The following is a 115,343-nucleotide window of genomic DNA, read 5'->3' as shown; positions in this document are numbered from 1 at the left end:
TCCATTCTCTTAGACCCTTTGTCTTATAAGCCTTCGCAAAAAATCAAGTTTAAAAGCAGAATTTTTGCAATTTTCATTGTTTTATTTGTATCTGAGAGCCATGCCAATAAGATCGTTTCGTTATTGTACTGTAACCTAGTTTTATTGATCTAAATCAATACTTTTGGGGTGCGCTTTGGAGTCTAATACGCCACAACATCTAGTGTCAGTCAAAAAAATAACAACCCTATATAGTGTGTTTGTGGATAACTCTGTGAGTATGCTGGGGTAAGGAGAAAAGGTGAAACCAATCGTAATCAAGCGTGACGGCTCAAGAGCTCCGTTTAGCAGGGATCGTATTCAAGCAGCAGTGGAAGCAGCAGCAGAGCACGTGAACAACGAAATTGCTATTTATGCCCTAAATGTGGCGCTGGCAGTTGAGCTGCAGCTAAAAGATCACGATGAAGTACACATCAACGAAATCCAAACCCTAGTTGAAAATGAACTTATGCAAGGACCTTTCAAGTCACTTGCACGTTCATACATCGAATACCGTCATGACCGTGACATCGCGCGTGAGAAGCAAAGTGCGCTTACTCGTGAGATCGAAGGTCTGATCGAAGAGAGCAACGTTGATCTTATCAACGAAAACGCAAACAAAGACGGTAAAGTTATCCCAACTCAACGTGACCTACTTGCAGGTATCGTGGCTAAACACTATGCGAAAACTCACATTCTGCCACGTGATGTAGTACAAGCACACGATGAAGGTGACTTACACTACCACGACCTAGATTACGCACCATTCTTCCCGATGTTTAACTGTATGCTGATTGACCTTAAAGGCATGCTGACGCATGGCTTTAAGATGGGTAACGCTGAAATTGATACACCAAAGTCAATTTCGACAGCAACAGCAGTAACAGCACAGATCATTGCGCAAGTAGCGAGCCATATCTACGGCGGTACAACCATCAACCGTATTGATGAAGTACTAGAACCGTATGTTCAGGCAAGCTACGAGAAACACCTTTCTATCGCAAAAGAGTGGGATATCCACAACCCAGAAGCTTTTGCTATCTCTCGTACAGAGAAAGAGTGTTACGACGCTTTCCAATCTTTAGAGTATGAAGTAAACACCTTGCATACTGCAAATGGTCAAACACCATTTGTGACCTTTGGTTTTGGTTTAGGCACCAGTTGGGCATCACGTCTAATTCAGCAATCAATTTTGAAAAACCGTATTGCAGGTCTCGGCAAGAACCGTAAAACAGCGGTGTTCCCAAAACTTGTATTTGCTATTAAAGATGGCTTGAACCACAAAGAACAAGATCCAAACTACGACATTAAGAAGCTTGCTCTAGAGTGTGCTTCTAAGCGTATGTACCCAGATATTCTTAACTACGACAAAGTGGTTGAAGTAACTGGTTCATTCAAAACCCCAATGGGCTGCCGTAGTTTCCTAAATACCTATGAAGAAAATGGTGAACTTATCCATGAAGGTCGTAATAACCTTGGTGTAGTAAGTTTGAACCTGCCTCGTATCGCAATCCGTGCAAACGGCAGCGAAGAAGAGTTCTTCAAAATCTTAGATGAGAAACTGGTTGTGGCACGCCGTGCACTAGAAACGCGTATCTCTCGTCTAGAAAACGTTAAAGCTCGCGTTGCGCCAATTCTATACATGGAAGGTGCATGTGGTGTTCGTCTAAAAGCAGACGATTCAATCGCTGATATCTTTAAAAATGGTCGCGCGTCTATTTCTCTTGGTTACATTGGTATCCATGAGATGGTTAACGCACTATACGGCACTTCAGAACACGTATACGACAATGACGACCTGCGTGAGAAAGCACTTAACATCGTTAAGTACTTGAAGAAACACGTAGAGCAATGGAATGAAGAAACAGGTTACGGCTTTAGCCTATACGGCACGCCAAGTGAAAACCTATGTAGCCGTTTCTGCCGTATCGACACTAAAGAGTTTGGCGTGATTGAAGGCGTGACTGACAAAGGTTACTACACCAACAGCTTCCACTTAGACGTTGAGAAGAAGGTAAACCCATACGATAAGATTGACTTTGAGATGCCATACCCACACATCTCAAGCGGTGGCTTTATCTGTTACGGTGAATTCCCGAACATGCAACGCAACGTTGAAGCTTTGGAAAACGTATGGGATTACAGCTACACCCGCGTACCTTACTACGGCACTAATACACCGATCGATGAGTGTTATGAGTGTGGTTACACTGGTGAGTTTGACTGTACGAGCAAAGGCTTTACTTGCCCAAGCTGCGGCAACCATGATTCAAGCAAAGTATCAGTAACCCGCCGTGTATGTGGTTACTTAGGTAGCCCAGACGCTCGTCCATTTAACTTCGGTAAGCAAGAAGAAGTTAAGCGTCGCGTTAAGCACCTATAATTGAACCTGTAAGTATCATTCACCAGCTCGCTCTGCTACAAGGCGGGCTGGTTTTTTCGTTTTGGAACTATGAACTACCATCAATACTACCCAATCGACGTTGTAAATGGTCCCGGCACTCGCGTGACTTTGTTTGTTTCTGGCTGCGAACATAAGTGTCGCGGCTGCTATAACAAGACAACTTGGCGTGTAGACAGTGGTCATCCGTTCACGCAGCAGCTTGAAGATCAAATCATTGCCGACCTAAACGATACGCGCATCAAACGTAAAGGTTTATCGCTGTCAGGGGGCGATCCGCTTCATCCTTCGAATGTGGCTGATGTATTGCGTTTGGTAAAACGCGTACGTGCTGAATGTCCTAACAAAGATATCTGGCTATGGTCAGGTTATACTCTGGGCGAGTTGAGCGAAGCGCAAAAAGAGATTGTGGATCTTATTGATGTGCTGGTCGATGGTAAGTTCGAGCAAGAGAAGCGAGACTTAAACCTCGAATGGCGCGGCAGTTCCAATCAGGTGATACATTACTTTAAGCTCTAATTAAAGGCAGCATTAGCTGCCTTTATTGATCTTGGCGAGATAAATTACACAGCAACTTAAGTTGAAAGATCATAGCGGTTTTCGCTATGAGCAGTTTCTAGTATTTACTTTATGCAAATGATAATCTATCGCATTAATGATGAGGGAATATAGCGTTAGGAAACGACATGGCAGTCGAAGATCAGCATTGTTGGCATATCAATCAAGAGTATTTTGTCAGTGACGACAAGTGGCGGGGCAAATGGCGTTTACAGTCTTTACCCACGCTCGATCTCCAGACACAGTTTCGCTGCGTCAATATCTGTGATGATATTAGCTGCACGGTCAGTCACTGTTTGTTTGACCAAGCTTATTATTCAAATATTGACTATGATGATCCCACTACCTTGATTGTGTTTGGAATAGAGGGCATCAGTGAATTTACCTTGGTCGAGTCTAATGAAACCTGCACAGTGCGTCCCGGTGATGTATGGCTGATTAATGTCGATGAAGGAGAGTTGCGACGTCATACACCAGCGCAGCAGAGTTGCCAGATGGCTGTGATTCGTTATTCTACCGCTCGGCTCAACCAAGCATTTAATCAGTCAGATGAGCAAGCGATGCTGCTCACGACAAATCGAATGCAGCGTTTAGCCTTCCAACAGACCCCAGACGATTGGATCTCCGATCTGATTGCAAACCCAATGCTTTCTGTCGCTGATCGGTTGTTAGCCGAAGCCAAAGCGTTGGAATTAATTGCCAGATGGTTAGTTCCAGATCCCTTGCTGCGTAACCCTTCTCTTTGCCAAACACTTAAGCAAGTTGTTAGTGAATTATCCAACAATATCATTTCACCGCCCAGTTTGCTTCAGTTAGCTCAATCTGTGGGAATGAGCCATACGCGCTTGAATCGAGCGTTTAAACATCAATTTGGCATGACGGTTTTTGACTGGTTACGCCAACATCGCCTTGAGAGAGCACAGATTTATCTTATTCAATCTGAACAAACCGTCACTGAAATTGCGCAAAACTGTGGCTTTAGTAATGCAAGTCATCTTACTCAGTGTTTCAAAACCCAATATGGTATGACGCCGTCGCAGTATCGCATCAAGCAAGGGGATTAGTTTGACCATTTTATGTTGGTTTCGCCTATTGATGAGAGTCTAATTAGCCCAAGCATAAGAATAAAGATCGATGCAAAAATGGCAAATGGCAGCTGTGGTGTTATTTGGTAAAGTAGGCTCGCTGCGAGTGGACCGCTGGCTAAACCTATGCCTTGGCAAAGACCGTTTGCGCCACCTAATAAACCTTGCTGCTCTTTTGGGACTTGTAAGCTCATCAGAGTGATGTTGGCGGGCAAAAAGAGTCCAAACCCTATCCCTACCAATGTCATACTGGTTAGAAAGTAGGGTAGAGCATCACTGAGTGCCGACAAAGACAGTCCTATTCCTAGCAAAAGTAACCCTATCAGGCGTGAGTTGCGAGCATTGGTTTGTTTTACATATAGCCAGGCTTGAGTTGCTATCATCGCCAGCATAGACAACGTCATTGTTAGCCCCGCAAACCGTATCGCCTTATCGTGAGAGAGCAGGAATACATCTTTGAGATACCAGTTAGTCATTAACTGCAAAGTGCTATAGGTCATCAGAGCCATTACGGTCGAGAACAGATTAAACCACACAGGTTTAAGGCTGATTTTAGTGATTTCATGACGTCTAATCGGTTGAGTTTCTTCGAAACTGCCGTTGAAGAAAATCGCAGTGAGCAACATGACTAAACCAATCACAAAGTAGCCAAGCAATATATATTGACTGCCAGATATAACTGCAAGACTGCCGCCGAGGATTGAACCTAAACCAAATGTCGCACCTATGAGCGCCATAGTCGAAAGTCTATTAGCAGGGGTGGAGACATCTGCGGCGGTTGCTTGAGTCACAGGCTTTAATCCTGAGCTGACGATGCCATGTGATATTCGGATTGCCAACAAACAATAACCAAACGTGACAGCGGTAAATAGCTCAATATAACTCAATAGCACGCCAGTCATAATGGTGGCAATGCCAGCACCAAATAAACTCAGCGTGAGTATCCGTTGACGACCTGATTTATCACTGAAACTGCCCCAAATAGGTGCGGTGAAAATAAGTGCGATAACCGAGATGCTCATTATTACGCTTGTGATCAGATCGGGTATCTCGAACTCTCTCGCGATAGCTGGAAAGGTAACCACAAAGTAAGCATGACCAGCACCATTGGCAACTAAAGCACCCAACAGAGGCATATTGAGTGCGGTAAGTTTTATTTGCATGCTCGTGTTCCTACTTAGTTGCAACAATTAGTTCTAAAGGGCCGGCAATAGAGGGAACAACTTCGCTCGATATTTGAGTAAAGCCAGCGTGAATAAGGTATTGGCTAATTTCTCCGTGACAAAATGAAACGTCGTTGCCTTTAAGAGCTGGTACGATTCGACCCACAACATGCTGGTATGGTTGGGTTCTGGCTTGGTTTAGTCCTTCATGCAGCGACACAAATACGCCGCTATGATTCAGCGCACGATGAATAGATTGGTAGAAACGTGTCGGGTCTTGAACGTAATAGAGCGACATAGACGCGAAGATCAAATCGAAGCCTATAGGAATCGACACTTGGTTATAGTCACCCGAATGAAAAAAGATTTGCCCGTCATTTGAGGAATATTTGGGGGATATTTGCTCGATAACTTGGGGCAAATCAAAAATGTGGTATTGAAGAGCTGGACATTGATTCACAGCTAAATTAGCTAAGATGTCACTACCTGCGCCAATTTCTAACATTGAACGAGTCGATCGCCAGCTGGGCAAACGGCTTAGTAGCTCTAGATAGGACTCACTTGCACCACACTGGTGAAATGAACGAAGGTTCGACACCGCTTGCTGCCAAAACGTATTGCTGGTTAGGTTAACCTGCTGGTCGATTTGTCCTGCAAGCAATTCTAAGATCTGCTCGGCACTTGCAAACCTTAAATGGCTAAGATGCATTAGTGTGTCACGCATGCTCTGCGCAGAGGATAAACGCAGAAACAAGCTAAGTTCATGTTTTACTTTGTATTGATCCTGTTGCTTATCTAGCACTTCGCTTGCGACGAGGGCATCAAGGAAGAGCTGTGTCTGGGCGCTATTCCAGCCTTGATGTGCCGCAATAGCTTCTGCATTATTCCAATCCGCCAATGAGTCAAAGACGTTGCTTTTTAATGCTGCAAGTATTAGCTGCCATTCAATGGCATGGTTCATGAGAGAAAACAGTTTCAATTGGATACTATTGTTCATATTGATCACCAATTTGCAGCAAGATTGAGCCCGATATAGCGAGGCTGAGAATCTTCAACCACAATACCCGCAGCAGTATTTACAGCTCTGCTGTATATCACCTCGTCAAAGACATTGTCTGCCACAAGGGCGAGTGTAACGTGGTTGAATTTGTATCCAACAGATGCGTCGACAGTAACACTGGCAGGATGCTCAAGCTGATTGTTGGCATCAAAATAAAATTTGCTTCTGCCAGCTGCTTGCAAGTTGGCAAACCATCCTTTTGATGGGCTGTAATCAACGCCTAATGAATAGGTAAATCTAGGGGCAAGTGGTAGATCATTACCAGCTAAGTCATTGGCAACAAAAGCCGAACCGTTAAAGCTGTTAGTCAGGTATTCATCCGCATTTGTATTTAGCGCACCTAAGTTGGTAAAGAGGTTTAAATGGGTTGTCAATTGGTAGCGGGCGGAGACTTCTAAGCCATAGCTAGAGGTTTGCGCCGCATTTGAAATGGTTTGCACAAAACCAGGCAGTAGATCATTTATCTGTTTATCTTTAGTTTTGGTATAGAACAGCGCAGCATCAAGGTAGAGCTTGTTGTTTAACGCACGCATCTTGCCACCAATTTCTATATTTTGGCTCGCTTCTGGATCATAAGAAAAGGAATTGAGTGATTGGGCGGATGCGTAATTGAAACCACCCGGCAAGTAACCCTCAGAGTAGGTGAGGTAGAGATTTCTGTTGGAGGCAACCTTATACGAGAGGCTAGCTTTGGGTAACCACTTGGTTTGAGAGAGGCGTTCTTGGTAGCTTGTGCTAGAAACGATCTGTTGCTTAGCTTTCTTTTCAATGTATTCCGCGCGCAGACCAAGGGTGAGTGACCAACTATTTGTGATTGACCAATCTAACTGGGTAAACCCAGCCAAGCCCGTTTGATCGATATTGGTTAGCCTATACGTTCTTGGCATCATCATCGAGCCGCCAATATCAAAATCAATATCGCTTTCTTGCTGATAAAGATAAAGCCCGACCAACCAGCTCATATTTTGTTGTGGTAGCGTTGATAGGCGAAATTCTTGTGACAACATTTGGTCTTGTTGCGCAAACTCCGTAGCAGGGATCGGAGCAGGCGTCAGATCTAAATCAGCGAGAAACTCTCGGTTGAAATCAGTGTAACCAGTGATGGAGGTGACGGTTAAGTTGTCTAACTCGGTTTCTACTTTCAGAGAATGAATGTCCGAATCGATATCGTCGAAGGTATCCGTATTGTAGTTTGTTGTGAAGCGATCGGTTTTGTTTGCGCCCGTTATGTAACGCATTTTGGCTTTGCCTGCTTCAACTCGGCTTAGATAACTGGTCCAATGTATTGAAGTATCCGCTGAAGTGCGAATATCAAAGTTAAACTGCGAAGCTAGATTCTCAATCGCGCCGCCGTCTTTGCTGTCGTTAACAAGGTTTAATTGTGGACCCGTAGTGTCTTCAGCACGAATTGCGACGGACCCGGCGAGAACGTCTGCAATAATCTCGTTTGAGAGCCTTCCAACCACAATATTGGATGGTTGATAGTCATTTGCGCCATCTGTTACGCCCGACCAAACCTCAATATTTGCAGTTGGTTGCCAATCTGGAGAAAGGGTGTTGATTTTTACAACGCCCGCTTCAGAGTGGCGACCATAAAGATCGCCTTGTGGACCTTTGATCAATTGTAAATCTTCCGTTGCAAACAAAATAGGTACTTGCGTGCCCCCTAGTGGTAGCGCCACGTCATTAAGATAATACCCGACGGGTTGTTGTAAGCTGGTGTCAAAAGCTGAGTTGCCTCTTATCGCAACGCGTGTTTGCACACTCGATTGCTCAACTTTAGTGTTGCTTGCCTGTTTTTCAAGCTCAAGCAAATCACCTTTATGCCCTTGTATCTGGATAGTTTGCGTGCTTGCTGGCACGTCTAAGCGATCTTCCGACCAATGACGCGCCGTGATCAAATAAGTTTCATCAGTTGTTTGTTCGGCGATAGATGGGATAGCTATCATCAGCGATGTAGCGATAATGCTGTATTTAAACATTCTCTTGGTCATAGTCGAAATGCACTCCATGCATTTAAGCGTCAAAAATCAGTTGGTTGTTTAGGCGCCAGTATCGACTGTTGCAATAATGCGAGATACCAAATGGTGAATAGACGGATAACAAATGACGAACAGTTAGGGAGAGGAGGGCAAGGCTCGAAAGAAAGAGATCACGCAAGCGTATTTGGGTAATTAATATCCAATTAACTGAGTGTTGCAATTTTTACGATAAATTTTAGTTAGTTGTTTCGTTTAGTTGTCGATATTTACAATAACTAGTGTTAATTTGAACAACACTATCAACAATGAATTTCAAAGGGTTGTGACTTTCATGTTCTCTCATTTACCTGAACCAAAACTAGATCCAATACTTTCGCTTTCGGTCGCGTACAGGAATGATCCGCGTGCAGAAAAAGTGGATTTGGGTATTGGTGTATATAAAAGCAGTACGGGTGAAACCCCGATTATGCAGGCAATTGAACTCGCGCAGCAAAAAGTCGTCGCAACGCAAAAGACCAAATCGTATGTGGGACTTGCAGGTTGCGAAGAGTTTAACCAATCAATGGTTAATCTTGTATTAGGCGATTCTCCGGTTCTCGATCGTGTTTCAGCAATTCAAACGCCTGGGGCAAGTGGCGCACTGCGTATGCTGGGTGATTTAATGAAGGTTGCGCAGCCAAATACGACAGTTTGGTTATCAAACCCAAGTTATGTAAATCATCAGCCAGTGATGGAAGCGGCTGGGTTAAAAGTCAAACATTACACCTATTTTTGCCCAGTGACTAAACAAGTCGATAAAGCTCGTATGCTGGAGGAAATCTCGCAAGCGGGTAAAGATGACGTTGTGTTACTGCACGGTTGTTGTCATAACCCAACGGGCGCTGATATTGACTTTGATACTTGGCAGCAAGTGACTCAACTTGCGCAAGCGAAAGGGTTTACCCCATTTGTCGATTTGGCTTATCAAGGTTTTGGTGATGGTGTTGAAGAAGATGCCGCAGGTCTACGTTATATGGCTGAGCGCGTAGAAGAAATGATGATCACCACATCATGTTCAAAGAACTTTGGCTTATATCGTGAACGTACCGGAGCTGCAATTGTACTGGGTAAATCAGCACAAGATGCGAATAACGCGAAAGGTAAGCTGCTTACACTCGCACGCTCTACTTACACCATGCCACCAGATCATGGTGCTGCTCTTGTCAAAACGATATTACAAGACGGCGAGCTGAGCTCGATTTGGCGCGATGAACTGACCAGTATGCAAAAGCGTTTGGTTACTTTACGTAACTCTCTATGTGCGGAATTTAACCGCGCGCACAACACCAGTGAGTTTGATTTTATTCAATCTCACAAAGGCATGTTTACTGTGCTAGGCTTTACTCAAGAGCAGATGGCAAAATTGCGTGAAGAATTCGGTATTTACGGCGTTGGTGACGGTCGTATTAATATCGCGGGCTTGACGGAAAAAGATATCCCGTACGTTGCGGACGCAATTTTAAAAGTTTCATAGTTCAAAGGCTCGTAAGAGCCTTTTTTAATCGTTAAATCAATTTGGGGGATTGAATGAAGAAGATTTGGCATTCTACTTTCGTAATTATGCTGGTTAGCACATTAGCGGCTTGTGCCAGCCAAACCAGCCAGCCAGAGCCCGCAGAAAAAGAAACGCCCAAAGTAGAAGTACCAGAGGAAAAACCGAGCGTTGAACCCGAAGTAAAACCAGAGCCAAAACCGGAAGTGAAGCCTGAAGAAAAGCCAACGCCACCTCCGGTCGTACAAGAAAAGAAAACGTCAGAGGGAAAACTGATTCTTGGTGAGAAAGAGTGGGTATATATACCGGGTCTTGAACAGTCTTTCCGCGCAAGGGTAGATACAGGCGCTACGACTTCATCAATCAGTGCGGTAGACATTGTGCCCTTTGAACGAGACGGCAAAGATTGGGTCAAATTCAAAATGGAACACGATGGTGTCAGCAGCAAAGAGATCGCATTACCAGTTGAGCGTTGGGTGAAGATAAAGCAATCAAGTGCTGATGGTTCCCAGCGAAGAGCGGTTATTTATGCTTGGATTCAGATCGGTGATTTAAAAGAGAAAACCGAGTTTACCTTGGCCGATAGAACCCACCTTTCATATCCTGTCTTGCTAGGGCGAAGTTTTTTCCGCGATGTTGCTGTCGTGGATGTGAGTAAAAAGTACGTTCAAAGTAAGCACAAATAGAAAAAGAAAAACCGCTCATCTGAGCGGTTTTTTTTACTTATTCAGCTGTTAACTTTATTGAATATCAAGTAACTCAACATCAAAAATAAGTGTTGCTGCTGGTGGGATAGGACCAGTGCCACTTTTGCCATAGGCTAAAGTGCTAGGAATAAACAAACGGAACTTATCACCCACAGTCATATAGGTTAAGCCTTCTTGCCAACCTGCAATCACTTGTCCAAGACCGAAAGTGATTGGCTCACCACGATCAACTGAACTATCGAATACTGTGCCGTCAATCAAAGTACCATGGTAATGCACTTTTACTTTGTTGCTTTTCGTTGGGTGAACTGTGCCTTCACCTTTTTCGAGCACTAAGTACTGAAGACCACTCTCGGTTGTTACAACCCCTTCGTTTTGCGCGTTGGCAATTAAGAAGTCTTGTCCTTGTTGGAAGTTAACATCTGCCGTTTTATGGTTTGTCCAAGTGCGGTAGATCATAAAGCCAGCTAAGATGACAACGATGAGAGGGAAAATAATTTTAGTCATGAATCCTTTCCAATCAGTTACTTTTTAAGTAGGTAGTTAATCGTGTTCGCGATTTCTTCAATAGTTTGGTGACCTGACGTGATCACCTCGTACTTGCCGTTAACAACGAAAGTAGGAACGCCGTTGATCTCACCTTTAGTTGTGATCTCTTCAGCAATTTGCATCGCTTGGAACAATTGGTTTTGTTGTTCTTCAGTGATGTCGTAAGGAGAAACTAAGCCACGGCTCTTAAAGGCATTGTCAATCTGACCTTTCTTTTCTGCCATCGTCGCACCGTCACCCATTTGTGCAGCATTGAATAGATCAAGCATCATTTCATGATCTGGTTTTTTACCTAGCTGCATTTCAGCGCTGTAGTAAATCATGGCACCAATTTGAGCGCTTTCGTTAAAGGTAACGTGAACTTTGCCAACACTTTGGTCGATAAGCTTCTCTAGCTTAGGAAGCTGAGATTCCATCTGCTTACAGTGACCACAGTTAAGTGAGAAGACTTCAGTAACCTGAGGCAGGCGATAAACTGACAGGTTATTTGGCAGTGTTTTGTATTGTTTGCCTTCGACTGGAGTTGAGCTTTCTGAGCAGCCTACAAGTAGCGTAGTAATGCTGATCAGGAGAAAAGCGAAGATTTTTTTCATAATTTTATCTCTTTAAGAACGCGTGTTTGCGAGTCAAAAGTGAAGCAGAGTTTACCGTTAACAGCGCGTGAAACAAATGCTTATCTGTTGCTGATTAGTAAATTCTAACAACTTCTAACAGCATTGATAGAAATTCGAGCAATTAGCTCGGTTTTTCTAATATTAATGCTAAAGCTTTTGTCTAAGCGCACGATATAAATTGAGTAAGTCTATGAAGAGATGGTGATGCAATGAAATTTTTTACGATAGGATTAAGTGTTGTAACGCTAGCGCTAAGCGGCTGTGGCACCTTGCCAACTGACGTTTGGACAAGCGACATGCTTAACGTTGCACCGCAAAACGACTCTGAATTGCTTCATCCAGAATGGGGAGACGCAACCATTGTCCCTCGTTCCGGTGTGCAAGGTCCTTATGGTGAAAAAAATGCTTACCAACCGCATTCAATCGAAGGTTTCTTAGCTAAGCACAACTTGCAATATGAAGTGTTACCTGGCGGCTATAAAATGATTCGCCTCATGGACACTATTAAATTCAATACCGGATCGGCGCAAGTTTCGAACCAATCAGCCTATTGGTTAGATGTGATTGGACGCTATATTGCCTCGCAACCTGGCATTGACATCGTGATTGATGGTCATGCTGATAACACGGGTGCGGCTTCGTTTAATGATAAGTTATCGGTTAAACGAGCAGACGCAGTAAAGCAGCAATTGGTGCGAAACCATGTTAACCAGCAGTCAATATTCACGCGAGGCTATGGAGAAACTGAGCCTGCATGCACTAACTCAACAGTAAGTGGTAAGGCATGTAACCGCCGCGCGGAATTGCGTTTCATCTTATCGACTGATTATTAGTCAAACGACACTGCTTTCATTACTTTAGAGCGAGAATAGCGACAATGGCGCTATTCTCGTTTTTATATCTGCCTATAATATTGATAACGGTATAATAAAATCATCGATTTAAAAGGCAATGTTGTAGCCTGACATCGATGTTTGCCAATCAATAGGAATAGTTGTCTTGCTACAGAAAAAATATATTGTCGCTCTTGATCAGGGCACGACCAGTTCTCGAGCGATTGTCTTTGATCAAAGCGCAAATATTATTAGTGTTTCCCAGCGTGAATTTCAGCAAATTTATCCTAAAGCGGGTTGGGTAGAGCATGATCCGTTAGAAATCTATGCCACGCAAAGTGCCACACTCAGTGAAGCGATTGCAAAGGCGGCTATCGCGAGTGAAGAGATTGCCGCTATTGGTATTACAAACCAACGGGAAACGACCATAGTATGGAACCGACATACGGGTAAACCTGTCTATAACGCGATTGTTTGGCAATGCCGTAGAACTACCGAGATTTGTGATCGCCTCACTGCTGAAGGTCTTGAGCCGCTAGTAAAAGAAAAAACCGGTTTGGTGCTCGATCCTTATTTTTCTGCCAGCAAAATACAGTGGATTCTCGACCATGTTCCTGATGCTCGACGTTTAGCTGAGCAAGGTGATCTTCTGTTTGGTACGGTAGATACTTGGCTTATGTGGAAAATGACACAAGGTGCGGTTCACGCAACCGACTATACCAACGCATCAAGAACCATGTTGTTTAATATTGATTCTAAAACCTGGGATCAAGAGCTGCTTGATTTGTTCAATATTCCTCTCTCAATGATGCCAGTCGTTAAGTCATCCTCGGAGCTATATGGCGAAGCCCAAATTGGTGGAACCCGTGTGCCAATCAGTGGCGTTGCTGGCGATCAGCAAGCGGCACTATTTGGACAAAAGTGCACTTTACCGGGACAGGCAAAAAACACCTATGGCACAGGTTGCTTTATGTTGATGAATACTGGCGAGAAGAAAGTGCTCTCTAGCCATGGTTTGTTGACCACATTAGCTTGTAATCAAAATGGTCAGCCAGTATATGCACTAGAAGGCTCGGTATTTATGGGCGGCGCATCAATACAGTGGTTACGTGATGAGCTTAAACTACTTAACGATGCCAAGGAGTCGCATGTGATGGCGACCCGCGTAGATTCTTCTAATGGTGTTTATGTGGTGCCAGCATTTACTGGTTTAGGCGCGCCGTATTGGGACGCACACGCGAGAGGGACTATTGTCGGTCTAACTCGTGGTGTCAGTTCGGATCATATTGTGCGTGCGACGCTAGAAAGTATTGCTTACCAATCAAAGGATGTTCTGGATGCGATGTTAGCTGATGCCGATACGTCACTTGATAGCTTGAAAGTGGATGGTGGTGCGGTTTCAAACGATTTTCTTATGCAGTTTCAAGCCGATGTTCTGCAAACCGAAGTGCATCGCCCTCAAGTGCGAGAAACCACCGCTATGGGCGCGGCTTATTTGGCTGGGCTCGGGGTAGGGTTCTGGCAACACTTAGATGAAATTGAGCACATTGACGGCGTCGATGATTGCTTTAAACCTAGTGGCGACTTAGAAAAGCAACAGCGCCGTTATAAAGGTTGGAAGAGGGCTGTACGTTGTGCCCAAGTCTGGGCGTCGATGGACGAAGAATAGCCTAGCAAATCCTCTATTAAACAGCGTCAAATTGACGCTGTTTGTTTTGAGCGGTACCTAGTTATCAGAGTGTTCTTGATACAAGGCGCCGTCATCAACGCTTTTTTGTGACACGGGAACAGCAGTCGCTTCTGACGCGTTATCTTCTGCCTGACAAGCATATTCTTCTTGATTGGGATAAGGTTTGACTAAGAACGGCGTGAGCATAACGCTTGATGGGAAAAATCGTTTCAATGTTACCCCCTTTTCGGTGAAATAGCTGAGATACGTTGAGGTGATCTTATCACTGACGGCAATAGGGTATTGATTATTATGCTGGTTATGAGTTGTGTGTTTGTTGCACTATCACAAAAATAACCACAAAAAGAAAACCTCAGCAAGGCTGAGGTTTAATCATTAAGCGGCTGAGCCAACGTTAGCTGTTTTTTTTTCTTGGTGCATTTTGGCTAGGAAGTAGATGTTGACACAAGCAATGAAACCATTGGTTAAAACCACCGGCCACGAATCGATCATAAGACCGTATGCTGTAAAAAGCGCACAGCCAACAAAGTTCAAAACACGCAATTTAACAATGTCTTTCATTGTTAAAGAGATCGCGACCATAATCGAAGCGGCGTAGCCCAGAATTTCAACCATATTAATATCCATCGTATTGACCCTCTAAAATATGTCGACTTGGTGTCGATGACCATCTTCTCGTCGTGAGATTGTTGAGGATGTCCATGCCTCGAAAGGTCTTATTTATTATCTGAATAAAAATATAGCAGGTGAAATTCTGTGATTAAACCCCCAATTTTTGGAAGATAGAAGGTTAGCGATTACGCAAACGTTTTAGTTAAATTGGTAATGATTTTGCTAAGGCGTTGTAAACAAAAAGCCCGCAACAAGTTGCTGCGGGCTTTGAATAATCAAAATGAAGGCGAATTATTTTTTAGCGCCTTTTTGAACTTGCTTGTCTTCTTCTGTCAGTTCACGAATACGACGGCTGATTTCACGGCGCTCTTTCGAGATTTCAGCACTTTTGATGATGTGGTCATCTACACGGTCTTCGTAATCAGCTTTCATGTTTTTAATGATGCCTACGATTTCATCGTGTGTCATGTTTGGCTTGATATAGTCAATCAGGTTCTCTAGTAGATCCACACGTTTGCGGTTATCACGAACTTTCTTCTCGTTATCTAGCAACTCACGCTTTAGCTTATTTTTGCGACGAGCTTGAGATACGATTTCAAATACACCACTCATAGGTTCCTTTCCTAGTCTTAACATAAACTACCGATGATTAAATCATAACAGGGCTACCGTTAACAGTACTAAGATCAATCATGGGGCTGACTTGGCGGTTTTCTGTTCAAATCGTTCTGTAAGTGATTGAGCAGACGAATAGAACGATATATGATTTTGATAAATCAACGAGAATTCAAGACTCAGCAATGCGTAACTCATCAATCATTATTCCAAAACCTGGTCAAGTCCAAGTACCCGCACGTAGCCGAAAGTTGGTTAAAGCGTACAAGTTTGAACGAACCCAGCAAGAAATTACCGAAGTCGAGTTAAACAGAGCTAAAATTGTCATGATTGACGAAAATGGCAATATGAAGCGCATTCCGATTTTAGCTGAGCATTAACAGAACAAAAATAACCTAAGGAAGTCTCTATGAACATTGAGCTATCTCCAATTGAAGCACGTGTGATCGGTTGTTTGATCGAAAAAGAAGTCACCACTCCAGATTACTACCCGCTAACCCTCAATAGTTTAACCTCGGCTTGTAACCAAAAAAGTAACCGTGAACCGGTTATGAACTTGTCTGAAAGTGAAGTACAAGAAGCGATAGATAGCCTTATTTCCCGACGCCTAGTGAGCGATGAAAGCAGCTTTAATAGCCGTGCGAGTAAATTCCAACACCGTTTCTGCAACACTGAATTTGGTGATTTAAAACTGACAGCACAAGAGAAAGCGATCGCTTGTTGCTTATTGTTAAGAGGAGCGCAAACACCGGGAGAATTGCGTACTCGTACTAACCGTTTAGCCGAATTTAGTGACGTAAAAGAAGTCGAAGCGGTTTTGGAAACGATGACTAATCATAATTCTGGACAACTGGTTGTTAAACTGCCGCGTGAAGCGGGTAAACGCGAGTCTCGTTACCAGCACCTGTTTAGTGGTGAAATCGATTTAGAATCTTATCAAGTATCAGCGTCATACAGTGAAGTAAGTTCGAGCAAGCTTGAATTGCTTGAAGCTGAAGTGGATGCACTTAAGTCTGAAGTTCAAGAACTTAGAACCTTAATTGAACAACTGAATGAGCGAATCTAAGTTATCTACCTGGAGCGTGTACTTTGTTCGTACGCGCTCTAATGCCCTTTATTGCGGTATCACCACTGATGTTCCGCGCCGATTTAGTCAACACACCAACGGAACGGGCGCTAAGGCACTCAAAGGAAAAGGCCCACTTACTCTGGCATGGCACACTGAGTTATCGCCTTGCCGTTCGCTCGCCTCAAAGGTTGAATATCAACTCAAGCAAAAATCCAAAGTTCAAAAAGAAGCATTGATTGCCGGAAATCTCGATCTAATCGAGGTTATAAACCCTGATTTATATGCGGAAATATACAGTTTAGACTGAAAGTGTATTACTCTTGTAAGTAATAGGAATTTCTCAATGAGAGATTCGAATACAATAAATAGAACAAAAACATAGAGAGCAGTTATGCACAAAACAGCGTTGGCTTCGCTTATCCTCTTTTCACCATTCTTTGCCACACCTGCTTTCGCGCAGACGGCTCAGGTTCTGAATGGCTATTGGCAGTATGATGAATACCTTAATGCCAATCCAGAGCAGAAAAAACTCACCGAATCTCTTTCCAAAGTAGTAAGACAGAAACCTTCTGCACTCAAAGTCAAACAAACTTCCCCAATTACGATTTCAGTGGTTTACCCGGGACAACAAATTTCTGATTACTGGGTACGCAATATCAAAGCGTTTGAAGCAAGAATGGACGAGCTAAATATACGCTATGAAATCAATCAGGTATTCACTCGTCCCAACTTGGACGCAAGACAGCAAAGCCTCTCTTTACTGGAAGCAGTGCAAAATAATTCTGACTACCTTGTCTTTACGCTCGATACTACGCGCCATCGTAAGTTTATCGAACATGTGCTTAGCTCAACCGACACCAAACTTATACTGCAAAATATCACCACGCCAGTTCGTGCTTGGTCTGAGCAGCAACCTTTTATGTATGTCGGCTTTGATCATATGCTTGGCACGCGTGAGCTTGAGCAATATTACAAGCACCACCTTGACCAAGGCAGTAAATATTCTGTTCTCTATTTCTCCGAAGGCTATGTAAGTGATGCAAGAGGCGATACTTTCATTGAGGACATGACTCATCACGACAGTTACGATCTGGTGTCTTCTTACTATACCAAGGCAACAAGAGAATCTGGTTACAGTGCAGCAATCAGTGCATTGCAAAAGAATCCTGACTTAGATTTTATTTATGCTTGCTCAACGGATGTCGCTTTAGGAGCTGCTGATGCACTCGCTGAACTAGACCGCTCTGATATTGTTATTAACGGCTGGGGCGGCGGAACCGCAGAGCTTGAGGCGCTAGAGCAAGGCCTACTTGATGTCACTGTTATGCGTATGAATGATGACACCGGCGTGGCAATGGCAGAGGCGATCAAATGGGACTTAGAGAGTCGACCAGTACCAACGGTGTATTCTGGTGATTTTGAAGTTGTGACCTCTAAAGATTCAAACGAAAAGATAGAGCGCCTTAAACAGCGTGCATTTAGGTATTCTGACCAATAATGAAGTTATGGAAAACACGTGGTAAGAATCATCGTCTTGCCACAATATTAACTCATTCACTGTTCCTTACGATTGGTGTGTTAACAGTACTGGTGCTACTGCAAAACTATCAATTGAATCGTCAGGTCGTGACACAGGAAGTGGCGCGTTCAAAGCAACAAACCGCGAGTTTAGTACAAGAGATTTTTAACTTTCGCCTGAAGTCGATAGAGATCCAGCAAGACAGCTATAGTCGCAGCCAATCTCTAGTGGGTGAACTCCGTAATGAACACAGTGAAAATATCAGCCGCTTTTTTGATGGTATCGATCAAATTGATCCTGATATCTCGCCGGATTTTCGCTTTATAGCCAAAGACGGCATGATTTTTTGGAATGACCAAAACAATCAGTTCTATGGCATTGATGATTCACAGCTTTATGAAATCCACAAGCATTTGGTGACGGGCAACCATTGGTATATTTCTCAAGCGCCTTCGCCATTGGGAATGCGTTATTTAATGATACGCCGAACATCGATGATCGCGATGGATAATGGAGAGGTAGTTGGCGATTTCTACGTCGGGGTGGTGCTAAACAACAACTTCTCTTTGGTGAAAGCGCTGGTCAACGGCAGTAACGTTGACGAACTCGCGCTTGCTGTTGGTAGTGAGATCATTGCCTCAAGTATGAAAGGGAACGTCTACGAAGTCAGCTGGCTTAAGCAGTATTCGCCAAGCCTAAACTCAGATGAGTTTATGATTTCAAAGGTTGATCTGACCATAGATGGCGTTGCGACGTTTCTTTCGGTCTATACCATTCAGAATAACTCCCATATTGCGCTGTTAATGAAAGCGCATTATCTCTGGCTTGGTGGAGCAGCCGTCAGCATTATCCTGATCGCGATATATAGCCGTATTTGGCTCGGTAAGCGTGTGTCGAATGAGTTGAAAAAACTGATGCTTTATACCGAGCAAAGTATTGAAGCAAAAAGTGTGGAACCGTTTGTTGGCTCGACGATTGCCGAGTTTAATAAGATTGGTAAATCATTCCAGCGTTCATTCAAGCGGTTACGGGATCAAGAAAAGCAATTTGCCGATCTATTTAACTACTCACTGTCGCCAATCATATTATGGGACACCGAAGGCTATATGTTGCGCATGAACCCGGCGGCAGAGCGTTGTTTTCTTAGCGAGGAAAATGGTGTTGATTTGTATCCGCTGTTGCAAGAAATGTTGCTACCGCAAATTTGCATGAGTGCCCAAGGCGTATCGCTCACAGGTATCAATATCGCGATTGGAGCAAAAACTTACCGTTGGAACTTTTCACCGATTGTTTTGGATAACGTCACTCATAACGTCATGGCGCAAGGGCAAGATGTGACAAGTTTCATCGAAGCAGAGCAACAAAGTCAAACTGCACGAGAAGAAGCTGAGGAACTGGCTCGGCTTCGAGCGGACTTCCTTGCCAAGATGAGTCATGAACTGCGTACTCCACTCAATGGCATTATTGGTATGTCACAATTGTTACGCGGTCACTTAAATGACGCCCGCGACTTAGAGCATGTCGACATTCTGATTAACAGCGGTGAGCATCTGTTAGCGGTGCTGAACGATATTCTTGATTTCTCAAAGATTGAGCAGGGTAAATTCCATATCCGCCACTCTGAATTTAAGATTAAAGAGTTGGTGACCACAGCTGAAAAAATCTATCGTCCTCTGTGTAACAAAAAGGGTGTTCAGTTAGTTGTTACCAGTAATATTGAAGATAACCAGAGCGTCTTTAGTGATCAGGTACGTTTAAATCAGATCCTGTTTAACCTGCTGAGTAACGCTACCAAGTTTACTCATCATGGTCAGGTATCATTTGATATTCAGCTACAGCAAAAGCAGTTTAACTACGAGTTGAAAATCGAAGTGGAAGATACCGGCATCGGTATTGATCGTAAACGCATCCAGCATATTTTCGACCCATTTGTTCAGGCTGAAACCAATACCACGAGGGAATATGGTGGCAGCGGATTGGGTTTAGCAATCGTCTATAGCTTAGTCGAGTTGTTTGATGGCTCTATTGAAGTTGAGAGTGAAATCGGAATTGGTACCCGTTTTACTGTGCGCTTAATGGTCGATGATGTGATGGAGACAAACGTTGACTTAACCACGTTAGCCATGGTTGATCCTGCGGCAATGTTTGATACTTCGCTTGAGGTGCTGCTGGTGGAAGATAATCAAACCAATGCCTTTATCGCCAAAGCGTTTTGTGAAAAATATGGTATGAAGGTGACGTGGGTTCAAGATGGGTATAACGCGATCGAGCATCTTAAACATAATACCAATATCGATCTTATCTTAATGGATAACCAACTGCCTAACCTTGGTGGTATTGAAGCCACCCAGATTATCCGTCGAGAGTTAGATTTAGAGATCCCAATTTATGCCTGCACGGCAGATGGTATGAGTGATACTAAACAATCCTTTATCGAGGCGGGTGCAAACTACGTGATAGTAAAACCGCTTAAAGAGATTGTGCTCAATCAAGCGTTCCAACATTTTCGTGAACATTACTACCAACTAGAGGGGAGTGGCGATAAAGGTCTTCTCCAATAGCAGTTGTTTTAGCTCGGCATTCATTTCGATGGTTTGATTGAACTTAATTCCAAATCGATGTCCGAGCTTTTGTTTTTCGATGCTGACTACGGTGCAGGCTAAGTTGCTAGGAAGAAAAGCCGACAATTCACTTTCAATCTCTATCAGGCTACTTTTTTCCAGGCTGTTTTCCCCTTTAATAAAGCATGCGCAACCATTGAGTGAAAAATCCAACATGGTTGCTTCATAACTGACCGTATTGGCTTTAATGGTGACTTCTAGATCGAGTGGATAGCGTTCATGTGAACGTATTGGTTTGGATGCGAAATGTTTGGGCATGCGCAAAAACAAAAGCCCTGTAGGTGAGTTAATTGAGCCAAGTATTGATGATTTAAACGCAATAATATGCCCAAGTTTTGACTGCGTAATACCACGCACGATCACTTCGGCATTGTTGACTTGACGCATAACCAAGGCTTCTTGAACTTTCTTAGGAAACTCCAGAATCAAATACTGTCCCAACTTACAGCCAATATAGTCACAGTTAAACGAGAAACTATCCATAGAGCCAAATTCAAGTTTAACGGAGAATTTTAATCCAGGAGCGAGAAACGGGATGAGTAATTCGACATTATTATTCGGCATAGTACGACGTAGTTTCGAGTAAATAAGCTCTACTATACTTTTAATTTCATAGCTTTAAATCCAAACATGCCGTCATAATTGAAAAGTGAGATCACAGTCCTGCTGGTCGTTGTGTTAATGCTTCTCGCTCCAAAGCTGACAGTTGATAGCAAAGCTTGGTCCGTCGCTGCAAAATATCATCCCAATTGTGTGCCCATTCATGCTGTTGTAAGTAGTCTATTTCGCATTGATAGAGATCGGAAACTACTGGAAGTTGGCTATCATCAAGAGAATGAAGCACTTGCCAAGTGGCGACGCCATAAAGGCTAATAAGGCGATCTAGGCACAATTTGTCTAAATAGGGATACTGCTTATAAAGCTGGCGTTGCAGCGCTCTTGGATTAAATCCGGTTGCTTCGGCAAAAGTACTGGTTTCACTTTCGCTAGGAAGCATGTTGGAGAAATACTCTTCAAACATCTCAACGGCTTTTTGTGATAATCGGCGATAGGTAGTCAATTTACCACCGTAGACCGACAGCACCGGCAACGTGCGTTTAGTTTGCATAACCAGTTCATAATCTCGGCTCTGCTTTTGCGCAGGTAAGTTTTGCTGACCAAACAGCGGTCTAACACCACTAAAGCTGTCCAACACATCGTCTGGCTCCAGCTGCGCTGCAAAATTCTGATTGCAGATACTGAGTAGGTAGTCGATTTCTTGTTTAGAGGCTTGGGCTTTATAGGGGTCTCCGGTATAGGGAATATCGGTTGTGCCGATCATTGAATACTTGTCTAGGTAGGGAATAACAAAAATGACCCGCTTGTCTTCGTTTTGCAGAATGTAAGCATGATCGCCCGGGTAAAGCTGTTTGACGATTAGGTGGGAGCCTTTAACAAGCTGCATCTGGTGCTGGCTTGATTCTTCACTGCATTTATCAAGAAACTGTGCCGCCCAAGGACCTGTTGCGTTAACAACAGCGCGCGCGTAGCGCACCACTTCACACTGTAGCCGCTGGTCATATAGGGTAACACACCAATAGCTTTCACCGCGGCGGATACTGCGTACTTCGCAATAGTTACGTACCTCTGCGCCTTGTTGGTGAGCATGTTTGATATTTGAAATCACAAGGCGTGAGTCGTCCACCCAGCAGTCAGAATATTCAAAAGCCGTTTTGAGCTCAGCGGCTAAACCATCAGTGCTTCTGACTGCGATCTGCTGGCTCGCTTGCAAAGTTCCTCGTCTAGCCAAATGGTCATAAAGGAAAAGACCAGTACGAATTAACCATTTAGGTCGCATAGTGTCGCGATAAGGGAGGCGAAAACGCATCGGCTTAACAATATGCGCCGCTTTTTTTAGTAGGATCTCGCGCTCGGATAACGCTTCTTTAACGAGACGGAATTCAAGATGTTCGAGGTAGCGTAAGCCACCATGGATCAGTTTTGAACTGGCAGAGGAAGTTGCCATGGCAAAGTCTTTTGCTTCATAAAGTCCGACCTTTAACCCGCGACTTGCGGCTTCGCAAGCGATGCCCCCACCATTTATGCCACCGCCGATAACAATGATGTCGAAAGGTTCTGCGACGATTTGAAACTGAGGTGTGTTTGACATACCTATCCCTTTGTATCGAAAAGCTCATATCACTTGGCTTATCAACAGTATAGTTAAGAAAGGGACAGTTTTTAAAGATCAGAAAAGACTGCGAATAAAGGCACTCTCTTCATCGCTGATCACGACATTCGGTTGAACGTTGAGTTTAGCGTCAATCGCACCGCGTAGCTCAGACAGTTGCTTTGGTGTTAGCTTGTTTAACTGTGTTTTAAGCAGATCAAGACGTGTGATTTTGTTGGATGTATCTGCTGAGTGATTTTCTGTCGTACCGCGTTTCATAAATCCTCCGTCAGTTGATAAATAGAGGATAAGTGAATTAAGCAGGTTAATGTCCGCATAATGTCAGAGGAGAGCGAGAAGTCAGTAAAGCTGACATCTCACTCAATAGAGGCTTAATTGGAGTCACTCTCTTTAGCTGCAACACGCACGGCACACTTGCTTGCTAGCGAGTGAAGTTCTGGCAACATTCGATAGATAAGATAAAGCTGCTGCAAGACAAATCGCGCCGATGAATCATCTTCATCACGCCATTCTGCAAGGCGTGACTCAAGGGCTGGGTCATCTATATCCGAAGTGTCACATTCAACACAACGGTCGTGCAGCTGCGTGTATAAAACATCAAGGTGGCGATGGATCACACGATGCGATTGCAAAACCAACTGGTGAGTAGTGTCATTCTCAATTGGTTGGCGATGCGCACCCATAGCGGAAATATAACTTAGCAGGGCATGGTTGAGTGTTAACAATCGGAAGCTTTCATCAACTGCAGAGTGATATTTGCCCGGCTCGACCAGCATAGAGCTGATAGCAGAAGATAGGGTTGCATCTTGATTGTGCGCGCTACGACGAGCAATGCGATAGGCAAGGCTATCACTTTTACCTAAGCGATATTGACCAATAATTTGCGCTAAGTAGTCTTTGTTGGCTTTGACCGCTTCCGCCATCACTTTGTGCAAGCGTTTTGATTGCCAGTCTGGGAAGATGAAGGTTACGGCAGCAACGGCGAGTGCGCAGCCGACGAGCGTATCGGCAAGGCGAGGTAATACCACTGCAAAACCTTCTCCTAGCTGGTTAAAGCAGAATAGCACCAGCAAGGTGATAAAGCCGGTGGCATAGCCGTAGTTGGCAATTCTAAAGGCAAAGAAAGCCACACCTGAGAGAACAATAAATACCAACTGGCTCTCTTGAGAAGGGAACATCGCGAGTAAAGGCGCACCAATCAGAAGACCTGCCAGCGTTCCGGCAACTCGAGCCACCAGCTTTTGTTTGGTCGCGCTGTAGTTTGGCTGGCAGACAAAGAGAGTGGTTAATAAGATCCAATAGCCGCGCTCAATATCAAACAATTGGATAATGCCGTAGCCCAAAGTCAGTGCGATAGACATGCGCACTGCATGGCGAAACAACATAGAGTCAGTGTTGAAATTGGCTTTGATACGCTGCCACATTGCCTTAGGCGTGTGAGCGTCGGTGTCATCAAGGACACCTTCCTCCAAACGATTAGCGTCTGGGTTATTGAAGTTACTGAGTTGTTTGTCTACCGTCGCTAGGTTATTGAATAGATAACTGAGTTGCAAAAGTAGTAAACGCCATTCTGGCTTATTTTGCTGCTGCAGATAAGAAATCGAGGATTGCAGCTCATCCAATGCCATAATCGAATCGTCGTATTGATAGGTATTACCGAGTCGGATCGCGGTGGCAATTTCTAGGCAAGCTTTACTTTGGACTTCAAGTAGGTGCTTAAAGCGGAAAAGGATATCTGAGCGCCCAAAGTGTTCTGCCAGCTCTTGATAGCGGTAATGGCTAGAACTGACTCGCTCGTGAATATCTTGTACCAAGAAATAAATATTAAGAAAACGGTCACTCGCGCCGTCGATATGTCCACGTTTTGAGCGGGTCAGTAATGTCATTTTACACTGGTTGAGTGCAGAGACGGTGGCGGCGTTTAAGTTCGCTTCGCGAATACGGTAAGGCTGAGGGTTTAAATCAACAACCGGGTAGAACAGCTCACTTTTAGCATCAAGATAATCTGCCAGTGACACAAATACATTGGCTAAGCTTTGCTGTACTGGTTGCATTGGCCAAAACATATGCCAAATCATTGACATAAAAAAGTACCAAATTGCCCCTGTCAGCAGCATTAATGGTTGGAACCAGATGTTAGTGCTCTCATGAGCGCCGAGCATGGTGTAGATCGCAATCAACAAGGAGCCAAACGCGATACTAGCGTAACGGGGACCGATGGAGCCGAGCATGATAAAACCAAACGTCGAGAAAAACAGACCAATGGCGAAAAATGGTGGGTTGTTAAATAAGACTTCAATTGACAGAGAGGCAATGGCAAAACAGATCAAAGTCAAGGTGACCGATTTGATCCTACCTGTGAAACTATCATCACTTTCTGCAAGCGCAGCAGCAATGACCCCAAGAATCAAAGGAATAACCAGTGAGTTGAGTTGATAGTACCAAGTTGGGACGACAACACCCAATAAGGTCGTAAGAATCAGCAGGCTGTAATTAAAGGTTTTATTGCTCCAGTAATTACGTAATTGACTAAAAAAGTGCACAAAGTACCCAACATCCATTTTATCCTGAACACTATAGTATCAAACATTCAATACTAAACACCTGACGGTGATAGATATTATGGTTTGTTCGGCTGAAAAATGCGCATATTTGTTGGTAGGTGTCAGATTTAAACGCTTAGCAGATGCAATCTTAAACAAATAAAAAGAATTGACCGCCAATTTTCAAAACACTTTTTAAATCAATTTGCTGATGCGGTATTATGGCGCTAATGGAATCTATAGGCCGATTAGAATGCAGCTAACAGCGAATAAGACTGCAAAGTTTTTTATTCAAAATGAATATCACAATGTCTCTCTTGAAAACGACTATCTGGTATTGAGCTCAGAGAGCCGAGAAGAGCGAATCCCGTTTAATATTTGGTCCGGAAGAGTTGACTTAAAACGGGGGCTTATCTGGGGCTCGCTTCAGTTCTTCGCCCATGAAGAAGATGGCAAACAGTTATCTTGGTTAGTACAGGGCCTGCCTTGGGATAGATGCCGTCAATTTGCTCGCTATGCGATAACGCATTATCAATCTTGGCATCATACTCAGTGCACCCAACTTGTCGAACGCCTGCCAAGATGGGAAGAGCGTATTTATGGTTTAGAGTGCGCGCAACATTTTGTACCGCATTCTGAGTTAGAAAAATGGCTGTCGAATATTGAAGACGACTTTTCGCAGATGTCGATGACGCTTACCGAAGCCAACCAACGCATGCCCAAGCGAATGAAGCGCATCATGCCTTGGATTGAAGACGCGCAAGAGACATTAAAAGTGCGTAACCACGATTGGATCATTACTGAGCTGGGTAACTGGGATGCACTGTTTTCAAAAATTGAATCGTCACCATTAAATCTAAGCCAGAAAAAAGCCGTTCTACTTAATGATAACAATAACTTGGTGTTAGCTGGTGCAGGTTCGGGTAAAACCAGCGTGTTGACAGCGCGTGTTGCTTATTTGATGCAAAGTCATATGGCAAAAGCGGATCAGATCCTAATGTTGGCTTTTGGTCGCGATGCGGCTAATGAGATGAAGCAGAGATTGCTTAGCAAAGTTGGCCCTTCAACCGAACAAGTAAAGGTGAATACGTTTCATCAACTTGGCTTGTATATTCTGCGTCAAGTCGAAGGAGCGCAAGTTAAGCTGTCGCCAATTGCGCTGGACGATAAATTACGTCAAGCATGGTGTACTGATTGGCTTAAGCGCCATTGGATGACTGAGACCAGTTTCAAACGTTGGCAAAAACACTTAGCAAAATGGCCGATTGCTTATATTGCAGGTGATGATGAGCTTGGTAGCCATGTGGAAAACCCTAAGCTTATCGCGTGGCTTGAGACACAAATGATGCAGCTTGCGGCAATTGGCGTCACTAAGAAAGAGATCCAAGAGCAAATCGTAAACCACCCGGAGTATAGTCGTTTAAATAGCGAACTTGCGCTGGTGTGGCCTTGTTATCAAGCATGGCAAGATATGCTCAAGCAGCAGGGTGAAATTGACTTTAACACCATGATAAGCCGCGCTCATCAGTACGTTCTTAAAGGGAAGTTCAGTGCGCCGTGGAAATACATCATGATAGACGAGTATCAAGATATTTCCCCGCAGCGTCTGGCTCTGATTGAAGCTTTGTGTGCCAACAATCGTAACCAAGACTGTGTTTTGTTCGCGGTGGGTGATGATTGGCAGTCTATTTATCAATTCGCTGGCTCTGATGTAGACCTAACTACCGGGTTTTCACAGCGTTTTCCAAACTCGACGCTGCATTATCTCGATACTACTTATCGTTTTAATAATCAGTTAGGGCAAGTGGCAAATCACTTTGTGCAGCAAAACCCAAATCAGCTAGCCAAAGAGCTCAATAGCCATAAAGAGCATAAAGCCAAAGCGGTATCACTAATTCCAATGGCGAACGTGGAAAAGATCCTCGATCAACTCGACCGAAAATCTAAAACAGTTGCCAGTGTGATGTTGTTAGGGCGAAACCATTACCACAAGCCTGAGTTGTTTGAAGAGTGGCAGAAGCAATTTAAGCAACTTGATATTGAGTACATGACTTGCCACGCGAGTAAAGGGCGTGAAGCCGATTACGTGCTGATACTAAACGTTGATGAAGGTCAGTTCCCTGCACGAGTGAAAACCTTGCATCTTGATGGCGTACTGACGCAATCTAACGATGATTTTTCTCATGCAGAGGAGAGGCGTTTGTTTTATGTCGCTTTGACACGCGCGAAGAAGAAAGTGTGGGTTGCTTACAATGGTGGCGGTTCATGCTTTGTAAAAGAGTTATTGTCGGGTGAATATCCGGTTCAGCACAGTAGCTAAGTAAATAAAAAAACCGAAGGTACTCCCTTCGGTTTTTTATCTCAAAACCTAAATACGGTCTGATAAGTAGGCTTGATAGTCTGGGATTTCAATCACTACTTCTTGCTCAATTAACTCTGACTCAAATAGGAATTTCGCCGTCGCACGGTTGGTCGCGACAGGAATGTTCCATACACTTGCGATACGAAGCAGGGCCTTTACATCTGGGTCATGCGGAACCGCATTTAACGGGTCCCAGAAGAAAATAAGCACATCAATTTGACCTTCAGATATTAGAGCGCCAAGTTGTTGATCACCGCCCATAGGACCACTGATTAATGATTTAATAGCAAGTCCAGTTTCTTTACTTAGCATATTGCCTGTCGTACCTGTGGCATAAAGAAAATGCTTCTGTAGCTTTTCTTTATTCTCTTTTACCCAACGCAGCAACTCTGGTTTGTAGTTATCGTGAGCAACAAGGGCAACGTGCTTATGGGCAGGCATGGTGCGAGTAGTTTTTTGCATCTAATAATCCTAATTATGTACGTAAAATGTAGGGCGATACTCTGACGGTGAAAGCGACTCAGCAATCACTTTAGGATTGAGTTTGTTTGGAGTCAGAGCTTCTATAATCGGCGCTTCAACTTTCTCATAACTTTTACCATTTAGGTAATTCACAGCTTGCAGAATTGAGAGGCGACCCTGTAAAACCATTTTGTCTGTTGGTGCGAACTCAACGCGTCCACGCAGTAATCCTCGGTAAACGCCATGACTGAGGTAGGTAGAAACTAAGCCTATCTGACCTGTCTTTCCTGCGCTGCGCAGTTCACTAATAGCCGCTTCAATTGCCACCGCGCTACCCACGATATAGTCGATATTATTGGTCTCAATTGATTTTTGAACGAGGTTACGCTGTAACTCTTTGTCATTGTCAGCCCAATAAGTATTAACTACCCGAACGTCACTGTCCTTAATCGCTGAGAGCAATCCCTGAATTACAGGCTTTGTGCCACCACTTGATTGTGGACCTGGTAGTAGGGCGATGTTGGTAATGCCTGAGCCTTTTGGATGCTTGTGCTTTAAATACTGACCAGTGTAGAAACCCATCCAGTACCAATCGACGCCAACCACGCCTTTGAGTACCGTTTCGTTGGATTTATTGACATCCAGTTGGTTTACGGTTGCAAAGACTGGGATAGAAGCGGCAGCTTTGTTTAGCGTGGAATAAAACATATCAGGGGCCACAGTACCGAGGATAATCGCATCGGCATTCCACTTGATACAAAGATCAAGTTGCTCTTTTTGCTTTGCTTGATTTGGATAACCACCAGCCTCAAGTACGCGTAGCTCAATTCCTTGTTTGCGCGCTTCATCGACCATTCCATAGTTTACTGACAGCCAGTAAGAATCTTTAAGGTGCGGATAGAGTGCACAAACTCGCAGTGGCTCTTTAGCCGCGGCGATGTTGGTAAACATAATACCAAATAAAATGATGGCGAATGATTGGATGCGGAATTTACACGCTGAAGGAGATAACATGACGCTTTTCGTTGGATTAAATAGTCTAAACACTGCAGAATATAGCGCATTATCTATGAGTTAAGAAGTGATCAATTTGCATGTTACTAGCTAAAGCCAGTATTGGGCGCAAGCTACTGTTTGCTTTTCTTGCCATGGCACTGTTGGTGCTGATGTCATCTTTCATTGGTGTGTTTGGTTTTTCTTCGGTCGCGAAGACCGAACGTAACGTGGTGAATACTGCAATACCTTCGATGATTGAAGCGCGTCAAGTTGCCGAGCTAAGCTCTCGCATCATCTCATCAGTACAAACGTTGTCAAACTCCAAAACTGAGCATCAACGCCAACAAGCAGGCAAAGTACTTTTTGATCAATTAAGTGCACTTTTGACTCATATTAAGCAACTTGGCTCTGACTCATTCGATTCTCAACTACTGTCGACGTTAGAGTCAGATGTACAGAAGATTATTGATACGCTAGGTAAGCTTGGTATCGGTGTTGAGAAGAAACTGTTTCTCGAAAAAGACATCGCTTCACGTACTGAAGAGATGCGCAATCTTGCGCTCGAGCTTGAACAACTAACGCGTACTCAAGTATCAAATACCAGCACGATTGCGGTAGCGAACGTGACCCATATCTACGATTTGCTGGCAAACAATAAGGTCGATAAAGCCTACCAAGCGCTAGATGCGCTGGTGGAAGTCGACTTAGATCTTTCTGAACGTTTACACGAGCTGCACTTGCTCGCGTTTCAATTGCTTAATCAAATCGAAGAAATACGCACCATCAGTAACTCTTCCCGCTTAAGTGATATTCGTAAGCAATTTGATCACAACTTGTCGATTATGAAGCGTCGTGTGCAAGCAGTAGAAGATCCAACACGCTCGGTGCAGATGTCTGATTTACTCGCGCAACTAGAGAAGCGTGATGTGGTGTTTAGTGTTGTAATGCAGCGACACCACAATGAACTTGAATCGCAAAACTTAATGCAAGATACGCTAACTCAATTTAGCGCCTTAAATACCACAATTAACAAACTTGTTGACGACTCTAACCGCACCACGACTAAGGCAGTTGATGAGCTTAAAACTACGCTGAATTACGCGCAGTTAACTCTGACTATTTTGACCGTACTTGGTTTGGTTATCGTGGTGCTTATCGTGTGGAAAGTGGTTTATGTCTCGGTGTTAAAGCGCCTTGCTGAATACTCCTCCGCATTACTCTCCATTGCTCAAGGGCAACTGAAAGTTGATATTACTGTTAAAGGTAACGACGAGCTTGCTCACATGGGGCAAGCTATCATCACAGCAAGAAATACTGCGCAAGCATTGAAAGTGGTGGCTGAAAGTGAAATTGAAGCAAAACGCCAATTAGAAGAGCACAAAGAGCGTTTGGAAGAACTGGTTACTGAGCGAACTGTACAGTTACAAGATGCCAATAAGCGCCTCAATAACGAGGTTCTCAACCACGCAAAAGCACGCCAAGAAGCTGAGCAGGCGAGCCGTGCTAAGTCGGCGTTTTTGGCGACTATGAGCCATGAGATTCGTACTCCGATGAATGGCGTACTTGGCACGGCTCGTCTATTGAAAGATGCGGGTCTTAACTCTCAGCAATCATACTATGTTGATATCATCAACCGTAGCGGTAAGACGCTGCTAGCCATTCTTAATGATGTGTTGGATTACTCCAAAATAGAAGCTGGGCATTTAGAGATTCGTCCAGTCGATTTTAACCTTCACTATATGGTCGATGACGTTAATCAATTGATGCAAGGTCGAGCTCAAGAGAAACACCTTGAACTAAGCTGCTTAATTGAAAGCGATATCGGTCCTTTCTGGCTTGGTGATGTAACGCGTATCAGCCAAGTACTGACTAATTTAGTCGGCAATGCGATTAAGTTTACTGAATCTGGTCATGTCGACATCTACGTTTCACTAGAAGAAGATCACTACGTGACGTTTGAAGTATCAGACTCTGGTATTGGTATTTCTGAAAAAGAGATGGAAAGCCTGTTTGATGCCTTTACTCAGGCTGAGGGTGGACTAAGTAGCAAAGGTGGCACGGGTCTAGGCTTAGCCATCAGTAAGCGCATTGTGGAAGCGATGGGCGGGGCATTAGGTGTTGAGTCGGAAGTGGGTCAGGGTAGTCGTTTTTGGTTTACCTTACCTTTGCAAGTAGGCAAAGAAGTCGTCAAACAAAAACAAACCTTACACAACTCAGTACAAGCTAAAGTGCTGCTGGTTGAAGATAATCCCGTTAACTGTGTAGTTGCAGAAGGATTTTTAACTAGCTTGGGACATCGAGTGACGATTGCTGAAGATGGTGAAAAAGCAAGGCAGCTGTTCAAAGAGCAGCAATTTGATATCGCCCTGTTAGACATAAACTTACCGGATTGTGATGGACGTGACTTGTTGGTCGAGCTACGTGAAATTCAAGACAGTTTCGCCCGACCAGATGAAGAAAAAACACCGTTTATCGCAGTTTCTGCGCACGTATTTAGCGAAGAAGTTGAGAGCTATTTGTCGGCAGGCTTTGATGGTTACTTAGCAAAACCTTTAGATAAAGATGCACTGTGCATGCTTATTCAAAACAGGCTCGAAGGAAAGTCGTTGCTACTCGAACAAGTTGAACTGCCGCTTTGTCGCGGTGAATCAAACAATAGTTCACAGGTTAAGGAGAACGAGGTGATCATTAACAAGCAGCTTATTGTCGATGATATGCAGGTGCTGGGCAAAGAAAAGATGATGCAAATTGCGCAGTTGTTCGTTCAAGGCAGTAACGAAATCTTGCAACTTCTTGAGCAAGCAAGTGATAAAGGCGATGCCAATGAGGTAAAACAGTTGGTACATAAACTGAAAGGTTCAGCTGGTAGTTTAGGTTTGTTAGCACTACATCAAATTTGCCAAACGGTAGAAGGCTCAGAGCAACCAAATGTCGCCTACCTTGCGGTAAGGTATGAGCTGAAAACGAAGGTTGATGAGTCTATTGATGCCCTAATGGCATTATTGGCTTAATAAGCAGTAGGCTTAAATTGTTATTGGGTGGTGCTTAGGCTGCCCAAATAACTGACAACGCGAACAGTGCTTGCGCCGTGTAATATGTAAACATAACGACATGACGAGAAAACGCAGAACTGGCTCTAAACCTATCGACCGCCAACACAAGATCGGACATGATAAAAATAAACGCGCCAATCATCGCCATTGCTGCCAGTGGGTTAGGCTGATTTAACCATGCAATTGTCGCGTTATTCGCCATAAACAAGATACTGACGAAATACCCCGCAATAAACCAACGATCGTCGCCAAGGCTTGGTAGTAACATCAAAAATACAATCACACCGACCGCAATCAACAGGACTGTTAACCATAGCGGTGAAAATTGCTCAATCTTGGACAAAAACGCATAACCAAAACTAAATTGAGCGATCAGAAAGCTCACCAGTCCGGCACGAAACCTGTCTTTTGGTAACATCAAAAAGATATCGCCGATAGACGAGATCATCAGCCCGAGAGCGATAAAGATTGAGTAAGTTGGGTAGTCTGTTGCTGGAGAATAGATGACTAAGCTAGCAAGCAGCACTGCTGGTAGAGGTTTAGTGCTATAAAATAGCCAGCGCGGACCATGGCTGATTGAGTAAATGTGCACTAAACAAAGAGTAAGAATCACTAGCCACATAAATTTATTGTTTCACCCAATCATTTGGTTTTGCACTATCAGTCAGATGCGCATGGTAGCTGATTTTTCTCGGACATGCTGCAGTTTTTATCCGCTTTATAACTTTGCCAACACCTTTGTCTACCAGCATTGACAGATTGGAGTACAACCAGGCGATTCACGCGCTATTCTTAGGATGAATCCAAATTCGGAGGCTCGATGATGGCAAATCCAATCGGCTGGTTTGAAATCTATGTCGCGGACATGGACAGGGCACTCAAGTTTTATCAAAGTGTATTCCAAGTCAATTTAGAACCAATGGCAGATCCGACAGAATCTGGTGTAGTAATGTGGTCATTTGGTCTCGATATGCAAGGGTACGGAGCGACAGGCGCGCTAGTTAAAGTGCCCGGTATCGAAGCGGGTGGTAACAGTACGTTAGTCTACTTTTCTTGCCAGGATTGTGCGATAGAAGCAAAACGCGTTGAAATGGCGGGCGGAAGTGTCCAGTAGGTGAAGATGGCAATCGGCGACTATGGCTATATCGCGATAGTCAGTGATACCGAGGGTAACATGATTGGGCTGCACTCTTTACAGTGAAGCTAAATACAAAAAGGGTGATAGAAAACCATCACCCCTTGTCTTTTAGGCTCTTATCGAAATGCTCTCATCGAATTAGTCGAATCGCACTTAAGCAACCGCAGATTCTAGGATCTCACGGCTTTGTGTTAGCGTAATGGCTTGGTGTTCGCCTAGTGCTGTCATACCGTGTTTTTCTAATTGGTCGATAACACTGTTGATCGCTGCTTGTTTGTCGCCTTCGTGCTCTGTTAGACGAGTTGCTACATCAAGACTGTTGTACATGGCTTCAATCGCATCGATGGTGCGCTCTGCCAAATCACTACTCATCTCTAAGTGGAATACTTCGCTACCCAGCTTTTCTAGCTTAGCGCGCTTGTGTTCGATTTGATTACGCAGTAGCGCAGGCTGAACAATCGCCAGCGAGCGCGCATGATCAACGTGCCAAAGTGCTGTAAGCTCGTGACCGATCATATGCGTTGCCCAATCATGCGGTACGCCAGAACCAATCAGACCATTGAGTGCTTGGTTGGCTGTCCACATTAGGTTAGCACGCCACTCATCGCTGTCTCGTTGGTCAAACTGTTCAGCAAGTTGTTTTAAGTTACGCAGCAATACCTCAGCGTAACCATCTTGCACCATATGACCATGATTGTAAGTCAGATACTGCTCACAGACGTGTACCCATGCATCAACCAGACCATTAACTAGTTGGCGATCTGGTAGGGTTTTCATCACATCTGGGTCCATTACTGCAAAAGCTGGTTGGACAAATGGCGACAAGAAAGCGAGTTTGTCTTGCGTTTCTGCTTTGGTAATCACCGCTCCAGAGTTTGATTCTGAGCCAGTCGCAGGCAAAGTCAGAATTGCACCGAGTGCTGTTGCTGAAGTGACTTGGTGTTTACCGGTTAAAATATCCCATCCATCACCGTCGTAATGAGAGGCTGCGGCGATGTACTTACAACCATCGATCACTGAGCCGCCGCCGACCGCGAGGATGAAATCTATGTTATCCGCTTTTACGATCTCGACCGCTTTATCTAGCGTTTCTTTTGTTGGGTTAGGCTCTACACCTGAAAACTCTTGCCATTGATGTTCCGTTAACGCTGCTACGACTTGGTCATACACGCCATTCTTTTTGATCGAGCCACCACCGTAGACAACTAATACGCGCGCGTCGCTACCAATAACATTGGTGATTGCTTGGATTTGTCCTTGACCAAATAGAATTTGTGTAGGGTTTTGATATGCAAATTTCATCGACATTCATGCTTCCTCTTTGAATGAGAATTTGAATTTATTGTAGTAGTGAGACAGCAAGTCAGATCACTAACAAAGAGATGGGGACGCACCTATGTCAATACAAGCATGAAAACTGACAAATTGCTGTGTAAAGATAATTTTCTTAAAAAATAAAGATTTATGGATTAACTTGCTGCAAAAAAGGGAAAAGAGAGTTTACAAATTTACCGTTTTTATTTTTGTGAGATTGGGTAATACTAAACATCCCTATAGGAGATCTAGTCAATCTCTAAAAACACCCTCCAATTGAGAGGGTGTTTTTCTTTGTAACGCGACCTGCAAAGAATCATCAATCGAATTGATAACTCTCAGGAACCACGACAATGCCACTGGGTGATATGTGGAATCGCTGTGCATCTTCTGCTTCGTTGTAACCAATAGTCGTATTGGGCGGAATACATACATGTTTGTCAATGATGCAGTTCTTGAGCTGACAACCTTCACCAACCTTTACATGATTGAGTAAGATACTATCAGCCACGGTTGCTCCATCATTGATGTAGACACAAGGTGAAATGATTGAACGTTGCACTGACCCCCCAGAATTGACCACGCCGTCAGCAATGATCGAATTGATAAAAATACCTTCGTTACCAGTTGCTGAGGAGACAGTACGCGCGGGTGGGTATTGTGGTTCATAGGTACGGATGGCCCAATCGCGTTGATATAGGTTCATTGGTGGCACGGGCTCTAATAGGTCCATATTGGCTTGGTAATAGGAATCAATAGTTCCTACATCGCGCCAATAGCAATCTTTCGCTACTCGCCCTAGCTTGCCACAGAATCGATAGGCGTAGACGTCGCGAGATTCGATAAGTTTGGGTATGACATCTTTGCCAAAGTCATGACTAGATTCTATGGTTTGAGCGTCATCTTGCAGGCAATCAGTCAATACATCAGCATCAAACACGTAAATCCCCATCGAAGCTAAACTGTATTCGGGTTTACCAGGCATACTTGGTGGGTCTATCGGTTTTTCGACAAAGTGACGGATTTCACCATCTTCTGCACTATCAACAATGCCAAACTGGTTAGCTTCGTTTTGCGGCACTTCCATACAGGCAATGGTCAATTTGGCTCCGGTCCTTTTATGCTCTTTTATCATTGCAGCATAGTCCATGCGATAAATATGGTCGCCAGATAGCACCACAACGTATTTGGCAGAACTGCGCTCAATCAGCCATAAGTTATGGTAGATCGCGTCCGCTGTCCCTTCATACCATTTTCCGCCCCCGCGCATTTGTGGCGGTACCACTGAGATAAATTCACCAAGCTCTGGATTAAACAGTGACCAACCGTCGCGTAGATGTTTTTGTAACGAGTGAGACTTGTATTGAGTCAGTACAAGAATCCGTCGTAAGCCAGAGTGAAGACAGTTAGTAAGGGTGAAATCAATAATGCGATATTTTCCCCCAAATGGGACCGCGGGTTTGGCTCGATTGTCAGTCAGTGGGCTAAGGCGAGAGCCAACACCACCGGCGAGTATCACAGTGAGAGTGTCTTGCATAGTTATTCCTTAATGCGCCAGCATATCTAGACATCATGTCTAGGAATGGTATCTACAAGAATTGAGCCAAATATTAACCCATTGTTTTTATGAAGAAATAGAAGTGTTGGGTTTAAATAGTGACTCGTATGAGTGCAAACGAAAAACATAACGCACCACTGTGGTGAGTTATAACGACTATCATATTTAACTAAACTGGTTGCGTATAATACTGTTTGGCTATATCACGCGGGCTGATTAAGCATAAGCCTCTATTTGCTTATAAACTTACTTTGCAGAAACAAAAAAAGCGCCTCAAAAGAGACGCTTAAATTGGGGGTAGGGAGGAGATAATCGTTATGCTGCCGCAACAGCTTTTTTGTCGCGTCCTTTTAAGAATGCATACGTGAAGCCGGTTAATGCAGTACCTGCCGCAATCGCTACCAAGTACATAAGTACAGGAGTAATCGCATTAGGGATTAGCAGTACAAATAGACCTCCATGTGGTGCCATTAGTTTTGCGCCAAACAACATCGATAGAGCACCTGTTAATGCACCACCCGCCATACAAGAAGGGATAACGCGCATCGGGTCTTTTGCTGCAAATGGAATTGCACCTTCCGAGATAAAACATAGACCTAGTACAAAAGAGGCTTTACCCGCTTCACGCTCACTCGCTTCAAATTTTTCTTTGGCAAGGAAAGTGGCTAGACCCATACCTAGCGCAGGAACCATGCCCGCAGCCATAATTGCCGCCATTGGAGCGTAGGTTTGTGATGCTAGTAGACCCACGCCAAAAGTATACGCTGCTTTGTTAATCGGACCACCTAGGTCAAAACACATCATTGCACCCAGAATCACACCAAGTAGTACTGCATTAGCTGAACCCATGTTATTTAGGAACTCAGTCATTGCTGCCATGATGCCAGAAACAGGGCCACCAACGATGTAGATCATCACCAAGCCGGTGAACAAGCTTGCGATAAACGGAATGATCAGAATTGGTTTTAGTGCTTCCATCGATTGTGGTAATTGCACTTTATCAGCAATAAATTTCGCGGCGTAACCTGCAATAAAACCTGCTGCGATACCACCTAGGAAACCTGCGCCGGTTGAGCTTGCTAACATACCACCAATCAAACCCGGAGCCAGACCTGGGCGGTCAGCAATAGAGAAGGCGATAAAGCCAGCTAAAACAGGGATCATCAGTGCAAAAGCAGAGCCACCACCAATTGTCATGAGCGCTGCTGCTAATGTGCCTTCTTCTTTAAATGCTTCGATACCGAAGACAAATGAAAGCGCAATGATCAAACCACCGGCGACAACCACAGGTAGCATGTGTGATACGCCAGTCATTAGGTGTTTATACACACCTTTTTTCTCTTCATTTGCATTAGTTGAACTTGCAGCTCCTGAGTGCTGGTAGAGGGTTGCTTGCTCAAACGCCTTGTCCATCTCTTCAGCCGTTTTCTTTAGCGCAGGACCAGTTTTAGTCCGGTAAAGTTTTTTGCCGTTGAAGCGATCAAGTGGTACTTCGATGTCTGCAGCGATGATAACTAAATCAGCTTCGGCAATTTCTTGTTCTGTCAGTTGGTTTTTTGCACCTACTGAACCACGTGTTTCTACTTTGATTTGATGACCGCGACGCTTACCTTCATCTTCTAGCGCTTCTGCAGCCATAAAGGTATGCGCAACGCCCGTAGGGCAGGCAGTGATTGCCACGATCTTTTTCGCGCTAGCATTTGTATCTTCTGTTACCGTATCACTTACTTCAAGTGTCTGAGCGGTATCCGCACTCTGTTTTAGGACCAGTTCTGCGTTATCGATGACTTGCTCAATCGATACGCGAGCCAGTTTCTTACCCACGAAACGTGAGTCATCCACCGCGCGATTTGCTGCAATGAGGATAAAGTCGCTATTTTCGATTTGTTCTTGGCTTACAGGGGCTGCGTTTATCACCTCAGACTGGCATTCAATATGTGCATTCCAGCCAAGTGATTGCGCGGCTTTTTCAAGAAGTCCGGCGGCAATGATGCTGTTGGCAACACCGCTCGGGCAAGCTGTAATAATAGTTACGTTCATAACATCGACCTTTTGTTATTCGAGTAATTAATCGTCTAGTGACGAAATTGGATTAAGCTCAGTTTTCGTTATAAGTTGATTGAGTTCGGATAAATCGTTCATCCCAACACCCACTTGGCTTACAGCCATGGCGGAAAGGGCTGTTGCGAATTGCAACAGTTGCGGTTTGTCCATTTGCTGCATATGACCCCAGCACATACCTGCGACCAGCGTATCGCCAGCGCCTACGGTACTTACCACCTCCATTTTTGGTGGTTGAGCAGAGAGCCATTCTGATTGGTTAAGCCACATCACACCTTTTGCTCCAAGAGATACCACGATGTTTTCGATACCGCTGTCGCTTAAGTGCTGTGCAACCTCCATGATCTCTTGACGCGAATGAATATCACGACCAACAAATTCAGCCAGTTCTTCATCGTTTGGTTTGATTAGCCAAGGAGTAGCGGTTAAACCCGCTTTGAGTGCTGCGCGGCTTGAATCAAACAATACCTTCTTACCGCGTTGTTGCAGGAACTCAATCCAGTGAGCACATTGTTCTGGTGTGATCCCTTGTGGCAGGCTGCCAGCAAAAACAAAGTACTCATGTTCATCGCAAAGAGATTCAAGTGTGCGTTCAAACTGTGCGATTGCATTGGCATCAACTGCTACTCCCGGGAAATTAATATCACTCACGGTGCCATTTTGTTCGACCAGTTTGACGTTGATTCGCGTTGAGCCTTTCACTCGCACAAAATGATCGTCGGCTTTGATTTGCTCGAACAGTTGGCAAAATAGTTCTTGATTATCAGCTCCAAGAAAACCGGTAACCGTAACTTGAGCGCCAAGGTCTGACAGTACTTTAGCGACATTGACGCCTTTACCGGCAGCATGAAAATCACTGTTATTTACCAAGCTAACGCTACCAGTGTTGAGTGTGTCTAAAGAGCCAGTCAGATCCAGTGCTGGGTTTAACGTAATAGTAACGACTTTATTGTTCATATTCGTTCCTTAACCTTCACCAAGACCAGATTGAATCGCGCTACCTATCGCTTCTAGCGCTGCTGGCGCGTCATCACCGTTGGCAACAAACTCTAGTTGGTGACCGTGCTTCACGCCAAGACCAATAACCTTCATCAAGCTCTTCGCGTTTACTGGCTTACTGTCACTATCGAGATTACGCACCGTAATCGCACTTTCGAATTTCTTCGCGCAAGCGACTAGCATGGCGCCTGGTCGAGCGTGTAAACCGTGGGCGTTACGGATCTTAAATACCGCTGAATTGTTTGCTGACGACGATTCGCTTAGCTCTGCGGTGCTGCTGATTGCGTCACTATCAGGAGTGAATAGGGCAATCAGTTCATTAGCAGACTTGCCTAAAAGTGTGTCGATTGATTTAGTCGCTACAAGCTCAGTGACGATAGCGAGTTGCTTACGGTGTGCATCGTTGCACCCGGCAAACGTAATCAGAGCACTAACCGATTTGCCGTCAAGCTGACATTGGTTCGCAGTGGTGACGAAAGCCATACCGGTTTTATTCACACCTTTATTGGAGCTAACCAACCAAACGCCTTGACCAAGGTGAGTAGGAGTTTTGGCGACGATATCGGCAACAAACTCGCTTGCCACGCTGCCAGAGTTTTTCAAAAGACCGGCTGATACTGCAGACATTTGGATCATGTCGCTCGCAGGGAAGTCGAGTTGAATGTGGCTGGCATCGAAATCAATGTTGAACTGGGTTTCACCATTTAATAGCGCGATGATTTGTTCAGCGTTTTGTGCATTTTTCAGAGCCTGCTCTACGCCCTCATCGCCAAGCACTTTTGTTAACTGCTTTAGGATGCCTAAGTGCTCGTCACTTTTTGCGGCAATGCCAATTGCGAGATACACAATATTGCCGTTTCCCCAATCCACACCATTAGGGAAGTGGGCGATAGCAACACCGGTTTGTTTGACTAAGTCGCGCGTGTCAGTGGTGCCATGCGGAATGGCAATACCATTGCCAAGGAATGTTGAGTTTTGCGCTTCGCGCGCCTGCATACCCGAAAGGTAATGTGATTCAACCAAACCTTTGTTGGTTAACTGCTCTGCTAGGAATGCAATAGCTGATTGCTTGTCCTGATGCGCTTGGTTAAGCGTAATGTCTTGGATGGAAAGCTTAAGCATGTGAGCCTCGTTTATCTAGATGTTCGTTTATCTGTTTCTATCTCTGTTTAGAGATGAGCTGAACCGATTCAGCAATAAAGTAAAAAAATTCAGCAAACGCTGTTTAGTCTAGTAGAAGTTGCGACAACCACTACATTTTGCAACTTTGCTGAATCCTTTCAGCTTTTATGCTGTATCGATTCAGCATATAATGCAAATAAGTTAGCGATCATCGTTTTTAAACTTTGATCTAATCCACAGAATACCGGATCAAACATGACCTTAGATGAAATTGCCAAGTTAGCTGGCGTATCTAAAACAACTGCAAGCTATGTCATAAATGGTAAAGCTCAGCAATATCGTATTAGTCAGAAAACGCAGCAAAAAGTGATGGCGGTTGTAGAGCAACATAACTACCGTCCTGATGTTGCAGCAAGCTCGTTAAGGGTAGGGAGCAGTCGTTCTTTTGGTTTGATTATTCCTGATCTAGAAAACACCAGTTATGCTCGTTTAGCTAAACTACTTGAGCAAAACTCACGTAAAGCGGGATATCAAATTCTGATCGCTTGTTCTGATGATGATGCCGAGATCGAGCGCTCTGTGGTGGAAACCCTGGTTAGCCGCAAAGTGGATGCATTATTTGTCGCCAGTAGCATTCCCGACGCAAATGATTTCTATCTCTCGTTGCAACAGCGTGGGACACCGGTCGTAGCCATTGACCGCCCACTCGATGATGAACATTTTTGTTGTGTGATGAGTGAAGATTTTGATGGTGCTTATGAGCTTGCGCAATCCATTGTTTCGCAGCGAGTGGATACCATTGGCGTAATTGGTGCGTTGCCTGAGCTGACTATTTCGTCAGTACGTGAACAAGGCATTCGTTCTGTCGCAAAAGAGAAAGGCTTAGCCGTTCAGGTGAGTTACGGCGCGCACTTTAACCGTGAAGAAGGGAAGCGCATTTTTGCACAATGGCTAGCGGAAGACCAAGTTCCTCAAGCAGTCATTACAACTTCTTACACATTGTTAGAAGGGGTGCTTGATGAGCTACTCAAACACCCTGAACTGACTAACAGCATTAAGTTGGCTACGTTTGGTGACAATCGTTTACTCGATTTCTTACCGTTTAAAGTTAACTCGCTGTCGCAGCAATTTGAAATTATCGCCGATAGCGCCTTAGCATTAGCGCTCAATGCAGCGGCAAAACGTTATGAGTCCGGTGTTGAACTGGTGCCAAGGCAGTTGATAGTGCGCCAATAATTGCTAGCTAACAAAAAGCCCCGCGATGTGCGGGGCTTATGTTTTAAGTATTAATGTCTAGTTTAGTGTTTAAACATATGTACTTGTTCATTCAGACGAACGGCAATTTGTCGCAAATCTTCAGAAAGAGAGCGTGAGTTATGCGCTTCTTGACTCAGGTGAGTCGAGATATCACTTACTTGTTGAATATTCTTACTTACTTCTTCTGTTACCGTGCGCTGCTCTGAAGCTGCATTTGAAATATGCGATGCCATTTCAGAGATCTGCTGAATAGAAATGGTGATTTTTTCAAGAGCATCGGTAGCATCGTTTGCATCTTCAACACTTGAAGCAGCCAGATCGCGGCTTCGGGTCATTGAATCTACGGCTTCGACGCTATTTTTCTGCAAGCTTTCGATCATTTCACGAATTTCAACCGTTGAGCTGTGGGTGCGCTGTGACAGTACGCGAACTTCATCAGCGACAACAGCAAAGCCGCGACCTTGATCACCAGCACGCGCAGCTTCAATAGCGGCGTTAAGCGCGAGTAGGTTCGTTTGTTCAGCAATGTCACTAATGGTAGACGTAATGGTATTGATATCCTGCGCGTTCTTTTCCAATTGACCAATCACCTTGGCTGCATTCTCGAGCTGAGAGGCGAGGTTAGTGATTGAGTCTTGGTTACGACGGATCACGCGCTTACCTTGATCACAATGATCAGTAGAGCTGTAAGCAGAATCAGCCGTTTGCTTAGCATTGCTTGCTACTTCCTCTGCTGCTGCTGACATCTCATGTACTGCGGTAGCAATTTGTGATACTTCGTTTAGCTGTGTAGCTAGAGAGTCACTTAAGCCAATAGCCTGCTTGGTACTCACCTCAGACTGGCTGCCCAGACTTTTCGACGAGTTAGAGATGTCTTGCACGATTTCTTGTAGCTTAGCGATAAACGCATTCACCTGCTCGCCGAGCAAGCCAATCTCATCTCTGGTTTTGATTTCAATGCGCTTGGTGAGGTCGCCATTACCTTCGGCAAGATCTTTCATTGACACACTTAAGTTGTTTAGTGGCGCCAATGCGTGCTTAACAATCACAAATGCAATCACGGCAATCAGTAGAACTTGAATCAAGCCCATCAGGATTGATTGGCCCAGTAACTCTTCTTGCGATGCAAATGCATGGGCTTTGTCGATAACGATAGTGTAATACCAATCGGTGTTTGGTACTTGTTCTGATGTGATCAGAACATCTAAGCCGTTAATCGTTGTTTCAACCAATTGTTTACTTTGAGCAAGCTCAGAAATTCTCGCGGTACTAAGATTAGGAGAAATGTTTTCGATACCTTTGAGAGTTAACTGAGCATTCTTATGTGCAACAATTTTGCCTTTGCTATTGGTGATGAAAGCTTCAACACCCGCTTCTTTGATATCAACCACATCGTTAACAAGATCGTCGATTTCAACGTCTGCGCCCAATACGCCGCCAACCTTGCCTTCAGTAAAAGGCATTGCAATGGTCATAATTAAGCGGTTTGATTGAACATCAAAGTAAGGCTCTGTGATATTTAATCCGTTTACGCGCATAGTATCTTTATACCAGTCGCGCTCACGTGGGTCGTAATCTTCAGGCACACCTAAATCGATACCCAAAATAAATTGAGCATCATTTAATCCCGCATAAGCAACTCGAAAGTTACCCGCTTTGGATGCGGTGGCTAGATAAGCTTGGGCTTGTGACGGGTCAATGAACGCGTCTGAAGTTGAACGAACCACGTTAATTTTTGCTCTGAACCACTGGTCCATACTGTTAACACTGCCATTTAGCAAGGTTGTCGCATGTTGTTTGATGGAACGATTGGTTTCGTCAAAGATTTGCTTACCGGTAATGTAAGTCTGGGCGGTGGTCATCAACAGAATTGCCAGTACAAAGGCAATCGTGAGTTTATTTTTTATTGATAGTGCAGACATAGCGATTTTCCAACACTCGATAGGGAACCGCGGCGAGCATACCAGACGCTATGCAATTTAATGTAGGAAAACTCCGATATGTATGATCTCAATCTCAATAATATTTTACATATTAAATTTGAATAGTGTAAACACTCGCAAATTTACATGTAAACATCAGATAAGTGTTATTTATAAATATTCTACGGATTAATATGCTGGTTAACCAGTAATTAAACGTGATGTAAAACTATTGATAAATAATTTACAAATGCAGCTGCTAAATTTACTTACTAGATATAAAAAAGCCCCAATTAAGGGGCTGTAAAGTGTAAATAAATTAGTACTTAAATAAATGTACTTGTTGATTTAGCTTCATCGCAATTTGACGTAAATCTTGTGAAAGTGAGCGAGAGTTTGACGCTTCTTCAGAGAGCGTTGATGAAATATCATTGGCTTGCTGAATATTTTTGCTTACTTCTTCAGTCACTGTGCGTTGTTCAAAGGCGGCATTAGAAATATGCGATGCCATTTCTGAAATTTCTTGAATCGATTGAGTGATTTTCTCTAATGATTCAGTGGCACTGTTCGCATCTTCGACGCTTGAGCCGGCGAGGTCGCGGCTTTGGGTCATTGAGCTTACTGCTTCAAGACTATTTTTCTGCAAGCTTTCGATCATCTGGCGGATTTCCACCGTCGAACTATGCGTACGCTGCGACAGGACACGAACTTCATCAGCAACCACAGCAAAGCCGCGTCCTTGATCGCCAGCTCGAGCAGCTTCGATAGCAGCATTAAGCGCGAGTAGGTTGGTCTGCTCAGCAATATCACTAATGGTAGAAATAATCGTATTGATGTCTTGTGCATTACGCTCGAGCTGAGAGACTACGCTAGCGGCATTATCGAGTTGACTGGCAAGGCTAGTGATAGAATCTTGGTTACGACGAATAACGCGTTTACCTTCTTCACAGTGCTCGGTCGAGCTCAACGCTGAGTCTGCAGTCATCTTAGCATTATTTGCCACTTCCTCTGCTGTTGCTGACATTTCATGTACAGCAGTTGCAATCTGAGAAATTTCGTTGAGCTGTGCGCTAAGTGAATCACTAATTTCGCTTGCAAGCTTGGTACTCACTTCAGAGCGACTGTCCAAGTTGCGCGAAGATTCAGAAATATCATGAACGATTTCTTGAAGTTTAGAAATAAACGCGTTGACTTGTTCTGCCAGTAAGCCAATTTCATCTTTTGTCTTAACGTCGATTCGTTTAGTTAAGTCTCCGTTCCCTTGAGCTAAATCGCGCATTGAGTCGGTGAGAGAGTTAAGTGGAGCGAGTGCTTTTTTCACAATCACCAGAGCGATAGCAGCAATTAATAGTACCTGAATAAAACCCATAATCATCGATTGGGCAATCAAACTCTGATGAGATTTAAATGCATGTTCTTTGTCGATAACAAGGGTGTAGAACCAATCAGTATTAGGTATCGCTTTAGAGGTAATTAATACATCGGTATTGGAAATAACCGCATCAACCAGTTCAGTTGACTGAGATAATTGATTAATCACATCGACATTAAGATCGGCAGATATAAGTGCGATATCTTTTAGCGCTAAAGATGCGTCTTCGTGAGCAACAATCTTGCCTTTACTGTTAGTTAAAAAGGCAGTGACACCTTCATCTTCTAACTGAACCGCGTTATTTACTAGGGTATCGATCTCAACGTCAGCGCCAAGGACACCGCTAGCATTGCCGGCTCTAAAAGGTTCAGCAACCGTCACGACCAGTTTGTTCGAGGAAGCATCGAGGTAGGGTTCTGTGACATTTACCCCATTTTTTTCCATGGTATCTACATACCAACCGCGCGTACGTGGATCAAAACCTTCAGGCAGGTCAATATCGACACCCATAATGAATTGACCATCAGTTAATGCAGCGTAAACAATACGCAAATTACCTGATTTGGTTGCTTGGGCTAAATAAGACTGAGGATCACCTTGATTGATGAACGCATCGGAGGCTGAACGCACCACATTGATTTTGGTATTGATCCACTGATCCATACTGGCAACTCGTCCATCAAGAAGAGTATTACCATATTGAGTGATGGAACGCTGTGTTTCATCGAGGATCTGTCTGCCAGTTAAGTAAGTTTGAACCGAAGTCATAACTAGAATGGCAAGCACGAAAGCGAGGGTAAGTTTATTTTTTATTGATAGGGCTGACATATACATCGGTATCCTTACATCACATATGAGCTCGCGCAGAATAACAGACGGTATGCGAAAAAATGTAAATAAGGTGTGATAAAGCTTGATGTCTATCACATATAATAACGATATTTGGTTGTTATATAATCAACAAGCCTGCTGTATAAATTGCTTCTATTGCATAACAGCAGGCTGGAAGTGCATTTAGTATTGGAAGCGCACTGACATTGAAATCTGCGGACCATGCAAGCCGTAGTTACGAGTTTCTGCCGACAGAGACAATTGAGAAGTTGAATGGAAGCGCACACCCGCGTGGAATACTGAGCTTTCATCAAGGCGACCAACACGTGTTGTTGCTTCAAGTTGGTCAGTTAGCCACATGCGTAGACCAATATTAAACTCAGGAACCGTTTCGCGATCTTTATGTTCGTCGTCTGGGTAGCTGATGTTGTGCACCAGTGCTTGACCGAAAACGTCTGCAAACTGATTGATTGGACCATTAAATCCGAAACCACCAGCAATATCCGCATCGCCTTCAAACTGACTGTCTGCACGCGCTACAAAGTGCACGTTTTCTAACATTTGCATGCTGAACTCAGCACCAGAGAAGCGCGGATCTACAGCCGTACGGAACTCTAAATAGTTGTAACTAAAATTGTTAGAAAGAGCGACGGGTGCAAACAAAGTACTCGCGAGGGCTGCAAAAAGGACGGGTTTGTTCAAAATGGTTCTCCAACATTCAGCTATAAATAAAGCTAAGGCCTGCAGAGGCAGGCCTTACGTTGGTATTTTACCCTTAAATCTTAACGATTTATAGCACTTGGATGCGATCAACTTCGATCTCAGGTGTATTGCCACCTTCGTATTCACCGAATAGGCGAACTTGAGTATTTGCATCTAGCGGCTGTTTAAGAACAATATCGTCATCCAGTTCAACTTGAACTTCAGCTTGGCCGTCACTAAAGATAAATTTTTCATGGTTGATTTGGCGCACAAGCTTGCCTTCAACAACAACTTTCTTTTCAGTGAACATTGAGCTTTCAGCCAATAAGTTGGTCAGGTTTGTTAGCTCAACTGGACCTGTGTACTGAACCGCGTTACGTGAATGGTGGTTGTCACCGCCAGCTAGTGCGATAGTTGGAGCTAGAATAAGTGCAGCAGTTACGATAATTTTTTTCATGGTATTTCCTTAGTATGATGTTTGGGCTCTGTGCCCTTGCTTGATGGTGCTATTAAACAACACCGAATGTGAATCTATGCTGATTTGTGCATTCATTTTCCATTCATGTTTTTATTAGTAATACCAAAGGAAACTCGATATGATTCTTGCAACATAATCAATGATATAGCTGGTTAAAATGCAATCACCTTTAAAGGCGTTAATGGTACAAGGAACGACATCCGATGCGGGAAAAAGCGTTTTGGTTGCGGGTCTTTGCCGAGTACTGGCGCGTAAAAATGTAAAAGTTGCGCCGTTCAAGCCGCAAAACATGGCCTTAAATAGCGCTGTGACACAAGATGGTGGCGAGATCGGACGTGCACAAGCGGTACAAGCTGCAGCTTGCAATATCGAGCCCTCCGTTCATATGAATCCTGTGCTACTTAAGCCTAACTCAGATACGGGCGCACAGGTTATTTTGCAAGGCAAAGCGTTAACCAATATGGAAGCGACTGGCTACCATGATTACAAGCTTGTCGCGATGAATACAGTCATGGACTCTTTCGAGCGGCTGCAAAATGAATATGAGTCAGTGATGATAGAGGGGGCGGGCAGCCCTGCAGAAATCAATTTGCGTGCGAACGATATCGCTAACATGGGTTTTGCAGAAAACGCTGATGTGCCAGTGATCATTGTGGCTGACATTGACCGAGGTGGCGTCTTTGCTCATCTATACGGGACGTTAGAGCTGCTTTCACCAAGCGAGCAAGATCGAGTTATCGGCTTTGTTATCAACCGCTTTAGAGGAGACATCGCGCTGCTTCAATCGGGTCTTGATTGGCTTGAAGACAAAACCGGAAAACCTGTCATTGGTGTATTGCCATATCTACATGGGTTTGATTTAGAAGCAGAAGACGCTATCGATAGCCAGCAACAACTTGCCGACCAAGCGAAATTGGTGATTAAAGTTCCGGTATTTACACGCATCAGTAACCATACCGACTTTGATGCGCTGCGCCAAAACCCAGATATTGATCTGCAATATATTGGTAAAGGCGGTTCTTTAGTTTGGGCTGACGTCATTATTTTGCCCGGTTCAAAATCGACAAGAGCGGATCTTGAGTATCTCCGTAGCCAAGGCTGGGACAAAGAGATCGCCAAACACTTACGTTTTGGTGGCAAAGTCGTTGGGATTTGTGGCGGTTTCCAGATGCTAGGCAGTCTTATCGCAGATCCTTTAGGAATTGAAGGAGAGCCTGGTCAATCGCAAGGTTTGGGTTATTTAGATATCACCACGACGATGGGCGAGAGCAAAACCCTGACACGCGTTAAAGGTGAGCTACAACTTTTAGGTAAGCAAGCCAGTGTGAGTGGCTATGAAATTCATGCCGGTGTTAGTACCATCGACAACTCTCAACCAATTCAACTCACTGATGGTCGTCTTGATGGTGCAGTAAGCGATTGTGGACAAATCTTTGGCACCTATTTGCATGGTGTATTTGATGATGCACAGGCGCTAGCGTTGTTATGTGAGTGGATGGGGTTTGCCAACGTAACGACGGTTGATCATCAAGCAAATCAAGAGCGCGCGATTAATCGTATTGCAGATGCTATAGAGGAGCACTTAAACTTAGAGCTACTTTGGCCTGAGTTAGGCAAGGATATTGATGTACAAAGCTAGAATAATAAAATTGTTTACGCTGCTGCTCACCGCTAGCAGCTTAATGTGTCAAACGGCATTAGCTAGCGACACTTCCATTCGCATTTATGCTGCCTCTTCGTTGACCAATGTTCTCAACCAATTGATTAGCAATTACGAAAACGAGCATAATATTAATGTCGTCGCAATTTATGGCGGGTCTTCTTCATTAGCTCGCCAAATTGAGCGAGGCGCGCCTGCTGATTTATTTATTTCAGCCAACGAGTTGTGGGTCAATCATCTCGAGAAACAAGGAATTGTTGGCGCAGAGAATATCTCAACTTTTACTCATAACCAATTGGTGGTTGTCGCGCCAGTAAGTAGCGAAGCACAACTAAAGGTAGAGCAAACTGATTCGTGGCTTAAAACGTTAGGCGACAGTCGTTTGGCTATCGGTCAGCCAAATGCAGTTCCAGCGGGCATCTATGCCAAACAGGCGTTACAGTCTATGGGGCTTTGGCGCGATTTGAGTTCGCATCTTGCGCCGACCAACAACGTCCGTGTTGCTTTAACCTTGGTAGAAAGAGCAGAAGCACCGCTGGGCATCGTGTATAACTCAGATGCTGTTGTTTCCGATAAGGTTAAAATTGTGTACACCTTTGCCGCCACAAGTCATGAGCCAATTCGTTATCCATTGGTAAGATTGAATGAATCACCAGCGGCAAAACAGTTTGCACAGTACCTATCGAGTGAGGCATCTCGTCAAGCGTTAACAAAATACGGTTTTAATTAGGGGATGTTTTTGCTAACCGAATATGAATCGCAAGCGTTATTACTAAGTATCAAGGTTTCTCTATATGCCATTGTGTGGCTTATTCCAATAGGGATATTTCTTGCGTGGTTATTGGCAAAGAAGCAATTTGTCGGTAAGTCGGTTGTCGATAGCATTATTCACCTTCCACTGGTGTTGCCGCCTGTGGTGATCGGCTATCTTCTCTTAGTGCTAATGGGGCGACAGGGTGTCATTGGACAATGGGTTTACCAAACATTTGGTGTTTCTTTTGCGTTTAACTGGAAAGGGGCAGTTCTTGCCAGCATCGTCGTTGCGCTACCTTTGATGGTTCGTGCGGTGAGGCTCAGTTTTGAAAGTGTCGATAACAAGTTAGAGCAAGCCGCCTCCACCTTAGGAGCATCGCCGCTAAAAGTGTTTTTCACCATTACTTTACCTCTTACCTTACCGGGGATCATCACAGGTTCCATGCTCGCATTTGCTCGGAGTTTAGGTGAGTTCGGTGCAACCATCAGTTTTGTTTCAAATATTCCCGGCGAAACGCAAACCATTCCGCTCGCGATGTACACATTTATCGAAACTCCAGGCTCAGAACTAGAGGCAATGCGTCTGTGTGCGATTTCTATTGTCATTGCGCTCGGTTCGCTGTTGGTGTCAGAGTGGTTAGCCAAGCAATGTACGCGCCGCTTAGGAGCTAAACGATGAGTAAGTTGCTTATAGAGTTTAAACAGCAACTGGGCGATACCCACTTTGATATTAATGTTGAGCTTCCGGCGCAAGGGATCACCGCGATCTTTGGTCGATCCGGCGCGGGTAAAACATCGCTGATTAATGCTGTGGCGGGTTTAACTCAACCTACTAGCGGACACATAGAGATCAATGACCGGGTACTGTATAGCCACGCAGTTGGGATTGATGTACCAACTCGTCACCGTAAAGTGGGTTATGTATTCCAAGAATCCCGACTCTTCCCACATTACAAGGTGAAGGGAAATCTGCTCTACGGTGTCGATAAAAAAGATGATCGCTATTTTGAACGCATTATTACTCTTTTAGAGTTGGCACCGCTATTAAACCGATATCCCATTGAATTATCAGGGGGAGAGAAACAACGTGTCGCGATTGGGCGTGCGCTGCTTTCCAAGCCCGATATATTGTTAATGGACGAACCACTTGCTTCTTTGGATTTACCCCGAAAGCGTGAGGTATTGCCATTTTTAGAGCATCTAGCGACTAACGTTAATATTCCTATCTTGTATGTCAGCCATAGCCTCAATGAAATTATCCGCTTAGCTGATCACTTGGTCGTCATTGATAACGGGCGTGTTGTGACTACGGGACCGATTGCTCAGGTTTGGGCTTCAAAAGCGATGCACCCTTGGCAATCTTTTGCAGATCAAAGTTCATTGTTTGAAGCGACTCTAGTTGAGCAAATTGAGGAGCATGCGCTATCAGGATTGGAGCTTTCTAAAGGCGTAATGTTATGGGTACAAAAGGTAGAAGCAGAGTTGCAAAGCCAAGTGAGATTGCAAGTTCGCGCTAATGATGTATCAATCAACCTTGATAAGCCTGAACGCAGTTCGATCCGTAATGTTTTACATGCCAAGATCGCGGAAATCGAAACATTTCGCTTTGGCAGCAATAGGCAAAGTGTCTCGGTAAAATTGGAATTGGCGCCGCACTGCTATCTATGGGCAACTATCACAAGCTGGGCTAAAGAAGAATTGTCGCTTGAAGTGGGAATGAAGGTTTACGCGCAAATTAAAGGGGTGAGTGTGACGCAAAGAGATATTTCGCTCTCGCACTAAGCAAAGCATGGAGCCTAGGTTAAACCACAAATTACCAGAGACTCTTAACCCATATACAAAAACGCCGCTAACTGTTAGCGGCGTTTTTTATCCTAGCGAAAATTACTTCGCGAACACGTCAGTAAAATCACGTTTTAGGATAGGATCACGGCGAGCTTTTTTGATCTGCTTAACCATGTCTTTCACGCAGTTGTGAAGAACTTGGTCTAGTAGAGAAGCGCGGTAATCGTTCTTTTGCTCTTCAGTCATATCTGCTGGAAGGTTTAGAGTAGGGAACTCTTCCATTACATTTAGACCAGCAAATGCCTGGCTAACAGAAACTAGCGCATGAAACTGTTCAAAGTTGTCTAGGATGTTTTGCGCACTTTTTGGCAACTCATTCCATGATTCACGTACTGCTTCTTCAGATACTTCATGAATTGATACAACCATCTCGTACATCGCTTCAGGAACACCGTCAAACTCAATTACTTGGCGAAGTTCAGCAGAAACTGTAGACAAATCGATGATTTTTTTCTCAGTTGGAGTCGCGTCAGACATAGTCTTTTCTCTTTACGTTATATATGCCGCGTTATGCTAGTTTTTCTACAATAAATGTCAACCTTAGTGGATGATTTGAGATGAGTAAAGTATGCTTATTTTTAAGTAACTGATTTGGCGAGTAGTTTATAGGCAGGAACAATTGGAATCGATGGACTCAAATATGAAAATATTGTTAGTAGACGATGTTCAAATGGAGCGTATGCAGCTCGCAATAAGACTGAAGCAACTTGGGCATATCGTTGAAATGGCAGATTCTGGTCATGAAGCGCTAAGACTATACCCAGAATTTAAGCCAGATTTGGTTCTACTAGATATCACTATGCCGGAAATGGACGGCTTTGAAGTCTCGAGTCAAATTCGTGAGCTATATCCTGAATGGATCCCTATTATTTTCCTTAGCTCCCATGATGCACCAGAAATCATCGCCAGTGCGATTGACGCTGGTGGCGATGATTATTTAATTAAGCCGGTTGATAAACTCGTGCTAAGGGCAAAATTGCAAGCAATGCAACGTATAGCCTTTATGCGTAATCAGCTAAATAAGAAGACAGCAGATCTAGCGCGGCTCAATCAAGAGCTAGAGAAGTTAGCTCATGAAGATGGTCTCACTAAGGTGCGCAATCGCCGTGATGTCGATAAGAAGCTACAAGAGATGGTCTCTGTACACGGTCGACACAAAGTAGCACTCACGGTAATTTTATTGGATGTCGATTTCTTCAAGCTCTACAACGACAACTATGGACATATTCAAGGAGACCAATGCCTGATCAAAATTGCTTCAGCATTGAATAACTTATTTGTCCGTAATGGTGAAGTCGTCGGTCGCTATGGTGGTGAAGAGTTTGTGGTGTTGGTAGGGCATAGCGATATCTATCAAGCTGAGTTACACGCGGAACGGATCAAAACGGCGATATCATCCCTGTTTATTAGCCACGAACACAGTCAGGTGTCGGAGTGTGTGACGGTGTCACAGGGTGTTGTCAGTATTCAACCCACAGGTAACGAAAGCATTGATGAGCTTTATCACATGGCGGACAAAGCGCTCTATCAGGCTAAGCGTCAGGGGCGAAATCGTTATGTTATGTACGATCCATCAATGGAATGTGACAGCTTAAACGAATAACTTAATTTACTCAGCGGCAACCACGCAGTTACGACCACTCTGTTTGGCTTTGTAAAGTGCTTGGTCTGCCGCTTTTAATATCGCGGTTGTGTTACGTTCTTCATAGCTGTCAGCCACGCCAATACTGATGGTTAAGGAAACGGTTTTCGTTTTCGATTGGTTACCACGTTTCTTTTGACCTTGTTTATTGTCTTTCGGGCGAGCGTCCATATTTCTCACCACTAACTCATAATCCTCAATACTTTGACGCAGTTCATCGAGATAGTCCCATGCTTCGTCGGCATACTTACCTTTAAACAGTACCGTGAACTCTTCACCGCCGTAGCGATAGACACGAGCGCCACCGCGAACCTCTAACAACTTAGAGGCTACCAGCTTAAGCACATCATCACCCGTGTCGTGCCCGTAGGTGTCATTAAATGATTTAAAATGGTCGATATCTAACATCGCGATAGAGTACTTACGACTTAAGTGCTTTAAGTCGGACTCAAGGGCTAAACGACCCGGAATGCCGGTAAGCCTATCATTAAAAGCTAACTCGTAACTGGCAGATAGCAGGTAGATGAGCAGCAAGAAACCAGCAAGACTGAACAGCGCGCTTGAGATGTAGGTAACATGGAAAAAGGCGAACGTTGCCGAACTCAGCAGGATTGAAGAATAGACAACGGCGTCGACGATACGGTTGTAACGCAGCACCAAAATCGCGCAGCTTAAAACAATCGCAGACAGGTAAAGCAGCAATACCAGAGGAAGTCGGGAAATCTTTTCCTCAACATACAGCAAAGGATAGTCGTTTTGATTAAAGCCTGATTCTGAGAGGTAGTTAAGCGTAAGCTGGCTCCAAATGATAAGCGCTAACACAATCGCAAGGTAAGCAACGAAACTTCGGCTTCGAACGGAATTGTCTTTAAATATATAAATGGCTAAGCAGGCACCGGGTAGCGCAAAAGCAAGTAATGAGAGCTCTAAGAGCGTAGTGCCTGTTGAGAGTGGGCTTTGTAAGTAGTTTTGGATTATCCAGTAACTTATTAACATCGCTGTTGCCATCATGGCGCAGCGGCTTTGCTTAAAAACGTGCCCCATAATGGCACAGGCAAAAAACAAAACGTAGGGGAGGTTAAGGCTAATGCTTTGGTTAGCACTGATAACTGAAACGACGTTATCTTTGCCAAGGGCAATTAACAGAATCAATCCTATTGGGAAAGAAAATCGAAACCAACTAGCTGTTACGATCGAAAAAGACATTAGATTGATAAACCCTTGGTATAAATGAAAACTACCGAATAACAAAGCATAACGTTATTAAATGATTTTCCAAGTGTTTTGGGTATAAATTGAATTAAAAATGCGTCCTAGTATGAACATTCGTGAATGATTTGTTCCTTAATCGTGTCGGTTTGCTTAAATTGAGTAAGTCTGATGTGGATTTTGTCAGCGCATAATTTAAATCAAACGTCATGTTAGTAGGAGTCGAATGGAATGCAGATCAGTGAAGATGTCCATAATTACATGGAAAATCTTGTTGGGCAGGTCCTTGCAAGAACTGAGTACACAGAAATCTTTGATAATGACCAGTTAGCTGATTTAGCTTGCCTTGCACTTATACAACTAAGACCTGTCTATATTCGTCACGATATTGATTTCCTCTCTACGTTATCAGAGAAACGTTTGTTAACTCTTAAGCAATACGCAGAGACGGCTGTTGAGGCAGCGAAAGGCATGATCCTCGATGATCGTCGCAAAAATCGACAAGATGAATTTCCCGTTATTTTTACTAAACCTCGCTTTGATGAAGATGCTGAGTTAGAGTGGTTTGAAAAACCAATTCTTAAAAAAGGTTAAGGGGGAAAGGTGGGACTATTTTCTCGCTTGTTTGGCGGCGGAGCTCCAGCTAAAAAAATTGAAGTTGAGCCTGTCGAGTACAAAGGCTTTTTGATTTATCAAGAAGCGATTGCTGAATCAGGGCAATACCGCATTGCGGGGCGAATTGAAAAAGAGATAGAAGGTGAAATTAAGTCACATCGATTTATTCGTTCTGACGTACTTTCTAGTCAAGCGGACGCCGATGAATTTATGTTGAAAAAGGCGCAAATGTTTATAGACCAGATGAACGGTAAAATTTTCGATTAGTCTTAGCTGATTTGATAGATGTCATAAATTGGAGAACCATTAGCAGTTATGCTGATGGTTCTTTTTTTGTAAGTAAGAAAAGTAATTCTTTGTTTTTGCTTCTCTTTTTTGCGATCTGGTTTGACCTCTTTGATATCGCAAAATGTTGTTTGATTACATATAAAATTGCAAAATTAGCCAAGAGATCTAATCTGAGCTAATGAATTTCTGTTTTTTTATTACAAAATGCTTGAAATTCATCCACTCGTTAGTTTAAAAAAGAATAATCATTGTGCCAATAGTCAAGGAATAGCTATGCAAATTGGTGTGCCAAAAGAAATACTCGCAGGAGAAACGCGAGTCGCTGCGTCGCCTAAGTCGGTTGAGCAGCTTGTTAAGTTGGGTTTTGACGTCGTAGTTGAATCTCACGCTGGGGAGTTGGCGAGTTTCGACAATGCCTCATTTGAAGCCGCAGGAGCGAAAGTAGTATCGAAAGATGACGCTTGGAACTCCGACATTATTTTTAAAGTTAATGCGCCAATTATCGATAGTGAAAATGGTGTTGATGAGATTGCTCAACTCAATGACGGGGCAACACTTATCAGCTTTATCTGGCCAGCACAAAATCCTGAATTGATGGAGCAGCTATCAAGCAAAAACATCAACGTTCTTGCTATGGATGCTGTTCCTCGTATCTCTCGCGCTCAAGCTCTCGATGCACTCTCTTCCATGGCAAATATTGCCGGTTATCGTGCAGTTGTTGAAGCGGCACACGAGTTTGGTCGTTTCTTTACTGGTCAAATCACCGCTGCTGGTAAAGTGCCACCTGCCAAAGTTCTTGTTGCGGGGGCTGGTGTTGCTGGTCTTGCCGCGATTGGTGCTGCGGGTAGCTTAGGCGCTATCGTTCGCGCATTTGACGTTCGTCCAGAAGTAAAAGAACAAGTTCAATCAATGGGTGCTGAGTTCCTTGAAGTTGATTTCAAAGAAAACTCTGGCTCGGGCGATGGTTACGCGAAAGAGATGTCTGATGAGTTCAACAAGAAAGCTGCTGAGCTTTACGCTGAACAAGCAAAAGACGTTGATATCATTATTACCACAGCCCTTATTCCGGGACGTCCTGCTCCTAAGCTAATTACCAAAGAGATGGTAGACAGCATGAAAGCTGGTAGCGTAATCGTTGACTTGGCGGCAGCAAATGGTGGTAACTGTGAATACACCGTCGCTGATCAAGTTGTTACAACGGCGAATGGCGTCAAGGTTGTTGGCTACACCGATATGGTTGGTCGTCTACCTACGCAATCTTCTCAGCTTTACGCAACTAACCTCGTTAACCTGATGAAGCTGCTTTGCAAAGAGAAAGATGGCAACATTGACATCGACTTTGAAGACGTAGTGTTACGTGGTGTGACTGTGGTGAAAGAAGGCGAGGTGACTTGGCCGGCTCCACCAATTCAAGTATCTGCGCAACCTGAACAAAAACCTAAAGCCGCACCTGTACCAGAAAAGAAAGTAGAGGAACCGGTTTCACCAGTTAAAAAGGTGGTTGGTCTTGGCGTTGCACTTGCAGCGTTTGGTTGGGTAGCGTCTGTTGCACCAGCAGCTTTCCTTGCTCACTTTACAGTATTTGTTCTTGCGTGTGTTGTAGGTTACTACGTTGTTTGGAACGTAACCCATGCGCTACACACACCGTTAATGTCAGTAACGAACGCAATCTCAGGCATCATCGTCGTGGGTGCGCTACTGCAAATTGGGCAAGGCAACGGAGTGGTGACATTCTTGTCATTTATTGCGGTTCTTATTGCCAGCATTAACATTTTCGGTGGTTTCACCGTGACCAAGCGTATGCTTGAAATGTTCCGTAAAGATCGATAGGAGTAACAAGGAATGTCTGCAGGACTAGTACAAGCAGCTTACATTGTTGCTGCTATATTTTTCATTTTAAGTTTGGCTGGTTTGTCTAAGCAAGAGTCGGCTCGCTCGGGTAACTACTATGGTATCGCGGGTATGGCGATCGCGTTGATCGCGACGATCTTTAGCCCTGATGCGCAAGGTTTCATCTGGATCATTATAGCGATGGTGATTGGTGGCTCTATCGGTATTTTCTACGCTAAGAAAGTAGAAATGACCGAAATGCCTGAGTTGGTTGCGATCCTACACAGCTTTGTTGGTTTAGCTGCTGTGCTTGTAGGTTACAACAGTTACTTAGCGCCACCACCACCAGTTTCATTGGATCCAGCGGGTATCCACGCAGAGCACGTTATCCACTTAGTTGAAGTGTTCTTAGGTGTGTTTATTGGTGCGGTAACTTTTACAGGTTCTATCGTTGCGTTCGGCAAACTGCGCGGTGTGATTTCTTCATCACCACTAAACTTGCCACATAAGCACAAGATGAACTTGGCTGCGATTGTTATTTCGACGCTTCTGATGATTTACTTCGTTAAAGCTGACGGCAGTATGTTCGCTCTGATCGTGATGACGCTGATTGCCTTTGCGTTTGGTTACCACCTAGTTGCTTCAATCGGCGGTGCTGACATGCCAGTTGTGGTTTCGATGCTGAACTCTTACTCAGGTTGGGCAGCAGCGGCAGCAGGTTTCATGCTAGCTAACGATCTATTGATCGTAACCGGTGCGCTAGTTGGTTCGTCAGGTGCGATTCTGTCTTACATCATGTGTAAAGCAATGAACCGCTCATTTGTTAGTGTAATCGCTGGTGGCTTTGGTCAAGAAGTGGTTATTTCTGGTGACGAAGAGTACGGTGAGCATCGTGAAACTAACGCCGAAGATGTGGCTGATATGCTGAAAAATGCGAAATCTGTCATCATCACTCCAGGATACGGCTTGGCAGTGGCACAAGCGCAATACCCAGTACACGAAATCACTGAGAAATTACGTGCACAAGGTGTTGAAGTTCGTTTTGGTATCCACCCAGTTGCTGGTCGTCTGCCTGGTCACATGAACGTTCTGCTTGCAGAAGCAAAAGTACCGTATGACATCGTTCTGGAAATGGATGAGATCAATGATGATTTCCCTGAAACTGATGTAGTATTAGTTATCGGTGCAAACGACACGGTTAACCCGGCTGCTTTAGAAGATCCAAATAGCCCAATTGCTGGCATGCCAGTTCTCGAAGTATGGAATGCGAAAGACGTTATCGTATTTAAACGTTCGATGAACACGGGTTATGCTGGCGTACAGAACCCGTTATTCTTCAAAGAGAATACGCAAATGCTGTTTGGCGATGCTAAAGAGAGTGTAGACGCTATTGCAAAAGCACTATAAGCTTAGTTAACGCATTGAAAGGTCAGCACTATGCTGGCCTTTTTTATGTCAATTTTTCCACGAAAATCGGATGAATTTGGTGATATATAATTGACACGAATATTACACTTAGAACATTCAGAATTGTCATAATGACTCTGTCTGGTGGTAACTAGCTGATTTAATAAGATTTGCCTTGAAACTCACAAAGATAAAGATTTTGGTTTGTTTGTTAAGCCTCGCTTCAACAGGGGTAAGTGCAGACACATTGCCAGAACGTATTGATAAATTTGTTAATTTATTCAAGACAAGTGAAGCCTCTGTGTCATACGACGTGCGCGTATTGCAATCGGATTATCCAACACGTTTGCTTACGCCACAATCTATGCTTCCCCAGACATCGAGCTATCCGTTAGAAGACATCCAACGACTGTATAAGTTGTCAGTATCTTGTACCGGAAAACTGCCGCTTAGCCCCTTAGTTACTGAGCCTCTCGTTTTTACGCGGGCGATGTGTAAAGGGTCCAAACTTGGCGCAACTTGGTTTGCTCGCAGCACGCTTATTCACCCCGGTGGTGGTACCTACGCTAATCGTTACATTGTCACTCATCCTGATGAAGTAACTGAGTTAGAGCAGTACATGCATATCAAAGAGCGACCGCTGGCAAATGAAAACACCTTGCTTGGTCGTTTGCAGCGCATGGGTGAAGAGACCATGACTGCACTCATCTCGGGTGCGAGTATGTTCTTGGAAGGGGAAGACCTTTGGCTACGCAAGAACGACAGTTACTACGTTTACCCAGAATCTGTTTGGGGAAAAAATGTTACTGAAGCGGGCTTAAGTTTTACCTTAGGTGCCGATTCTGGCGCTTGCTTTGTTCAACGAGGTAACATTTGTTGGGATGTTGAGGACCATGCGGATTTTTTAAAGATAAGTATGGTCGGTTTGGTGATTGCCAATATATTGTTGGTGATCGGTTGGTCGATATACCGCTGGAATACCAAACGCAAAGAGATGAAGAGCAGAATGTTGGTGCTGCAGATTTTGACGCACGAGCTAAGAACGCCGATCGCCAGCCTGTCCTTGACGGTCGAAGGGTTTAGACGCGAGTTTGAGCAACTACCAGAAACTGTTTATGATGAATTTCGCAGGCTATGTGAAGATTCTCGACGGTTAAGGCAATTAGCTGAAGCCAGTAAAGACTATTTGCAATCAGACAATAAACCTCTTGCCTCTGAATGGGTACCATCAGTGCAAGAGTGGTTAGAATTTAAGATTGATGAGGAATTTCATGAACAAGTGAATTTTTCGATCAATCAGGATGTTGCGGCTAAACTTAACGTATATTGGTTAGGGACATGCCTCGATAATCTCGTTAGAAATGCGGTGAAATATGGAGTTAAGCCGATTACATTAGATGTGAAAACGTCTAATCAAAAAATTACGTTCAGCGTTATTGACCAAGGGAAATTAACTCAGAAAGACTGGCGAAATTTGCGAAAGCCTTTCGTGAGTAAGAGTGGATTAGGGCTGGGCTTAACTATCGTTGATTCAATGGTCGGGAGAATGGGTGGCAAGATGACACTCGTTGGTCCACCGACAACGTTTATTTTGGAGATACCTTGTGAAACAAACACTGCTTCTCGTTGAAGACGACAAAAACTTAGCGGATGGACTACTTGTTAGCCTTGAACAAGCAGGGTACGAATGTTACCACGCAGAAACCATCGCTGATGTAGAGCAGTATTGGGCGAAATCGGACCTAGTCATTCTTGATCGCCAACTACCAGACGGTGATTCGGTATCACATATAGGACAATGGAAAGCGATCAAAGAGATCCCGGTGATCCTACTAACTGCACTTGTGACAGTTAAAGATAAAGTTGCTGGATTAGACTCGGGCGCAAATGATTATTTGACTAAGCCGTTTGCTGAGGCAGAGCTTTTTGCTCGTATTCGCGCACAGCTCCGTGCACCAGATAACCAAGAAGAAGATGACAGTAAAGTACGCACAGAGAATCTTCTCATTGATAAAAGTACCCGTGAAGTATTCTTTAATGAACAACAAATTACGCTAACTCGTACTGAATTTGATTTGTTGTTGTTCTTGGCAAGCAACCTAGGACGCGTGTTTACTCGTGACGAGCTACTTGATCACGTATGGGGCTACAACCATTTCCCAACAACGCGCACTGTCGACACGCACGTTCTTCAGCTTCGTCAAAAGTTACCAGGATTGGAAATCGAAACCCTACGTGGGGTTGGCTATAAGATGAAAGCATGATCCGACATTTACTGTTACTAACAGGTGCGCTACTTAGCGCGCCTGTTGCGTCTGAGGGTGTAACGTGGTTTGAAAGCAATTCACCACTAACGCAAACTCATAAGCATCTACTCAATAATGATCTCCCAGCGATGTTTTCATCGTTGGTCGAAGTGTGGCAGCTTGAAAGTAGTGCCGCACTGTCTCCTCATCTCAATGATCTACTTGTTCAATCGTTTGAAGTTGATTGTGGTAAAGGGCTTGGTAATAAAGAGTTTCCTGATTGGTTAAAAGGCGTGTTGGTGCAACGCTCGGAAATTCAGAGTCCAGGTCGTGATGCATTTCGTGCGACGATTGAAGTGCAATCCACACAAGGGATTTCAGATATAAGCCTGACTCGCTGGGTTGATAAAAGTGTCTCAAACGATAACTCATTGGAATTGGTACGAGAAAACCAGTCTGGAATTGTTACCTATTCAAAGCGATACAATATCAACAACAAACTTGCGATGGGGCTTTACCGCATCGATATTGTCAGTGAAAGCAACGAATCTTGGAGCTCTTGGCTAATCCTAGGTGATCCCAAGCTCTATATGACTGTGCGCTGGGCATCGAAAGACCACTGGCAAGTTGAACAAAATGCCTTACTCAATCCAAATTGTCCGCTACCAAAACTGAACGCCGCAGTTTACGACTACGTTGATGGCACATACAACCAAGTCTGGAGTGGAAGCTACGAATCTGACTACCCAACCTCTTTGCCATTAAGTGAAATTGATGCCGGTCGTTATGTTTTAGCCGTTTCAATGGCACATCGCCGTTGGCAAGGTAAGATAATCGTTGAACAAGCGCAAATTATCAGCAAAACGTACGATGTTTCGGTGGAGGAATAGTTAAAGTTAAGCGACAATGAGCCGATAAAATACTAACGTAACTAATTATTTAGCTCAGATATGAAAACCGCATACAAACTATTACCTCTTGCTGTTGCAATGTCATTTGGCTCAGCTCATGCAGCTAACTACGCCATCGAAGCTCGCGGCGACGCAATGGGTGGCGTTGGTGTTGTTTCGGCAAACTTTCTCACTGCTCCTTTTTACAACCCAGCTCTAACTGCAATTTATCGTCGTAATGATGATGTTGGCATGATCACGCCAAGCTTCGGTATCAACTATACGGACACTGGCACATTTGTTGACGATCTTGAATTCGCAGAAAATGTGGTAAAAACTGGTGATGCAGCTAACGCGCAAAAAGCTCTAGACCAGTTAAAAGGCGACAACTTAAAAGTCGACATTGGTGGTGTGGTCGCTTTTGCTATCCCGAACCGTTATGTTGCGGCAAACGCATTTGGTAAACTATACACCGAATCTTACGCAACCGCGGAAATTTCGACAGCGTCAAGTGATGCACTCGTGAATGCGCAAAACAGTAGCGTACGTGCAGTAAGTGTTGGGGTTGCGGAAGCGGGTATTTCTCTAGCTAAGTACCAAACCTTTATGGGACAGCACATTTCATTCGGTGTTACGCCTAAACTGCAACGCGTTTACACTTATGTTTACGAAGCTAGCCTGAGCAATTATGATCTCAAAGACCTAAGAGATAACGGCGAAGGTGAAAGCATGTTTAACATGGATGCTGGTTTCCTTTGGTTTTATGGACCTTTCCGTGTAGGTGTTGCTGGCACGAACCTGATTTCTCGTGATATTCAAACGCAAAATATCCCTGGTACTAACCAGTCATACTCATATGAAATGTCGCCTCAATACACAGTGGGCGCGGGTATTGTAGCTGACTACTTTACTTTGAGTGTCGATTACGATCTTAAAGAAGAAGAACGTTACGTCGGTTTTGATGACAATACCCAAATGCTAAGAGTAGGTGCTGAGCTTGATCTACTGCGTCAGCTTAAATTACGTGCTGGTTGGAAGAAAAACTTAGCTTATGATGATAGTGAAGATACCTTAACAGCCGGTATCGGACTTTCCCCACTTAACTTGTTCCAACTCGACATTGGTGCAAGCTATACCAATGAAGATTCGATGGGCGGTTACATTAACTTCTTAACGAGTTACTAGAAATTCAAGCAGAATCATAATATAGTCGGCTCCTAAATTTAGGAGCCTTTTTTATGTTTGACGATTTAAGCCTAAGCCACGAAGAGCAACAAAAAGCAGTTGAAGAAATTCAAAAGCTGATGACGCAGGGCGTAAGTACTGCTGAAGCCATTAAGATTGTTGCTACGCAAATTCGCGAGAACGCGAAGAAAGACCAAGAATAGTGAAGGGCAGGTGACTGCCTTTTTTATTAAAAACATAGCGCACTATAACTTAATAACTACATATCTAAAGTCCTTACTTGACCGCTACCTTTGAACGTGACATCCCAACTATCCCAAAGATAAATTCTATAAAATAGTCGGCAAGAATGCCGGTAAATCTAATGATAACTATAAATAACAATTACTTAATGCAGCATAATTGTCTGTATTAAACTTAATCTGAATTAGGCTGTAATAAAATTACATGATGATTGTTAGCCAAGGGAATGCGGTATTTTACATAGAGGAATATACTGCTGTGTTAGCTTGTAACTTTTTTGTGTTGCTTGTCCGTTACGTTGTATCGCTTGTTCGCCTAATAATTGAGTAATACGAAACAACGCTTATGAGCGGAACAGCTTGCGTAAAAAATCATGCTCTTCTTCGGACAGGCTAATAGCCGTATCTGAATCTAAACTTGAAGCAATATAGCGTTGTAACTCTTTTAGTTCACTAATGTTCAAATTGGTGATGATCGACTTGATATGTTCTAGTGAATGCTGATGTTCCATCGTTAGATCGGTATGAAATTGGAGTGAACCAATCCTAAATCAAATGAGCAAAGAATAAATGTAGTAACTTTTTATGCGCAACGGTTGCTTGTAGGATTTCTATTGCGTTCCGCTTTGTTCAAATAATTTCAACGGTATAGGGATTTAAAACGTGATTTGCTTGTCCATTAATCTGGGAATAGCCCAGTTCAATGGAAATTAGAGATGAAAATAACCACCAGATTTTGTTTCGCATTACTAATGTTACCAGGAGTTGCTGCTGCAGAAGCGTCGAATAAACCATATGTATTAGACTGTGCAGCACAACATTTGAAAGACGGCAGATTTAATATAAATATTGAAGTCGTTGTATCTGAAGGCAAAGCTAACATAGAGTCTCTAGCAGTTGGAGATGATGCTAGCGAAAGTGAATCTGAGATACCTAAAAAAGAGCTGCAAGATTTCACTCAATGCATTTTGCCGTTATTGACTAATGAGAACATCGAATTTGAGGAGCACTAATGCTAATCAGCTAGGGTGATTTCAAGCCCTGCAAAAGCATTATCACAGTGCGTATTATCTATCTTATGTTAAATAGGGTTTTATAATAATGAGCGCTAGGTTTAAGTAGCGCTCTCTTCTCTTACTGTTGGCTAACTGATATAGGTCTTCACATTAAACATAACCAGGTTTACCATAAAATACCTAATAATCAGTTAGTTAATCTTTGATTATCTATCCGTTTATTAGGTTTAGCCGCCAGCAAGTTTAACTGTATGACCTTTTTTTTCCAGATGTGCTTTGATCTTATCTCGTGCGTCACCTTGGATTTCAATTGTGCCATCTTTAACAGCACCGCCACAGCCACACACTTTTTTAAGTTCTGCAGCAAGCAGTTTTAACTGTACGTCATCCAAATCCAAACCGGTAACGATGCAAACACCTTTACCTTTGCGACCTTTGGTCTGCTTCTGAATACGAACAATACCATCGCCTTTAGGACGAACGACTTTCTCTTCTTCTGGCTTAATGCGACCAACTTCGGTCGAATATACTAATGTCATGACTAATTCTTTTGTTGCTCAGCTTTCTTGCGTGCGATTAGATACGCTTCAATGTGTTTTTGAATTGCGATCTTTCCGCCTTTAATCAGCTTTCCATTAAACAAACAGTACCAAGCGTTTGGCTCGCCGGTATCATTCTTAATGATATAGCCATTAAAGTTTTCTTGCACTGCTTTTCCAGAGGTTTCTCGCGTCTTCGCCAGCGAAGCAAACTCTTTAGGATCTATGATTGTGGCTGAATCGCAAAACCAATCGATGCTCTTTTTAAGCGCTGCCATTTGCCCTTGGAGAACACGATTTTTGATTTGGACTTGCCAAACTTCTTTCGATGAGCCAACTGTTCTTAATTCAAAGCCTCGGTATGTTGCAACAGCCATATTTATAGTACTTTTTGTTGAGTGTTATCATTAATGATAATTGTAAATTGCTGTTAAGCAAGTATATTTGTCACGTTAGTTTACAAATGGAGAGCTTCTTTGAAAAAGAATGTTCCATCAATCACAGATAGCGACCGAGTTAGGCATTTTACAAAGCTATTGGCGACATCAATAGATAAGGATGCTATCGATGAATTGACCTCTGGTGTCTATTCAAAAAGCTCACTTTTGGCGCTGAGTAAAGACTGGAATCTATTCCTCGAATTTTGCCAGACCAAAGGCGTTAGCCCAATCCCCGCCTCTACTACCGCCGTTCGTTTATACATCGAAAAGGTCTCGGCAGAGAAGAAGTACGCAACGGTAAAACGTTACGTTGTGACAATTTCGCTTATTCATAAGGTGCTGGGTTATGCAGATCCAACAAAAAACGGGCGCGTACAATCGAGCTTGAGCGCAATTAGGGTCGACAAAAAAGGTGATCACCAATCGACCAACGCATTTAAGCGCGAACATCTAGAACAATTACATAGCAGATTGGAACGCTCTGAATCAGTCAAAGATTGGCGCGATCTGGCTATCTACCATGTCATGTATGAATGCCTTCTTAAGCGCTTTGAACTTAGAGAGCTTACGCTCGAAGATGTTTACATTCACAATGATGAGATATCTGTGTTTGTCGCCGACTCTGAAATTAGATTGTCTAAACCAGCCAGTTTATCGCTGTTGAAATGGTTAAACGTACGCGGGAGTTTAGGTTCATTTGTATTCACGGCGATTGATAGACACGGGAACTTGAGCTTTGAGCAGTTGAACGATTCTTCTATCTATAGAATCTTGCGCCGTGCGAGTGCTGAACTAGGATTGAAAATCACTTTTTCTGGTCAATCATTACGTGTCGGTGCGGTTCAGGAACTGGCAAAAAATGGCGTAAAAATAAAAGAGATTCAACAAGCGGGACGCTGGCTAAGCCCTGCTATGCCTTATCAATACGCGGGGAATAAGACATCAGCAGAGCTAGAAAAGATGCGCTACTTATCGTTTAAGTTTATCGAATAGGTCTTAAATCGATGTTTTTACGCATGATGCTAGGAATTCATGGAACTTGTGACCATGGTTTTCTAGCATTTTCGGGAACATCGAAATCGGCGTCATTCCCGGGAAGGTGTTTACTTCATTGAGATATATTTCGCCATCTGGTGTTAAGAAGAAGTCGATACGCGAGAGATGACGTAGCTTCATTTGCTTAAACACTTTTTCCGCATTGATGCGGATGGTTTCAACTTGTTCCGCTGTTAGATTTTGCGCAACGATATCGGTTGTTGAGTGGCTCGTTGTCGCATACTTTTCTTCGTAGCTGTAGAAAGTATCTTCTGGTGCTTTTACTTCGCCAGGTAAGGTAAGAACGAGTTCACCTTGGTATTCGTACGCTGCAACTTCAAGCTCACGTGGTTTCACTGCTTTTTCAACCAATACTTGGTCTGAGTATGTGAATGCATCATCAATCGCTTGCTGTAATTGCTCGATAGACGTGACCTTGTAACAACCAACAGATGAGCCCTGACAGGCTGCCTTAACAAACACGCTGCCCCATTCGTCCATCGCTTTTGCAGTGCGCTCAAACGCTTCTTGCGTGTTTTCAGATAAGAACAGATATGGTGTATTTGGGATGCCTAATGCATCGTACCAAAGCTTTGATGTGATCTTATTGAAACTGTTGGTGCTTGCTTCTGCACGGCAGCCTAGGTAAGGAATGCCAGCCAGTTCCAACATCGACTGAATATCGCCGGTCTCACCTGGGAATCCATGAATACAAGGGATGACAAAGTCGATGTGCAGACTTTGATCAGCAAAATTAAGTTGACCTGAATTGGTATCAAGCAGTGCCAACTCGCCTTGCTCTGTGAACCAACCGTCTTTCTTCATCTCTACGCGAATAACATCGAACTCAGGGGTCATACCAAGTTGCGATTGGAGATAATTAGCAGAAACTAATGAGACTTCGTGTTCAGACGAACCGCCGCCACAAAGAAGAAGAATAGATGTTTTTTTCATTAAAATCTTTCCGTGATGCTTTAGAAGCTAGTGAGGCAATATGATAATAAAAACTGGTAAAAGTTACACTGCCAAAGCGTAGATTTTACCAAGCTCTAAAGCTAATAGGTGAAAGTGTAAGCATTAAAAAAGGGGCTAACGCCCCTTCTTCGATTAATTTAGCTTATTAAGCGTTGGGTATGGTGAATTCTTGATTGAATCAATACTTTTAACGAATGGTTTCAAAGCTTGGAATTCACTTGGAAGTTGGCTGATTGCCTTCTTCGCGTCAGCTTGTGTTGCGTAGTCACCATAAAGCACTGTGTACCACTTAGTGCCATTCACTACTTTGTAGTTTTCCCAAATCGGCTGTTGTGTCGCTGGAAGGTTACGAGCAAAGTGGTCAACTTTAGTTTGTGAGCCAACAGCAACCACTTGGATGGTGTAACCGTAACGAGCCATTTGAGAATTTTGCTGTTTATCAGATGGTGGAATAATGGTTACAGCCGGTTTTGTCTGCGATGGAATAGTTACAACTTCTTCAACGACAGTCTCGGTCACCGTCTCAGTTACGGGTTGCTCAACTTGCGCAACTTTATAATCTTCACGGTAACTTTCTGAACTTACGTCTGTCGTGTATTGACTAGATACACAAGCAGAAAGTAAAACGGACAAACCAACGATTGCTATTTTTTTCATGGAATCTTTAAGCCCTAGATAGAAATTACATTAAATCATGCCGTTAGAAGGCTGCATAATCAAGCGAACAACGAAATTATATTATGAGACTCTGTGACTTGTAACACAAAGTAATCAACGGCTTGCTCTTTCTGGCTAAAACTCCATCAAATTACACAACAGCAGCCCTCCTTCTCCGTTACGATATAGTAAATGACAAGTTAGGAAGATGATTTATGAGTAATCTTAACCACCTTTTAAAACCTAGCTCCATCGCGGTGATTGGTGCATCTACTCAGCCAATGCGCGCTGGCAACATTGTGATGAAGAATTTGTTACTAGGCGGTTTTGAAGGCGCGATAATGCCGGTGACACCAAAGTATAAATCGGTATCCGGTGTGCTAGCCTATCGTGATATTGAATCCCTTCCCGTTGTGCCTGATGTTGCCATTCTTTGTACCCATGCTAGTCGCAATATTGCGCTGTTCACTCAACTGGCGGCAAAAGGCGTCAAATCAGTGATTGTTTTATCTGCTGATATGCACGAGGAAAGTAGCACCGGAGAAACGATTCAAGAATTGTGCGTTAAGATCGCTCGCACCGCTGGAATGCGTGTGCTTGGTCCTAATAGCTTGGGGATTATGTTGCCGTGGCTTAACTTCAACGCATCTTTTTCACCGGTTAGTCCGCAAAAAGGCAAAATTGCGTTTATCTCCCAGTCTGCTGCGATGTGTACCACGATCCTTGACTGGGCAAATGATAAAAACATTGGTTTTTCCGCGTTTATTTCTCTAGGTAACGCGGTTGATGTAGATTTCGCGGATCTTCTGGATCATCTCAGTACAGATACACATACAGAAGCGATCCTTCTCTATGTTGATTCGATCAAAGATGCGCGCCGCTTTATGTCGGCGGCTCGTGGGGCATCCCGTAATCGACGTATCCTCGTACTAAAAGGTGGTAAAACGGTCGAAGGTCGTAAGGCGGCTCAAGTTCACACAGGTGGCAGTGATACCCTAGACATCATCTATGATTCAGCTATACGTCGTACGGGTATGTTACGCGTGCAAAACTCGCATGAATTGTTTGCCGCGGTTGAAACCCTAACCCACTCGGTACCTTTGCGTGGAGAACGCTTAGCCATTATCACAAACGGTGGTGGTCCAGCGATCATGGCAGTCGATACCCTGCTCGACCGAGGTGGTAAACTGGCAAGTCTGGATGAATATACAGTAAGTAAGCTTGATAAGGTTTTACCTACCAGTTGGAGCCGAAGCAATCCAATTGATATGGTCGGTGATGCTAGTGCTAAACGCTATGTCGAAACACTCAATAGCCTGATGGACAGCGATTGTTGCGACGCGATATTAATCATGCATAGCCCATCGGCAATCGCGCATTCAGAGCAGACGGCTCAATCGATCGTAGATGCCGTCAAAGCCCACCCAAGACATAAGCGCTTTAATATTTTGACTAACTGGTCGGGTGAACTAACCGCTAGACCTGCACGGAACATTTTCACTCAGGCAGGTATTCCTACATACCGCACAGCGGAAAGTGCCGTCGTCGCGTTCATGCACTTAGTCGAGTACAGACGTAACCAGAAACAATTGATGGAAACCCCGACAACGGCAGAACCCGTCCATGTCAGTGAAGTCGAAAGTGCTAAACAGTGGCTCGGTCGTCAACTTGGCGAGAAAGAAACCGTCTCACTAGACACACACCAAATTGGTCCTTTCTTAAAGTACTTTAACTTTGATGTGTTACCCACCTGGATAGCCAGCGACGCCAGCGAAGCGGTTCATGTGGCGAGTGAGATTGGTTACCCTGTGGCAGTGAAGCTGCGCTCTCCCGACATTTCTCATAAGTCTGATGTGCAGGGCGTAATGCTAAACCTGCGTAACAGTGCCGAAGTTGCCAATGCAGCCCAAGCAATTCTCGATCGAACCCAACTCTCCTACCCGTCTGCCAATATTCATGGCTTGCTAGTACAAGGCATGGCAAAACTTGCCGGTGGCGAAGAGCTAAGAATTAAGGTTAAGTATGATGAAACCTTTGGTCCTGTTATCTTATTGGGGCAAGGTGGTTCCGAGTGGGATGAAAATATCGACGCCGCTTCCGCGCTGCCACCACTTAATATGGCGCTGGCAAGGTACTTAATCGTTCGAGCAATAAAAAGCGGTAAGATCAGGCTGCAAAAACTGCCTGAACCTATCGATATTGATGGGCTCTCTGAGGTGTTAGTAAAAATTTCTCAAATTGTCGTTGATTGCCCACAAGTGCATGAGCTGGATATACATCCAGTGCTGGCAAATGGCAGCAAATTTACCATTCTTGATGCGGATTTAACCCTGCGCCAATACCAAGGTGATGCGCAAAGACGTCTCGCGATTCGTCCGTACCCAGTCGAATATGAAGAGCACACTAAACTCAAAGATGGCTCAAATATTCTACTTCGCCCAATATTGCCGGAAGATGAACCATTGCACGCCGACTTTATCCATGGCGTTTCTCGTGATGATCTGTATAAACGCTTCTTTTCTGAAGTCGGTGAGTTTAACCATGAAGCGCTGGCTAAGTTAACGCAGATCGATTACGACCGAGAGATGGCTTTTGTTGCTGTTTCAAGTGTCGGTAGCCGCCAAGAAATCATAGGTGTTAGCCGTGCCTTGATAAACCACGACAATAGCGACGCCGAGTTCGCAGTTTTAATCCGTTCGGACCTCAAAGGTAAAGGCCTTGGAAAAGTGTTGATGAACAAAGTGATTGATTATTGTCGCAACAAGGGGACGCTACGTATGTCGGGTATTACTATGCCGAGTAACCGAGGCATGTTGATGCTGGCGCAAAGCCTCGGATTTAAAACAGAAATTCAATTTGAAGATGGCACTGCTGATATGGTTCTTTCGTTACAGAAATAACGACCTATTTAAGTTGCCAGTGTTTTTGTAGATACTGAATACACCAAGACTTCGCTTCACCGATTTGATTTCGCTTCCAGGCTAAAATGATCTCTATTGGTGAAGTCTCAGTATCAGCAATTTGTTTTAATTTACCTTGGGCGATAAGTGGCTCTGCAATGGTGACTGGTAATGTACCAATCCCTAACCCAGCGCTTAGCGCTTCGACTTTCGCAGCAAAGTTGCTAACGGTGAGACGTGGTTGTCGTTGTAAAACGTTGACTGACATCGCTGGTTGCTCACGCGCGGTATCTGCAATCGCAATCACCCGGTACTTCTCACGTGCTTGTTCGTCAAATACGCCTGCTCGCTTGTGTACATAGTGATAGCTCGCCGCGACCCAAATCATTTCCATTTTGCCAATCGTGACCGATTTTACGTCAAGAGGCAGCGTATCAAGTTTTGGAGTGACTAAGAGATCGGCTCTACCCGCTTCCAATGCTTCCCAACTGCCAGCTAGAATCTCTTCTTGCAGTCGAACTCGTGTACTGCTGACATTGCCTAGCGCATCGACCAGAGCAAAGAAATTATTGACTGGAATGATGCCGTCAAAGGCTAAGGTGATATCAAGCTCCCAACCATTGGCTAACACGCTAGCATCATTAACCAATTTCTCAGTCGCTACCAACAAGACTCGACCACGCTCTAGAATAAGCTTACCAGCATCGGTAAACACGGCTTTATGACCAGAGCGATCAAAGATTGTAATGTCTAAGTCTTGTTCTAGTTTTTGAATTTGGTAGCTAAGCGAAGAAGGTGCTCGGTCAAGCTCATTGGCTGCAGCGGCAAAACTGCCTCGACGATCAATCGCATCAAGAATATGTAGGGCTTCGAGAGTAATGGGGCTTTGCAAGTTAACTTCCTGTACGTCTTTATGATGGTTTTATAAAGCCAACATTAGCATTGCCAATTACAAGTGCAAACACTCTTGGGTGATAAGTGCGAATTTTGTGTGATTCAAAAACAACAAAAGCCAGCAAACGCTGGCTTCTCTGTCATATCATTCAGAAAAGTAAAATAAAGAGGGTTGAATGATAGATTATTTAGATGCTGCCATCTCTTTTTTAACCATGATCGCTGCTGCTACGATGAACGCGACGATTAGACCTAATTCCATGACTTACCCCTACGGAAGAAAATTTGCGGACCAAAATTACTAAATTTCCCGAACATTCTATCAGTTATTTCCGAACATTAAATACCTTAACTCAAAGTTTGCCAATTCTGTGAGTTATTCTACATAAATGTTGGAATTGCAGAGTAACTTGCACCCTTTGAACCAAGTTATGAAATTATGATGTTTGCTTGCGGACTATTTGCAGCTGACTTTGCCGCCGATCATCTTAAATGCAGGCGTTCCGCGTACTAATGTGTCTCTGGCAAACTCGCGCTCACAGTTAGGGCAAATACAAGGTTTAACTGTAAAATCTTCCACAATCCGCTCTTTGAAACACTTAACTAAAGCCCCCTTTCCACCCTTTTTGTACTTAAACAGTCGAAATTTACAGTTTGTGCAAAAGACCTCGACTGTTTTACTCGGCAGCTTTTTATTCGGTTTTGCCATCGCTATCGTTCAATCCTATCCATTACTCTAGTCCTTTCGGTTTAACCCATACTTGGCTAAAGTCAAACCAACCAAGCGCGTTGCATTTAGCATTCTGTAACGAGCCGCACTGATCTTTACTCACGCCAAGCCAACAGTGAAACATAGGCACAAGCTGTTGGGTCTGTGCCAGTGCTTTACCTATTTCATGTGCAGGAAATGACTTATTATCATTGCTTTGCCAATTAATGATTACCTCACGCCAAGTAGCAAAATCTTCACTACGACTCATTTTTTCGATGTCGCTGTAGTCGAGCAACCACCCAGCTATGGCATCTTCACGATGATTGGCAATACTCATCGGTTTAACCCAAATATCGATATCAGTCGTGTTGGGCATTTCAAGATCATAGGTGTGTAAAACCACGTCTAATCCATCTTGCTTGAGCAGGAACTCCAGTGCTTTTGCTAAAGTTGGAAACATCGGATGTTTAGCGTGGTAGGCAATGTTAATCGTGCGATAGCTTGGCGGTGGCGAGTAATTCGCTTGGCGAGTGTGGTGATACCAACCCGGCTTTAAACCATGTGCAGGAAGTGCGCCTAACTCAACGATCTTATCTTGCGGTAACTGATGGAAAACATTGAGCGAAGAAAGCCTTTGGCTAAAATACGCCGCCCAATCATCTGATTTTGCCAAACCGTCTCGGCGATTAAGCAACAAGTAGGTACAACCGGGATCTAGCTCAACCTCATCATTCACTACCGCTGCTTGCGGCGCTATCGGTTTGGATAGACTTGGGAACACCATCGAAGAATGCGCATCGTCAATCACCCAAACTTCAACGCTGTCGATAAGCGGTCGAAAGCCAAAATAGCCATCAAACGCATGAAGAACTAAGCGCTTTTCGTCATTTTGAAATACTTTGTACGGACCTGTACCAATAGGAAATTGGTCAAACTCATCATTACGACTCGATGCTGGGAGCAATATTTTCGCGCACGACTCGGCGAGCAAGATCGGTAGATGGTAGTCGTCACGTTCTAGATGTATATCAATAACGTTCTTTTGCGCTGACGTGATTTCTTTAAGGTGGGAAAAGAGTTTGCGTGAACGTAAACCATTGAGACTTTCAATGATGGCTTCTACAGTAAGCAGATCCCCATTGTGAAATCTAACCGCCGGGCGAATATAGAAGCGCCAATGGGTAGCACTGATCATTTCCCAAGTATGAGCAAGATCGGACGCTAGCTGTTCATTTTCATCGAGCTTGGTTAAACCGCTAAAAATCTGTCTTACTATGTGGCGCTCTGAACGACGAATGTTCTTTAAAGGATTGAGCGCAAGAAGTGGACGATAGTAAGGTAAGCGAACCACTTGTCGCCCTTCTTGCTGCTGAACTCCAAGGTAGCTCTCGACAACTTGCGCTAATTTTGCAGTATCTTGATCGAGTACCTTTAGAGCATGACCAACCTTGCCTTCTTCAAGATAACGGCGTGCGAGATTTTCGCTGACATCAGAACGGCTGCGCAGAAAAACGAGTTGAGAGAGTTTGCCGCGCCCAGGAGAAGGATGCCATTCAATCCAGCCCTCTTCTTCCATTTTGTTTAATACGATGCGGGCGTTACGTCTGGTACAACAGAGTATGTCGGTGATTTCTTCCAACTGAACACCGCAATCAATACCATCATAATGTTCGAATAGGGTTTCAAACTGAACTCTAAGGCGGGGGCTACTCATAAAGAGGAAAACTCAAATAAGGATACTATGTGCTATTTTCCTCATTTACGTGTCACAATCAAGCAATTACTGAATCGCGATTCCAATTTGATTTGCTAATTCAAGCAGTTGTTGTTCGTTATCTAGCTTTAATGACCACTTAGCCTCGCTGCAGTTCACAGCGACAACATTTGCTCCGCGACCAATTAATTGAATCGCGTCGGTTTGTGCTTGCAAGGTGATCATTTGATTTCCGGCGATTTTTACGACGATTTCGTGTGGCGTTGCGATAATTTTTCCGGCAGAAAACTCAATTAACATGATGACTCTTTAATCCTATCTGTTTGGACTGGCGTCGTGAGCAGTCATTGGATTGCTACGGCTGGCACGGTGTTTTTTGACCGCAATCGTTAAGCGGCTGGTACACACTAGGCGGTCTCGCTCATCGCTGATATTGATCTGCCAAACCTGGGTTGAAACTCCGAGATGAATTGGTGTCGCTTTGCCAGTCACCGTACCCGAACGCATAGCACGCACGTGGTTAGCGTTAATATCGAGCCCAACACAATAAGAATCTTCTTCAACGCAAAAGTTGGCAGCAACCGAGCCCAATGTCTCTGCTAGCACTACTGATGCCCCGCCATGCAGCATACCAAGCGGCTGATGAGTAAAATGACAAACAGGCATGGTTGCGCAAATGTAGTCATCCCCAACCTCGCTATACTTTATTTGAAGATGGTCGATCAATGTGTTGTGAGAAGTTTGATTAAGACGTTCAAGGTTGATGTCTCTTTTCCAAATAGTCATAAACTTATCCATTTGCGTAGGTTACGACTATTGTAACCTAATGTTATGATTGGCGAACATAATGAATTTACAGGGAGAGCGTTATGTCGTGGCTTAAATACAGCGCACTCGCAATCGCTATTGGCGTTAGTGCATGTAGTTCGTCGCCAACAGGGCGCAATCAGCTGCTGTTATTTTCTGATAGTGACATGAGTAATTTAGGTGCTCAGTCATTTGAGCAGATGAAGCATCAACAGAAAGTCAGTAAAGATCAGAAAATTAATAATTACGTTCAATGCGTCGCAACCGCAGTGACCAGACAAGTGCCCAAACAGCCATCGTTTAACGATTGGGAAGTCGTGGTGTTTGAGAGCGACCAAATAAACGCCTTTGCCCTACCCGGTGGTAAAATTGGCGTTTATACCGGCTTGTTGAATGTAGCAAAGAATCAAGACCAACTGGCGACGGTTATCGGTCATGAAATCGCGCATGTGTTGGCAGACCATAGTAATGAACGATTATCGCAATCTCAGTTAGCAAACACAGGGTTGCAAATCACCAGCATTGCCCTCGGAGCTTCTGATTACGCTCAATATCGAGACGCCACCATGGCGGCTTTAGGGCTTGGGGTTCAGGTTGGTGTCTTACTTCCCTATGGACGTACACAAGAGTCTGAAGCAGACATTGTCGGTTTAGAATTAATGGCGCGCGCTGGTTTTGATCCCAAGCAAAGTATTGCTCTGTGGCAAAACATGGCGAAAGCTTCCAAGGGTCAACAGCCTCCAGAGCTTTTATCTACGCACCCTTCTCATGGTACGCGTATTCAAGATCTTAGCCAAACAATGCAGCGCTTACCCGCCTATTCGGCGCAAAAGCCAAATTGCCAGAGTTAGTCGCTGGTTTATGTTACAGACAATAAAGGGAGCTATTTGCTCCCTTTATTAATGTACTGTATATAAAATCAGGTGCCGAGAATTTGCAGTGGCAAGCTAAGAAGTGCGTCGCCGGACTGAGCAAAGTACCATATGATACCGACCAACCCACTCACGAGTGCAACATACCAAATCGCCGCCACCACTTGACCATAACGATCTAGCGGTAATAGATGGCTTGCATGTCGATAGCGCCATTCCATCAGGATCTCCAGCATACCCATAATTAACAAAAAGCCGAGTAAGCTAAGCCCAAATGTGTAGCTGATGGCTATCCCTCCTAATGCAGCAAGAGAGCACAGCACTAAACCAGCAAGGCTATTCATAGAAAAGCTAATGCTTTTTAAAATATGACCGCCATCAAGGGGTAAAATAGGCAGCAGGTTAAATAAGTTTAAGAAGGCGTTAAATGCCGCTAAACCGGCGAAGAAGATCTCCCCAGTAACCCAATACACTAATAGTAAAATTAGTGAGAGAACAAAACCAAACATCGGTCCCATGATGGAGATAACCACATCTTGCCAACGCGTGTTGATTTTTTCATCGGATAACGCGAGACCACCAAGAAACGGCACTAGGTAGATACCTTTGGTTTTCATACCGAAATATTTCATTGCTTTAACGTGACCATATTCATGCACAACAAGACACGCAATAAGTGCTAAAGCAAACTGGAATGAAAACAGCCATGAATATGCAGCTAAACTTGCAGACGCAAGCACGACTTTTATCAGCTTGGCACTTTTAAGCATTTTCATGCCAAGTGAAAACAGACCAATTAAGCTAAAGCGGCGCTCGGGTTTTGGTGGATTAACCGGTGTTTGCTGCTCGATATCTTTACTGGTGCGTTCACCTTGTGCAATCACATCATGGTTGAGTTGCACTGAATATTTGAAATTGAACGGCTGCCAACTTAATGAAACATCCAGCTGACAATAAAGCGTTTCTTCTCCTCTTTGTAGCTGAAAGGTATGAGAGGTTTCTGCTCCTCGCTCAGCATCAGCAACCATTTGCGAAACGACTTGGTTGTCCCAGTACAATTCTTGCCAACCTGCTATGCTGCCTTCCAGCCTGAGAGGACGACCAAGAAAATCAATCGAAAGTAGCTCCACTTTTAACCTATTAATTTGCTATATAAATCCATTCGATTATGCCTCTTGGCACTAAAGAGGTAAAGCAAATGCGACCAAATGTTACATTGTAACTATAACTAAGTTATTGAGATGATGAGAAGTGTTGGATAAATAGGCAAAATAGACGGTGAAAAATGAGTTTACAGCGGTTAAACCTTTGCTTTACCGAATACCCCTTTTAATTAGTCGGATAAAGTGCATAATAGGCCCCGTTATTAATCCCGACTATATGTGAGTCCATTATGTCTATTGAAGCTACAATGCTACAACGTTGCGAATCTAAGTGTGAATTATGCGCTGCTGAAGCACCTCTTACTGCTTACGCGGTACCACCGCACAGCCACGTAACTGTGGATTACGGCATCATGGTATGTGACAAATGTCTGGGCGAAATCGAAGAACCAAAAGACATTAACCACTGGCGTTGTCTAAACGACAGCATGTGGAGTCAAGTTGTACCTGTTCAAGTAACTGCATGGCGCCAACTAACTCGTCTTAACAGCGAGAGCTGGGCACAAGATGCACTTGATATGATGTACATGGAAGAAGAAACGAAAAACTGGGCAATGATTGGTATGTCTTCTGACGACAAACCACTTGATTGCAACGGCGTTGAACTGAAAAAAGGTGACGACGTAACAGTAATTAAAGACCTTCCAATCAAAGGCTCTACTCAAGTAATCAAGCAAGGTACTGTGATCCGCGGTATCGGTCTTACTGATGATCCAACACACATCTCAGGTAAGGTTAACGGCGGTCAATCAATGTACGTTATCGCTGAGTACTGCCGTAAGAAGTAATTCTTAACGCACTAAAAAGAAGAAAAGCACCGGTTTGGTGCTTTTCTTTTATCTAGCGATCCACTTTTATCTAAGAAGCAATTTTCTCTATCACTTGTTTTAAATCATTGGTGCTTTCTTGCACCTGTGCGTTCATTTGATTGGTTTGCGTCATTAGTTCGTAAGAGTCGGTATATTTGATGTTAATCGATTGAATATTTTCATTAATTTCATCTGACACATGAACTTGTTCTTCTATCGCCACGGCAATCTGCTGATTTCGATCTACCACGTCTTGCACCAGCTCTTCCAACTGTTGAATACTCTCTTGAGCTTGAGTGATTGATTCAACTGTACTGCTCGACTTTTCATTGCCCTTTTTCAACGCATCTACCGCTGAGTTACTACCATGTTGAATGCTCTCAATCGCAGATTGAATTTCGGTGGTCGACTCCTGAGTTCGTTGTGCAAGTGTTCTAACTTCATCAGCAACCACGGCAAATCCTCGCCCCTGCTCTCCTGCTCGAGCTGCTTCTATTGCCGCATTTAACGCAAGTAAGTTGGTTTGCTCAGCAATGTCATTAATCACCTCAACAACCGACCCAATTTGATCGGTTTGCTGATTTAGGTCGGTTACAGTATCAGAAATCTCTTTTAGTTCGTTAACCAACTCCAAAACAGAAAGGTTTACATTATCGATGACAGCGCGGCTTTCGCACATGGTGTTTTGCGCTTTAAGAGTGGCGTCGGCAGTTGCTTGCGCGTTCTGCGAAATCTCAGCAGAGGCTGCTTGCATTTCATTGACCGACGTTGCGACAACGTCAATCTCTACCTTTTGTTCACTGAGGTTTTGTGTCACTTTCTCACTGTTGCTCGCTGCGTTATCCGCATTTTTACGAGTCTCATGGCATGAGTCCATTACAGATATCCCAACGCGTCCCAACAAGGCATTGGCATGTTGTTTACGCATCTTCATACCAAGCTCAACCTCAGCAAGATCGTTGACTCGCCCACAGTAGATGTGCTCCATTAGTGGGTTATTGAAATCTTTACGCGCATCTTGCGCAATTCGTTCAAGGGGACGAGTTAACGTATAGATCGCGGCAATCGATATAGCCGCCATGGTACCAACTGCAACGAGCGGACTTTGACCATAAGCGGTGAGTGTTGAAGCAACCCCCGCTCCTGCTGCAATCCAAAATGAACTACGCATCCACAAGCGTGTTCGCGGTAGCCAAAGCGCCAAAGGCTTTTTGTTGTCCCTCAGTTTGGCATAAGCTTTTTCTGCACGCTTGACATGAATTCGCTCAGGTTTAAAACGTACCGATTGAAACTCGACGATTTGCCCATTGTGCATAATTGGCGAAGCAAAGGCATCAACCCAATAATAACCACCGCCTTTGCGCTGGTTTTTTACCATCCCCATCCAATGGCGACCAGATTGGAGATGAGACCAGAGATCTTTGAACGCAGCTTTGGGCATATCTCTATGTCGGACAATGTTGTGAGGCTGCCCCTCAAGTTCACCATCTCTATAGCCAGCCACTTCGCTAAAATGGCTGCTTGCGTATTTTATATAGCTTGACGGGTCAGTGATTGAAATTAGGTTGTAATTTGCGGGATAGTCGTATTCCATTTCATTCATAGTCTGTATCCTTACCTAAACCAACATTATGCGCAACAATGTGCTTATATGAGTCAAAGTAATGATAGAGCAAGATTGGTGTTTTATGTGAACTAACCCGAATAAATCTATGGTTATTACATGTAACCGACTAATAAAACGAGATAAAAATTATAAAAAAAACGCCAGCTTTCGCTGACGTCTATCTTTTTCTGCACTTAATCTTAGCGATAAAGACCAATGTCTCTTTGCATATGACCTGAAAGTTCACTTGCGTAATGTGTGCGCGGTTCAGCGCGTTCAGTAAACAAGATGTCCATAAAGTGCATCAACAATCCTTTGATGTTAACCGAGTAGGTTTTTCTTTCCTTAGAGATAGGTGAAATAATGGTGTTAGCGTCAAGTACCTGTGCCATGTGCGCCTCTCTTAATAATTCGGATAACTTTAAATCTGAGAGAATTTTAACCACTTTTTTTAGGGCGAAATAATGACAATTCTTGAAATTTAAGATTAGATTTTCTTATGAAACAAAGCATTTACAATACGATGTTGGAATTATTCTTTACCATTGCATTATTTTGCTTATACGCTCATTTTATGCGCATAAATATCGATTAATAAAAAACGCCTCGCAGCATTTTAACGGTTTACTAACAAAGTAAATGTTATTACTACGAGGCGTCAATCACACTTCAACTCTATGAAGTAGCGCGCTTTTCTAAGCCGCTTCAGCTTGGCGACGTTGTTTCATCACAGAAGCGATTACTGCTACTGTCATTGTTATCAAAAGCACTAGTAATGATACAGGAGTTGGAATCGCCCACTCAGTACCAACCAATAGCATCTTGACACCAATAAACATCATGATGAAAGCTAGCGCAGGTTTTAGATAGATAAACTTATCCATCATACCTTGCAGTACAAAGTACAGTGAACGCAGACCCAATAGAGCAAACACGTTAGCTGCTAGTACCAAGAATGGTTCGCGGGTTACGGCGAAAATGGCAGGAATAGAGTCCAGAGCAAACATCACATCCATAAACGCGATAACACCAATAACGATCATCATAGGCGTTACGCAACGTTTGCCATTTTCAACCACAGTTAGCGCATTTTCACGGTAACCATCAGTTACAGTAGCAAACTTACGAATGATCTTTTCTGGCAATGGGTTAACTTCTTCCTCTTCGCCTTTATCGCGCGCAAGTTGAATACCCGTCCAAATTAGGAATGCTGCAAAGATGTACAGTACCCAGTGGTATTGAGCCAGCAATTGCGCACCAACTGCAATCATGATCGCACGAAGGATAAGCGCACCAATTACCCCCCACAACAGTGCACGAGGACGTAGGTGTTCTGGTACTGCATACTGAGTAAAGATAATTGCGAAGACAAATAGGTTATCGACGCTCAGTGACTTTTCAAGCAAATAACCTGTAACGAACGATACCGTAGCTTTTTCAGCACTGTAGCTGCTACCTGGAGCGTAGAAATCCCAGAAGAAGTAGATAGATGCTGCAAATACGAATGCTAGCGCAAACCAGAAAACACTCCAGATTGCTGCTTTACGGATGGTGATTTTACCGCCGCGAGTTTGCCAGATATCTAGCGCAACAAGCGTCAGTGTAAGAATGGCGAAGCCAATGTAAGTAGACGGGGTCATGCGTCCTCCCAATAATCGGAGGGATCTGGAATATAAAACAACGATCCCTACCGCAAACAAAAGACCTCCTTCCCTAGGAAAGAGAATTTGATTACGTTGGTCTCGTCGAAGCGCGAAGCGCTTATACTTACCGGAAAGGCTTGAAACCTAACGAGATGACGATAAGTAAACCAGAGGCGACTACTCCCCAAACGAGGCGGATTGTAAGGCTCAAACCGCGACTTTGCAACTGCAAAAAATGAAATGTGTGTTTAATATATTTGTCGATATGTTATGAACAATTTAATCATTGATGTGACAGGTTATTTTGCAAATATTGCGCACAAAGCTACCAGCAAAATAGATTCAGTGAGCAAAAAGGAGCACGTTGTGCTCCTTCTCATTACATACCACCATTGGGTATGACGTATACCATCGCTGCCCAAACGCTAATCCAGCTTACAACGACCGCAACATCGATCCAGTCTTTACTCCACATAACGACTCCCTATTCATCGGTTTAGGATCAAATGAATCAGAAAGTCTTAAGCAAAGAACATACCAACTGGTCAATTAATGACCTTTTGATACCCCGGTAACGCAGTTAGTGTTTAGCACTTCAGGCTTGTCTTGTAAGTAATCTATGAAACAGTCAGCCATTGAGTAATTGGTGACCTGTCCCTCGCCGTCCATATTAAGGATTGCTTCGTAGCCCTCTTTGCCTTTCATGGTGTAAGCCGAGGATGTGCCACAATAGCATGTTTCAGCGTCGACGGATTGCCATATACCATCAATCATGATGGCAAGTTGCTCTATTCGTTGACCTTGCGGAGCGAGAGCATTGTAATCAAATCGTAACCCAGCCACATAAGGGTATGAACCCGAACCGGTTCCCTCAACACCATTATTGGTTGCATTATTGATTGCCCCTTCGAGAATTTCGGCAATGTATTTCCCTTTAATTTGGTAGACGCCAATCGGCACCAAAAACGGCAACACTTTTCCGGCGATATCAGCAACTGAAATAGCGCCTTGGTTGATCGAGTTTCTCACGCCACCAGCATTGTGAATGGCAAACTGTGCAGTATACCCCTGTTTTCGCATCATATGACGGAACGAGTCAGCGACCAACGGTGCGATGTCACTGCCGCCTTTTTCATCAGGGATGCGCACATGGCGCAACTTTCGTTCGGTTGACGCGATGTAGGTTTGTTGTAGCTCGCTAACACGCGATTGGTAACGCTCTTTAAGGATCAGTTTTATCGTTGGATCTTTACGGCACACCACCACGTTCGGATGTTCATCGACTTGTTTTTTAAGCTGTAGATAGTCATCTTCGTGCCAAGAGTTATTGCGGCTAGTATCGACAAACAGTCTTCGCCCAATAAGTAGCTCATTCTTACCTTTAAAATGAGTCACTCGACCGAACTCATCAAACTCGATTTGGGAATGGCCAAGCGCTAATGCGTGAAAACCCGCTTGTACAACGTGCGTATCTTTTACTTTCACGCCATATACATCGTTTTTACCTAAGCCAAGGTCAGAAAAATCACCTTGTAGAACATGGCTATGACCGCCAACAATCAGAGAAATGCCTTCGACATGATTCGCTAAATCTAAATCAGCCTCATAGCCCATATGGCTAAGCAAGATAATTTTATTGATCCCTGCTTTGCGGATCTGAGTGACGGTATTGTTAGCTGTTTCAATGCAATTGACAAATGGTGTATCTGAATCCGGGTTTGAGATATCCGCCATTTTATCCAGCGCTAAGGAAAACACCGCTACAGGTTCTTCCTCCACGTGTTTTACTATCCACTGCGCTGATTTGGTGCTCGGCTTGTAGCTGTAAACATTGGGATTTCCACTCAGAACCATTGGCTTGTCACTTGACTCGTTGGAAAGATCCCAATTACCTGCCAATAGAGGAAAATCGATACGGTTAGCAAACTCAGCAACCGGTAGGTTACCCATGTCTAGCTCATGGTTACCGACCGCCATAGCGTCTAAATTAAGTTGATTGAGTAAGGTGGAATTGGCTTCGCCTTTAAACAGCGAGTAGTAAAGCGTGCCCTGAAAACAATCGCCGGCATGCAAAAACAAGAAACCTTGCTTATTTACTAATGCTTGATGGCGCAACTGCTCTACTCTGGTTTTAATGCGTGCAAATCCGCCTGCACTTACAAATGGAGACGACTCTTTACCGTTATACGCAATATTGAGTTGCAGAGACGTTGGTTCGAAGTAGGAATGTGTGTCATTAATGTGAGCCACCGTCAGTTTTATGGCTCGACTTTTTATCATTGTCATATCTCATCTCACTTTACAGCGCCATGCTAACGCATTCTTTATGACAAGTTGATTACTTTTTTGAGTTAAATTTGTGGCAATCGAGATATGTGAGCTAAGCTCATGCTTATATTGAGTTTTTCTTTTATGCTTAAACACATAGGTTTAAAAAATTACGAGTTACAACGAGGGTTTCAAAGTTCCACTGGCTCAGGTGAGCCGCAAACAGATATCCCGCTTTGTATACTAGTAATAAACAACAAATAAAGGTGAAACTATGCTGTTAGAGCGAATTGAAATTGCTGGTTTTCGCGGCATTAAGCGCCTGTCTATTTCGTTTGAACAATTGACGGCTTTAATCGGTGAGAATACTTGGGGTAAATCGTCATTGCTTGATACGCTGTCTGTCGCCCTTCCCCCGGACGGTGAGCCGTACCAGTTTAAATTGACAGATTTCCACGTTGATTATTCTGTCTCACATCCACAAACTCAAGATTTGCAGATCGTTATTAGCTTTTTGGCTAACGATACTAAAGAGGTAAATTCACGTCGTTACCGTCGTATAAAACCGGTCTGGGTTACTGACAGTGAAGACAATCACCGCATTTACTATCGTCTAAGCGCCAGTCGAGATGGGCATGAGATTGAAACCCATTATGACTTTCTAAATGCCGACGGCGATCCTCTTGCACTGCACCACTGTGAAAAAATTGCCCAAGAGCTTATGTCACTGCATCCAGTCATTCGTCTCAAGGACTCTCGCCGCTTTGAGCGTCCCCCAGAATCCAATGGCACTAGCGTTAATGAAAGAATTGAAAAGCGTATTAACAATACTTGTCGCCGATTGATGGCAATTCCAGGGCACGTTAATAAAGGTGAAATGCGTAGTAGCTTAAAATCGATGGGAATGTTGGTTGACCACTATTTTTCATTTAAGTCTAACGCGCGTATCGAGCATAAAAAACCGCACAGTGGCATCTTCTATGCGGGTAAATCCGATTCGATATCAATCACTGAATACGTTGAAAAGTCCAATAACAAGCAGACACGTTTATTGTTACTTGGGCTGCTGAATGCCTATTTACAAGCGAAAGGTCCAAACCGTCTACGTAGAGGTGCGCGCCCAATATTAATTATTGAAGATCCTGAAGGTCGCTTGCATCCTACGCAATTAGCTCGAGCTTGGGGCTTGCTGCAAATGCTACCTATGCAGAAAATTCTGACTACCAATAGTGGTTCCTTGCTGTCCCAGCTTCCTGTCCACTGTATTCGTCGTCTTGTGCGCCAATCAGATAAAACTATCTGCACCAGCCTTTCCACTCAAGGGTTATCTCGAGACGAACTGAGACGAGTGGGTTTTCATATTCGTTTCCATCGCTCGGGTGCGTTATTCGCACGTTGCTGGCTATTAGTGGAAGGAGAGACCGAGGTTTGGCTGTTTAATGAGTTAGCCAATCAATGCGGATACAATTTAGCGGCTGAAGGTGTGCAAATTATTGAGTTTGCACAGTCGGGGCTTAAATCGTTATTAAAAGTGGCGAAAGCCTTTGGAATCGATTGGCATGTGGTGACTGATGGTGATCCTGCCGGTAAAAAATATGCAGCAACGGTTAAAGCTCGCCTTGGGCATGACCAAGAACGTCACCGCTTAACAGAACTGCCTGATAAAGACGTTGAACACTTCCTTTATAACAATGGCTTTGAACCATTTTTCCGTGAGTTGGTAAAGATCCCGCTTGATCACCCTATTCCTGCCAAGAAGGTGGTGAATAAAGTGCTGAAAAAGTACGCCAAGCCAGACCTTGCACTCGCGATAGTTTCTCATTGTGAAGATAAAGGTATGGAATGTATCCCATTGCTTCTGCGTTGGACGTTAAAGCGTGTGGTAACGATGGCAAACGGCAACACATAATGGTGTGTTGCCGTCGTTTTGGTCAAAATTTCTGATAGACGAAATCAAAGTGTTTAATGGCGACTTTGCGCTGCTGCTGAGGTTGAATCTTCTGCTTGTTCGCATTTGCTGTGTAGCCAAAGTCCCGTACTCTTCATAACATAACCAAATAGACCGCCTAATATCAGTGAAGGTATCACGATTTGCCAGTTTCCATCGGCAGCAAAGGTGGCACACGAACCTATGAACGTCCCTGGGATAAATGCCAACCAGGCGTTCTTAGCTTGCAGACACATAAAGAGAGTGATCAATCCTGTCAGTCCGTAAGCAAGTATGTCCATATCGATGAAACTGCCACCTTCGATAATCATCATCGCCCAAAATACACCACTTATATTGGTGATAAGGCTTATCAATAATCCTTTAATGCCTTCAAATGGCGCGGCAAAGAAACTGGTACATCCTAAAAATCCTGCCCATGCGAGTAGACCAAAACTGACTGCAACCCACCCCCATACGGCGGATAAAATGGCAGTAGTAATTGAAATTGCGACGAGCACGCTCATAGGAAACCTCAGTGGCTTTTAAACAGATTGGCACACTATAGAGGCTAGAACGCAAATAATCTTGACGAATATCACATTTAATGTGTATCAAAACTATACTCTTACAGTGTTTTGTTAGCGCAATCGATAACCCACTAATTAAAGCAAACGAAAAAGCCCAAGTGACTGTGAGCACTTGGGCTTATATAACTTACGCAAAAAATTAGCTTAAAAAACGGATTTGCCTTTCATCATGCGCAGCCCTTCTCGCTTGATACATTCAACTAGAGGGTTTTCAATCATATCAGCCCGCCAAACAAAAGAGAGCGTCCTTTCCATGTTGAGTTCTGGAACATTGAGTGCAACCAATGCCCCACTTTCTATATAGCGCTCAACATCAAGATAAGGTAAACAAGTCAAATACTGACCATTGGACACCATTCGACGCAATACCGGGACGTGCTCGTATTCGCGCCAAACATCCAAGTCTTCGACCAGATGATGAATCGAACTATCAAAGATCATCCGAGTCCCAGAGCCGTGCTCACGCAATACCCAACGAGCTTGTTCCAGTTGTGAAAGCGAGACACGTTCTGATTTGGCAAATGGATGATGGGCAGACGCTACAACTGTTAAATGGTCACGACACCAAACTTCTTGGTGTAAACGGTTGTCGTCGCAACGTCCCTCGATAATACCGATATCGTATTTGTAGTCGATTAGCCCCTGCAAAACGTTATCGGTACTCTGCACGCTTAGCTTGATACGTAATTCTGGAAAGTCATTATCAATTCTACTGATAAGATCTGGAATCAAATGTTCGGCAGGAGTTTGGCTCGCCCCGACATTGAGTTCACCACTTAATAAGTGTTGTTCAATAAAGCCTAATTCAATTTGCTGTGCGTCTTGTAACAGACGTTTTGCCTTCGGTCTAAGCCAATTACCCCAATGAGTGAGAGCCATCTGCTTACCTTGCCTCTCAAATAAGGGTCTACCAAGCATTTTTTCTAGCTGAGCTAACGACATGCTCGTCGCTGATTGAGTTAGCGCAAGTTTGTCTGCAGCCATGCTTACACTTCCAGTGTCTGCTACTGCATCAAAGACTGCCAACTGCTTGAGTGAATAACGCATAACACTCCTTTTCGTTATAACGTTAATGGGTTGGTTCTGATGTGCGATACGCGATTGTGCACGAAATTCATTCTACTTGGATTTTTGGCGTTATCAAATTTTCTGATGAGATTTCTAAACATTATCAATTTTACCTGTAGGAATTTCGAGCTTAGTCTGAAATGGCGATGCAGAGATAGGCACGCAAAAATCATAAGGAGGTAAAAAATGAAATTCATGACTAGGAGCGCGTATGTCATCTAACCACGCGAACAATCAATGTTTTTCCCCAGTTGAGATGATGGCTGAAGCTGAAAAGTTTGCCTTGAGTAAAGCCAAAAAAAATACCGGAATGACATTGAGCTTAGCCATTATGGCGGGTGCATTTATCGGGCTGGCATTCTTGTTCTATATCACAGTGACAACCGGGGCGACACAATCTGGATGGGGACTTAGCCGCTTAGCAGGCGGACTAGCATTCAGTATGGGTTTGATACTGATCGTCATCTGTGGGGGTGAACTCTTTACCAGTTCAGTCTTGTCGAGTATTTCGTGGGCAAACCGCCAAATCAGTTTTGGCAAAATGCTCTCTATTTGGGGGAAGGTTTATGTAGGTAACTTTATTGGAGCCATGATCTTACTGGTTATCGTGTCTGCGGCTGGCTTATATCAGATGGACCATGGTCAATGGGGACTCAATGCGCTCAATATTGCCCAACATAAGCTTCATCATACAACGGTGCAAGCCTTCGCTCTTGGTGTGCTGTGTAACCTACTTGTTTGTTTAGCCATTTGGCTCACATTCAGCAGCGCGAATGCGATGACTAAAGCCGCGATGACCATTATGCCAGTTGCGATGTTTGTCTCCAGTGGCTTTGAACACTGTGTCGCAAATATGTTTATGGTGCCACTTGGCATTGTTATTCAAAACTTTGCGCCTGAAACGTTTTGGTCCATGACTGGCACAACAGCAGCGCAATATGCAGATCTAAATATTATTCAGTTTGTTACAGCAAACTTAATCCCGGTAACGCTAGGCAATATTGTTGGTGGTGCTGTGCTTGTCGGGTTGGCGAATTGGTGTATCTACCGTCGACCACAACTTAAAGCAGCCAACATTTCAACAATTACAACTACCGCGAATATTGCGTCAGTTAAGGAGAACACTATGAACAGCAACATCATCGTTAAAAACATTATGAACACTCAACCTGTAACTCTTAGCGCAGAAATGACGACTCCGAAAGCGATTGAGCATCTTCTGTCTCATCGTGAAGCAAGCGCTCCGGTAACGGATGTACAAGGTCGTTTAGTTGGTTTCTTTTCAGTACACGATGTGATGGTTGATTTATGGTGCCAAGACTACATTCCAAGCCAAGGTCAAAAGGTGGTTGATATTATGTCTCGCGACGTGGTTGCGATTGACGTCAACGACAAATTGGTCGATGTGGCTGAGTATCTATGTATCGACAAAGAGCAGTTATATCCGACAACTTCAATGGGCATCGCTACTCGCTTCTCTACTTTATCTTTGGAAGAGCGTGCCAAGAGTATTAAAGTCAACAAACCACATGTGCTACCAGTGCTTGAAAATGGGCAAATGGTCGGAGTCATCAACCGTCTTGATGTACTTGACGCGCTGCGCACAATCTACGGTAAACCAACTGAAGTAACCGAAGCACAGCAGATTTCTGCATAAGTACAACGCTAAAACTAAAAAGCGCCCTTTCGTTACTCTAAAAGTAGCGGGGCGCTTTTTTATTTCATTAGTCAAACAGCTTGATCAGACAAGGCTATTTTTTGATCCCTTCAACATGCAACTCCATATCCACGTAGCTAGAGTCACCCATTACTGGAATATTAAAATCTGCCAGTTCTAATCGTGTCGTACCGACAAAGCCAGCGCGCTCACCACCCCAAGGGTCTTGTCCTTGACCAATCACTTCAGCATTGATTGTGATTGGTTTAGTGACACCATGTAAAGCTAGGTCTCCAACAAGGTCAAATGAACCATCACCTTTATCCACTACTTTGCTACTGGTAAAGGTCGCGGTCTTAAACTTACCTGCGTCGATAAAATCAGAGCTGCGTATGTGTTTGTCTCGCTCAGCATGGTTTGAATCTAAACTTGTGGTATCAACATTAACAGTAATGCTTGAGGCTTCGATATTGGCTGGATCGTAAGAAAACTGACCATCGAACGTGTTAAAGCGACCTTTGATAAAACTGTACCCCAAATGGCTTACTTTAAAGTTAATTGAAGCGTGCGCACCCTTGGTATCAATTACATAATCCGCTGCGCTTGCTCCTAAAGGTGCAAACATCGCCAAAGTCAGTCCTGTGGCAAGCAATGCTTTTTTCATTTTGAAACTCCTATCATTTTGCGTAGCGTGTTGTCTTTATCTATTACATGGTGTTTGATTGCGGCAAGGGCATGGACAGATGCCATGATAATCAGTGCCCATGCAGCGTAAAAATGAATTTCTCCTGAGATATCAGCCTGATTTTCAAACAGAGCACCCAAGGCGGGGATCGTGAATAAGCTAAACACATCTATTCCGCGACCATCCTCGGTTGAGATTAAGTAACCAGAGATAAATAAGGTGAACAAAACCAAATACATCATGCCGTGAACGGCTTTGGCTGCCAGTTTTTCGATTGCCTTGCCTTCGACCTTTGGTGACGCTGTCACCACTTTCCAGGTAAGACGAAATAGCGTCAATGCAGCGAATAAAATACCAATTGACTTGTGCCAATGGGGAGCTGTGCGATACCACTCACTGTAATAGGACAAATCCACCATCCACAATCCGACGGCAAACATTGTAATAACGACAATAGCCGATACCCAATGAAGCGCTCTCGCGATCAAATTGTAGTTCTTTACCTCTTGTTGCATGGTCCCTTTTCCCTAAACGTGCTGTCTCATCGAGTTAACACAGTATTAACCAACATTAACATGGTTAAAATCTTTCTCTTTTGATTAAGTTGTTCAAAATTTCTGAATGGTGCTATCGACTGCAATTGGATTAGAAATTTGTCGTTAACAGCTACGAGACTATGTGACTTAAATTCAATCTTGAGCAGAAATCACGAACGACATAGGGTTAAAGCTTAAAATGTCCAACGAATTTAACACTCTACGTGGTAACCTCTAGCTCTTATTGCAAACGGATTTGAGGGAAATATCTTGTTATTGGACGTGCTCATTCAGAGTGTTAATGAGTTTCAAGCAGACTGCATGGCTTTGTGTGAGAAGCATTACCCAACCATTCATAACCGTGGCATGAGTGAACATCATCTAGCAATGGCGTTTTCGCGTCGCTTAGCACGTACCTTGACTGAGTTTGGACACACTTGCGATTACTCTCCACTTGAAACCCACCCAATCAGTGAACAAGCAAGCCACTTTCGAGTTTCATCCGATGCAGGAACGGTATGGATTCTTACCTCCCACTTGTTAAGTGCGGGTAGCACTTGCCGCAATAAACTGTTTAAAACAATTCAGCACTGGCAAGCAGAGTATGACTATGCGATTCAACCAAATGATTTGCTGCTACTGCTTTCAGATCATTGGATTACACGTAGTAAGCAAAGTCGTGAGTTAATTCATTGGTGGACAGGTTTTTTGCCTGATGATGTCGAAACTTATCGTTCACAAGGGGTGAGTTTATATACCAGTGACTCACAACTGTCGCTCTCATTAGAGCAACGTTTTGCCATCACGCCCTACTACACCAAGGTAACGCACCCGCTAAAACGAGCGTCCGATCAACAGCTCGTGCGCAAATACGTCCAACTCTATTCCGTGGTACAACTCAGTTAGCTTGTCATCTTTTTTTCACTTGGTGTGTAGATAATGTCAGGTAACGCTTTATAACTACATAACATCGGTGAAAAAACTCAAACGTTATCAATACGAACGCTACGCTGTTTTGTGTAGCCTCGCCTATCAAAAAGTGTTTAAACAAACACGTTATGGATTTGCTCCAAATGGTCAGCGAGTTATCGCTAATCGTTTTGGTAAAACCATGATGCGAGTGCTGTGGAGTAATGACAGCGACGAAGTGATTGTCGTTATTAAGGGGTCACACAACATTGCCGATTGGCTGCTTAATTTGCGCATATGGCAGGTACGCGGCTTGAAACACCTCGATTATCCCTTTCATGCTGGCTACGCTTATCAACTCCAGCAAAATAGCCCAGCTATCCATAAAAAGGACGAGTATCACTCTTCTGTATACCAACGCTTAATTAGCATTCTTACCCCTCTTATTTTGCAAGGTAAACGTGTAAGCTTTACGGGGCACTCTTGCGGTGGAGCTATTGGCACAGTGCTGGCTGATGCGATTGAAAGGCAGTTTCCCAAATCAATTAAGCGCGTTGTTACCTTTGGTCAGCCTGCGATAGGTGGTAAAGCTTTTCGTAACTGTTATTTACTCCATCATAGAACCTATCGTATATGCTGCGACCTTGATATTGTCACCTTTCTTCCACCTATACCGTACTTCTACCAACATGTGGGTAAAATGCTCTGGCTATACAATGGTCGTATTTATGAGAATACACCAACTGTATTAAGATTAGTTCAGTCACTTGGTTCATGGTTACTACGCCCTTTCTCATACCATTTAATGAGAAAATACATTCGCAATAAAGACTTCTTTGACGAAAGATAAGTTACAAATTTTGAAAATTAACGCTGAGTCAATGTATTGCACGCCATTAATTGGCATAAATTGTAACTTTGGTCAGAAAGTCATGTTTAACAGAATTAACAATGAGAGTTCTCGAGGCTCAACACTTTATTCGTTGACAAAAAAATGTCGAAAGCAATAACATGTTGAACGTTTATGCAACACGCGACACGACTTAGAGGCGAAATGGACTATGCTTTTATCTAGTCAAAATCAGTTTCAAAAGCTCGTTAAATGTAACGATGACAAGGAGTATGTCGCTCAGTATAAAGACTTAAGTCTTAAGAGCGTGTATCAGCCTATCTTTGATATCAATACACAAGTGATTGGTGTCGAGGCACTGGTGAGAATCACCGACTCATCTGATAACGCCATACGCCCTGATCTCTATTTTGGCGCGGAAGATATCTGCCTTGAAGACAAGATCAATGTTGAACGCCTAAGCCGAGTGATTCATATCCGTAACTTTGCTTACTCTACCTACCGCAACAAACAGTTATTTCTTAACGTTCTCCCCTCTGCCGGCGAATTTTTTGCCATCGAAGATATGCGTTTTAGTCTGCTGAACAAACGTCTCAAAGCGCTCAATCTAAAGCCTAGTCAAATCGTGATGGAAGTAGTTGAACTTAACGCTCGTGATGAAAGCAGTTTAACTAAAGCAATGAATAGATTGTCCGCAGGTGGATTCAAAATTGCCGTCGATGATTTCGGCACTAAAGCATCAAATCGAGCGCGAGTTGAACAAATTCGCCCCGACATCCTAAAAATCGATCGTTCACTGCTACTAGACTATATGGATGGTTCACCCCAAGAACTGACCAGTGGTTTGGTTCTGGCAAAAAAGATTGGCGCTAAAGTTGTTGTTGAAGGTATTGAAACAAAAGAACAATTTGAGGCTATGCGTGAACTTAACATCGATTTTTATCAAGGTTATTTTCTTGCTACTCCACAATCAATAGAATTGATTAAATTTGATTCAGTTGATGCTCTTTAGTTAACTAATCTTGGTTAATAGCATCTAAAGAGCTGCATAACTACCATACAAATCACTATTTTATCTAAATATTTCACTTTATTGTTTTAGATCATGAGTAGTACAACTTTTACTCGTGCCACAAATCATTTTTCTGTAGATTCCAATACACACTTTGACACAGTTTGTCATATTTTTAATTATCTACAGAGGTTATTTATGCTGGAGCTTCTAATTGGATTAGTTGTCACCGTTGCGGTCGGCTATTTTATTGTCAAGGGATACAAACCTGCCGGCGTTCTTCTCACTGCCGGTATTACTTTGCTGATTTTGACCGGTATCCTTGGTCACACTATCCTACCGAGCAAAATTGCATCAACTGGCAACATGATCACTGACTCACTTGAGTACGTGAAATTTATGCTACAAAACCGCGGTGGCGGTTTAGGTATGCAGATCATGCTATTGTGTGGTTTTGCTCATTACATGACTCATATTGGCGCTAACAATGTGGTTGTTAAACAGTTTTCTAAACCATTATCAGTCATCAAATCTCCTTACGCACTGCTTGTTGCTGCGTACATCGTAGCGTGTTTAATGTCTCTTGCTGTGAGTTCTGCAACGGGTCTAGGCGTGCTCTTAATGGCAACACTATTCCCAATGATGACCGCGATGGGTATTTCTCGTCCTGCGGCTGTTGCTGTGTGTGCATCACCTGCAGCAATCATTCTTTCGCCAACATCAGGTGACGTAGTTATTGCTGCTGAAAAATCAGGTATGGCACTTGATGTGTTTGCGGTGCAAACTGTATTGCCAGTATCGATTGCCGCTATTGCAGTTATGTCTGTTGCAGCGTATTTCTGGAATAAATACCTAGATAAGAAAGATAATACGCCAATGGAGCGTGTAGACGTTTCGCATATTGAAGTGAAAGCACCAGCGTATTACTGCATTTTGCCATTCTTGCCAATTATCGGTGTTTTCTTGTTCAACGGTCGTACTATCCCTGGTCTTTCACTCGATATCTATACCATTGTTGTACTGTCTATTTTTGTTGGTGCTTTGGTTGATTACGCAACTAAGCGTTTTGACGGTAAAGCGACGCTGGTTGACTTAGAAGCGTGTTATGAAGGCATGGCAGATGCATTTAAAGGCGTTGTGATGCTGTTGGTTGCAGCTGGTGTGTTTGCTCAAGGTCTGATGTCGATTGGCGCGATTGATAACTTGCTTCACCTAGCAGAGACAGCTGGTGCTGGCGGTATTGCATTGATGCTAATCCTCACAGGTCTAACCGTTGCAGCGGCTATCGCAACCGGCTCTGGTAATGCCCCATTCTACGCCTTTGTTGAATTGGCACCTGCATTAGCAGCGAAAATGGGTCTAAGTCCTGCATTCTTAATTATCCCTATGCTTCAGGCATCAAATTTAGGTCGCACTATTTCGCCAGTATCAGGCGTGGTTGTGGCAACGTCTGGTATGGGTAAAATCAGCCCATTTGAAGTGGTGAAACGTACTTCAGTGCCTGTGCTGGGTGGTCTAATTACCGTGATCCTAGGTACGCTATTACTCGTTCCTATGTACGCTTAAGCACAACAATTTAGACTAAGGCGCCTTCTGGCGCCTTTTTTGATCGCGCAGCGTGACAAATCTGTGAATCAAGCTGGTAAGGTGGTCACAGACACTTTACCCCAATTTAGATTACTGTATGGTTTGTTAATATTGCTACTTGCTAAAGGATTAACCGATGAGCAAACCAAGCATCACCTTGAACTGCGATATGGGTGAAAGCTACGGACCTTGGGTGATGGGAAATGACACCCAAGTAATGCCCTTAATTGATATGGCAAACGTCGCCTGTGGCTTTCATGCCTCCGACCCCAAAACCATGGCCGACACGATAAAACTCGCTATTAAACATGATGTTAAAATTGGCGCTCATCCAAGCTACCCCGACCTATTGGGATTCGGGCGGCGCACCATAGCAATGAACAGCGAAGAATTAACCTACAGCTTAATCTATCAAGTTGGTGCCCTTAAGGCGATGTGTGAAAGTTTCAATACCCAACTGCACTATATCAAACCACATGGCGCGCTTTACAACGATATGGTTAAAGATTTAACCATCTTCGAATCTGTCGTAGACGCCGCTTCTTGTTTTGGCGTCCCGCTAATGATGCTTGCGCATCCCGATAACCAACCTTACCTAGATATCGCTGATCGCTACGAAGTTCCACTACTTTTTGAAGCCTTTGCCGATCGCGCTTATTTGGCAAATGGCATGCTGGCGCCAAGAAGCCAAGCGGGTTCTGTGCTGACCGATTCTGATTCCGTCATCAATCAGGTTGAGCAGCTCATCCAATTTGGACAAGTAGAAACGCTTGATGGCAGCATTATTAGCATTGACGCCGATACGCTATGTGTACATGGCGATAACCCACAAGCGTTAGTCATTCTGCATGACTTACGTGAACTGCTGTGAGGTAACAATGAGCAAGAAAATTGACGTTTCATCCGTGTCAGAATGCGCGTTATTGGTTCGTTTTAAAGATGTTGAACCGGATCTCTTGCCATTACTTATTGGTGAAATGACACAACTGCTATATAGCCGTGGGCACTATTTCATAATGAATATCACGCCCGCAATTGACTCTTTGTTGATTGACTATTTGCCCCATCGAATCACTGACATGGATTTGCATCGGGTTCTTTGCGAGTGTCTCGATAGTGTTGATCTGCAAGAGTTGCAGCTGACGAACGCCTCACTAGTCAAACTTCCTGTGTATTACGATAAGGAAGTTGCGCCTGACATAGAGCGCTACCTATCCAAAGGGATAAGTTTAGAGCAACTCGTGGATCTTCACAGCCGAATCACTTATACAGTTACTGCCATAGGTTTTGCGCCCGGCTTTGCTTTTATGGATAACGTAGCCAAAGAGCTGCAAATGCCGCGCCTAAGCACTCCTCGCCTGCTTGTACCCAAAGGAAGCGTCGCTATTGCCGACCATCGAACTGCAGTCTACCCTGACGATTCGCCGGGCGGTTGGAATATCATAGGTAACTGTCCAATTGAACTCTACCAACCCAACTTACAGCCTATGATCCCATTCAAAATTGGCAGCAAAGTACAATTCTATCCAATCAAACGGGAAGAGTTTCTTAAGCTTGGGGGCAGCGTTAAAGGAGAGTTTCTATGACTCAATCGGGTTTGAAGGTATTAAAACCAGGTCCCTTGAGCCTAGTTCAAGACCTAGGGCGTTTTGGCCAAGCGCACAATGGTATCACCCAAGGTGGTCCACTCGATGAATACGCTTACAGCTGGGCAAATTGCATCCTAGGCAACCATGTTAATCTACCTTGTATCGAAATCACGCTCGGACAAACTGAATTCGAAATATGCTCCAAAGGTGCCTTTGCTATCTGCGGTGCTGACTTGAAAGCCACTCTAGATGATAAACCACTGACTAACTGGTCTTCTTTTATCGCCAATCAAGGGCAAATACTGCGCTTTTCACTGCCTAAAAATGGCTTGCGTTGCTATTTGGCAGTTCAAGGTGGGTTCACTGTCACCCCGCAACTTGGCAGTTGCGCAAGCGTCGAGCGCGATAAGCTTGGCGGACTCACACAAGGACAACCTCTCCAAGAAGGTGACCGACTCGATTATCCACCGCTGTCAGCTAATCAGTACTTTGAAACCAAACAACTGAGTTTTCGTTTTCAGCCTGACTACGACTTGCCCATTACTTTGCGCGTTATCGAAGGGTATCAGCGCCAATCACTCAGTCGTGAGGCGATAAATTGGTTTTATGACACAGAATTTGAGGTGAGTAAGAATATCAATCGCATGGGTTACCGACTACAAGGCAGCGTCTTCAATATACCGGATATTGAAATGCAAAGTGAAGGCATCGCCTTGGGCGCGATTCAATTACCTCCAGATGGACAGCCTATCGTGTTATTTAGCGATCGACAAACTATTGGGGGTTATCCAAAGATTGGCTGCGTCTCACGAATAGACCTGCCTCGCTTAGCTCAAGCCAAGCCCGGACAGAAAGTCCGTTTTGTAAAAGGTAGTCAACGAGAACTACAACAAGATTGGATTGCATGGGCAAACTACTTTGGTTATTAAAGTAACAGCATAACCGCCTAACTCTCATCTCAAACTGCAACGCACAAGAAAAAGCCAGCTTATTTGCTGGCTTTAAGTCAATTCAGTAACCGTAGACTTCGGCTAACTCTTGTGGGTAACCCCTTTGCTTGGCGAGTAATTTGGCTTTTGCCACAACTTGTTCTTCTGTCAACGAAAGTACGTGTGGATGAGCGTCTTCAACACTTAAGTCGACGTTAGAAGCTAAATGCCAGTGCTCGGCGATCTTCTTCACAGCTTCAAGGGCAGAAGAACCTTTTACCACCTCGACCCTTGCATAGTGCTGACCTGCAAATGATACATCAGCCGCCCTCAGTGTTTCGTCTTTGCCGGGGATCTGCTGCGCACCAAAAAGTGGCGTACCGAACTCGACAGCACTGTCGTAACTAGGAACAAAACGGCTCATATGTTTAATCGCTTTGTTACTACGCTCAATACGCGCGCTCTCGCTCCACCCCGTAGTGATCTTATGCTCTAAACGTGATGGCAATTTAGGTTGCGAGGAGACGCTACTGTTGCAGACCAAACCGTCATCAAACAAGGTGATATCTTTTGTCATACCATGCAATTGGAATACTGAATTGGCATAAGGCGTCAATTGCGCCATACCATTCTCAGTTCCACGTGGTCCGTGGAAAATAACTTCCGGCCATTGCTGCGTGTTAGATTGCCATTTCGTCACATACGCAGCTTTAAACTCAACCATTCGAACTCGAGGTGCCTGAGCTAAGTCATCGACAATCCCTGTTTCAAAGCCACAAGCATTGATGACATAGTCATAACTCTGCTCGACCTTTGTCACCTCTCCAGCCTGATGCTGTTCTAAACAGAGGTGCCATTGATCATCAGCCCAATTCATATTCACCAAGCGAGTGTTAACGCGCACATGACATTGCGGCGAGTTTTCAAGCACCAGCATCGCTGATGCAGCGATACGGAAAACACTCCAGCCATATTCATTCACAGCGACAACTGGGTATTTAATGCTATCTAGATCTGCATGTTGGGCAAATGGAATTACCCACTCGTCATACGATTCAGGTTTTAGTGGCTGTTTGTGATGCTTAAGTGCAACAAGTTCTGCTTTGCTATAGAGCTTAAAATATTGCTCTGGTTGCCCAAGAACACAATTACGTGGATCTTGATCAACCAGTTGCTGATAGGCTGAACGGATCTGTTCAAGACGTGGTAAAAGTGCCTCTGGATCGCCACCATCACTGTTTGGTACCACAATCAAGGTTGGGCGTCGGTTAAGCGTGTGTGGATAAAGACGAACAGACTCGATTGACTGGTGTAATAAGTCTAAGCATTGCTCAACAGAGATCTCTCGATATAGATTACCACCAGCATGAAGATGGCAAATCGGTGGACCGCTAACTAAGCTATCCTTTTTCTCTATCAGATCAACCTTTATACCCAACTCTGCTAAATGCAGTGCTGCGGTAGCACCAGCGATCCCACCACCTACCACAGCGACTCTAGTGCTCGATGTTTGATCAATATTTTGGGTCATTTGTATGCGTAATTCATTATTTCTAACGACATTTTAATGTCTTTGGGCTGTTAAGAAAATCACATTTTTTACAAGGCGATTTCGACTTATTTTCATCATAAAAAAACACAAAAAAAGCTTGACGCATTTTCAATAGATTTCCAAAAATCTATCTGTGTGCATAATAACTTTGCGCAAAACGCGGTTTTTATTGGCTTAGCGCGTTTGCGCAATAAAATGCGCTTTAAGTTATCCCAAACTTTATCCACAAGTTCTGTGGGTAAGTGAATAATTTAGCGTACACGATATTAGCTAAAGTCTTTATTTACAGGCATTAACAAGCGTTTTATTAAACTGTTCACAACGACAGCAAGTGTGCAAAAAGCCAGTAGTGGTAACAAGATCCACAGTGGATAATGCAAGCGACTTTCTAAATCAAATCCAACACTCATGATCGCGCCGACCACCATTTCAGCACCAATTACCGCAATCGCGCCAGCCACAATCGCCATCACGCCATATTCGGCCCAGATGGTGCGCACAACGCGTTTTCTACTCGCCCCTAATGTGCGATAAAGTTGAATCTCACTTTGTCTCTGACCTAAGCTCAAACGCAGCAGAGTAAAGATAAGTACCGCACCAGCAACCACGCTCAGGGCGGCTAATAATGTAACTGCCCAAACGATTTGTTTGATCAGCTCCTGTATCTTCGCTCCCATCACGCGAATATCCATCAAGCTAACCGTGGGATGTTGGCGTGATAAATCGTTTAACAACTGGTCATGTTGCTTATCAATGCGAAAACTTACCAAATACGTTGCCGGGATCTGGGCCAAAACATCAGGTGTAAAGATAAAGTAGAAGTTTGGCTTCATATCTCGCCACTCAACGTGGCGGATCGAATCAACGCGAGCAGTCACTTCTTGGCTATTGATGACAAAACTCAGCGAGTCTCCCACCTCGATTGCCAAATCTTCAGCCACCTCTTTTTCTACCGAGACGCCTCCTGAGCTTTGCCAGTCACCAGAGAGTAATTCGTTGTGGGCTGGAATAGCATCAGCGAAGGTGAAGTTAATTTCGCGCCGCAAGGCATCATTATCGTTACCTCCTTGAGAATAAACTTTTGCCTCTTGTCCGTTGATCGTTGCGACACGCCCCCGAATAATTGGATAAGCATCGCTACGCTCGATACCTGCGTTATCTAACTGAGCTAGATACGCTTCGTGTTCATAAGGTGAAATATTTAGAGCAAAGGCATTAGGCGCATCTGCAGGGAGTGTTCGTTGCCAATCTGACAAAAGGTCGGTTCTTACCAGCCACATAACCGCGAGTAACATTAACGAGAGTGCTAAAGCACCAAATTGCACCGCGGTGGCAACCGAAGAACGATTGATACGACTTAATGCCAGTTTAAACTCAGTTGAAAGCGGCAGCTTTGCCATAACGCGCGTCGTAATAACGCTGACAACGCCAAGAACAACAAATAGTACCAACATGCCTAAAAGAACTAACCAAACCAACACATTGCCACTGTATACCCAAAGCATTGGCAATATAGGCACGAGGACTAGCGCATAGGATGTAAAGTTTCGTTTGCCTAATTGCGGCTGCATCACATTGACGGCACTGACGTTCAGCAGGTGAATAAATGGGATCCCTAAAGCGGGAATGGCAATCAGCAAACTGGTACCTATCGCAATGATTGCTGGCATAACTCCGTATGACGGTAATGGACTCGGCAGTAAATCGACCAAGGGAATTCGCAGAAGATACTCTAAACCAACGCCAACCAGACTACCCACGACCGAAGCTATCAAAAACAAAATAGCGATTTGAATCGCTAACCAGCGAACGAGCCATGTTTTACTAGCGCCAAGACTTTTAAGCATCGCGATGGTTTTCTGTCTTGTGGTCAAGTAGTGCTGACAAGTAAGAACCAGAGTAGTTGCTGCCATGATGACGACAATCGCAACGGTAAGAGATAGATACTGTTGCGTGCGTTGGAACATCTCATTGGTACGACTGGCACTATTTTGATCGCGCCAAGAATCGCTTGGTGTCAGTTCTACGCTATCCTTGAGTGCTTCGATTTGCTGCTCGCTGCCGTTAATGTACAAGTTGTAACGCACTCGACTGCCTAACTGCACTGCCCCGGTCTTCTCTAAATCACCGCTGTGGATATAAGCTGAAGGCATTTGCTGAAATGGATTAAAACTCAATCCTGGTTCTTCAACAATTTTGCCTGAAACAACAAAGTCAGCATCGCCAATCGTGACAGGGTCACCCTGCTTAACCTTCAGTTGGTTAAATAACCTCTCATCAAGCCAGAGCTGATTCGGCTCAACCGATGTTAACTGCTGGTCATCGCGCAAAAGCTTTAGTTGCCCTTGCAGCGGGTAATTACTCGGTACAGCTTTAACCGTAATAAGCTTCATCTCAGAATCACTAAACGCCATGGTTGCAAAACGAACCATGGTAGAAGTATCAAGCTTTTGTGTGCTGATGCTATTAAGTAGTGTTTGAGGAATAGGATTTGATGAAGTGTAAACACTGTCTGCTGTTAACGCTTCTTTGCCCTGTTTAACGATTACCTGTTCCATGCGTTCGGTCAGCGCAGTTAAGGCAAAAATAGACGCAATGATCAGGGTAAGAGCGACTGAGACCGGCCAAAGTTGACCATGGCGGATCTCCCCTAAGCTCCAATTGAACAAATAGCGGTTGAGCGCTGTTTTACTGATCCTTGCCATTATTGTTCCTCCACTTGACCTGCATGGATGGTCAAGGTTCGGTCGCACTTAGAAGCTAACGACATATCATGAGTAACAAGAACCAGTGTGGTACCGTGTTTTTTGTTGAGTTCAAACAAAAGCTCAATCACTTTTGAAGCAGTCTTCTGGTCAAGATTCCCTGTCGGCTCATCGGCAAAAAGAATCTTAGGTTCAATCATAAACGCACGAGCAAGCGCGACACGCTGCTGTTCACCACCTGATAATTGTGCAGGAGAATGATGTAATCTGTGTCCAAGTCCAACGGAATCCAAAAGTTGCTTAGCGCGCTCAACGTTTTCACTCTCTCCTTTTAATAGACAAGGCAAGGTAACGTTATCTAATGCTGACAAACTTGGGATCAATAAAAAGCTCTGAAAAACAAATCCAACGGATTCACTACGGATTTTGGCGCGTGCTTCATCATCGAGCTTAGACAACTCATTGCCGAGCAGCATTACATCACCTTCAGTGGGGGTATCTAAACCCGCCAGTAACGTCATTAAGGTTGACTTGCCAGCACCAGAGGTGCCAACGATCGCGACACTTTCTCCTGCCTCGATCTCGAGGTTTATTCCTTTTAGGATTGTTAATTTTTCTTGATTGGTGGAAACTGTCTTAAATAGAGACGTTGCTTTAATTACGGATGTTTGCATGATACGACTTCTTCCCTTACTACTCGCCTTGTTTATTGTTAATCCTGCTTCTGCAACAAAGTTACTTGTCCTTGGAGACAGCTTAAGTGCAGGCTATCAAATGCCGATTGAAAAAGCTTGGCCTAGTTTATTACCAAATGTGATGGCTGATAACGGTAAGCCTATCACGGTCATTAATGGCAGTATTTCCGGTGATACTACCGGCAACGGCTTGGCTCGTTTACCACAATTGCTCTCAGAACATAACCCAACTTGGGTACTGATTGAACTTGGCGCCAATGATGGACTACGCGGTTTTCCGCCCAACGTTATCGAAAGCAATTTGAGCACTATCATTAACCAAATCAAAGCTGCAAACGCCACGCCTTTTTTAATGCAAATCCATGTGTTACCAAACTATGGTAAGCGTTACACGCAAGCCTTTTCTGCTGTCTACCCTAAAGTAGCCGATCAGCACAACGTGGCATTAGTGCCTTTTATGCTCGAACCCATCATGCGCGACAACCCTGAATGGATGATGTCTGATGGGCTCCATCCAACACCGGACGCACAGCCTTGGATAGCAGAATTTGTTTCTAAACAGTTAATTAATCACCTCTAATTGCCATAGCTCAATAAAATTTACTTAGGTTTACGTTAAGTTAGTTCTTTGACCTGTTGGTTTTGGAGAAAACAATGATAATTAAACCAGAAATATCGGGCGTGGTGGCACGGAGTGCGCATCCACTAGGTTGTGAAAAGGCAATCCTTCAACAGATTGATTACGTTAAAAAAGCCGTTCCGATCAAACAGGGTCCTAAACGCATTCTTATTATTGGTGCATCGTCAGGTTTTGGCTTAGCAGCGCGTATCGCGCTGACCTTTGGTGGTGCAAATGCTGATACGATCGGTGTCTCTTTTGAACGTGGTCCTTCGGACAAAGGCGTTGGAAGCGCAGGGTTCTACAACAATCTCTATTTTAAGCAATTTGCGCAAGCGGAAGGTCGTTTAGCCATCAACATTCAAGCCGATGCTTTTTCACCACAGACTAAAGAAGAAGTAATCGAGGCAGTTGAAACTTACTTTGAAGGTGAAGTTGACCTGGTAATTTACAGTGTCGCCAGTGGTTTGAGACCAAATTATGCGACAGGTGATCAATGGCGTTCAGCAATTAAACCGATTGGTGAAGCGGTCTCTGGGGCTTCTGTCTCATTTGAACATGATCAATGGTTTGAATCTGTACTTGAGCCTGCGACAGACGCTGAGATTGAAGGCACCCTGAAAGTAATGGGTGGCGATGACTGGGAAGCTTGGGTGGATGCTTTAATCAATGCTGAATCAATTGCTAAAGGCTGCAAAACCATTGCATTCTCTTATATCGGTCCTGAGCTTACCCACCCGATATACTTAGATGGCACTCTCGGTAGAGCGAAAGTCGATTTACATCAAACCAGTCACTCTTTAAACCTCAAACTAGCTAATTTTTCTGGTGGTGCCTATGCCTCGGTGTGTAAAGCACTCGTTACCAAAGCGAGCGTTTTTATTCCTGGTTTAACCCCTTACCTGATGGCGTTGTACCAAGTAATGAAAGAAAAAGGCACGCACGAAGGTTGTATCGAGCAAATGCAGCGTTTGTTCAGTACGAAACTTTACGGTGTTGATAAAGTGCCTGTTGACGGCGAGCGACTGATTCGTATTGACGATTTAGAGCTAGACCCAGACACACAACAGCAAGTTGCTGAAATCGTTGCGAAAATGAATCAGAGCAATTTTATCGACGCTGCAGATTATGCTGGTATCAAACAAGAATTTATGCAGTTAAATGGCTTTGAATTGCCAGATGTTGATTATAGCGCTGACGTTGATTTAGAAGCTTTGATCGCATCCCTTAACACGGCTGACTAAATCCTCCCTCCCTTTTATCTCAATATTGAGAATTAACATTATTCACGATAAGCCTCCTCACCCACGGGGAGGCTTAACTTGTTACACTCGCGTACAAACAAGAACGAAGTTTCCTACTATTATATTTATAGAGGCATTGGATGCCTCATTTTAGGCTCTTAGCCACCAAGGGATGATTTTTATGTCAAAAATCAATACAAGCGAATTAGTTATTCCTGAGAGTATGAGCGAGAATTGGCAAGTGATTGTCAATTTGATGGCTCAACTTATCCCAGTGCCTTCTGCACTTATCATGCGTATTCACCCGAACTCTATCGAAGTTTTTTCTAGCAACAACAATTGTGAACATCCCTATTCTCCCGGCGACAGTGAGAATCTAGGTCAAGGTTTGTATTGTGAGTATGTTATCGAGAACCAACAGCAACTTTCGGTTGAAAATGCATTGGTTGACCCTAACTGGTGCCACAACCCCGATATCGCTTTAGGCATGGTTTCTTACTGCGGTTTTCCAATAAACTGGCCAAATGGTTGCGCATTCGGCACTATCTGCGTTTTGGATTCAAAACCCAACAAAATCTCTTCGACTGCTGTTGCTCTACTAAATAGCTTTAAAGAGTCAATCGAAGCACAACTAGCAACTCTTTATCAAAATGAACAACTAAAGCTATTAAATGCCGAACTTAAATCGCGAGTCAGCACCCGTACCAAAGATTTAGTTGACCTCAACTTCTCACTCAATCAAGAAATTGACAAACGACGGGCTGCGGAAAAAAAGGTTCTTTACCACCAACGCCATGACTTGGGTACTGGTTTTCTTAATCGCAACTGTTTGGAGTTTGAAGCAACCAGAGCCGTCGATATCACGTTAGAACACCCGCAATATGCTGCGTGTGCGGTTCATATCGGTTTTAGTAACGGTAAGCTTATTCAAAGCAAATACGGTTTTAATGTATGGGAAAGCATCTTAGTGCAGTTGCGCGAAAAGCTCGGTTATCTAACTCGGTATCACCTACAAACTGCGCGACCAACATCGACAGAGTTGGTCTTTCTAATCGAAACCAATCATTTGCAGGAAGATATCGAACAATTTATTCAACAGTTAATCGATGTTAGCCATTCTGAGTTCGAGATTGAAGGACAAGCGCTTCATCTGCATAGTTACGTTGGTGTGAGCACTACTGAGGACGCAACCTCAGGCACTTTACTACTACAGCATGCCTGCGAAGCAATGCGATCATGTAAAGATTCCGGTCACAAGTACACCCGTTATTCTGAATCTATTTCCCTGATACAAAGTGATTTAAATCAGTTAGAAAGCTACCTACTGCAAGCGGTACGAAGCGACGACTTATTGCTCTATTTTCAACCTAAAGTCTCGCCTAAGACGCATCGTTGGACGGGAGCCGAAGCTTTGCTGCGCTGGCGACATCCTGTGTTGGGTGACATTTCTAACGAAGCGCTTATCAAAGTTGCTGAGCAAAATGGCTTAATCTTTGAGGTTGGTAATTTTGTGTTGCGTTCAGCAATCGCCAAAGCATCAGAATGGGCTAACAAGGTCAAAGATTTTAAAATAGCGGTCAACATCTCAGCTGTGCAACTTAAAAACCCTCATTTTGCCGAGCAGATTGAAGACTTGTTGGTCGCTTATCAGTTACCTGCTGAGTACCTTGAGTTAGAAATCACTGAAAGTACGCTCATTGCTGATGAAAATGTGGCACATAAATCCTTGCACTCATTAAACAGACTAGGCGTGACATTGTCACTTGATGATTTCGGAACTGGCTATTCATCGTTCGATTATTTGAAAAAATACCCGTTCGATGCGATTAAGGTTGATAAGAGCTTTATCAAACAACTCGACAGTAATGAACATGATAAAACTATTGTTCAATCCATTATCAAGATCGCGAAAAAGCTCGATTTGTCGATTACCGTTGAGGGCATTGAAACCCTTGAGCATGAGGAATTTATCATCAACGAAGGGTGTGAATACGGGCAAGGTTTCTTCTACGGTCGCCCCATGCCGTGTGATGAATTTGAAATATGTCTGCTGAGTAAACATTTGCCCGAGAACGTAAATCAAACCTTTCAGTAGCTTACCCCTTTACTCTAAGGCGCGCGATTCCTATAATCGCCGCCTAATTTACCAGTCAACTGTGAGTTCAACATGGATCAACTGATCGCAACTCTTAAAAAAATTGAGAAACAGAATTACCGAGCTTTCCAGCAAATCAAAGGTAGCTATGACTTTACCGACTTCACTCTGTTTATCGATTATGTACAAGCTGACCCGTTTGCTTCGGCTTCGAGATTGCGTGCTATTCGTCCATGGTCATTAACCGGACTTGAATGGTTAAAAGAGACCTCTCCTGCTTTTCAAATGGCCGCTCGCGATTTCATTGCTCGCCAGTTCGCTGAATTTGCTAAGCACGAAGCTCACATCAGTATCGCGCTTACCGGACAAACTGTATTAGATTCAACCTCAGTACTATTTACCGAACAAGGTATCGAGCTACGTTTTCGTGCGAATCTGCCTGCGGAAGGTCGCTCTGTGCTAGGTAAAAAAGCGATTAACATCTTAACTTTCCATCTGCCGAAGTTTATTCGCCGTGCGACGATCGAGCGCGAGTTAGATAAGTCAGCTTTAATCGAGCATTGCAAAGTAGTAGAAGATCAGCATGCTTTGCGTCAACAACTTGAAGAGCACAATCTAGTCGCCTTTGTTGGCGATGGCGCAGTTCTGCCACGTCTTGCCGGTAACAGCGATTTACCGATGAAAGACGCAATCACTTTTACAACCCCAGACTCTTTAGCTGTCACGCTAACAACGCCAAACCAAGGTGAAGTTCGCGGTATGGGTATTCCAAAGGGCATTACTTTGATCGTCGGTGGTGGTTTCCACGGTAAATCGACACTGCTAACTGCGATCGAACGTTCTATCTACGATCACATCCCAGGAGATGGTCGTGAGCTGGTGGTAACTAATCAAGCGAGCATGAAAATTCGCGCTGAAGATGGTCGCTGCGTACACAATCTGAACCTGTCAAACTACATTAATCATTTGCCAATGGGTAAAGACACATGTGACTTTTCAACCCAAGACGCCTCAGGCTCAACGTCTCAAGCTGCTTGGCTACAAGAGTCGATTGAAAGTGGCGTAGAAAGCATCCTTATTGATGAAGACACCTCAGCGACCAACTTCATGATTCGTGACGAGCGAATGCAAGCTTTGGTAACTAAAGGTGATGAACCAATCACACCGCTAGTTGATCGTATTGGTCAATTAAGAGATGAATTGGAAATCTCAACCATTGTGGTTATGGGTGGTTCTGGTGATTACTTGGATGTAGCCGATACGGTGATCCAAATGCATGATTATCAGGCTGTAGACGTAACAGCGAAAGCGCAACAAGTTATCGCCCAGCACCCAACTCAGCGCGTAAATGAAAGTGAAGAGTCGCTGGCGACATTTAGACCACGTTCACTTAATCGCGCAGCGTTGCAAACGATTTTACTCGACGGTAAATTCCGCGTTTCAGCCAAAGGCGTTGATTCGCTTCGTTTCGGCAAAGAGTTTACCGATTTGAGTGCACTTGAGCAGATCGAATCACCATCTGAAGTAAATGCAATTGGTTGGCTATGGTTCCAACTAGCGCAGCTACCTGGCTGGTCAAATAACCCAGCAAAAGAGATTGCGCAGATGCTAAACGAAAAGTGGTATGAGTCAATGCCAAGCCAAGGTGACTTAGCCAAACCACGTGTGCTCGATGTTATGGCTGCACTGAGCCGTATGAGAAAAACACAATTTAAAGCGAACAACTAATAACCAAAAAGCGCCAAAGGGCGCTTTTCTTTTATGCTCGCAATACATTCCATGCTTCACACACCAGACGAAAATGTGCGGTATTGCCACTTTGTCGATCAGGATGCCATTTTAGTGCGAGTTTTCGCCAGCGTTTACGGATCTCGATATCGCTCGCGCCTTCGTCTAGTTCAAACACTCGTAGTGCTTTATCTCGAGTGACATCGCCGACTTTTAACTTCTCACTACCAACATAATCTCGATAACGAGTCCAAAATTCATCCAACAGTCGACGAATTTCGCCATGTTCGGCTTCGTAATTTGTCCATTGGGTATAATAATCACGCAGTGGGTCAACACTTTCAACACTCAAATCGAGTCGCCTTCCCCAACCACTGAGCAACGCGATATCCATCGCTTCGACTTGAACATAATGATCGGGATACAGTGTTTCTTGCAGTTGATAAAGCGCATTCATCATCAAAAAGTTACGTTTGAATAAATCTTTATCTGCGCGCTCATCAAGTTGAGGCATCAACTCGAGGTCAATAAGCTCGCTGGCAAGCGTGTGTACTTTCCATCCCGTGGGTTGACGGCGCAATACTTCAAGTATTGGCCACAGTAAGGGGTTTTCAATTTCAGCTATATTGGCAAGACAACAATTTTGCTGCATAACATCCTGAACAATCGACAAGTATTAACTTTAGTTTAGTCCAGATACTTTACTTTTTTGTTCGTTTTTCGAATAGCTATTTGCAGTTCTTTGTTTTGAACTAATCGCACATTTTTTAACTTAACTGCCCTACTTTTCGTCATCATCCTTCTTGATTAATAAAACAGTGTACAAAATAACAATTGAACACCGTTTTATTATCGTATACTCTTTGCCAGAGTCTAATGACTAAAATGGAATAGACGCACTAGGAACAAAATTATGACTACGAATAGAAATATTAAGACGCTGTTACTGCTTACACTCGGGTATTCACTACTGTTCACCTTCTCAGCAATCAACCCTGTATCTCGAGCTGTATGGATTGCTGAAATCATTCCCGTCGTCTTGGCTCTCGGAATCATCTGGTGGATGTCGAAAAGTCATGAATTTTCTAGAACATCGTATATTTTGATGTTTATTTGGATTGGTCTGCATACCATCGGCTCAAAGTATACCTTTGCTGAGGTTCCGTTTGATTGGTTCAACTCACTTATCGGCTCTGCTGATAGAAATCATTTTGATCGAGTAGCGCATTTTTCAATTGGTTTTTATGCATACCCTATCGCTGAATACTTGATTAAGAAATGTAAGGTAACCCCGTCTATCTCTTTGTTGTTTGGTTTGTTTTCAATTATGTCTTTAGCCGCCGCGTATGAAATTATCGAATGGTGGTATGCCGTGATCGCCGGTGGTGAAGAAGGGATCGCCTTTTTAGGCTCTCAAGGCGATATATGGGACGCGCAGAAAGATATGCTTATGGATACATTAGGCGCGGTATCAGCACTAACACTACTCGTGTTTCAGCGGCGCGTATTTTCTTCGAGCCAAGTTAAATAAGGATTAAACCCCTCGCTAAACGGTAGCTGAATGACTTGAGGGGTTTCATAGCAATGGTTTTCTACAATGGTTCTTTCAAGCTCACTGTAGCAAGACTGCTTAGACTTGATCACTAACAATGTCTCATTATCGCAGCACAGTTCGCCGTGCCATACATAGTGACTTTCAATTGGCATTGTTTGAATACATGCCGCTAGCTGTTCTTCTAGGATAGCTTTAATTAACTGATTTTTGTTTTCGTCATTATTTGTGGTTGTTAGCACTACACAATATTTTTGATTCATAAGTAGACCATTGATTGTTAAGTCGATTGTATGAGAGTTTTGGAAGCGAGCGTGTATTATTGATTGTTTTCTTAATTAATTGACACAATTTTTACTGTGCAGATAAAAAACAGTGCTAGGCTTGATTTTGAATCAAAGATCATGAGTTAACTCTCATAGTTTAATTAAAGTACACAAACACCAAGACACTTTAGCTCACATTAAATTAAACTATAAATAAACGCACTAACATTACGCTAACAATAATAATTGCACTACAACAATAATTTCCGCTTACTGCAGGAGCCTACGTGAAAGAAAAGTTATTTGCTATTGATGATATAGATCACTGCCCACTGTGTAACTGTGACGAGTTTCTGATTTCCGAATCAGGTTCGTTTTTGTGTGCTCAGTGTGGTTCATTTTTTGAAAATGTAAACCATATCGTTTCCCATCAAGCGTTTACACCAACGTCTTCACTACCAATTATCTCAACACATTCAATGTTAGCTCATTAAAGATAAAGACCCTTTTCAGGGTCTTTATACTATCTGCGTTACTTCACTCAAACACTGAATCGTTCCCCTAACTCCAGGATAAGATTCCTTACTTAAGCCTGAAATTTGATAGGTTCTTATACCAGCTCGTACACCAGCTTCAAGCCCCTTAGGTGTATCGTCGATATAGATACACTCATCGGGCAAATAGCCCATATTCATCGCAGAATAGAGAATTGAATCAGGTTCGGGCTTCCAGCTATTGGTGTCAAAAGCCGAAAAAACTTTTCCAGAGAAGTAGTTCAGTAGCCCTGTCAACTCAAGTGCATGCTCAACTTTATCTCGTGGTCCGTTAGACACCACACAATACTCAATATTGTTTTGCTCTAAATGATCCAATAACTCTTTCGCCTTAGGCATTGGTCGAAGTTCTGATTCGAACAATTGGCGTAAAATAATTCGGTATTGTGGTTCAAGTACGTCAAGAGATGTGGTTATGCCCAGCCTCTTTTTAGTATCAGTGAGAATATCGGCAAGTTTACCACCAACAAAGTGTTCCATCGCTTGTTCAACACTGAGCTCTGCTCCAAATTTCCTAAACACCGAAGAGAGCGCGCGACAGCAAAGAACCTCACTATCAACAAGAGTTCCTTCACAATCAAAGATGACACATTTGGTTTTATTCATCTAACTTACCTCAGAATGAATATATTATTTTTACCCTCTAAATATTAAAACGATTTTGCGTAACTGAAAGGTTTGAGTTAACAAATCGACCTCTTGAGCATGATAAATTTTTAAAATGTGGGTATATGTCACTTTTGAAATATAACAACTGCATAAGTCCGTATTTATTTATCAGGCGACGCATTTCTTATTTCTATAAATTTATCTATATGTCGTAAAAACAGCGCTGTTAATTGTGGGTCAAACTGCTTACCTTGCTCTTGATTGAACAACTCGATGACTTGATCGATTGTCCATGCTTTCTTATAGCAACGCTCACTCAAAAGCGCATCAAACACATCAGCCACTGCCGTTATTCTGGCAAAAATATGAATATCTTCCCCAGCTAAGCCTTCAGGGTAGCCTTTGCCATCCCAACGCTCGTGGTGTTGATAGGCGACCGTTGCGGCAAGTTTAAAGATGTGACCATCACCCGAGCTTAACAACCTGTGACCGTGTAACGTATGCGTTTGCATTAATGCCCACTCCTGCTCGGTTAACTTGCCTGGCTTTTCTAAGATCGATTCTGATACCGCTATTTTACCGACATCATGCATGGGACTGACGATTTCCAGCAATTCGACATCGCGGTGAGTTAAACCATAGAGTTTTCCTAGCAGAGCCGATACCTGAGCGACTCGTCGAACATGATGACCAGTTTCGCCTGATCGCGTTTCAATCGCATCACCAAGAACCATGATCATGTCCTTCTGGCTCTTCAAGGTTCTTTTTTGCAATCGTACAATTTTCTTGTTTTGCTTATTGATGCGCTTTTTCTGACGAATATAGATCCCTTGGGTAACAATAACCAAAGCCATGCAAAAGAAGATGGAAAGCCCGATACTGACAATCTGCCAGTTTTGCTTTAAATAACTTTGCGGCTGATTGAGGTAAACCGTTTCATCTGGCAGATCGGCAGGTTTAATATTAAACCGTGATAGCGCTTGATGATCGACTACCGTTTGTTCTATGCGCTCTATATCGAGTTCATCACTAAATTTAATCGGCAAAAACTTAGCCAGTGCAACTGCCATCTGCGTACCGATGTGAGTAGAGCGATGAACATAGCCACCGAACACACCATCGGTAATAAAGAACTCCCAAAAGACAAACACGGGCGCGGCACTATTGCTTGCAAACTGGTGCGCTAAATAGTTGTATCCATGGTAAACCCCCTGTTCTGTTTCCGTATTGTAATGGGTTAGTAGCACCGCATCATTGGGGGAGATATTTTGCAAAGACTGCGCGGCTTGGGACAAAGGCAAATCGCGAATTTCTGCCAAAGCTACAGAAGGTTCGTTTTCAAGCGCTCGAACAACCGCTTGATGAATATATTCAGAGGTTTTTGTACGATCAGCAACGTAATAGAGTGTCTTAATGTTTGGTTGGATTGTGGTAATTAGCTCGAGTGTTTCATCTATGGGATCTTGTTCAAATATGATGTGTGAATCGGCTGTCAATGAGTCGAGATTCGCCTCAAGGTTATTGATCCCGCCAGCAATGATCGGCAGACCTTCTAACGGAAAATCATCCCAATCTTGGATTAGTTCTAAAGCATTGTCATCAGAAACGAGCACCGCATCAAACTGGTGATTACGATATTTAGCAATGAAATACTGCTTAAACTCTTGATGGTAATTGGCGTGAGCGATACGTTTACTGTCTAGATATTCTATCGACAGTTTATACAGAGAGTCTGACTGCTTAAGTGCTTGTTCAATACCATCCTGTAGATCTGCGGTCCAACGATATGAAGGCGAGTATGAATGGATGATAAGGATATTTTTACTATGCCACTGCTTTGCGTTCACTTCACCACAAAACAGTGCCAATACTATGAGCGGGATATTTAAAAGTGATTTCACAGCCGTATGGTAATGTTCGTAATTATCTGAACAAACAATACCATACCGAACTCTGCTTAGTTGAAACTATGGTTAGATTTCAAGATAAGCGTCACTATTGAGAGGCATTTCTGTCGATTGCGTAACCTTCTCTATCAAAGCACAAACAAAACTGTTTTGATTTACACTTGGATCTACGTAGAGATCAGAAACCAACAACTCAGCGTTTGATAACGTCACGATTGCTGCTGCGACTGGTTCGCCATCTCTAAAACCTAGAAATAGTTGGCACGGCTCGGAGTAAATAATCTGTGTGAGAAACTCAATGATCATCTGCTGATCCGTCTCTTGCTCCCATCGTTTAGATTGCAGCAATGCAAACATGACGGTGAGTCGATGGAAATCAACCAAATAGATGTCATTTGATTCAAACGGGTTAGCGTCTGAGGGCTTAGAATCCTTATCAAATTTGACGTATTTGCGCTCATCAACCCATGACTTGTAGATCTTGAGACCTTCTAAACTCTCTTTAGTTGGAAACTCAACATCAACTTGTTGATATAGCCATTGATTTTTGGTTGCTGCAATTTGTGGGACCTGATGAGACATTGGTGTCAGCCATATAAAATACACTTTTCGAAGCTTAATCACCTCTAGCGTTGAATACAAGCTTTTCAACGACTCTGTTCGCGCGCTTGTTAATAATTAGCTAATAGACCTATGCTAAAGATTACATTTTGTATAATCTAGAAACGTAACTGCTGCTTTGCTTACCAATTCAGCGACAAGCAGCCATGGTCCACCACTTAAGTCTAGTTAGCGCGATTAAGCGCAACCAACCAGCCACAGTGGCGTTTCACAACCTCTTACTAATTCAAGTTTCACCGTTCGAAAGGATAAATGATGAAAAAACTGCTCGCAGCTGTCTTACTTACTGGTTTGATTACTGGTTGTTCTGACAATGAAGTTGGCGATGTTTCATTGGGAATGTTTACCTTAAAAGACATCAAAATTGAAAATCTAAAAGATGATGTTGTTACTGGGGTGACATGCCATATCGCATCTATTGAAGCAGACCTTAGCCTTGCAGATCCAAGCGATAGCTCAATATCTTGTCGTCAAACTGGTGATATCACTCCTGAGATGATTGCTCAAATTGACAAGAGTAAATCTGGAGAAGTTGTTTTTAAGAAATCCAAAAGTATCTTTTTCAAGTCAATGAAAGTTCGCCGTATTTACGATGCGGAAAACCAGACGCTACTCTACCTTTCTTACACAACAAAAGAGACTGATGGCAGCTTCAAACATAGCTTATCTACCGTTCCGCTATGGGGCACAAAAGCATACGTTGTCAAACCAGAAACAAATTAAACACCAGCCGCTCTTAGAGCGGCTTTCTTTTATCGCTTAAGTTACATCACTCTAGATTTACACTTTCAGCCAAAGCAAACTTGTGGCTTAGATAGCATCACTTGAGTGTAAAGTGCTCTTTGCAAAACTTAACCCACTTCGTTATCGCTCAAAATTGTATCAATCAACATGATGACGCACGTTTTAGTGAAATTTTGATGAAAGGAATCTATCATCAATGTGATATGATGCAGAAAATTTTTAGCACCCCTTAGACCATGAAATTTCCAGGCCAGCGCAAATCGAAGCACTATTTCCCAACTCACGCTCGTGATCCATTGGTAAACCAAGCGAAGCAACCTTCTAAGTTATACCGACCAATCATCGTTGGTGTGGGACAAACTATCGTCGATATCGAAGCTCGTGTTGATGATGAGTTTCTTGCCAAGTACGACTTGAGTAAAGGTCATTCTCTTGTACTTGAAGAAAGCAAGGCTGATGCTCTTTACGTTGAGCTTGTTGAACGTGGCTTGATTACTCACCAATATCCTGGTGATACCATTGGTAATACACTACATAACTACTCTGTGTTGGCAGACAGTAAGTCAGTATTACTTGGTGTAATGTCACGCAATATCGAAGTAGGCTCTTTTGCATACCGCTACCTGTGTCGTACTTCTGCGCGCATGAATCTAAACCACCTACAGATGGTTGAAGGTCCTATCGGTCGTTGCTATACGTTAATTACCGAAGATGGTGAGCGTACTTTCGCAATCAATGAAGGTCACATGAACCAACTTCATCCAGAAAGCATTCCTGAGAGCGTATTTGATAAAGCTTCGGCGTTGGTTGTTTCTTCTTACTTAATGCGTGGTAAACCAGAAGACCCAATGCCTAAAGCAGTAGCGCGTGCAATTGAAATTGCGAAATCGAAGAATGTTCCTGTCGTACTTACTCTTGGAACTAAATGGGTGATCGAAGGCAATGCTGAATGGTGGCAAGAATACCTACGAGAGAACATCACCATCGTTGCAATGAACGAAGAAGAAGGCGAAGCTCTAACTGGTATTTGTGATCCCCTTCAAGCGGCAGACCGTGCTCTAGAGTGGGTGGATCTGGTTCTTTGCACCGCAGGTCCTAATGGTTTATACATGGCGGGTTACAGCGATGTTGAGACACTTCGCGAAACTGACCACATGCTTCAGCACGGTGTTATTTGTGAATTCAATCGCTTTGAGTTTAGCCGTGCAATGCGCAAAGAAGATTGTGACACTCCGCAGAAGGTCTACTCTCATATTGGTCCTTACCTAGGTGGTCCAATTGAGATTAAGAACACTAACGGCGCAGGTGATGCTGCACTTTCCGCTTTGCTACACGATATTGCGGCGAACAGTTTCCATGTCGTTACTGTTCCTGGTTCTACCAAGCATGACCGTTCATACTTAACCTACTCATCGCTTTCGCAAATCTGTAAGTATGCAAACCGCGTGAGTTATGAGGTTCTTACCCAGCACTCTCCTCGCCTATCAAGTGCTTTACCAGAGCGTGAAGATAGTCTCGAAGAAGCCTACTGGGATCGATAATTAGAAAATAAGCCGCTATAGCGGCTTATTTTTTTATCTCATATGGAAACAGCTGTAACTGTTGCTCGCTTAATAGCATACAATCCATCCCAGCTGAGTGAGCAGCCTTTAAGCCTATTTCGGTATCTTCAAATACCAAACAGTTTTTCGCCTCAACGCCTAATTTTTCAGCGGCGAGCAAAAAGGTATCAGGATTAGGCTTATGATTCTCTACGTGATCAGCGCCGACGATCACTTCGATTTTGTCTTCTAAGCCAGACGCACGGATTAAACGCTCAGCGCTATGACTTTGGCTACCGGTACCAATGGCAATCCGCTTAGTCCGGTAAAACTGGTTCAAGATATCAAGCGTTATTTGAATTGGTTGAATATTGTCAGACATCTTGCGAAAACAGTCCATTTTATACTCCGATGCTTCATCGCAATCTATCGACAAATCGTAACGTAGATTGATTTGTTCAAGGATTTTCCTACTTGGCATGCCTCCTAGACTGTGTACCCAATCTATATCAAACGGAAACCCGTAAACTCGCGCGGTTTCATACCACGCCTGAAGATGTGTCGGCATGGTATCGAGTAAAGTTCCATCCATGTCGAAAATAAATGCATGATAGTGTTGAATATTTTCCAATGCTACAACTCCATGTGATTCTAAGCGCATATTATTATCATTCACTTCCTTTCGTTACACTTTTATTACATAATGATTTTCATAACAAATATTACAGCATAACAACATCAGT

Annotated in this window: 105 protein-coding genes and 1 pseudogene; 52 read left to right on the top strand and 54 right to left on the bottom strand. The window is 43.7% G+C overall.

The annotated features are described in order from the left end of the window. Positions 1-280 precede the first annotated feature (280 nt). From nrdD to DPF93_RS03150, 3 genes are all read left to right on the top strand, one after another. On the top strand, positions 281-2,401 hold the full coding sequence (gene nrdD / locus DPF93_RS03160) for an anaerobic ribonucleoside-triphosphate reductase (protein ID WP_114764766.1): 2,121 nt from the start codon (positions 281-283) through the stop codon (positions 2,399-2,401). 69 nt (positions 2,402-2,470) lie between these two features. Then, positions 2,471-2,938, top strand: coding sequence for an anaerobic ribonucleoside-triphosphate reductase-activating protein (gene nrdG, locus DPF93_RS03155; protein ID WP_075652567.1), 468 nt, complete (start codon positions 2,471-2,473; stop codon positions 2,936-2,938). A gap of 167 nt (positions 2,939-3,105) precedes the next feature. Next, a complete protein-coding gene (locus DPF93_RS03150; protein ID WP_114764765.1) occupies positions 3,106-4,041 on the top strand; it encodes a helix-turn-helix transcriptional regulator in 936 nt (311 codons plus the stop codon). Here the strand turns inward: DPF93_RS03150 and DPF93_RS03145 are convergent. Genes DPF93_RS03145 through DPF93_RS03135 form a run of 3 tightly spaced genes read right to left on the bottom strand, consistent with a single transcriptional unit; the run spans position 4,038 to position 8,279 of the window. Then, positions 4,038-5,225 carry an MFS transporter gene (locus tag DPF93_RS03145; RefSeq protein ID WP_114764764.1) on the bottom strand — a complete coding sequence of 396 codons (1,188 nt, stop codon included), beginning with the start codon at positions 5,223-5,225 and terminating at the stop codon, positions 4,038-4,040. The two genes, DPF93_RS03150 and DPF93_RS03145, sit on opposite strands and share 4 nt — an antisense overlap. A 10-nt stretch (positions 5,226-5,235) precedes the next feature. After that, on the bottom strand, positions 5,236-6,222 hold the full coding sequence (locus DPF93_RS03140) for a class I SAM-dependent methyltransferase (RefSeq protein WP_114764763.1): 987 nt from the start codon (positions 6,220-6,222) through the stop codon (positions 5,236-5,238). A gap of 5 nt (positions 6,223-6,227) precedes the next feature. Beyond that, a complete protein-coding gene (locus tag DPF93_RS03135) occupies positions 6,228-8,279 on the bottom strand; it encodes a TonB-dependent receptor (protein ID WP_164675299.1) in 2,052 nt (683 codons plus the stop codon). 319 nt (positions 8,280-8,598) lie between these two features. On the opposite strand from DPF93_RS03135, the gene DPF93_RS03130 reads away from it, so the two are divergent. Together DPF93_RS03130 and DPF93_RS03125 are read left to right on the top strand one after the other, a co-directional pair. Next, positions 8,599-9,780 (top strand): amino acid aminotransferase, encoded by a 1,182-nt coding sequence (locus DPF93_RS03130; RefSeq protein WP_114764761.1) that lies wholly within the window; start codon positions 8,599-8,601, stop codon positions 9,778-9,780. 53 nt (positions 9,781-9,833) lie between these two features. Then, positions 9,834-10,484 (top strand): ATP-dependent zinc protease family protein, encoded by a 651-nt coding sequence (locus DPF93_RS03125; protein ID WP_114764760.1) that lies wholly within the window; start codon positions 9,834-9,836, stop codon positions 10,482-10,484. A 54-nt stretch (positions 10,485-10,538) separates the two neighbouring features. Here DPF93_RS03125 and bamJ read toward each other — a convergent pair whose 3' ends face one another. After that, positions 10,539-11,012 carry a BamJ family beta-barrel-assembly machinery protein gene (gene bamJ / locus DPF93_RS03120; protein ID WP_114764759.1) on the bottom strand — a complete coding sequence of 158 codons (474 nt, stop codon included), beginning with the start codon at positions 11,010-11,012 and terminating at the stop codon, positions 10,539-10,541. 17 nt (positions 11,013-11,029) lie between these two features. Next, complete coding sequence (locus tag DPF93_RS03115) at positions 11,030-11,647, bottom strand: thiol:disulfide interchange protein DsbA/DsbL (RefSeq protein ID WP_114764758.1); 618 nt, start codon at positions 11,645-11,647, stop codon at positions 11,030-11,032. Between the two features lie 230 nt (positions 11,648-11,877). Between DPF93_RS03115 and DPF93_RS03110 the strand changes: the two genes are divergently transcribed. Beyond that, positions 11,878-12,501 carry an OmpA family protein gene (locus tag DPF93_RS03110; RefSeq protein ID WP_114764757.1) on the top strand — a complete coding sequence of 208 codons (624 nt, stop codon included), beginning with the start codon at positions 11,878-11,880 and terminating at the stop codon, positions 12,499-12,501. Between the two features lie 166 nt (positions 12,502-12,667). After that, positions 12,668-14,170 carry a glycerol kinase GlpK gene (gene glpK / locus DPF93_RS03105; protein WP_114764756.1) on the top strand — a complete coding sequence of 501 codons (1,503 nt, stop codon included), beginning with the start codon at positions 12,668-12,670 and terminating at the stop codon, positions 14,168-14,170. 57 nt (positions 14,171-14,227) lie between these two features. Here the strand turns inward: glpK and DPF93_RS21250 are convergent, their stop codons facing one another. The 3 genes from DPF93_RS21250 to DPF93_RS03095 form a co-directional block, all read right to left on the bottom strand. Beyond that, positions 14,228-14,404, bottom strand: coding sequence for a hypothetical protein (locus DPF93_RS21250; protein WP_164675288.1), 177 nt, complete (start codon positions 14,402-14,404; stop codon positions 14,228-14,230). A 162-nt stretch (positions 14,405-14,566) separates the two neighbouring features. Further along, complete coding sequence (locus DPF93_RS03100) at positions 14,567-14,818, bottom strand: YgjV family protein (RefSeq protein ID WP_114764755.1); 252 nt, start codon at positions 14,816-14,818, stop codon at positions 14,567-14,569. A gap of 276 nt (positions 14,819-15,094) precedes the next feature. After that, positions 15,095-15,415: a DUF496 family protein gene (locus tag DPF93_RS03095; protein ID WP_114764754.1), complete on the bottom strand. Its 321-nt coding sequence runs from the start codon at positions 15,413-15,415 to the stop codon at positions 15,095-15,097. Between the two features lie 188 nt (positions 15,416-15,603). Here DPF93_RS03095 and DPF93_RS03090 point away from each other — a divergent pair, with 188 nt between their 5' ends. From DPF93_RS03090 to luxQ, 5 genes are all read left to right on the top strand, one after another. Continuing rightward, entirely contained in the window at positions 15,604-15,798 is a 195-nt protein-coding gene (locus DPF93_RS03090; RefSeq protein ID WP_114764753.1) for a hypothetical protein, read from the top strand. Between the two features lie 29 nt (positions 15,799-15,827). Further along, positions 15,828-16,484, top strand: coding sequence for a YceH family protein (locus DPF93_RS03085; protein WP_114764752.1), 657 nt, complete (start codon positions 15,828-15,830; stop codon positions 16,482-16,484). After that, the gene (locus DPF93_RS03080; protein WP_114764751.1) at positions 16,471-16,794 is read left to right on the top strand and encodes a GIY-YIG nuclease family protein; all 324 of its coding nucleotides are present in this window, start codon (positions 16,471-16,473) and stop codon (positions 16,792-16,794) included. The genes DPF93_RS03085 and DPF93_RS03080 overlap by 14 nt, the downstream gene beginning before the upstream one ends. An 84-nt stretch (positions 16,795-16,878) precedes the next feature. Further along, on the top strand, positions 16,879-17,985 hold the full coding sequence (locus DPF93_RS03075; RefSeq protein WP_114764750.1) for an autoinducer 2-binding periplasmic protein LuxP: 1,107 nt from the start codon (positions 16,879-16,881) through the stop codon (positions 17,983-17,985). Next, complete coding sequence (gene luxQ, locus DPF93_RS03070; RefSeq protein ID WP_114764749.1) at positions 17,985-20,567, top strand: quorum-sensing autoinducer 2 sensor kinase/phosphatase LuxQ; 2,583 nt, start codon at positions 17,985-17,987, stop codon at positions 20,565-20,567. Before DPF93_RS03075 ends, luxQ begins: the two co-directional genes overlap by 1 nt. On the opposite strand, the gene DPF93_RS03065 is transcribed toward luxQ, so the two are convergent. The 4 genes from DPF93_RS03065 to yccS all read right to left on the bottom strand — a co-directional run bounded on the left by DPF93_RS03065 (position 20,532) and on the right by yccS (position 25,358). After that, positions 20,532-21,191, bottom strand: coding sequence for a PilZ domain-containing protein (locus DPF93_RS03065; RefSeq protein WP_114764748.1), 660 nt, complete (start codon positions 21,189-21,191; stop codon positions 20,532-20,534). The genes luxQ and DPF93_RS03065 overlap by 36 nt on opposite strands. 91 nt (positions 21,192-21,282) lie before the next feature. Beyond that, the gene (glpD, locus tag DPF93_RS03060) at positions 21,283-22,776 is read right to left on the bottom strand and encodes a glycerol-3-phosphate dehydrogenase (protein WP_114764747.1); all 1,494 of its coding nucleotides are present in this window, start codon (positions 22,774-22,776) and stop codon (positions 21,283-21,285) included. Positions 22,777-22,854: 78 nt separating this feature from the next. Further along, positions 22,855-23,055: a hypothetical protein gene (locus DPF93_RS03055; RefSeq protein ID WP_114764746.1), complete on the bottom strand. Its 201-nt coding sequence runs from the start codon at positions 23,053-23,055 to the stop codon at positions 22,855-22,857. Between the two features lie 113 nt (positions 23,056-23,168). Then, the gene (gene yccS / locus DPF93_RS03050; protein ID WP_425275275.1) at positions 23,169-25,358 is read right to left on the bottom strand and encodes a YccS family putative transporter; all 2,190 of its coding nucleotides are present in this window, start codon (positions 25,356-25,358) and stop codon (positions 23,169-23,171) included. Between the two features lie 235 nt (positions 25,359-25,593). Between yccS and helD the strand changes: the two genes are divergently transcribed. After that, positions 25,594-27,660, top strand: coding sequence for a DNA helicase IV (gene helD / locus DPF93_RS03045; protein ID WP_114764745.1), 2,067 nt, complete (start codon positions 25,594-25,596; stop codon positions 27,658-27,660). A 48-nt stretch (positions 27,661-27,708) separates the two neighbouring features. Here helD and DPF93_RS03040 read toward each other — a convergent pair whose 3' ends face one another. Both DPF93_RS03040 and torT read right to left on the bottom strand, forming a co-directional pair. After that, the gene (locus DPF93_RS03040) at positions 27,709-28,164 is read right to left on the bottom strand and encodes a methylglyoxal synthase (RefSeq protein ID WP_114764744.1); all 456 of its coding nucleotides are present in this window, start codon (positions 28,162-28,164) and stop codon (positions 27,709-27,711) included. 9 nt (positions 28,165-28,173) lie between these two features. Further along, entirely contained in the window at positions 28,174-29,115 is a 942-nt protein-coding gene (torT, locus tag DPF93_RS03035; protein WP_425275279.1) for a TMAO reductase system periplasmic protein TorT, read from the bottom strand. Positions 29,116-29,258: 143 nt separating this feature from the next. Between torT and torS the strand changes: the two genes are divergently transcribed. Further along, on the top strand, positions 29,259-32,171 hold the full coding sequence (gene torS / locus DPF93_RS03030) for a TMAO reductase system sensor histidine kinase/response regulator TorS (protein ID WP_114764742.1): 2,913 nt from the start codon (positions 29,259-29,261) through the stop codon (positions 32,169-32,171). 34 nt (positions 32,172-32,205) lie between these two features. Here the strand turns inward: torS and DPF93_RS03025 are convergent, their stop codons facing one another. Next, positions 32,206-32,835, bottom strand: coding sequence for a lysoplasmalogenase (locus tag DPF93_RS03025; RefSeq protein WP_114764741.1), 630 nt, complete (start codon positions 32,833-32,835; stop codon positions 32,206-32,208). 198 nt (positions 32,836-33,033) lie between these two features. Between DPF93_RS03025 and DPF93_RS03020 the strand changes: the two are divergent. Then, positions 33,034-33,414 (top strand): annotated as a pseudogene (locus tag DPF93_RS03020) (VOC family protein). A 90-nt stretch (positions 33,415-33,504) separates the two neighbouring features. Here DPF93_RS03020 and DPF93_RS03015 read toward each other — a convergent pair. The 5 genes from DPF93_RS03015 to fruB all read right to left on the bottom strand — a co-directional run bounded on the left by DPF93_RS03015 (position 33,505) and on the right by fruB (position 40,405). Further along, positions 33,505-34,653: an iron-containing alcohol dehydrogenase gene (locus DPF93_RS03015; protein WP_114764841.1), complete on the bottom strand. Its 1,149-nt coding sequence runs from the start codon at positions 34,651-34,653 to the stop codon at positions 33,505-33,507. Between the two features lie 331 nt (positions 34,654-34,984). Beyond that, the gene (gene glgC, locus DPF93_RS03010) at positions 34,985-36,202 is read right to left on the bottom strand and encodes a glucose-1-phosphate adenylyltransferase (RefSeq protein WP_114764740.1); all 1,218 of its coding nucleotides are present in this window, start codon (positions 36,200-36,202) and stop codon (positions 34,985-34,987) included. A 336-nt stretch (positions 36,203-36,538) separates the two neighbouring features. Continuing rightward, the gene (gene fruA, locus DPF93_RS03005; protein ID WP_114764739.1) at positions 36,539-38,263 is read right to left on the bottom strand and encodes a PTS fructose transporter subunit IIBC; all 1,725 of its coding nucleotides are present in this window, start codon (positions 38,261-38,263) and stop codon (positions 36,539-36,541) included. Between the two features lie 27 nt (positions 38,264-38,290). Beyond that, the gene (pfkB, locus tag DPF93_RS03000; protein WP_114764738.1) at positions 38,291-39,241 is read right to left on the bottom strand and encodes a 1-phosphofructokinase; all 951 of its coding nucleotides are present in this window, start codon (positions 39,239-39,241) and stop codon (positions 38,291-38,293) included. A gap of 9 nt (positions 39,242-39,250) precedes the next feature. After that, entirely contained in the window at positions 39,251-40,405 is a 1,155-nt protein-coding gene (gene fruB / locus DPF93_RS02995) for a fused PTS fructose transporter subunit IIA/HPr protein (RefSeq protein WP_114764737.1), read from the bottom strand. A 255-nt stretch (positions 40,406-40,660) separates the two neighbouring features. Between fruB and cra the strand changes: the two genes are divergently transcribed. Beyond that, a complete protein-coding gene (gene cra, locus DPF93_RS02990; RefSeq protein WP_114764736.1) occupies positions 40,661-41,641 on the top strand; it encodes a catabolite repressor/activator in 981 nt (326 codons plus the stop codon). Between the two features lie 62 nt (positions 41,642-41,703). On the opposite strand, the gene DPF93_RS02985 is transcribed toward cra, so the two are convergent. The 4 genes from DPF93_RS02985 to DPF93_RS02970 all read right to left on the bottom strand — a co-directional run bounded on the left by DPF93_RS02985 (position 41,704) and on the right by DPF93_RS02970 (position 46,946). Then, the gene (locus DPF93_RS02985; RefSeq protein ID WP_114764735.1) at positions 41,704-43,584 is read right to left on the bottom strand and encodes a methyl-accepting chemotaxis protein; all 1,881 of its coding nucleotides are present in this window, start codon (positions 43,582-43,584) and stop codon (positions 41,704-41,706) included. A gap of 319 nt (positions 43,585-43,903) precedes the next feature. Continuing rightward, positions 43,904-45,790 (bottom strand): methyl-accepting chemotaxis protein, encoded by a 1,887-nt coding sequence (locus tag DPF93_RS02980; protein WP_208638751.1) that lies wholly within the window; start codon positions 45,788-45,790, stop codon positions 43,904-43,906. 180 nt (positions 45,791-45,970) lie between these two features. Next, entirely contained in the window at positions 45,971-46,492 is a 522-nt protein-coding gene (locus DPF93_RS02975; protein WP_425275278.1) for a hypothetical protein, read from the bottom strand. Between the two features lie 85 nt (positions 46,493-46,577). Next, positions 46,578-46,946 carry a YgiW/YdeI family stress tolerance OB fold protein gene (locus tag DPF93_RS02970; protein WP_114764732.1) on the bottom strand — a complete coding sequence of 123 codons (369 nt, stop codon included), beginning with the start codon at positions 46,944-46,946 and terminating at the stop codon, positions 46,578-46,580. Between the two features lie 178 nt (positions 46,947-47,124). On the opposite strand from DPF93_RS02970, the gene DPF93_RS02965 reads away from it, so the two are divergent. Genes DPF93_RS02965 through modC form a run of 4 tightly spaced genes read left to right on the top strand, consistent with a single transcriptional unit; the run spans position 47,125 to position 51,162 of the window. Beyond that, positions 47,125-48,606, top strand: coding sequence for a cobyric acid synthase (locus DPF93_RS02965; RefSeq protein ID WP_114764731.1), 1,482 nt, complete (start codon positions 47,125-47,127; stop codon positions 48,604-48,606). Then, positions 48,593-49,357 (top strand): molybdate ABC transporter substrate-binding protein, encoded by a 765-nt coding sequence (gene modA / locus DPF93_RS02960; protein ID WP_114764730.1) that lies wholly within the window; start codon positions 48,593-48,595, stop codon positions 49,355-49,357. The genes DPF93_RS02965 and modA overlap by 14 nt, the downstream gene beginning before the upstream one ends. A 3-nt stretch (positions 49,358-49,360) precedes the next feature. Continuing rightward, the gene (modB, locus tag DPF93_RS02955; protein WP_114764729.1) at positions 49,361-50,059 is read left to right on the top strand and encodes a molybdate ABC transporter permease subunit; all 699 of its coding nucleotides are present in this window, start codon (positions 49,361-49,363) and stop codon (positions 50,057-50,059) included. Further along, complete coding sequence (gene modC / locus DPF93_RS02950) at positions 50,056-51,162, top strand: molybdenum ABC transporter ATP-binding protein ModC (RefSeq protein WP_114764728.1); 1,107 nt, start codon at positions 50,056-50,058, stop codon at positions 51,160-51,162. Before modB ends, modC begins: the two co-directional genes overlap by 4 nt. A gap of 102 nt (positions 51,163-51,264) precedes the next feature. Here the strand turns inward: modC and DPF93_RS02945 are convergent, their stop codons facing one another. Next, complete coding sequence (locus DPF93_RS02945) at positions 51,265-51,702, bottom strand: DUF3069 domain-containing protein (RefSeq protein WP_114764727.1); 438 nt, start codon at positions 51,700-51,702, stop codon at positions 51,265-51,267. A gap of 163 nt (positions 51,703-51,865) precedes the next feature. Between DPF93_RS02945 and DPF93_RS02940 the strand changes: the two genes are divergently transcribed. Next, complete coding sequence (locus DPF93_RS02940; protein WP_114764840.1) at positions 51,866-52,828, top strand: GGDEF domain-containing protein; 963 nt, start codon at positions 51,866-51,868, stop codon at positions 52,826-52,828. A 6-nt stretch (positions 52,829-52,834) separates the two neighbouring features. On the opposite strand, the gene DPF93_RS02935 is transcribed toward DPF93_RS02940, so the two are convergent. Then, positions 52,835-54,073: a GGDEF domain-containing protein gene (locus tag DPF93_RS02935; RefSeq protein ID WP_114764726.1), complete on the bottom strand. Its 1,239-nt coding sequence runs from the start codon at positions 54,071-54,073 to the stop codon at positions 52,835-52,837. 234 nt (positions 54,074-54,307) lie between these two features. Here DPF93_RS02935 and DPF93_RS02930 point away from each other — a divergent pair, with 234 nt between their 5' ends. The 9 genes from DPF93_RS02930 (at position 54,308) to DPF93_RS02890 (ending at position 62,740) form a co-directional block, all read left to right on the top strand. Continuing rightward, the gene (locus tag DPF93_RS02930) at positions 54,308-54,670 is read left to right on the top strand and encodes a late competence development ComFB family protein (RefSeq protein ID WP_114764725.1); all 363 of its coding nucleotides are present in this window, start codon (positions 54,308-54,310) and stop codon (positions 54,668-54,670) included. 9 nt (positions 54,671-54,679) lie between these two features. Continuing rightward, positions 54,680-54,958: an HlyU family transcriptional regulator gene (locus DPF93_RS02925; protein WP_114764724.1), complete on the top strand. Its 279-nt coding sequence runs from the start codon at positions 54,680-54,682 to the stop codon at positions 54,956-54,958. A 294-nt stretch (positions 54,959-55,252) separates the two neighbouring features. Then, positions 55,253-56,809 carry a Re/Si-specific NAD(P)(+) transhydrogenase subunit alpha gene (gene pntA / locus DPF93_RS02920; RefSeq protein WP_114764723.1) on the top strand — a complete coding sequence of 519 codons (1,557 nt, stop codon included), beginning with the start codon at positions 55,253-55,255 and terminating at the stop codon, positions 56,807-56,809. 12 nt (positions 56,810-56,821) lie between these two features. Then, a complete protein-coding gene (gene pntB / locus DPF93_RS02915) occupies positions 56,822-58,216 on the top strand; it encodes a Re/Si-specific NAD(P)(+) transhydrogenase subunit beta (RefSeq protein ID WP_114764722.1) in 1,395 nt (464 codons plus the stop codon). A gap of 190 nt (positions 58,217-58,406) precedes the next feature. Then, positions 58,407-59,846 (top strand): sensor histidine kinase VxrA, encoded by a 1,440-nt coding sequence (vxrA, locus tag DPF93_RS02910; protein ID WP_341866785.1) that lies wholly within the window; start codon positions 58,407-58,409, stop codon positions 59,844-59,846. Then, positions 59,821-60,480 carry a response regulator transcription factor VxrB gene (vxrB, locus tag DPF93_RS02905; RefSeq protein ID WP_114764720.1) on the top strand — a complete coding sequence of 220 codons (660 nt, stop codon included), beginning with the start codon at positions 59,821-59,823 and terminating at the stop codon, positions 60,478-60,480. Before vxrA ends, vxrB begins: the two co-directional genes overlap by 26 nt. Continuing rightward, on the top strand, positions 60,477-61,352 hold the full coding sequence (locus tag DPF93_RS02900) for a DUF2861 family protein (protein ID WP_114764719.1): 876 nt from the start codon (positions 60,477-60,479) through the stop codon (positions 61,350-61,352). Before vxrB ends, DPF93_RS02900 begins: the two co-directional genes overlap by 4 nt. A gap of 60 nt (positions 61,353-61,412) precedes the next feature. Beyond that, positions 61,413-62,537, top strand: coding sequence for a conjugal transfer protein TraF (locus DPF93_RS02895; RefSeq protein WP_114764718.1), 1,125 nt, complete (start codon positions 61,413-61,415; stop codon positions 62,535-62,537). A 53-nt stretch (positions 62,538-62,590) separates the two neighbouring features. Further along, positions 62,591-62,740 (top strand): YoaH family protein, encoded by a 150-nt coding sequence (locus DPF93_RS02890; protein WP_114764717.1) that lies wholly within the window; start codon positions 62,591-62,593, stop codon positions 62,738-62,740. Between the two features lie 383 nt (positions 62,741-63,123). Here DPF93_RS02890 and DPF93_RS21245 read toward each other — a convergent pair whose 3' ends face one another. Next, positions 63,124-63,291, bottom strand: a complete 168-nt coding sequence (locus DPF93_RS21245; protein WP_164675298.1) for a hypothetical protein — start codon at positions 63,289-63,291, stop codon at positions 63,124-63,126. Between the two features lie 204 nt (positions 63,292-63,495). Here DPF93_RS21245 and DPF93_RS02885 point away from each other — a divergent pair, with 204 nt between their 5' ends. Next, on the top strand, positions 63,496-63,792 hold the full coding sequence (locus DPF93_RS02885; protein WP_114764716.1) for a hypothetical protein: 297 nt from the start codon (positions 63,496-63,498) through the stop codon (positions 63,790-63,792). 230 nt (positions 63,793-64,022) lie between these two features. Here DPF93_RS02885 and yciH read toward each other — a convergent pair whose 3' ends face one another. Further along, positions 64,023-64,334, bottom strand: coding sequence for a stress response translation initiation inhibitor YciH (yciH, locus tag DPF93_RS02880; RefSeq protein ID WP_114764715.1), 312 nt, complete (start codon positions 64,332-64,334; stop codon positions 64,023-64,025). Between the two features lie 2 nt (positions 64,335-64,336). Further along, positions 64,337-64,711, bottom strand: a complete 375-nt coding sequence (locus DPF93_RS02875; protein ID WP_114764714.1) for a DUF3319 domain-containing protein — start codon at positions 64,709-64,711, stop codon at positions 64,337-64,339. 99 nt (positions 64,712-64,810) lie between these two features. On the opposite strand from DPF93_RS02875, the gene DPF93_RS02870 reads away from it, so the two are divergent. Then, positions 64,811-65,767 (top strand): tyrosine-type recombinase/integrase, encoded by a 957-nt coding sequence (locus DPF93_RS02870; RefSeq protein ID WP_114764713.1) that lies wholly within the window; start codon positions 64,811-64,813, stop codon positions 65,765-65,767. Positions 65,768-65,770: 3 nt separating this feature from the next. Here the strand turns inward: DPF93_RS02870 and DPF93_RS02865 are convergent, their stop codons facing one another. Together DPF93_RS02865 and DPF93_RS02860 are read right to left on the bottom strand one after the other, a co-directional pair. Continuing rightward, on the bottom strand, positions 65,771-66,763 hold the full coding sequence (locus tag DPF93_RS02865) for a D-alanine--D-alanine ligase (RefSeq protein ID WP_114764712.1): 993 nt from the start codon (positions 66,761-66,763) through the stop codon (positions 65,771-65,773). A 153-nt stretch (positions 66,764-66,916) separates the two neighbouring features. After that, positions 66,917-67,441, bottom strand: coding sequence for an SPOR domain-containing protein (locus DPF93_RS02860; protein WP_114764711.1), 525 nt, complete (start codon positions 67,439-67,441; stop codon positions 66,917-66,919). Positions 67,442-67,656: 215 nt separating this feature from the next. Here DPF93_RS02860 and DPF93_RS02855 point away from each other — a divergent pair, with 215 nt between their 5' ends. Then, the gene (locus DPF93_RS02855) at positions 67,657-70,341 is read left to right on the top strand and encodes a bifunctional acetate--CoA ligase family protein/GNAT family N-acetyltransferase (protein ID WP_114764710.1); all 2,685 of its coding nucleotides are present in this window, start codon (positions 67,657-67,659) and stop codon (positions 70,339-70,341) included. A gap of 4 nt (positions 70,342-70,345) precedes the next feature. Here the strand turns inward: DPF93_RS02855 and DPF93_RS02850 are convergent, their stop codons facing one another. From DPF93_RS02850 to DPF93_RS02830, 5 genes are all read right to left on the bottom strand, one after another. Further along, the gene (locus DPF93_RS02850; protein ID WP_114764709.1) at positions 70,346-71,233 is read right to left on the bottom strand and encodes a LysR family transcriptional regulator; all 888 of its coding nucleotides are present in this window, start codon (positions 71,231-71,233) and stop codon (positions 70,346-70,348) included. A 459-nt stretch (positions 71,234-71,692) separates the two neighbouring features. Next, positions 71,693-71,944, bottom strand: coding sequence for a hypothetical protein (locus DPF93_RS02845; protein WP_114764708.1), 252 nt, complete (start codon positions 71,942-71,944; stop codon positions 71,693-71,695). A gap of 22 nt (positions 71,945-71,966) precedes the next feature. Continuing rightward, entirely contained in the window at positions 71,967-73,661 is a 1,695-nt protein-coding gene (locus tag DPF93_RS02840; protein WP_114764707.1) for an SgrR family transcriptional regulator, read from the bottom strand. Positions 73,662-73,727: 66 nt separating this feature from the next. After that, positions 73,728-73,961, bottom strand: a complete 234-nt coding sequence (locus tag DPF93_RS02835) for a DUF3389 domain-containing protein (protein ID WP_114764706.1) — start codon at positions 73,959-73,961, stop codon at positions 73,728-73,730. Between the two features lie 15 nt (positions 73,962-73,976). Then, positions 73,977-74,447 (bottom strand): hotdog fold thioesterase, encoded by a 471-nt coding sequence (locus DPF93_RS02830; protein WP_114764705.1) that lies wholly within the window; start codon positions 74,445-74,447, stop codon positions 73,977-73,979. A gap of 83 nt (positions 74,448-74,530) precedes the next feature. On the opposite strand from DPF93_RS02830, the gene DPF93_RS02825 reads away from it, so the two are divergent. Further along, complete coding sequence (locus DPF93_RS02825) at positions 74,531-75,319, top strand: M48 family metallopeptidase (RefSeq protein ID WP_114764704.1); 789 nt, start codon at positions 74,531-74,533, stop codon at positions 75,317-75,319. 68 nt (positions 75,320-75,387) lie between these two features. Here the strand turns inward: DPF93_RS02825 and DPF93_RS02820 are convergent, their stop codons facing one another. Continuing rightward, the gene (locus tag DPF93_RS02820; protein WP_208638750.1) at positions 75,388-76,470 is read right to left on the bottom strand and encodes a site-2 protease family protein; all 1,083 of its coding nucleotides are present in this window, start codon (positions 76,468-76,470) and stop codon (positions 75,388-75,390) included. A gap of 263 nt (positions 76,471-76,733) precedes the next feature. On the opposite strand from DPF93_RS02820, the gene DPF93_RS02815 reads away from it, so the two are divergent. Continuing rightward, on the top strand, positions 76,734-77,291 hold the full coding sequence (locus DPF93_RS02815; protein ID WP_075652627.1) for a PhnA domain-containing protein: 558 nt from the start codon (positions 76,734-76,736) through the stop codon (positions 77,289-77,291). 70 nt (positions 77,292-77,361) lie between these two features. On the opposite strand, the gene DPF93_RS02810 is transcribed toward DPF93_RS02815, so the two are convergent. From DPF93_RS02810 to DPF93_RS02795, 4 genes are all read right to left on the bottom strand, one after another. After that, entirely contained in the window at positions 77,362-78,915 is a 1,554-nt protein-coding gene (locus DPF93_RS02810) for a methyl-accepting chemotaxis protein (RefSeq protein WP_114764703.1), read from the bottom strand. Between the two features lie 203 nt (positions 78,916-79,118). After that, entirely contained in the window at positions 79,119-79,310 is a 192-nt protein-coding gene (locus DPF93_RS02805; protein WP_114764702.1) for a hypothetical protein, read from the bottom strand. Between the two features lie 303 nt (positions 79,311-79,613). Then, complete coding sequence (locus tag DPF93_RS02800; protein ID WP_114764701.1) at positions 79,614-80,558, bottom strand: TerC/Alx family metal homeostasis membrane protein; 945 nt, start codon at positions 80,556-80,558, stop codon at positions 79,614-79,616. A 552-nt stretch (positions 80,559-81,110) separates the two neighbouring features. Next, the gene (locus DPF93_RS02795) at positions 81,111-82,847 is read right to left on the bottom strand and encodes a bifunctional metallophosphatase/5'-nucleotidase (protein ID WP_114764700.1); all 1,737 of its coding nucleotides are present in this window, start codon (positions 82,845-82,847) and stop codon (positions 81,111-81,113) included. A gap of 256 nt (positions 82,848-83,103) precedes the next feature. Here DPF93_RS02795 and DPF93_RS02790 point away from each other — a divergent pair, with 256 nt between their 5' ends. After that, positions 83,104-84,738 (top strand): ATP-dependent endonuclease, encoded by a 1,635-nt coding sequence (locus DPF93_RS02790; protein ID WP_114764699.1) that lies wholly within the window; start codon positions 83,104-83,106, stop codon positions 84,736-84,738. A 53-nt stretch (positions 84,739-84,791) separates the two neighbouring features. Here DPF93_RS02790 and DPF93_RS02785 read toward each other — a convergent pair whose 3' ends face one another. Beyond that, positions 84,792-85,283 (bottom strand): DUF1097 domain-containing protein, encoded by a 492-nt coding sequence (locus DPF93_RS02785; RefSeq protein ID WP_114764698.1) that lies wholly within the window; start codon positions 85,281-85,283, stop codon positions 84,792-84,794. 207 nt (positions 85,284-85,490) lie between these two features. Beyond that, on the bottom strand, positions 85,491-86,393 hold the full coding sequence (locus tag DPF93_RS02780; RefSeq protein ID WP_114764697.1) for a LysR substrate-binding domain-containing protein: 903 nt from the start codon (positions 86,391-86,393) through the stop codon (positions 85,491-85,493). Between the two features lie 232 nt (positions 86,394-86,625). On the opposite strand from DPF93_RS02780, the gene focA reads away from it, so the two are divergent. Further along, on the top strand, positions 86,626-88,071 hold the full coding sequence (gene focA / locus DPF93_RS02775; RefSeq protein WP_114764696.1) for a formate transporter FocA: 1,446 nt from the start codon (positions 86,626-86,628) through the stop codon (positions 88,069-88,071). 94 nt (positions 88,072-88,165) lie between these two features. Here focA and DPF93_RS02770 read toward each other — a convergent pair whose 3' ends face one another. Both DPF93_RS02770 and DPF93_RS02765 read right to left on the bottom strand, forming a co-directional pair. Beyond that, complete coding sequence (locus DPF93_RS02770) at positions 88,166-88,735, bottom strand: YceI family protein (RefSeq protein WP_114764695.1); 570 nt, start codon at positions 88,733-88,735, stop codon at positions 88,166-88,168. Continuing rightward, on the bottom strand, positions 88,732-89,271 hold the full coding sequence (locus tag DPF93_RS02765; protein WP_114764694.1) for a cytochrome b: 540 nt from the start codon (positions 89,269-89,271) through the stop codon (positions 88,732-88,734). The genes DPF93_RS02770 and DPF93_RS02765 overlap by 4 nt, the downstream gene beginning before the upstream one ends. Positions 89,272-89,562: 291 nt before the next feature. Here DPF93_RS02765 and DPF93_RS02760 point away from each other — a divergent pair, with 291 nt between their 5' ends. The 7 genes from DPF93_RS02760 (at position 89,563) to DPF93_RS02730 (ending at position 96,168) form a co-directional block, all read left to right on the top strand. Continuing rightward, on the top strand, positions 89,563-90,198 hold the full coding sequence (locus DPF93_RS02760; protein ID WP_114764693.1) for a hypothetical protein: 636 nt from the start codon (positions 89,563-89,565) through the stop codon (positions 90,196-90,198). Between the two features lie 67 nt (positions 90,199-90,265). Continuing rightward, positions 90,266-91,051 (top strand): lipase family protein, encoded by a 786-nt coding sequence (locus DPF93_RS02755; protein ID WP_114764692.1) that lies wholly within the window; start codon positions 90,266-90,268, stop codon positions 91,049-91,051. Positions 91,052-91,262: 211 nt separating this feature from the next. Further along, positions 91,263-92,063 (top strand): EAL domain-containing protein, encoded by an 801-nt coding sequence (locus tag DPF93_RS02750; RefSeq protein ID WP_114764691.1) that lies wholly within the window; start codon positions 91,263-91,265, stop codon positions 92,061-92,063. A gap of 198 nt (positions 92,064-92,261) precedes the next feature. Next, positions 92,262-93,629 carry an anaerobic C4-dicarboxylate transporter DcuC gene (dcuC, locus tag DPF93_RS02745; RefSeq protein ID WP_114764690.1) on the top strand — a complete coding sequence of 456 codons (1,368 nt, stop codon included), beginning with the start codon at positions 92,262-92,264 and terminating at the stop codon, positions 93,627-93,629. 157 nt (positions 93,630-93,786) lie between these two features. Next, positions 93,787-94,521 (top strand): 5-oxoprolinase subunit PxpA, encoded by a 735-nt coding sequence (locus DPF93_RS02740; protein ID WP_114764689.1) that lies wholly within the window; start codon positions 93,787-93,789, stop codon positions 94,519-94,521. A gap of 7 nt (positions 94,522-94,528) precedes the next feature. After that, positions 94,529-95,236, top strand: a complete 708-nt coding sequence (locus tag DPF93_RS02735) for a 5-oxoprolinase subunit B family protein (protein WP_164675297.1) — start codon at positions 94,529-94,531, stop codon at positions 95,234-95,236. Beyond that, positions 95,233-96,168 carry a 5-oxoprolinase subunit C family protein gene (locus DPF93_RS02730; RefSeq protein ID WP_114764687.1) on the top strand — a complete coding sequence of 312 codons (936 nt, stop codon included), beginning with the start codon at positions 95,233-95,235 and terminating at the stop codon, positions 96,166-96,168. The genes DPF93_RS02735 and DPF93_RS02730 overlap by 4 nt, the downstream gene beginning before the upstream one ends. Positions 96,169-96,250: 82 nt before the next feature. Here DPF93_RS02730 and DPF93_RS02725 read toward each other — a convergent pair whose 3' ends face one another. From DPF93_RS02725 to DPF93_RS02715, 3 genes are all read right to left on the bottom strand, one after another. Further along, the gene (locus DPF93_RS02725) at positions 96,251-97,699 is read right to left on the bottom strand and encodes an FAD-dependent oxidoreductase (protein ID WP_114764686.1); all 1,449 of its coding nucleotides are present in this window, start codon (positions 97,697-97,699) and stop codon (positions 96,251-96,253) included. Positions 97,700-97,986: 287 nt separating this feature from the next. Continuing rightward, positions 97,987-100,425: an ABC transporter permease gene (locus tag DPF93_RS02720; RefSeq protein WP_114764685.1), complete on the bottom strand. Its 2,439-nt coding sequence runs from the start codon at positions 100,423-100,425 to the stop codon at positions 97,987-97,989. Beyond that, positions 100,425-101,099, bottom strand: a complete 675-nt coding sequence (locus DPF93_RS02715) for an ABC transporter ATP-binding protein (RefSeq protein ID WP_114764684.1) — start codon at positions 101,097-101,099, stop codon at positions 100,425-100,427. Before DPF93_RS02715 ends, DPF93_RS02720 begins: the two co-directional genes overlap by 1 nt. On the opposite strand from DPF93_RS02715, the gene DPF93_RS02710 reads away from it, so the two are divergent. The 4 genes from DPF93_RS02710 to DPF93_RS02695 all read left to right on the top strand — a co-directional run bounded on the left by DPF93_RS02710 (position 101,098) and on the right by DPF93_RS02695 (position 106,806). After that, positions 101,098-101,700, top strand: a complete 603-nt coding sequence (locus DPF93_RS02710) for an arylesterase (RefSeq protein ID WP_114764683.1) — start codon at positions 101,098-101,100, stop codon at positions 101,698-101,700. The two genes, DPF93_RS02715 and DPF93_RS02710, sit on opposite strands and share 2 nt — an antisense overlap. A gap of 74 nt (positions 101,701-101,774) precedes the next feature. Continuing rightward, positions 101,775-102,983: an enoyl-ACP reductase FabV gene (gene fabV, locus DPF93_RS02705; RefSeq protein WP_114764682.1), complete on the top strand. Its 1,209-nt coding sequence runs from the start codon at positions 101,775-101,777 to the stop codon at positions 102,981-102,983. 181 nt (positions 102,984-103,164) lie between these two features. Continuing rightward, entirely contained in the window at positions 103,165-105,078 is a 1,914-nt protein-coding gene (locus tag DPF93_RS02700) for a bifunctional diguanylate cyclase/phosphodiesterase (RefSeq protein WP_114764681.1), read from the top strand. 72 nt (positions 105,079-105,150) lie between these two features. After that, positions 105,151-106,806 (top strand): ABC-ATPase domain-containing protein, encoded by a 1,656-nt coding sequence (locus tag DPF93_RS02695; protein WP_114764680.1) that lies wholly within the window; start codon positions 105,151-105,153, stop codon positions 106,804-106,806. A 31-nt stretch (positions 106,807-106,837) separates the two neighbouring features. Here the strand turns inward: DPF93_RS02695 and DPF93_RS02690 are convergent, their stop codons facing one another. Continuing rightward, complete coding sequence (locus DPF93_RS02690) at positions 106,838-107,458, bottom strand: DNA-J related domain-containing protein (RefSeq protein ID WP_114764679.1); 621 nt, start codon at positions 107,456-107,458, stop codon at positions 106,838-106,840. A 261-nt stretch (positions 107,459-107,719) separates the two neighbouring features. On the opposite strand from DPF93_RS02690, the gene DPF93_RS02685 reads away from it, so the two are divergent. Continuing rightward, on the top strand, positions 107,720-108,337 hold the full coding sequence (locus DPF93_RS02685) for a DUF2238 domain-containing protein (protein WP_114764678.1): 618 nt from the start codon (positions 107,720-107,722) through the stop codon (positions 108,335-108,337). Here DPF93_RS02685 and cutA read toward each other — a convergent pair. Continuing rightward, the gene (cutA, locus tag DPF93_RS02680; RefSeq protein ID WP_114764677.1) at positions 108,301-108,621 is read right to left on the bottom strand and encodes a divalent-cation tolerance protein CutA; all 321 of its coding nucleotides are present in this window, start codon (positions 108,619-108,621) and stop codon (positions 108,301-108,303) included. The two genes, DPF93_RS02685 and cutA, sit on opposite strands and share 37 nt — an antisense overlap. 290 nt (positions 108,622-108,911) lie before the next feature. Here cutA and DPF93_RS02675 point away from each other — a divergent pair, with 290 nt between their 5' ends. After that, positions 108,912-109,118 carry a hypothetical protein gene (locus DPF93_RS02675; protein WP_244204666.1) on the top strand — a complete coding sequence of 69 codons (207 nt, stop codon included), beginning with the start codon at positions 108,912-108,914 and terminating at the stop codon, positions 109,116-109,118. Between the two features lie 24 nt (positions 109,119-109,142). Here the strand turns inward: DPF93_RS02675 and DPF93_RS02670 are convergent, their stop codons facing one another. The 3 genes from DPF93_RS02670 to DPF93_RS02660 all read right to left on the bottom strand — a co-directional run bounded on the left by DPF93_RS02670 (position 109,143) and on the right by DPF93_RS02660 (position 112,276). After that, on the bottom strand, positions 109,143-109,784 hold the full coding sequence (locus tag DPF93_RS02670; protein ID WP_114764676.1) for an HAD-IA family hydrolase: 642 nt from the start codon (positions 109,782-109,784) through the stop codon (positions 109,143-109,145). A gap of 164 nt (positions 109,785-109,948) precedes the next feature. Further along, the gene (locus tag DPF93_RS02665) at positions 109,949-111,688 is read right to left on the bottom strand and encodes an HD domain-containing phosphohydrolase (RefSeq protein ID WP_164675296.1); all 1,740 of its coding nucleotides are present in this window, start codon (positions 111,686-111,688) and stop codon (positions 109,949-109,951) included. A 72-nt stretch (positions 111,689-111,760) separates the two neighbouring features. Further along, positions 111,761-112,276 carry a flavodoxin gene (locus DPF93_RS02660; protein ID WP_114764675.1) on the bottom strand — a complete coding sequence of 172 codons (516 nt, stop codon included), beginning with the start codon at positions 112,274-112,276 and terminating at the stop codon, positions 111,761-111,763. Positions 112,277-112,570: 294 nt separating this feature from the next. On the opposite strand from DPF93_RS02660, the gene DPF93_RS02655 reads away from it, so the two are divergent. Both DPF93_RS02655 and DPF93_RS02650 read left to right on the top strand, forming a co-directional pair. After that, positions 112,571-113,038, top strand: coding sequence for a CreA family protein (locus DPF93_RS02655; RefSeq protein ID WP_114764674.1), 468 nt, complete (start codon positions 112,571-112,573; stop codon positions 113,036-113,038). A 257-nt stretch (positions 113,039-113,295) separates the two neighbouring features. Then, on the top strand, positions 113,296-114,600 hold the full coding sequence (locus DPF93_RS02650; RefSeq protein WP_114764673.1) for an inosine/guanosine kinase: 1,305 nt from the start codon (positions 113,296-113,298) through the stop codon (positions 114,598-114,600). Positions 114,601-114,625: 25 nt separating this feature from the next. On the opposite strand, the gene DPF93_RS02645 is transcribed toward DPF93_RS02650, so the two are convergent. Then, positions 114,626-115,261, bottom strand: coding sequence for a beta-phosphoglucomutase family hydrolase (locus DPF93_RS02645; protein ID WP_114764672.1), 636 nt, complete (start codon positions 115,259-115,261; stop codon positions 114,626-114,628). Positions 115,262-115,343 lie beyond the last annotated feature (82 nt).

It is taken from the genome of Vibrio rhodolitus (genome assembly GCF_003350325.1).
GTDB lineage: Bacteria > Pseudomonadota > Gammaproteobacteria > Enterobacterales > Vibrionaceae > Vibrio > Vibrio rhodolitus.
Note: the sequence above shows the minus strand (reverse complement) of the source record. Positions and strands in the feature narration are given on the sequence as shown.

Excerpts from the sequence above, each read along its gene's own strand:
- nrdG (WP_075652567.1), top strand. The coding sequence starts at position 2,471 with ATGAACTACCATCAATACTACCCAATCGACGTTGTAAATGGTCCCGGC.
- DPF93_RS03150 (WP_114764765.1), top strand. The coding sequence starts at position 3,106 with ATGGCAGTCGAAGATCAGCATTGTTGGCATATCAATCAAGAGTATTTT.
- DPF93_RS03145 (WP_114764764.1), bottom strand. The coding sequence starts at position 5,225 with ATGCAAATAAAACTTACCGCACTCAATATGCCTCTGTTGGGTGCTTTA.
- DPF93_RS03140 (WP_114764763.1), bottom strand. The coding sequence starts at position 6,222 with ATGAACAATAGTATCCAATTGAAACTGTTTTCTCTCATGAACCATGCC.
- DPF93_RS03135 (WP_164675299.1), bottom strand. The coding sequence starts at position 8,279 with ATGACCAAGAGAATGTTTAAATACAGCATTATCGCTACATCGCTGATG.
- DPF93_RS03130 (WP_114764761.1), top strand. The coding sequence starts at position 8,599 with ATGTTCTCTCATTTACCTGAACCAAAACTAGATCCAATACTTTCGCTT.
- DPF93_RS03125 (WP_114764760.1), top strand. The coding sequence starts at position 9,834 with ATGAAGAAGATTTGGCATTCTACTTTCGTAATTATGCTGGTTAGCACA.
- bamJ (WP_114764759.1), bottom strand. The coding sequence starts at position 11,012 with ATGACTAAAATTATTTTCCCTCTCATCGTTGTCATCTTAGCTGGCTTT.
- DPF93_RS03115 (WP_114764758.1), bottom strand. The coding sequence starts at position 11,647 with ATGAAAAAAATCTTCGCTTTTCTCCTGATCAGCATTACTACGCTACTT.
- DPF93_RS03110 (WP_114764757.1), top strand. The coding sequence starts at position 11,878 with ATGAAATTTTTTACGATAGGATTAAGTGTTGTAACGCTAGCGCTAAGC.
- DPF93_RS03100 (WP_114764755.1), bottom strand. The coding sequence starts at position 14,818 with ATGGATATTAATATGGTTGAAATTCTGGGCTACGCCGCTTCGATTATG.
- DPF93_RS03095 (WP_114764754.1), bottom strand. The coding sequence starts at position 15,415 with ATGAGTGGTGTATTTGAAATCGTATCTCAAGCTCGTCGCAAAAATAAG.
- DPF93_RS03090 (WP_114764753.1), top strand. The coding sequence starts at position 15,604 with ATGCGTAACTCATCAATCATTATTCCAAAACCTGGTCAAGTCCAAGTA.
- DPF93_RS03085 (WP_114764752.1), top strand. The coding sequence starts at position 15,828 with ATGAACATTGAGCTATCTCCAATTGAAGCACGTGTGATCGGTTGTTTG.
- DPF93_RS03080 (WP_114764751.1), top strand. The coding sequence starts at position 16,471 with ATGAGCGAATCTAAGTTATCTACCTGGAGCGTGTACTTTGTTCGTACG.
- DPF93_RS03075 (WP_114764750.1), top strand. The coding sequence starts at position 16,879 with ATGCACAAAACAGCGTTGGCTTCGCTTATCCTCTTTTCACCATTCTTT.
- luxQ (WP_114764749.1), top strand. The coding sequence starts at position 17,985 with ATGAAGTTATGGAAAACACGTGGTAAGAATCATCGTCTTGCCACAATA.
- DPF93_RS03065 (WP_114764748.1), bottom strand. The coding sequence starts at position 21,191 with ATGCCGAATAATAATGTCGAATTACTCATCCCGTTTCTCGCTCCTGGA.
- glpD (WP_114764747.1), bottom strand. The coding sequence starts at position 22,776 with ATGTCAAACACACCTCAGTTTCAAATCGTCGCAGAACCTTTCGACATC.
- DPF93_RS03055 (WP_114764746.1), bottom strand. The coding sequence starts at position 23,055 with ATGAAACGCGGTACGACAGAAAATCACTCAGCAGATACATCCAACAAA.
- yccS (WP_425275275.1), bottom strand. The coding sequence starts at position 25,358 with ATGGATGTTGGGTACTTTGTGCACTTTTTTAGTCAATTACGTAATTAC.
- helD (WP_114764745.1), top strand. The coding sequence starts at position 25,594 with ATGCAGCTAACAGCGAATAAGACTGCAAAGTTTTTTATTCAAAATGAA.
- DPF93_RS03040 (WP_114764744.1), bottom strand. The coding sequence starts at position 28,164 with ATGCAAAAAACTACTCGCACCATGCCTGCCCATAAGCACGTTGCCCTT.
- torT (WP_425275279.1), bottom strand. The coding sequence starts at position 29,115 with ATGTTTACCAACATCGCCGCGGCTAAAGAGCCACTGCGAGTTTGTGCA.
- torS (WP_114764742.1), top strand. The coding sequence starts at position 29,259 with ATGTTACTAGCTAAAGCCAGTATTGGGCGCAAGCTACTGTTTGCTTTT.
- DPF93_RS03025 (WP_114764741.1), bottom strand. The coding sequence starts at position 32,835 with ATGTGGCTAGTGATTCTTACTCTTTGTTTAGTGCACATTTACTCAATC.
- DPF93_RS03015 (WP_114764841.1), bottom strand. The coding sequence starts at position 34,653 with ATGAAATTTGCATATCAAAACCCTACACAAATTCTATTTGGTCAAGGA.
- glgC (WP_114764740.1), bottom strand. The coding sequence starts at position 36,202 with ATGCAAGACACTCTCACTGTGATACTCGCCGGTGGTGTTGGCTCTCGC.
- fruA (WP_114764739.1), bottom strand. The coding sequence starts at position 38,263 with ATGAACGTAACTATTATTACAGCTTGCCCGAGCGGTGTTGCCAACAGC.
- pfkB (WP_114764738.1), bottom strand. The coding sequence starts at position 39,241 with ATGAACAATAAAGTCGTTACTATTACGTTAAACCCAGCACTGGATCTG.
- fruB (WP_114764737.1), bottom strand. The coding sequence starts at position 40,405 with ATGCTTAAGCTTTCCATCCAAGACATTACGCTTAACCAAGCGCATCAG.
- cra (WP_114764736.1), top strand. The coding sequence starts at position 40,661 with ATGACCTTAGATGAAATTGCCAAGTTAGCTGGCGTATCTAAAACAACT.
- DPF93_RS02985 (WP_114764735.1), bottom strand. The coding sequence starts at position 43,584 with ATGTCTGCACTATCAATAAAAAATAAACTCACGATTGCCTTTGTACTG.
- DPF93_RS02980 (WP_208638751.1), bottom strand. The coding sequence starts at position 45,790 with ATGTATATGTCAGCCCTATCAATAAAAAATAAACTTACCCTCGCTTTC.
- DPF93_RS02970 (WP_114764732.1), bottom strand. The coding sequence starts at position 46,946 with ATGAAAAAAATTATCGTAACTGCTGCACTTATTCTAGCTCCAACTATC.
- DPF93_RS02965 (WP_114764731.1), top strand. The coding sequence starts at position 47,125 with ATGCAATCACCTTTAAAGGCGTTAATGGTACAAGGAACGACATCCGAT.
- modA (WP_114764730.1), top strand. The coding sequence starts at position 48,593 with ATGTACAAAGCTAGAATAATAAAATTGTTTACGCTGCTGCTCACCGCT.
- modB (WP_114764729.1), top strand. The coding sequence starts at position 49,361 with ATGTTTTTGCTAACCGAATATGAATCGCAAGCGTTATTACTAAGTATC.
- modC (WP_114764728.1), top strand. The coding sequence starts at position 50,056 with ATGAGTAAGTTGCTTATAGAGTTTAAACAGCAACTGGGCGATACCCAC.
- DPF93_RS02945 (WP_114764727.1), bottom strand. The coding sequence starts at position 51,702 with ATGTCTGACGCGACTCCAACTGAGAAAAAAATCATCGATTTGTCTACA.
- DPF93_RS02940 (WP_114764840.1), top strand. The coding sequence starts at position 51,866 with ATGAAAATATTGTTAGTAGACGATGTTCAAATGGAGCGTATGCAGCTC.
- DPF93_RS02935 (WP_114764726.1), bottom strand. The coding sequence starts at position 54,073 with ATGTCTTTTTCGATCGTAACAGCTAGTTGGTTTCGATTTTCTTTCCCA.
- DPF93_RS02930 (WP_114764725.1), top strand. The coding sequence starts at position 54,308 with ATGCAGATCAGTGAAGATGTCCATAATTACATGGAAAATCTTGTTGGG.
- pntA (WP_114764723.1), top strand. The coding sequence starts at position 55,253 with ATGCAAATTGGTGTGCCAAAAGAAATACTCGCAGGAGAAACGCGAGTC.
- pntB (WP_114764722.1), top strand. The coding sequence starts at position 56,822 with ATGTCTGCAGGACTAGTACAAGCAGCTTACATTGTTGCTGCTATATTT.
- DPF93_RS02900 (WP_114764719.1), top strand. The coding sequence starts at position 60,477 with ATGATCCGACATTTACTGTTACTAACAGGTGCGCTACTTAGCGCGCCT.
- DPF93_RS02895 (WP_114764718.1), top strand. The coding sequence starts at position 61,413 with ATGAAAACCGCATACAAACTATTACCTCTTGCTGTTGCAATGTCATTT.
- DPF93_RS02890 (WP_114764717.1), top strand. The coding sequence starts at position 62,591 with ATGTTTGACGATTTAAGCCTAAGCCACGAAGAGCAACAAAAAGCAGTT.
- DPF93_RS21245 (WP_164675298.1), bottom strand. The coding sequence starts at position 63,291 with ATGGAACATCAGCATTCACTAGAACATATCAAGTCGATCATCACCAAT.
- DPF93_RS02885 (WP_114764716.1), top strand. The coding sequence starts at position 63,496 with ATGAAAATAACCACCAGATTTTGTTTCGCATTACTAATGTTACCAGGA.
- yciH (WP_114764715.1), bottom strand. The coding sequence starts at position 64,334 with ATGACATTAGTATATTCGACCGAAGTTGGTCGCATTAAGCCAGAAGAA.
- DPF93_RS02875 (WP_114764714.1), bottom strand. The coding sequence starts at position 64,711 with ATGGCTGTTGCAACATACCGAGGCTTTGAATTAAGAACAGTTGGCTCA.
- DPF93_RS02865 (WP_114764712.1), bottom strand. The coding sequence starts at position 66,763 with ATGAAAAAAACATCTATTCTTCTTCTTTGTGGCGGCGGTTCGTCTGAA.
- DPF93_RS02860 (WP_114764711.1), bottom strand. The coding sequence starts at position 67,441 with ATGAAAAAAATAGCAATCGTTGGTTTGTCCGTTTTACTTTCTGCTTGT.
- DPF93_RS02855 (WP_114764710.1), top strand. The coding sequence starts at position 67,657 with ATGAGTAATCTTAACCACCTTTTAAAACCTAGCTCCATCGCGGTGATT.
- DPF93_RS02845 (WP_114764708.1), bottom strand. The coding sequence starts at position 71,944 with ATGGCAAAACCGAATAAAAAGCTGCCGAGTAAAACAGTCGAGGTCTTT.
- DPF93_RS02840 (WP_114764707.1), bottom strand. The coding sequence starts at position 73,661 with ATGAGTAGCCCCCGCCTTAGAGTTCAGTTTGAAACCCTATTCGAACAT.
- DPF93_RS02835 (WP_114764706.1), bottom strand. The coding sequence starts at position 73,961 with ATGTTAATTGAGTTTTCTGCCGGAAAAATTATCGCAACGCCACACGAA.
- DPF93_RS02830 (WP_114764705.1), bottom strand. The coding sequence starts at position 74,447 with ATGACTATTTGGAAAAGAGACATCAACCTTGAACGTCTTAATCAAACT.
- DPF93_RS02825 (WP_114764704.1), top strand. The coding sequence starts at position 74,531 with ATGTCGTGGCTTAAATACAGCGCACTCGCAATCGCTATTGGCGTTAGT.
- DPF93_RS02815 (WP_075652627.1), top strand. The coding sequence starts at position 76,734 with ATGTCTATTGAAGCTACAATGCTACAACGTTGCGAATCTAAGTGTGAA.
- DPF93_RS02810 (WP_114764703.1), bottom strand. The coding sequence starts at position 78,915 with ATGAATGAAATGGAATACGACTATCCCGCAAATTACAACCTAATTTCA.
- DPF93_RS02805 (WP_114764702.1), bottom strand. The coding sequence starts at position 79,310 with ATGGCACAGGTACTTGACGCTAACACCATTATTTCACCTATCTCTAAG.
- DPF93_RS02800 (WP_114764701.1), bottom strand. The coding sequence starts at position 80,558 with ATGACCCCGTCTACTTACATTGGCTTCGCCATTCTTACACTGACGCTT.
- DPF93_RS02795 (WP_114764700.1), bottom strand. The coding sequence starts at position 82,847 with ATGACAATGATAAAAAGTCGAGCCATAAAACTGACGGTGGCTCACATT.
- DPF93_RS02790 (WP_114764699.1), top strand. The coding sequence starts at position 83,104 with ATGCTGTTAGAGCGAATTGAAATTGCTGGTTTTCGCGGCATTAAGCGC.
- DPF93_RS02785 (WP_114764698.1), bottom strand. The coding sequence starts at position 85,283 with ATGAGCGTGCTCGTCGCAATTTCAATTACTACTGCCATTTTATCCGCC.
- DPF93_RS02780 (WP_114764697.1), bottom strand. The coding sequence starts at position 86,393 with ATGCGTTATTCACTCAAGCAGTTGGCAGTCTTTGATGCAGTAGCAGAC.
- focA (WP_114764696.1), top strand. The coding sequence starts at position 86,626 with ATGTCATCTAACCACGCGAACAATCAATGTTTTTCCCCAGTTGAGATG.
- DPF93_RS02770 (WP_114764695.1), bottom strand. The coding sequence starts at position 88,735 with ATGAAAAAAGCATTGCTTGCCACAGGACTGACTTTGGCGATGTTTGCA.
- DPF93_RS02765 (WP_114764694.1), bottom strand. The coding sequence starts at position 89,271 with ATGCAACAAGAGGTAAAGAACTACAATTTGATCGCGAGAGCGCTTCAT.
- DPF93_RS02750 (WP_114764691.1), top strand. The coding sequence starts at position 91,263 with ATGCTTTTATCTAGTCAAAATCAGTTTCAAAAGCTCGTTAAATGTAAC.
- dcuC (WP_114764690.1), top strand. The coding sequence starts at position 92,262 with ATGCTGGAGCTTCTAATTGGATTAGTTGTCACCGTTGCGGTCGGCTAT.
- DPF93_RS02740 (WP_114764689.1), top strand. The coding sequence starts at position 93,787 with ATGAGCAAACCAAGCATCACCTTGAACTGCGATATGGGTGAAAGCTAC.
- DPF93_RS02735 (WP_164675297.1), top strand. The coding sequence starts at position 94,529 with ATGAGCAAGAAAATTGACGTTTCATCCGTGTCAGAATGCGCGTTATTG.
- DPF93_RS02730 (WP_114764687.1), top strand. The coding sequence starts at position 95,233 with ATGACTCAATCGGGTTTGAAGGTATTAAAACCAGGTCCCTTGAGCCTA.
- DPF93_RS02725 (WP_114764686.1), bottom strand. The coding sequence starts at position 97,699 with ATGACCCAAAATATTGATCAAACATCGAGCACTAGAGTCGCTGTGGTA.
- DPF93_RS02720 (WP_114764685.1), bottom strand. The coding sequence starts at position 100,425 with ATGGCAAGGATCAGTAAAACAGCGCTCAACCGCTATTTGTTCAATTGG.
- DPF93_RS02710 (WP_114764683.1), top strand. The coding sequence starts at position 101,098 with ATGATACGACTTCTTCCCTTACTACTCGCCTTGTTTATTGTTAATCCT.
- DPF93_RS02715 (WP_114764684.1), bottom strand. The coding sequence starts at position 101,099 with ATGCAAACATCCGTAATTAAAGCAACGTCTCTATTTAAGACAGTTTCC.
- fabV (WP_114764682.1), top strand. The coding sequence starts at position 101,775 with ATGATAATTAAACCAGAAATATCGGGCGTGGTGGCACGGAGTGCGCAT.
- DPF93_RS02700 (WP_114764681.1), top strand. The coding sequence starts at position 103,165 with ATGTCAAAAATCAATACAAGCGAATTAGTTATTCCTGAGAGTATGAGC.
- DPF93_RS02695 (WP_114764680.1), top strand. The coding sequence starts at position 105,151 with ATGGATCAACTGATCGCAACTCTTAAAAAAATTGAGAAACAGAATTAC.
- DPF93_RS02690 (WP_114764679.1), bottom strand. The coding sequence starts at position 107,458 with ATGCAGCAAAATTGTTGTCTTGCCAATATAGCTGAAATTGAAAACCCC.
- DPF93_RS02685 (WP_114764678.1), top strand. The coding sequence starts at position 107,720 with ATGACTACGAATAGAAATATTAAGACGCTGTTACTGCTTACACTCGGG.
- cutA (WP_114764677.1), bottom strand. The coding sequence starts at position 108,621 with ATGAATCAAAAATATTGTGTAGTGCTAACAACCACAAATAATGACGAA.
- DPF93_RS02670 (WP_114764676.1), bottom strand. The coding sequence starts at position 109,784 with ATGAATAAAACCAAATGTGTCATCTTTGATTGTGAAGGAACTCTTGTT.
- DPF93_RS02660 (WP_114764675.1), bottom strand. The coding sequence starts at position 112,276 with ATGTCTCATCAGGTCCCACAAATTGCAGCAACCAAAAATCAATGGCTA.
- DPF93_RS02655 (WP_114764674.1), top strand. The coding sequence starts at position 112,571 with ATGAAAAAACTGCTCGCAGCTGTCTTACTTACTGGTTTGATTACTGGT.
- DPF93_RS02650 (WP_114764673.1), top strand. The coding sequence starts at position 113,296 with ATGAAATTTCCAGGCCAGCGCAAATCGAAGCACTATTTCCCAACTCAC.
- DPF93_RS02645 (WP_114764672.1), bottom strand. The coding sequence starts at position 115,261 with ATGCGCTTAGAATCACATGGAGTTGTAGCATTGGAAAATATTCAACAC.